The sequence below is a fragment of the Vibrio cyclitrophicus genome (assembly GCF_024347435.1).
GTDB classification, from domain to species: domain Bacteria; phylum Pseudomonadota; class Gammaproteobacteria; order Enterobacterales; family Vibrionaceae; genus Vibrio; species Vibrio cyclitrophicus.
The window spans coordinates 2,244,352-2,359,694 of the sequence record NZ_AP025480.1 but is presented as its reverse complement, the minus strand read 5'-3'; the positions used below and the strand labels follow the sequence as shown (position 1 = coordinate 2,359,694).

Annotated in this window: 91 protein-coding genes, 7 tRNA genes, 1 other RNA gene and 7 pseudogenes (1 of these 106 running past the window's edge); 61 read left to right on the top strand and 45 right to left on the bottom strand. The window is 44.2% G+C overall.

What is annotated here, in order from left to right; all coding sequences use genetic code 11:
- The first annotated feature begins 107 nt into the window (after positions 1 to 107).
- The 5 genes from OCW38_RS10320 to hflX all read left to right on the top strand — a co-directional run bounded on the left by OCW38_RS10320 (position 108) and on the right by hflX (position 6,088).
- The gene (locus tag OCW38_RS10320) at positions 108 to 1,355 is read left to right on the top strand and encodes an ABC transporter substrate-binding protein (protein ID WP_004736057.1); all 1,248 of its coding nucleotides are present in this window, start codon (positions 108 to 110) and stop codon (positions 1,353 to 1,355) included.
- 181 nt (positions 1,356 to 1,536) lie between these two features.
- A complete protein-coding gene (locus tag OCW38_RS10315; RefSeq protein ID WP_010439457.1) occupies positions 1,537 to 2,475 on the top strand; it encodes a carbohydrate ABC transporter permease in 939 nt (312 codons plus the stop codon).
- Positions 2,472 to 3,329: a carbohydrate ABC transporter permease gene (locus OCW38_RS10310; RefSeq protein ID WP_009848502.1), complete on the top strand. Its 858-nt coding sequence runs from the start codon at positions 2,472 to 2,474 to the stop codon at positions 3,327 to 3,329. Before OCW38_RS10315 ends, OCW38_RS10310 begins: the two co-directional genes overlap by 4 nt.
- A gap of 6 nt (positions 3,330 to 3,335) precedes the next feature.
- A complete protein-coding gene (locus tag OCW38_RS10305; protein WP_010439463.1) occupies positions 3,336 to 4,448 on the top strand; it encodes an ABC transporter ATP-binding protein in 1,113 nt (370 codons plus the stop codon).
- 272 nt (positions 4,449 to 4,720) lie between these two features.
- Positions 4,721 to 6,088 (top strand): GTPase HflX, encoded by a 1,368-nt coding sequence (hflX, locus tag OCW38_RS10300; RefSeq protein ID WP_010439465.1) that lies wholly within the window; start codon positions 4,721 to 4,723, stop codon positions 6,086 to 6,088.
- 97 nt (positions 6,089 to 6,185) lie between these two features.
- On the opposite strand, the gene pfaD is transcribed toward hflX, so the two are convergent.
- Genes pfaD through OCW38_RS22985 form a run of 5 tightly spaced genes read right to left on the bottom strand, consistent with a single transcriptional unit; the run spans position 6,186 to position 23,885 of the window.
- Positions 6,186 to 7,823 (bottom strand): eicosapentaenoate synthase subunit PfaD, encoded by a 1,638-nt coding sequence (gene pfaD / locus OCW38_RS10295; protein ID WP_065100444.1) that lies wholly within the window; start codon positions 7,821 to 7,823, stop codon positions 6,186 to 6,188.
- Positions 7,824 to 7,853: 30 nt separating this feature from the next.
- Positions 7,854 to 13,790 (bottom strand): hotdog fold thioesterase, encoded by a 5,937-nt coding sequence (locus OCW38_RS10290; RefSeq protein ID WP_261893955.1) that lies wholly within the window; start codon positions 13,788 to 13,790, stop codon positions 7,854 to 7,856.
- On the bottom strand, positions 13,787 to 15,844 hold the full coding sequence (locus OCW38_RS10285) for a PfaB family protein (RefSeq protein ID WP_171343965.1): 2,058 nt from the start codon (positions 15,842 to 15,844) through the stop codon (positions 13,787 to 13,789). Before OCW38_RS10285 ends, OCW38_RS10290 begins: the two co-directional genes overlap by 4 nt.
- Entirely contained in the window at positions 15,844 to 23,694 is a 7,851-nt protein-coding gene (locus OCW38_RS10280; protein WP_261893953.1) for a type I polyketide synthase, read from the bottom strand. The genes OCW38_RS10285 and OCW38_RS10280 overlap by 1 nt, the downstream gene beginning before the upstream one ends.
- Complete coding sequence (locus OCW38_RS22985) at positions 23,694 to 23,885, bottom strand: hypothetical protein (RefSeq protein ID WP_017098773.1); 192 nt, start codon at positions 23,883 to 23,885, stop codon at positions 23,694 to 23,696. The genes OCW38_RS10280 and OCW38_RS22985 overlap by 1 nt, the downstream gene beginning before the upstream one ends.
- A gap of 529 nt (positions 23,886 to 24,414) precedes the next feature.
- On the opposite strand from OCW38_RS22985, the gene OCW38_RS10275 reads away from it, so the two are divergent.
- Positions 24,415 to 25,248: a 4'-phosphopantetheinyl transferase family protein gene (locus tag OCW38_RS10275; RefSeq protein WP_016800948.1), complete on the top strand. Its 834-nt coding sequence runs from the start codon at positions 24,415 to 24,417 to the stop codon at positions 25,246 to 25,248.
- A 20-nt stretch (positions 25,249 to 25,268) separates the two neighbouring features.
- Here OCW38_RS10275 and OCW38_RS10270 read toward each other — a convergent pair whose 3' ends face one another.
- The gene (locus OCW38_RS10270; RefSeq protein ID WP_016767075.1) at positions 25,269 to 25,676 is read right to left on the bottom strand and encodes a thioesterase family protein; all 408 of its coding nucleotides are present in this window, start codon (positions 25,674 to 25,676) and stop codon (positions 25,269 to 25,271) included.
- Positions 25,677 to 26,032: 356 nt separating this feature from the next.
- Here OCW38_RS10270 and OCW38_RS10265 point away from each other — a divergent pair, with 356 nt between their 5' ends.
- The 3 genes from OCW38_RS10265 to OCW38_RS10255 all read left to right on the top strand — a co-directional run bounded on the left by OCW38_RS10265 (position 26,033) and on the right by OCW38_RS10255 (position 29,213).
- Entirely contained in the window at positions 26,033 to 27,028 is a 996-nt protein-coding gene (locus tag OCW38_RS10265; RefSeq protein ID WP_012604509.1) for a TRAP transporter substrate-binding protein, read from the top strand.
- Between the two features lie 65 nt (positions 27,029 to 27,093).
- Complete coding sequence (locus tag OCW38_RS10260) at positions 27,094 to 27,849, top strand: TRAP transporter small permease (RefSeq protein WP_016791994.1); 756 nt, start codon at positions 27,094 to 27,096, stop codon at positions 27,847 to 27,849.
- Positions 27,850 to 27,851: 2 nt separating this feature from the next.
- Complete coding sequence (locus OCW38_RS10255; protein ID WP_004736074.1) at positions 27,852 to 29,213, top strand: TRAP transporter large permease; 1,362 nt, start codon at positions 27,852 to 27,854, stop codon at positions 29,211 to 29,213.
- Positions 29,214 to 29,246: 33 nt separating this feature from the next.
- Here OCW38_RS10255 and OCW38_RS10250 read toward each other — a convergent pair whose 3' ends face one another.
- The 3 genes from OCW38_RS10250 to OCW38_RS10240 all read right to left on the bottom strand — a co-directional run bounded on the left by OCW38_RS10250 (position 29,247) and on the right by OCW38_RS10240 (position 32,776).
- Complete coding sequence (locus tag OCW38_RS10250; RefSeq protein ID WP_016767079.1) at positions 29,247 to 29,420, bottom strand: hypothetical protein; 174 nt, start codon at positions 29,418 to 29,420, stop codon at positions 29,247 to 29,249.
- Between the two features lie 78 nt (positions 29,421 to 29,498).
- Positions 29,499 to 30,848 (bottom strand): sigma-54-dependent transcriptional regulator, encoded by a 1,350-nt coding sequence (locus tag OCW38_RS10245; protein WP_016784702.1) that lies wholly within the window; start codon positions 30,846 to 30,848, stop codon positions 29,499 to 29,501.
- A gap of 95 nt (positions 30,849 to 30,943) precedes the next feature.
- A complete protein-coding gene (locus OCW38_RS10240; RefSeq protein WP_016791996.1) occupies positions 30,944 to 32,776 on the bottom strand; it encodes a sensor histidine kinase in 1,833 nt (610 codons plus the stop codon).
- A gap of 638 nt (positions 32,777 to 33,414) precedes the next feature.
- Between OCW38_RS10240 and tig the strand changes: the two genes are divergently transcribed.
- The 7 genes from tig to OCW38_RS10205 all read left to right on the top strand — a co-directional run bounded on the left by tig (position 33,415) and on the right by OCW38_RS10205 (position 42,386).
- Positions 33,415 to 34,713 (top strand): trigger factor, encoded by a 1,299-nt coding sequence (gene tig / locus OCW38_RS10235; protein WP_010439497.1) that lies wholly within the window; start codon positions 33,415 to 33,417, stop codon positions 34,711 to 34,713.
- Positions 34,714 to 34,818: 105 nt separating this feature from the next.
- Positions 34,819 to 35,445 carry an ATP-dependent Clp endopeptidase proteolytic subunit ClpP gene (clpP, locus tag OCW38_RS10230; protein WP_004736080.1) on the top strand — a complete coding sequence of 209 codons (627 nt, stop codon included), beginning with the start codon at positions 34,819 to 34,821 and terminating at the stop codon, positions 35,443 to 35,445.
- Between the two features lie 81 nt (positions 35,446 to 35,526).
- The gene (gene clpX / locus OCW38_RS10225) at positions 35,527 to 36,807 is read left to right on the top strand and encodes an ATP-dependent protease ATP-binding subunit ClpX (RefSeq protein WP_010439502.1); all 1,281 of its coding nucleotides are present in this window, start codon (positions 35,527 to 35,529) and stop codon (positions 36,805 to 36,807) included.
- Between the two features lie 132 nt (positions 36,808 to 36,939).
- A complete protein-coding gene (gene lon / locus OCW38_RS10220; RefSeq protein WP_010439506.1) occupies positions 36,940 to 39,291 on the top strand; it encodes an endopeptidase La in 2,352 nt (783 codons plus the stop codon).
- Positions 39,292 to 39,482: 191 nt separating this feature from the next.
- The gene (locus tag OCW38_RS10215; protein ID WP_004736083.1) at positions 39,483 to 39,755 is read left to right on the top strand and encodes an HU family DNA-binding protein; all 273 of its coding nucleotides are present in this window, start codon (positions 39,483 to 39,485) and stop codon (positions 39,753 to 39,755) included.
- Between the two features lie 221 nt (positions 39,756 to 39,976).
- The gene (gene ppiD / locus OCW38_RS10210) at positions 39,977 to 41,842 is read left to right on the top strand and encodes a peptidylprolyl isomerase (protein ID WP_261893944.1); all 1,866 of its coding nucleotides are present in this window, start codon (positions 39,977 to 39,979) and stop codon (positions 41,840 to 41,842) included.
- A gap of 244 nt (positions 41,843 to 42,086) precedes the next feature.
- Positions 42,087 to 42,386 (top strand): ComEA family DNA-binding protein, encoded by a 300-nt coding sequence (locus OCW38_RS10205; RefSeq protein ID WP_010439527.1) that lies wholly within the window; start codon positions 42,087 to 42,089, stop codon positions 42,384 to 42,386.
- A gap of 19 nt (positions 42,387 to 42,405) precedes the next feature.
- Here OCW38_RS10205 and rrtA read toward each other — a convergent pair whose 3' ends face one another.
- On the bottom strand, positions 42,406 to 42,942 hold the full coding sequence (gene rrtA, locus OCW38_RS10200) for a rhombosortase (RefSeq protein WP_010439530.1): 537 nt from the start codon (positions 42,940 to 42,942) through the stop codon (positions 42,406 to 42,408).
- 9 nt (positions 42,943 to 42,951) lie between these two features.
- Here rrtA and OCW38_RS10195 point away from each other — a divergent pair, with 9 nt between their 5' ends.
- Complete coding sequence (locus OCW38_RS10195) at positions 42,952 to 43,551, top strand: tRNA-uridine aminocarboxypropyltransferase (protein WP_010439531.1); 600 nt, start codon at positions 42,952 to 42,954, stop codon at positions 43,549 to 43,551.
- Between the two features lie 32 nt (positions 43,552 to 43,583).
- Here the strand turns inward: OCW38_RS10195 and OCW38_RS10190 are convergent, their stop codons facing one another.
- From OCW38_RS10190 to OCW38_RS10180, 3 genes are all read right to left on the bottom strand, one after another.
- Positions 43,584 to 44,927: an anti-phage deoxyguanosine triphosphatase gene (locus tag OCW38_RS10190; protein ID WP_010439534.1), complete on the bottom strand. Its 1,344-nt coding sequence runs from the start codon at positions 44,925 to 44,927 to the stop codon at positions 43,584 to 43,586.
- 54 nt (positions 44,928 to 44,981) lie between these two features.
- Complete coding sequence (yfbR, locus tag OCW38_RS10185) at positions 44,982 to 45,566, bottom strand: 5'-deoxynucleotidase (protein WP_010439536.1); 585 nt, start codon at positions 45,564 to 45,566, stop codon at positions 44,982 to 44,984.
- Between the two features lie 169 nt (positions 45,567 to 45,735).
- Positions 45,736 to 46,968 carry a pyridoxal phosphate-dependent aminotransferase gene (locus OCW38_RS10180; protein ID WP_016767085.1) on the bottom strand — a complete coding sequence of 411 codons (1,233 nt, stop codon included), beginning with the start codon at positions 46,966 to 46,968 and terminating at the stop codon, positions 45,736 to 45,738.
- Positions 46,969 to 47,264: 296 nt separating this feature from the next.
- Here OCW38_RS10180 and OCW38_RS10175 point away from each other — a divergent pair, with 296 nt between their 5' ends.
- The 6 genes from OCW38_RS10175 (at position 47,265) to menE (ending at position 54,675) form a co-directional block, all read left to right on the top strand.
- A complete protein-coding gene (locus OCW38_RS10175; RefSeq protein WP_016767086.1) occupies positions 47,265 to 48,572 on the top strand; it encodes an isochorismate synthase in 1,308 nt (435 codons plus the stop codon).
- Positions 48,569 to 50,293, top strand: coding sequence for a 2-succinyl-5-enolpyruvyl-6-hydroxy-3-cyclohexene-1-carboxylic-acid synthase (gene menD / locus OCW38_RS10170; protein ID WP_016767087.1), 1,725 nt, complete (start codon positions 48,569 to 48,571; stop codon positions 50,291 to 50,293). The genes OCW38_RS10175 and menD overlap by 4 nt, the downstream gene beginning before the upstream one ends.
- A gap of 9 nt (positions 50,294 to 50,302) precedes the next feature.
- On the top strand, positions 50,303 to 51,103 hold the full coding sequence (gene menH, locus OCW38_RS10165; protein WP_010439545.1) for a 2-succinyl-6-hydroxy-2,4-cyclohexadiene-1-carboxylate synthase: 801 nt from the start codon (positions 50,303 to 50,305) through the stop codon (positions 51,101 to 51,103).
- A 102-nt stretch (positions 51,104 to 51,205) separates the two neighbouring features.
- On the top strand, positions 51,206 to 52,072 hold the full coding sequence (gene menB, locus OCW38_RS10160) for a 1,4-dihydroxy-2-naphthoyl-CoA synthase (RefSeq protein ID WP_010439547.1): 867 nt from the start codon (positions 51,206 to 51,208) through the stop codon (positions 52,070 to 52,072).
- A 72-nt stretch (positions 52,073 to 52,144) separates the two neighbouring features.
- The gene (gene menC / locus OCW38_RS10155) at positions 52,145 to 53,152 is read left to right on the top strand and encodes an o-succinylbenzoate synthase (RefSeq protein WP_016784697.1); all 1,008 of its coding nucleotides are present in this window, start codon (positions 52,145 to 52,147) and stop codon (positions 53,150 to 53,152) included.
- Between the two features lie 89 nt (positions 53,153 to 53,241).
- On the top strand, positions 53,242 to 54,675 hold the full coding sequence (gene menE / locus OCW38_RS10150; protein WP_016784696.1) for an o-succinylbenzoate--CoA ligase: 1,434 nt from the start codon (positions 53,242 to 53,244) through the stop codon (positions 54,673 to 54,675).
- Positions 54,676 to 54,821: 146 nt separating this feature from the next.
- On the opposite strand, the gene nagE is transcribed toward menE, so the two are convergent.
- On the bottom strand, positions 54,822 to 56,267 hold the full coding sequence (gene nagE / locus OCW38_RS10145) for an N-acetylglucosamine-specific PTS transporter subunit IIBC (RefSeq protein WP_016784695.1): 1,446 nt from the start codon (positions 56,265 to 56,267) through the stop codon (positions 54,822 to 54,824).
- A gap of 193 nt (positions 56,268 to 56,460) precedes the next feature.
- Here nagE and OCW38_RS10140 point away from each other — a divergent pair, with 193 nt between their 5' ends.
- Both OCW38_RS10140 and OCW38_RS10135 read left to right on the top strand, forming a co-directional pair.
- Positions 56,461 to 57,339 carry a LysR substrate-binding domain-containing protein gene (locus OCW38_RS10140; protein WP_016784694.1) on the top strand — a complete coding sequence of 293 codons (879 nt, stop codon included), beginning with the start codon at positions 56,461 to 56,463 and terminating at the stop codon, positions 57,337 to 57,339.
- Positions 57,340 to 57,445: 106 nt separating this feature from the next.
- Positions 57,446 to 57,610, top strand: a complete 165-nt coding sequence (locus OCW38_RS10135) for a hypothetical protein (RefSeq protein WP_016784693.1) — start codon at positions 57,446 to 57,448, stop codon at positions 57,608 to 57,610.
- A 214-nt stretch (positions 57,611 to 57,824) separates the two neighbouring features.
- On the opposite strand, the gene OCW38_RS10130 is transcribed toward OCW38_RS10135, so the two are convergent.
- The 3 genes from OCW38_RS10130 to OCW38_RS10120 form a co-directional block, all read right to left on the bottom strand.
- Positions 57,825 to 58,745: a YeiH family protein gene (locus tag OCW38_RS10130; protein WP_010439560.1), complete on the bottom strand. Its 921-nt coding sequence runs from the start codon at positions 58,743 to 58,745 to the stop codon at positions 57,825 to 57,827.
- A gap of 259 nt (positions 58,746 to 59,004) precedes the next feature.
- Positions 59,005 to 60,879, bottom strand: coding sequence for an MFS transporter (locus tag OCW38_RS10125; protein WP_016784691.1), 1,875 nt, complete (start codon positions 60,877 to 60,879; stop codon positions 59,005 to 59,007).
- Between the two features lie 17 nt (positions 60,880 to 60,896).
- The gene (locus OCW38_RS10120; RefSeq protein ID WP_010439565.1) at positions 60,897 to 61,487 is read right to left on the bottom strand and encodes a TetR/AcrR family transcriptional regulator; all 591 of its coding nucleotides are present in this window, start codon (positions 61,485 to 61,487) and stop codon (positions 60,897 to 60,899) included.
- 196 nt (positions 61,488 to 61,683) lie between these two features.
- Here OCW38_RS10120 and OCW38_RS10115 point away from each other — a divergent pair, with 196 nt between their 5' ends.
- Positions 61,684 to 62,598 (top strand): Tim44 domain-containing protein, encoded by a 915-nt coding sequence (locus OCW38_RS10115; RefSeq protein WP_016784690.1) that lies wholly within the window; start codon positions 61,684 to 61,686, stop codon positions 62,596 to 62,598.
- Positions 62,599 to 63,236: 638 nt separating this feature from the next.
- Here the strand turns inward: OCW38_RS10115 and OCW38_RS10110 are convergent.
- The 7 genes from OCW38_RS10110 to OCW38_RS10080 all read right to left on the bottom strand — a co-directional run bounded on the left by OCW38_RS10110 (position 63,237) and on the right by OCW38_RS10080 (position 64,443).
- Positions 63,237 to 63,321 (bottom strand) — tRNA-Tyr (locus tag OCW38_RS10110).
- Positions 63,322 to 63,423: 102 nt separating this feature from the next.
- Positions 63,424 to 63,508 (bottom strand) — tRNA-Tyr (locus tag OCW38_RS10105).
- A 102-nt stretch (positions 63,509 to 63,610) separates the two neighbouring features.
- Positions 63,611 to 63,695: transfer RNA gene (locus OCW38_RS10100), tRNA-Tyr, on the bottom strand.
- 102 nt (positions 63,696 to 63,797) lie between these two features.
- A tRNA-Tyr gene (locus OCW38_RS10095) sits at positions 63,798 to 63,882 on the bottom strand.
- Positions 63,883 to 63,984: 102 nt separating this feature from the next.
- Positions 63,985 to 64,069: transfer RNA gene (locus tag OCW38_RS10090), tRNA-Tyr, on the bottom strand.
- 102 nt (positions 64,070 to 64,171) lie between these two features.
- Positions 64,172 to 64,256, bottom strand: a tRNA-Tyr gene (locus OCW38_RS10085).
- Positions 64,257 to 64,358: 102 nt separating this feature from the next.
- Positions 64,359 to 64,443, bottom strand: a tRNA-Tyr gene (locus OCW38_RS10080).
- Positions 64,444 to 64,832: 389 nt separating this feature from the next.
- Here OCW38_RS10080 and OCW38_RS10075 point away from each other — a divergent pair.
- The 3 genes from OCW38_RS10075 to OCW38_RS10065 all read left to right on the top strand — a co-directional run bounded on the left by OCW38_RS10075 (position 64,833) and on the right by OCW38_RS10065 (position 69,508).
- The gene (locus OCW38_RS10075) at positions 64,833 to 65,930 is read left to right on the top strand and encodes an efflux RND transporter periplasmic adaptor subunit (protein ID WP_022570816.1); all 1,098 of its coding nucleotides are present in this window, start codon (positions 64,833 to 64,835) and stop codon (positions 65,928 to 65,930) included.
- Positions 65,930 to 69,043, top strand: coding sequence for a vibriobactin export RND transporter permease subunit VexH (vexH, locus tag OCW38_RS10070; protein ID WP_010439574.1), 3,114 nt, complete (start codon positions 65,930 to 65,932; stop codon positions 69,041 to 69,043). The genes OCW38_RS10075 and vexH overlap by 1 nt, the downstream gene beginning before the upstream one ends.
- A 144-nt stretch (positions 69,044 to 69,187) precedes the next feature.
- Positions 69,188 to 69,508 (top strand): DUF1244 domain-containing protein, encoded by a 321-nt coding sequence (locus OCW38_RS10065; RefSeq protein WP_010439576.1) that lies wholly within the window; start codon positions 69,188 to 69,190, stop codon positions 69,506 to 69,508.
- A 122-nt stretch (positions 69,509 to 69,630) separates the two neighbouring features.
- On the opposite strand, the gene OCW38_RS10060 is transcribed toward OCW38_RS10065, so the two are convergent.
- Positions 69,631 to 70,698: a PLP-dependent cysteine synthase family protein gene (locus OCW38_RS10060; protein WP_016784689.1), complete on the bottom strand. Its 1,068-nt coding sequence runs from the start codon at positions 70,696 to 70,698 to the stop codon at positions 69,631 to 69,633.
- A 147-nt stretch (positions 70,699 to 70,845) separates the two neighbouring features.
- On the opposite strand from OCW38_RS10060, the gene OCW38_RS10055 reads away from it, so the two are divergent.
- Together OCW38_RS10055 and OCW38_RS10050 are read left to right on the top strand one after the other, a co-directional pair.
- Complete coding sequence (locus tag OCW38_RS10055) at positions 70,846 to 71,301, top strand: Lrp/AsnC family transcriptional regulator (protein WP_010439581.1); 456 nt, start codon at positions 70,846 to 70,848, stop codon at positions 71,299 to 71,301.
- 72 nt (positions 71,302 to 71,373) lie between these two features.
- Positions 71,374 to 72,039, top strand: coding sequence for a hypothetical protein (locus OCW38_RS10050; RefSeq protein ID WP_010439584.1), 666 nt, complete (start codon positions 71,374 to 71,376; stop codon positions 72,037 to 72,039).
- 126 nt (positions 72,040 to 72,165) lie between these two features.
- On the opposite strand, the gene tesB is transcribed toward OCW38_RS10050, so the two are convergent.
- On the bottom strand, positions 72,166 to 73,026 hold the full coding sequence (gene tesB, locus OCW38_RS10045) for an acyl-CoA thioesterase II (protein ID WP_010439587.1): 861 nt from the start codon (positions 73,024 to 73,026) through the stop codon (positions 72,166 to 72,168).
- Between the two features lie 168 nt (positions 73,027 to 73,194).
- On the opposite strand from tesB, the gene OCW38_RS10040 reads away from it, so the two are divergent.
- A complete protein-coding gene (locus OCW38_RS10040; RefSeq protein WP_016768483.1) occupies positions 73,195 to 73,635 on the top strand; it encodes a YbaY family lipoprotein in 441 nt (146 codons plus the stop codon).
- A 19-nt stretch (positions 73,636 to 73,654) separates the two neighbouring features.
- Here the strand turns inward: OCW38_RS10040 and OCW38_RS10035 are convergent, their stop codons facing one another.
- Positions 73,655 to 73,957, bottom strand: a complete 303-nt coding sequence (locus tag OCW38_RS10035; RefSeq protein WP_010439592.1) for a DNA base-flipping protein — start codon at positions 73,955 to 73,957, stop codon at positions 73,655 to 73,657.
- Between the two features lie 51 nt (positions 73,958 to 74,008).
- On the opposite strand from OCW38_RS10035, the gene OCW38_RS10030 reads away from it, so the two are divergent.
- From OCW38_RS10030 to OCW38_RS10020, 3 genes are all read left to right on the top strand, one after another.
- Positions 74,009 to 74,752 (top strand): VP0952 family biofilm-associated protein, encoded by a 744-nt coding sequence (locus tag OCW38_RS10030; RefSeq protein ID WP_016768484.1) that lies wholly within the window; start codon positions 74,009 to 74,011, stop codon positions 74,750 to 74,752.
- A 197-nt stretch (positions 74,753 to 74,949) separates the two neighbouring features.
- Positions 74,950 to 75,046, top strand: an RNA gene (ffs, locus tag OCW38_RS10025) — signal recognition particle sRNA small type.
- 125 nt (positions 75,047 to 75,171) lie between these two features.
- A complete protein-coding gene (locus tag OCW38_RS10020) occupies positions 75,172 to 76,509 on the top strand; it encodes an IS4 family transposase (protein ID WP_261893540.1) in 1,338 nt (445 codons plus the stop codon).
- Positions 76,510 to 76,604: 95 nt separating this feature from the next.
- Here OCW38_RS10020 and OCW38_RS10015 read toward each other — a convergent pair whose 3' ends face one another.
- Both OCW38_RS10015 and OCW38_RS10010 read right to left on the bottom strand, forming a co-directional pair.
- Entirely contained in the window at positions 76,605 to 77,366 is a 762-nt protein-coding gene (locus OCW38_RS10015; protein ID WP_010439644.1) for a transporter substrate-binding domain-containing protein, read from the bottom strand.
- 171 nt (positions 77,367 to 77,537) lie between these two features.
- Positions 77,538 to 77,882, bottom strand: a pseudogene (locus tag OCW38_RS10010) (hypothetical protein).
- 246 nt (positions 77,883 to 78,128) lie between these two features.
- On the opposite strand from OCW38_RS10010, the gene OCW38_RS10005 reads away from it, so the two are divergent.
- The 5 genes from OCW38_RS10005 to OCW38_RS09985 all read left to right on the top strand — a co-directional run bounded on the left by OCW38_RS10005 (position 78,129) and on the right by OCW38_RS09985 (position 81,903).
- Positions 78,129 to 78,962, top strand: a complete 834-nt coding sequence (locus tag OCW38_RS10005) for an AraC family transcriptional regulator (protein WP_016785728.1) — start codon at positions 78,129 to 78,131, stop codon at positions 78,960 to 78,962.
- Positions 78,963 to 79,084: 122 nt separating this feature from the next.
- On the top strand, positions 79,085 to 79,819 hold the full coding sequence (locus OCW38_RS10000; RefSeq protein WP_016787962.1) for an AzlC family ABC transporter permease: 735 nt from the start codon (positions 79,085 to 79,087) through the stop codon (positions 79,817 to 79,819).
- Positions 79,816 to 80,145 carry an AzlD domain-containing protein gene (locus tag OCW38_RS09995; RefSeq protein WP_010439654.1) on the top strand — a complete coding sequence of 110 codons (330 nt, stop codon included), beginning with the start codon at positions 79,816 to 79,818 and terminating at the stop codon, positions 80,143 to 80,145. The genes OCW38_RS10000 and OCW38_RS09995 overlap by 4 nt, the downstream gene beginning before the upstream one ends.
- Before the next feature lie 286 nt (positions 80,146 to 80,431).
- Entirely contained in the window at positions 80,432 to 80,923 is a 492-nt protein-coding gene (locus tag OCW38_RS09990; protein WP_261893899.1) for a DUF2059 domain-containing protein, read from the top strand.
- A gap of 194 nt (positions 80,924 to 81,117) precedes the next feature.
- On the top strand, positions 81,118 to 81,903 hold the full coding sequence (locus tag OCW38_RS09985) for a ribonuclease H family protein (protein ID WP_010439658.1): 786 nt from the start codon (positions 81,118 to 81,120) through the stop codon (positions 81,901 to 81,903).
- Positions 81,904 to 82,082: 179 nt separating this feature from the next.
- Here OCW38_RS09985 and OCW38_RS09980 read toward each other — a convergent pair whose 3' ends face one another.
- Positions 82,083 to 83,228: a glycosyltransferase gene (locus OCW38_RS09980; protein ID WP_261893897.1), complete on the bottom strand. Its 1,146-nt coding sequence runs from the start codon at positions 83,226 to 83,228 to the stop codon at positions 82,083 to 82,085.
- A 293-nt stretch (positions 83,229 to 83,521) separates the two neighbouring features.
- Between OCW38_RS09980 and OCW38_RS09975 the strand changes: the two genes are divergently transcribed.
- The 3 genes from OCW38_RS09975 to OCW38_RS09965 all read left to right on the top strand — a co-directional run bounded on the left by OCW38_RS09975 (position 83,522) and on the right by OCW38_RS09965 (position 86,355).
- Positions 83,522 to 84,448, top strand: coding sequence for a glycosyltransferase family 2 protein (locus OCW38_RS09975; protein ID WP_010439661.1), 927 nt, complete (start codon positions 83,522 to 83,524; stop codon positions 84,446 to 84,448).
- A 16-nt stretch (positions 84,449 to 84,464) separates the two neighbouring features.
- A complete protein-coding gene (locus tag OCW38_RS09970; RefSeq protein WP_010439664.1) occupies positions 84,465 to 85,901 on the top strand; it encodes a lipopolysaccharide biosynthesis protein in 1,437 nt (478 codons plus the stop codon).
- Between the two features lie 136 nt (positions 85,902 to 86,037).
- Positions 86,038 to 86,355 carry a hypothetical protein gene (locus OCW38_RS09965; RefSeq protein WP_010439666.1) on the top strand — a complete coding sequence of 106 codons (318 nt, stop codon included), beginning with the start codon at positions 86,038 to 86,040 and terminating at the stop codon, positions 86,353 to 86,355.
- A 204-nt stretch (positions 86,356 to 86,559) separates the two neighbouring features.
- On the opposite strand, the gene OCW38_RS09960 is transcribed toward OCW38_RS09965, so the two are convergent.
- The 4 genes from OCW38_RS09960 to OCW38_RS09945 form a co-directional block, all read right to left on the bottom strand.
- A complete protein-coding gene (locus tag OCW38_RS09960; protein WP_016787963.1) occupies positions 86,560 to 87,027 on the bottom strand; it encodes a DUF3429 domain-containing protein in 468 nt (155 codons plus the stop codon).
- A complete protein-coding gene (locus OCW38_RS09955) occupies positions 87,024 to 87,569 on the bottom strand; it encodes a glutathione peroxidase (RefSeq protein WP_016784682.1) in 546 nt (181 codons plus the stop codon). The genes OCW38_RS09960 and OCW38_RS09955 overlap by 4 nt, the downstream gene beginning before the upstream one ends.
- 86 nt (positions 87,570 to 87,655) lie before the next feature.
- Complete coding sequence (locus tag OCW38_RS09950) at positions 87,656 to 88,975, bottom strand: ABC1 kinase family protein (RefSeq protein WP_016784681.1); 1,320 nt, start codon at positions 88,973 to 88,975, stop codon at positions 87,656 to 87,658.
- Between the two features lie 221 nt (positions 88,976 to 89,196).
- Positions 89,197 to 89,583 carry a thiol-disulfide oxidoreductase DCC family protein gene (locus OCW38_RS09945; protein ID WP_010439678.1) on the bottom strand — a complete coding sequence of 129 codons (387 nt, stop codon included), beginning with the start codon at positions 89,581 to 89,583 and terminating at the stop codon, positions 89,197 to 89,199.
- Positions 89,584 to 89,744: 161 nt separating this feature from the next.
- On the opposite strand from OCW38_RS09945, the gene OCW38_RS09940 reads away from it, so the two are divergent.
- The 6 genes and pseudogenes from OCW38_RS09940 to OCW38_RS09920 all read left to right on the top strand — a co-directional run.
- On the top strand, positions 89,745 to 90,302 hold the full coding sequence (locus OCW38_RS09940; RefSeq protein ID WP_171343790.1) for a DUF1439 domain-containing protein: 558 nt from the start codon (positions 89,745 to 89,747) through the stop codon (positions 90,300 to 90,302).
- A 288-nt stretch (positions 90,303 to 90,590) separates the two neighbouring features.
- Entirely contained in the window at positions 90,591 to 91,031 is a 441-nt protein-coding gene (gene soxR, locus OCW38_RS09935) for a redox-sensitive transcriptional activator SoxR (protein ID WP_261893891.1), read from the top strand.
- A gap of 141 nt (positions 91,032 to 91,172) precedes the next feature.
- Positions 91,173 to 91,553 (top strand): VOC family protein, encoded by a 381-nt coding sequence (locus OCW38_RS09930; RefSeq protein WP_010439683.1) that lies wholly within the window; start codon positions 91,173 to 91,175, stop codon positions 91,551 to 91,553.
- Between the two features lie 154 nt (positions 91,554 to 91,707).
- Positions 91,708 to 92,109: a globin family protein gene (locus OCW38_RS09925; RefSeq protein WP_261893889.1), complete on the top strand. Its 402-nt coding sequence runs from the start codon at positions 91,708 to 91,710 to the stop codon at positions 92,107 to 92,109.
- 81 nt (positions 92,110 to 92,190) lie between these two features.
- Positions 92,191 to 92,499 (top strand): annotated as a pseudogene (locus tag OCW38_RS22980) (helix-turn-helix domain-containing protein); the annotation flags it as partial.
- A pseudogene (locus OCW38_RS09920) lies at positions 92,489 to 93,307 on the top strand (L-serine ammonia-lyase); the annotation flags it as partial. The pseudogenes OCW38_RS22980 and OCW38_RS09920, both read left to right, overlap by 11 nt.
- A gap of 143 nt (positions 93,308 to 93,450) precedes the next feature.
- On the opposite strand, the gene OCW38_RS09915 reads toward OCW38_RS09920, so the two are convergent.
- A complete protein-coding gene (locus tag OCW38_RS09915; RefSeq protein ID WP_016768523.1) occupies positions 93,451 to 93,936 on the bottom strand; it encodes an Lrp/AsnC family transcriptional regulator in 486 nt (161 codons plus the stop codon).
- Positions 93,937 to 94,058: 122 nt separating this feature from the next.
- Here OCW38_RS09915 and OCW38_RS09910 point away from each other — a divergent pair, with 122 nt between their 5' ends.
- A complete protein-coding gene (locus OCW38_RS09910; RefSeq protein WP_010439706.1) occupies positions 94,059 to 94,658 on the top strand; it encodes a LysE family translocator in 600 nt (199 codons plus the stop codon).
- Positions 94,659 to 94,775: 117 nt separating this feature from the next.
- Here OCW38_RS09910 and ahpF read toward each other — a convergent pair whose 3' ends face one another.
- Positions 94,776 to 96,368, bottom strand: coding sequence for an alkyl hydroperoxide reductase subunit F (gene ahpF / locus OCW38_RS09905; RefSeq protein WP_016785695.1), 1,593 nt, complete (start codon positions 96,366 to 96,368; stop codon positions 94,776 to 94,778).
- Positions 96,369 to 96,579: 211 nt separating this feature from the next.
- Positions 96,580 to 97,137: an alkyl hydroperoxide reductase subunit C gene (ahpC, locus tag OCW38_RS09900; RefSeq protein ID WP_004736364.1), complete on the bottom strand. Its 558-nt coding sequence runs from the start codon at positions 97,135 to 97,137 to the stop codon at positions 96,580 to 96,582.
- Positions 97,138 to 97,619: 482 nt separating this feature from the next.
- Between ahpC and OCW38_RS09895 the strand changes: the two genes are divergently transcribed.
- Entirely contained in the window at positions 97,620 to 98,111 is a 492-nt protein-coding gene (locus OCW38_RS09895) for a VOC family protein (RefSeq protein ID WP_010439712.1), read from the top strand.
- A gap of 304 nt (positions 98,112 to 98,415) precedes the next feature.
- The gene (locus tag OCW38_RS09890) at positions 98,416 to 99,792 is read left to right on the top strand and encodes a uracil-xanthine permease family protein (RefSeq protein ID WP_016768525.1); all 1,377 of its coding nucleotides are present in this window, start codon (positions 98,416 to 98,418) and stop codon (positions 99,790 to 99,792) included.
- 280 nt (positions 99,793 to 100,072) lie between these two features.
- Here the strand turns inward: OCW38_RS09890 and OCW38_RS09885 are convergent, their stop codons facing one another.
- Entirely contained in the window at positions 100,073 to 100,567 is a 495-nt protein-coding gene (locus OCW38_RS09885; RefSeq protein ID WP_016788976.1) for a YcxB family protein, read from the bottom strand.
- A gap of 315 nt (positions 100,568 to 100,882) precedes the next feature.
- Between OCW38_RS09885 and OCW38_RS09880 the strand changes: the two genes are divergently transcribed.
- The 4 genes and pseudogenes from OCW38_RS09880 to OCW38_RS09865 all read left to right on the top strand — a co-directional run bounded on the left by OCW38_RS09880 (position 100,883) and on the right by OCW38_RS09865 (position 103,915).
- Positions 100,883 to 101,560, top strand: a complete 678-nt coding sequence (locus tag OCW38_RS09880; protein ID WP_010439735.1) for a haloacid dehalogenase type II — start codon at positions 100,883 to 100,885, stop codon at positions 101,558 to 101,560.
- Positions 101,561 to 101,704: 144 nt separating this feature from the next.
- A pseudogene (locus OCW38_RS09875) lies at positions 101,705 to 102,011 on the top strand (bifunctional metallophosphatase/5'-nucleotidase); the annotation flags it as partial.
- Between the two features lie 253 nt (positions 102,012 to 102,264).
- On the top strand, positions 102,265 to 102,717 hold the full coding sequence (locus tag OCW38_RS09870; protein ID WP_010439737.1) for a septal ring lytic transglycosylase RlpA family protein: 453 nt from the start codon (positions 102,265 to 102,267) through the stop codon (positions 102,715 to 102,717).
- A 199-nt stretch (positions 102,718 to 102,916) separates the two neighbouring features.
- On the top strand, positions 102,917 to 103,915 hold the full coding sequence (locus OCW38_RS09865; protein WP_261893884.1) for a manganese-dependent inorganic pyrophosphatase: 999 nt from the start codon (positions 102,917 to 102,919) through the stop codon (positions 103,913 to 103,915).
- Between the two features lie 60 nt (positions 103,916 to 103,975).
- Here the strand turns inward: OCW38_RS09865 and tnpC are convergent, their stop codons facing one another.
- The 6 genes and pseudogenes from tnpC to OCW38_RS09835 all read right to left on the bottom strand — a co-directional run.
- Positions 103,976 to 105,517 (bottom strand): IS66 family transposase, encoded by a 1,542-nt coding sequence (gene tnpC, locus OCW38_RS09860; RefSeq protein ID WP_261893882.1) that lies wholly within the window; start codon positions 105,515 to 105,517, stop codon positions 103,976 to 103,978.
- 59 nt (positions 105,518 to 105,576) lie between these two features.
- On the bottom strand, positions 105,577 to 105,930 hold the full coding sequence (gene tnpB / locus OCW38_RS09855) for an IS66 family insertion sequence element accessory protein TnpB (protein WP_261893880.1): 354 nt from the start codon (positions 105,928 to 105,930) through the stop codon (positions 105,577 to 105,579).
- Positions 105,927 to 106,238, bottom strand: a complete 312-nt coding sequence (tnpA, locus tag OCW38_RS09850) for an IS66 family insertion sequence element accessory protein TnpA (protein ID WP_261893878.1) — start codon at positions 106,236 to 106,238, stop codon at positions 105,927 to 105,929. Before tnpA ends, tnpB begins: the two co-directional genes overlap by 4 nt.
- Before the next feature lie 256 nt (positions 106,239 to 106,494).
- Positions 106,495 to 109,056 (bottom strand): EAL domain-containing protein, encoded by a 2,562-nt coding sequence (locus OCW38_RS09845; RefSeq protein ID WP_261893876.1) that lies wholly within the window; start codon positions 109,054 to 109,056, stop codon positions 106,495 to 106,497.
- A 349-nt stretch (positions 109,057 to 109,405) separates the two neighbouring features.
- Positions 109,406 to 109,738, bottom strand: a pseudogene (locus tag OCW38_RS09840) (reverse transcriptase domain-containing protein); the annotation flags it as partial.
- Between the two features lie 28 nt (positions 109,739 to 109,766).
- Positions 109,767 to 109,883: pseudogene (locus tag OCW38_RS09835) on the bottom strand (integrase); the annotation flags it as partial.
- Positions 109,884 to 110,176: 293 nt separating this feature from the next.
- On the opposite strand from OCW38_RS09835, the gene OCW38_RS09830 reads away from it, so the two are divergent.
- The 3 genes and pseudogenes from OCW38_RS09830 to OCW38_RS09820 all read left to right on the top strand — a co-directional run bounded on the left by OCW38_RS09830 (position 110,177) and on the right by OCW38_RS09820 (position 111,407).
- A complete protein-coding gene (locus tag OCW38_RS09830; RefSeq protein WP_004736343.1) occupies positions 110,177 to 110,380 on the top strand; it encodes a hypothetical protein in 204 nt (67 codons plus the stop codon).
- Positions 110,381 to 110,634: 254 nt separating this feature from the next.
- Positions 110,635 to 110,739, top strand: a pseudogene (locus OCW38_RS09825) (AraC family transcriptional regulator); the annotation flags it as partial.
- A 149-nt stretch (positions 110,740 to 110,888) separates the two neighbouring features.
- Positions 110,889 to 111,407, top strand: coding sequence for a lipocalin family protein (locus OCW38_RS09820; RefSeq protein ID WP_010439773.1), 519 nt, complete (start codon positions 110,889 to 110,891; stop codon positions 111,405 to 111,407).
- 194 nt (positions 111,408 to 111,601) lie between these two features.
- Here OCW38_RS09820 and OCW38_RS09815 read toward each other — a convergent pair whose 3' ends face one another.
- Positions 111,602 to 112,216, bottom strand: coding sequence for a TetR/AcrR family transcriptional regulator (locus tag OCW38_RS09815; protein WP_029189638.1), 615 nt, complete (start codon positions 112,214 to 112,216; stop codon positions 111,602 to 111,604).
- Between the two features lie 204 nt (positions 112,217 to 112,420).
- On the opposite strand from OCW38_RS09815, the gene OCW38_RS09810 reads away from it, so the two are divergent.
- Complete coding sequence (locus OCW38_RS09810; protein ID WP_016792482.1) at positions 112,421 to 113,536, top strand: efflux RND transporter periplasmic adaptor subunit; 1,116 nt, start codon at positions 112,421 to 112,423, stop codon at positions 113,534 to 113,536.
- A gap of 8 nt (positions 113,537 to 113,544) precedes the next feature.
- A protein-coding gene (locus tag OCW38_RS09805; RefSeq protein ID WP_261893871.1) for an efflux RND transporter permease subunit crosses the window boundary here: on the top strand, positions 113,545 to 115,343 show its 5' portion. The gene runs 1,300 nt beyond the window's last position; only the first 1,799 of its 3,099 coding nucleotides appear in the window; the start codon lies at positions 113,545 to 113,547; its stop codon lies off the right edge, out of view.

Below are 115,343 nucleotides of genomic sequence, written 5' to 3'. Positions count from 1 at the left end.
AACAATTGTGTTACATAAGTCTTACCTTTTGTTTCAATCCTAAAAATCAAAATAAGTAGACTCTTTATTGAACCGGACGTCGAGTCCGCTAAACATGGAAGATTATAATGAAAATCAATAAAACCCTACTTACTCTATCTCTTCTTGCTGCCTCAACATTTTCTCAAGCTGGTGAAGTGGAAGTGCTTCACTGGTGGACTGCCGGTGGCGAAGCGAAATCCGCTGCGGTACTGAAAGAGATGATTGAAGAACAAGGCCATACTTGGAAAGACTTTGCAGTGGCTGGTGGCGGCGGTGAAAGTGCGATGACCGTTTTAAAAACGCGAGCAGTATCAGGCAACCCACCATCTGCAGCGCAGATCAAAGGTCATGATATTCAGGAGTGGGGTGGTTTAGGTTTTCTAACGTCTCTCGATGCAACAGCGAAACAAGAACAGTGGGATGAACTACTACCAGAAGTAGTGACTAAAGTGATGAAGTGGGATGGTGAATATGTCGCGGTTCCTGTTAACGTTCACCGTGTTAACTGGCTTTGGGCTAACCCTGTTGTTTTAGAAAAGTCAGGCGTTACGGTTCCAACTACGTTAGATGAGTTCTTTGTTGCTGCAGACAAGATTAAAGCGGCTGGCTTCATTCCACTGGCTCATGGTGGCCAGCCTTGGCAAGACGCGACGGTATTCGAAGCAGTAGCACTTGATGTATTAGGCAGTGAAGATTACAACAAAGCGTTCGTTGATCTTGATATGGATGTGTTATCTGGCGACAAGATGGTGGAAGTCTTCACCAAGTTCAAAAAGATGCGTGACTACATCGACAGCAACTCTCCCGGTCGTGATTGGAACGTAGCAACGTCAATGGTTATCAATGGCGAAGCCGCGATGCAAATCATGGGTGACTGGGCGAAAGGTGAATTTACTGCGGCAGGTAAAGTGCCGGGTAAAGATTACATCTGTGCACCAGCTCCAGGTACTGACGGCCAATTTACCTTCAATATCGATAGCTTTGCGTTCTTTGAGTTAAGTGACAAAGAGAACCAAAAAGCGCAGCAAGACCTAGCGAAAACCATTCTTACCAAAGATTTCCAAGAAGTCTTTAACCTTAACAAAGGTTCTATCCCTGTACGTCTAGATATGGATATGTCTAAGTTTGACCAATGTGCGTTGGACTCAATGGCAACCTTCAAAGCAAGTGCTGAATCGGGCGATCTTGTTCCGAGTATGGCTCACGGCCTAGCGACAACAAGCTACGCTCAAGGCGCTATCTATGACGTAGTGACCAATTTCTTCAATGAGAAAGATGCCGATCCGAAACAAGCGGCAGCTAAGTTAGCAAAAGCAGTGAAAGCGGCTATCTAATCAAACTTGATAAGTGACACACAACGCACGTGAGTGTCGGGTTGTGTTGCTTTATCGAACCCCCAGGGTGGGTAGGCTCGTAGGGAGCCTATCTGCTCTTCACTCCCAATTCTAATATGCGTGATGCTGATGTGGTGCCGAAAGGTAAGCCATTGGCTCGATTGTGCAACAAGGATAAGTTATGGAGCATGTTTTGACTGAGTCGACTCCAAAACCCACAAGGAGCCAGCCGGCACCGAAACCGAGTTTTGCTGACAGGTTGCAACATTGGTTACCTAAAATTGTGCTGGCGCCAACTGCGTTAGTGACCGTGGTGTGTATCTACGGTTATATATTTTGGACGGCAGCTTTGTCGTTCACCAACTCTCGATTTCTGCCGAGCTTTAACTTCGTTGGTTTAACCCAATATGAAAAGCTGATGGATAACGATCGCTGGATCACCTCAATCACCAACCTCGGTGTGTTTGGTTTTCTATTCATGGCGATTGCTATCTTGTTAGGTGTTGGTTTGGCTGTGTTGCTTGACCAAAATATCCGCCAAGAAGGCGCGATTCGTACTATCTATCTCTACCCAATGGCGTTGTCATTCATTGTGACGGGTACGGCGTGGAAATGGATTCTTAACCCGGGTCTTGGCATTGAAAAGCTGATGCAAGACTGGGGCTTTACTGACTTCAAATTCGATTGGCTCGTCAATTCTGAAATGTCCGTTTACACCTTGGTTATCGCAGCACTTTGGCAGTCTTCTGGATTCGTGATGGCGATGTTCTTAGCAGGTCTGCGTGGCATCGATTCTTCAATCATCAAAGCGGCTCAAATCGATGGGGCAAGCTTACCCACTATCTATCTCAAAATCATTTTACCTTGCTTGCGCCCTGTGGTTTTCAGTGCGGTGATCATCACCTCACACATTGCAATTAAGAGCTTTGACCTTGTGACGGCAATGACGGCGGGTGGCCCGGGTTATTCATCGGATCTTCCAGCGCTATTTATGTACGCCCACTCCTTTACTCGCGGACAAATTGGCCTTGGTGCTGCCAGTGCCATGATGATGCTTGCTGGTATCTTAGCGATTCTCGTGCCTTATCTTTACTCTGAACTTAGGGAGAAAAAGTCATGATGAATAACATCAATTTTGCTCGAATCTTTATCTATTCAGCACTGCTTTTCTTCTGCTTGGTGTATTTAATGCCACTGTTTGTAATGGCGCTGACGTCATTCAAAACTCTGCCTGACATCAAGGCGGGTAACTTAATGAGCTTGCCGAAAGAGTGGGTTTTCGATGCTTGGTATAAAGCGTGGGATACCGCCTGTACGGGCGTGAAATGTGAAGGTATCAAAGGCTATTTCTGGAACTCGTTCCAAATGGTGATTCCTGCGGTTGCGATTTCAACATTGTTGGGTGCATTCAATGGTTATGTAGTGACGAAATGGCAATTCCGAGGCTCGAACCTGTTCTTCAGCTTGCTGTTGTTTGGTTGCTTCATTCCGTTCCAAGTGGTGCTACTGCCGATGGCAACCATGCTTGGCAAGATGGGCTTGGCTAACACGACCATTGGTCTGGTGATCGTGCACGTTATCTACGGCATGGCGTTTACGACCCTGTTTTTCCGTAACTTCTATATCTCGATTCCTGATGAATTGATCAAAGCGGCAAAACTGGATGGTGCAGGCTTCTTTACCATTTTCTTCAAGATCTTATTACCGATCTCAACGCCAATCATCATGGTGACGGTGATCTGGCAGTTCACCGCAATCTGGAATGATTTCTTGTTCGGGGTGGTGTATTCGGGCTCAGAAACTCAGCCGATCACCGTGGCATTAAACAACCTAGTCAACACCAGCACAGGCGTTAAAGAATATAACGTCGACATGGCTGCCGCGATCATCGCCGCACTGCCAACGCTGTTGGTGTACGTCTTCGCAGGAAAATATTTTGTTCGTGGCCTAACGGCAGGATCAGTAAAAGGATAATTACCCATGGCAACATTAGATTTAAAACAGATCCGTAAAACCTATCGCAACGCGGACAACGAAACGTTAAAGGGCATCGACATCAGTATCGATTCGGGGGAATTTTTGATACTTGTCGGCCCTTCGGGGTGTGGGAAATCCACCCTAATGAACACCATCGCTGGGCTCGAGAATATTAGCTCGGGTGAGATTGTAATTGATGGTGTAGACGTGGCGCAGGTAGAACCTAAAGATCGCGATATTGCGATGGTATTCCAGTCGTACGCGCTTTACCCAAACATGACGGTACGCGGCAATATCGCTTTCGGTTTGAAGATCCGTAAGATGCCACAGGACGAGATCGATGCAGAAGTAAACCGAGTGGCTGAAATGCTGCAAATCGAACAGTTGCTGGATCGTAAACCGTCGCAACTTTCTGGTGGTCAGCGTCAACGTGTCGCGATGGGGCGCGCCTTGGCTCGTCGTCCTAAGCTGTATCTGTTTGATGAGCCGCTTTCTAACTTGGATGCCAAGCTGCGTGTTGAAATGCGCCACCAGATCAAACGTTTGCACCAGAAGCTGAATACCACGATTGTTTATGTAACCCATGATCAGATCGAAGCTATGACTCTTGCAGATCGCATCGCAGTAATGAAAGACGGTGAACTGCAGCAACTCGGTACTCCACAAGAGATCTACACCAAGCCAAACAACATGTTCGTAGCGGGCTTTATGGGGTCACCATCAATGAACTTCATTAAGACCATGGTGGATTTGGATGAGGAACAGAATCCAATTATTAAGGTTGTGGGCACTGCCGAACAAGAACACCACATTCGATTGCCACAGAGTATGCGCGACCAAGATGGCAAGGAATTGGTGATAGGGCTACGTCCTGAGCACATTACCGAGCAAGAAAGTGATGATGTTTCTGCCTCCACAAAGCTAGACTTACAACTGGAGGTGCTGGAACCGACAGGGCCAGATACCATCGCAATGGTTAAAGTGAACGATCAAGAAGTCGCGTGTCGTTTGTCGCCAGAGTTTGAAGTATCGGTTGGTCAAATGGCACCGCTGCATTTTGACTTATCAAAGGCGGTATTCTTCGATGCTCAAACCGAAGCGAGAATCGACTTCTAGTTGCTGAGTTAGTTTAACAATCAAAGTTCATGTCTAAATCAAAGGCAGTATCACCAACTACTAATAAGTAATGTGATGCTGCCTTTTTCGTTGTCTATACTTGCTTTTTATCCCTTATAAAAACAGAGGGATAAACGATATATATGCTTCTACTGCAATAATATCTTGATTTAGTATCCCTTAGCTCTATAAAGCTGACGTAGAAACGCGTAGGATCACACTACTTTAGACCAAAAACTAGGTTGCACCTTGGTGCATAAACAGAAGAATACATGAAACTAACAGCAAAACCAGCGGCGAATAACGCTTTACTTATTTCTATTACGACACCGGATTTTAAAGGTGACGAAGCAAAAGAGTCTCTTGCCGAACTTGCTCGCTTAGTGACAACCCTAGGGTTTAAAGTCGTCGGTACACAATCGCAACACCACAGTTCATCTCAAAGACAGAATGTGTTGGGTGCAGGTAAGCTTGCCGAAATTGCACATCTAACTGGTTACCAAGGCTCTATTGAAGAAGCTGAAGATGAAGACTTTCTTGATGAGTCGGGTTTGTTTGATTCTGAAATCGATGAGTTAGATTTTGATGATCTTCCAACGGGCAACTTCCAATACGGTGCCGCTGATGTTGTGGTATTCGACTGTGATTTAAGTCCATCTCAAATGCGTACTGTTGAGGCGAGTTTGGGTGTGGAAGTATTTGACCGTACTGGTATCATCATCGAAATTTTCAGCCGTCACGCTCGTACTCGTACTGCTCGTCTGCAAGTTGATATCGCTCGTCTAAACTACTTAGTGCCGCGACTGCGTGAAACGGCTGAGGGTGATAAAGAGCGTCAAATGGGTCAGGGCGCCGGTGAAACTTCACTTGAGCTAGACCGTCGTAACGTACGTGACCAAATTGCTGCGCTTAAGCGTGAGCTAGTAAGCGTACAAGATGAAATGAAGACCCGACGCACAAGGCGTGCGGAGCTTTTCACTGTTGCTTTAGTTGGCTACACCAATGCCGGTAAATCTTCGATGATGCGAGCAATGACCGCAACCGAAGTGGTGGGTGAAGATAAACTGTTCGCAACGCTAGATACTACGGTTCGTGCACTTCAGCCAATTACTCAACCGCGTATCCTTGTTTCAGATACGGTGGGTTTTATCAAGAAACTGCCACACGATCTGGTTGCTTCATTCCACTCAACGCTAGCAGAAGCGCATGATGCTTCATTGCTGCTTTATGTGGTTGATGCTTCTGACGTTTCATTCCGTGCACAGCTTGATGTGGTACACGATGTATTAGCACAAGTGGGCGTTGAAGGCAGCGAAAAACTGTTAGTGCTGAATAAGTGCGATAGATTGACTGAAGAGCAGCAATTAGAGCTGATCGAAGAATTCCCAGATGCGATGCTAACGTCGACTCGTGATCCGCTAGATATCACTAAACTGCACAAGTACATCGTTGGTGTTGCAGAAGAGGGCATGATCGAAGAAGAGATCACGATTCCTTATTCTGGCCAAGGCATCATCGGTGAGATTCGCTCAAACATGAGTGTGGTTAAAGAAGAGTACGATTACGAGTGTATTAAGTTGACTGTTCGCTCTAGTGAAATTGACTTAGCTCGACTGAAAAAGCGTATGCAGAAATCTTAATCTCTTAGCTAGTTTAAGAAGAATAACCAAAAGAAAAGCGACCCGTTAAGGTCGCTTTTTTTATTCGTTGAGCTTAATTAACGCTGTATTGAAATGCCTAGGCCATTCTTTGCGTCGGCTTCCAGCGTGCTAGTTCCGGATCAAGCTTGATACCTTGCGAAGTCAGCAGGTTAACACGAGCCAAGTAGGCTGCGCCGTGCATTAGGTGTTTTGCTAGGTCGACTGCATTACGCTGCTGGTAATCATCTAGGTAGCTGTCTTTCGCCCATGCGTTGAATGCGCCAAGTGCAGGGCCAGCCCATACTTGGTAATCCATCTTACGACCTTGTTCGCCGGTGTTTGACCAACGGCTAGAAAGACCCAAGTACCAACGGAAGATCAACGCCATTTTACGCTTTGGGTTGCCTTCAGCGCGTTCTATCTGTTTAGGATCGCGCTCGTTAAAGTGCGCCACAGTCCCCGCCCAAATATCATCTAGTGTTGAACGGAATACTTGCTTCTCAAGTTTCAGGCGCTCTTCTACTGGAATCGCTTCAATTGAATCGTAGCGAGTGTAAAGTTCGTACAGTTTGTTTGCACGCATTGGGAACAAGGTACCACGCTTAACCACTTGCAGTTTCACGCCCATTTCGAACATGTCTGCTGCCGGAGCCATAGTCACGTCAGCCATTTCGGTTGTCGAAAGCAGCTTACGTGTGTGTTCGCTCGCGCCAGCCTCAACACACGCTTGGTTGATTGAACCGGTAACAATGTAAGCAGCACCCATGTTAAACGTCGCTAGAGCAGCGTCAGGCGTACCTACGCCACCACCACAACCGACACGTAGCGGAGTTTTGAATTTGTACTGTGCTTGGATTTGCTCTTTCAGTGCAAGAATCGTTGGCAGTAGAGTAACCAGTGGACGGTTATCGGTGTGACCACCAGAATCTGCTTCTGCGGTAATGTCATCAGCCATAGGAACCAGCTGCGCCAGTTCCATCTGTTCTGCTGTGATTCGACCTTCATCAACTAGAGCTTGCAGCATTTTAGCTGGAGCTGGTTGCATGAACTTACTCGCGACTTCAGTACGGCTTACCTTAGCAATAACCTTGTTTCCAATCTGAATCTCACCTTGTGCATCACGGCTAAGGCCAGCTGCACGGTAGTGAACGATTTGCGGTGTTAGACCTAAGAAGGCAGAAGCCTCAACCGTTTTCACTTTGTGCTTCAAAAACAGCTCTACACTGCCGCGCTCTAGTGCGGGTTCGCTTGGGCTATGAATCAGGTTAAACGCATAAGGGCCGTTTGGCAGTGCTGCTTGGATACGGTTGATCGCTTGCTCAACGCGAGACGGGATTAAGCCCGCGGCGCCAAATGAACAAAGAATGCCAGCTTGACCAAGCGCAATCACCAACTCTTCAGATGAAATACCGTTTGCCATTGCACCTGCATAGTAAGCGTATTTCACGCCATGACAACGGCGAAAATCTTCGTCGCCTAGGCTTTGTGTACCAAGAGCAGGAGCAAAGGCGCTAACAGGTTGGCTGTTCGCTGAGCTTGCTGAATCGCCCGATGCAATCTCAGATTTTTGGCTTACGCCTAAACCTTTTTCTGGGTGGTTCACGACGTAACAAGCAAGGCTTAAGTCTTTCAATATTGTCGACATTGCTGCGTTATCAAAGCGAGTTGTGCTCTCTTCGATCTGCCAAGGCCACGGAGATAGCTTTTCGTTATTGATTGTAGTTTGAGTTGTCATACTAAATTCTTTCCTAGTTCTCTGTCAGGCTTATGCTTCTTCGATACAAATCGCGATGTCTTTCACTTCGTAAATACGCAGACCATCTTTGCTCAGGTTTGCGTCGCCAACGATGATGCGTTTGCCGTCTTCGTCTTTGATTGCAGTGATGTGTACATCCAGTGACATCTGTTTGTTCAGAGGGTTAATCTGACCACGGTATTTCCACTTCACTTCAGATTGGATTTGACCAAACTTAGGATTGCGGAAGCCAGCACCAAGATCTTTATTTAGAGCGTAGGTTTGCATCAGTTCGATGATCGCTTCGACACCTAGAGAACCTGGCATTACCGGATCTTGATGGAAGTGGAACTGGAAGAACCAATCGCTTGGGTCAATCGTACGCTCAGCGTATAGGTAACCCAGACCGTCTTTACCACCATCGCTGGTGATCTGCACCGTATCGATAAAGTTCAAGCGACCGCCAGCCAATTTGTAGTGCTCTTGCACTTGGCCAGTAGCCGAAACGGGTGCATTGAAGTAACGCGTCGTTTTGTCTAACAGATTGATGTTTACATCCGGTGTACGGTTGTTATCAACGTGCCAAGGGTGGGTCACCTTACCGTTGTCCAAACCAAGTTGGTCTTTCAGTGCTGCACCTTTGAAGTAACCAAATACCGCTGTACCTTGGTAGAACGGCACGCCATCGGTGCTCAGTTCGAAGCTAAAGCTCTGTACGATGTTGGTGCCCATCATTACGGTTGAAAGCAGGCGAGAATCGTTGGTGATCGTTTTGCCACGTAAATCGACGTTACGCAGCATTTTGCCGCTGCCGTCTAGGTTACGGAAAAACAGTTCTTCACCTGGGAAGCCCAGAGTGGTGCCCATGTAGCCTGAGATGAAGCCGTTTGGCTGCAATGAAATTTCCATCAATACCGAGTAAGGCATCAAGGTGTGATGGCTGTTTTCATCAAAGTACCATGCGTTTTCTGGCACTTCGTATTCAGCGATACATGATGAAGGCTTTTTGAAGTCACCACGCTTGCCATCGATCTCAACAACACGAGTGGTTAGCTGTAGGTCGCCACACGGAGTACGTGGTGGAATCATTCCGCGGTAGATAGAGAAATCAGGACCGAAACATTTCTCAATATCACCAGTCGCGAATTCGAACATGTGATAAGGCGTGAATGGAACCGTATCAGGTGTGCGGTTTGGGTAATCAGGCGTTACCGGAGCTTCAACGTGTTGAAGAGGAACCACGCCTTTGTTTGGCGCCGTTTCTAGGTCTTCAATTTGAGCCATCAATGGCGCATTTGCTGAAGCTTGTTGGTTCACTGCTGGCGTATGGCCCAAGTTTTCGATAACAGGGGTCGCGACAGCTGTTTCTAAAGAAGGCTGGTAACGGGTACATTCGTCGTCTTCTTTGATCATCACACCCAAGTTTTGGAAATCAACAATCACTTTGCCGTTGAGCAAAATATCGATGTTAGCTTTCGCGTATGGGCGAGGGCTTAGACCAATCTCAGTCACTTCCATGCGGTAAGTCAGTTCTGCCGATTGTGGTAGAACTTGACCACGGCAACGTACTTGTTGAGGGGCATTTTCAAGAGGTTGGAAACGGCCATTTTGAACAAGCGTGTGCATGCCAAGGTGCATCATGAAGAATTGCAGTAGTTGACCACAACCTTCTGCCATCAAAGATCCAGCCATTACTGAGTCATCTTTGAAGTGACAAGGGAAGTACCAGTGCTCAGGCTCTAGCTGTTTGTGACCTTCAATCAGACCAAGTCCCCATGTGCCACCTTGTGGTTCAACACGGCTAACCTTTTCGATCATCATGAACTTCTCTGAGCTGAAGCACAAAGAAGGCTGGTGGCTATTGGATTGGTGAGTTGGGCCAAAACACTCTGCGATGTTTGCAGTCAGTAGGTGGCGCAGCTCTTGGTGGTTAAACTGAGTTTTAGGGCAGTGCAGCATAGGGTCGAAGCGTTGCTTAGTTGCCAGCTTACGCGCCTTGATTTCGTCTTCAGTGTGAATCACACCCTTGCCGTCTGCTAGCTCTTCATCAGTGAAGAAGCCCGCACAACCGTTGTCCATTTTCAGGATCATCTTGTCGCCAACGAAACACTCGTACGAGAAGAAGAACAGCAACGTATCGCCATTGCGAGCAAAGTTGTTGATTGAGATATCGTAACGCAGCGTATCGCCACCACGAGGCAAGTCGCCAAGGAAGGTCAGCGTACAATCAAGCAGGCGATAAACACGCTCGCCTTTGTTTTCAAAATCAATGCCTAAGTAGCTGATCAGCATTAGGTCACACTGACCAGATTCTACCGCAACAGCCCAAGGGATCTGGCCATCAACAAGATACGGCGCATCAACAGGAATGTCGTATTCGGTAGTCATTGTGCTTGGCTTGTACTCGTTGACGGTCGCGTTGAGCTTGGTTACACGAGATACCAATAGGTAGTCGGTAGTTGGCAAGCGAACGCGGCGCGAGTAGCTATCGATGATCGCGTAATCAGGGCCAAATACGTTGGCGATGTCGCCTTCAGCGTATTCAACCAGATCATCATAATCCCAGATACATGGCTTACGGATAGGTTTTACTGGTGTTGACTGAACCTGAGCTGGTTGAGCTGGTTGAGCTTGAACAGGCTGAACTGATGTTTGTTGACCATTCGTTTGTTGAGAAATAGCATTGTTCTCTAAACCAGACGTAACGGCGTTTAGCTGTGCTTTTAATAGTGCATCAGCCATCTGCATGCCTTGGGCACGAGTGTGCAAGAATGCTTTGTGCACTTGCTGCGCTGCTTGCTGGTTTTGAGCAAAAGCTTGGTTGTGTGGTGTTACAGACGGCTGTGATGCTGCATCCGTATTAGCGTTGATGTTTGATACGCCATTTTTAGCGGATAGGACATGAGTCATATTGCTGTGGTTACCTGTTAGCTGACTGTGGCGAGTTGGCGCCAGAGTAGGGGATACTGATGTAGGAGTTTCGATTGCTGGCTCTACCGCGTTCTGCGCTAATGCTTTCTTCTCTAACTCTTTTTGCACAAGAGCTGCTTGAATGCTTGCTGTCGTTGGAACCGACGCCACTCTTGCTGCTTGTTTACCAGAAGCTTTCTGCTTAATTGCAGCCAAGTTAGTCACTGGAGTCTGGGCAATATGTTGATAGATATCGCGACCACCGAGAGTCACTTGCTTAACCAATTGACGTTTAGCATCACTCGCCAGTTCACTGCTTAAACGAACCGATAGTGATTGAGATTCAACACTCGACTGGCTTATTAGCAGCTGTGAACATTGTCCTTCGCTGATGTTGGCAACAATCGCGTTCTTAGAGCTGACATTTGGATTCAGAGACTCAAGGTTCAGGTTGAGCAGACCGTGTAGCAGGCTTGCCATGCCAGAAGCTGCGGAGCAGTGCCCAACACGTAGACTCGCTTGAGTCGTCCTTGTGCTCGCTAAACTTAGAGACGAAGACTGATATGACGAAGACTGATGTAATGAAGATTCAGGTGCATGGTTAAGCTCAAGCAGAGAAACATCGTTCGAGCTCATACCGACTTGAGTCAATAACTCATCAGCCACGGCGTTGTTATTCTCGCTTGAACCAAAGGCCAATGCGTTGATGCTGCCGTAAGCAGTGTCTTGGTTGCGCGCTACTCGGCTTTCTTCAACAAGAACAATTGCACCTGCGCCTTCGCCCACATTCCAACTACCGTCTTGCGGTTGTCCGAATTTTGGAGCAAGTGACACTGGGCTGACGCTGTTCTTCAGAATCACATGTTCTGCACTGCCACTAAGGTCAACGGCTGCAATCACGACTGCGTCCATTGATTCTTGCGACATTAGGTTTTGCGCGACATCGATACAACGAGCAACCGACTGTTCAGCGGCTGAAATCGTAAAGGCAGGGCCGTTAAAGTCCCACAGTGAAGAGATACGCGAAGCCATGATGTTACCAATGAAACTGGTGTATTGGTTCAGCTTGGCTGCGTCCATCACACTGTCCATCGCGATGGTTTCTAGCGATTGGTATTCATCTTGTGTTAGCTCAATCCCCATGTTGGTAAAGCTGTCAGCCAATTGGCTATGCAGGTTTACGCGTCCACGGAATTGGTGCATTTCAAGCTCTGTTTCCATCGCTACCAGTACTGCAACCTTTTGGCCTGCCACGAGCTTGGCGTCTTTGATGGCTTCGTCTGCAACTTTCATCAGTAGCAACTGCTGAGAGATCAAACGGTCATCTTCATTCGGCGGCACTTTGAAGCGTAGGAAATCGAGATCGAATTGATCGATGTACGCTCCGTTTGGAATACCATGTAAACCAAACTGATTCAGTAGTTCTAGATGTTGGTCTAAGCCTTTCCAGCGTTTCTTAGGCAAAGCAATGAAAGCATCGTTGTTGGTCTCAATCGCAGTGCTTAGCGTCTTGATACTTTGCAGAGAACCGAAGTGAGACGCGAGACCAGTAATGCTTAAATTAGACGGCTGTAGGCTTGGAGATGCTGACTCTAGAGTCTGGTTTACATGACTGGTGTCTGAATACGCTTCAAGCAGTAAGTGAGCATTACAACCACCGAAACCAAATACAGAAACACCCGCACAGCGCTCTGGGTTGCCCGCTTTACTTGGCCAAGGTTGAACCTGCGTTGGCAGGGTCTGTGAACCAAATAAACCTTCTGGCGACGATAGTGGCTTGTCCAAATTAATACTTGGAGGAAGCACTCCTTCTTTCATCGCAAAGATCATCTTCATGATCCCCGGCATGCCGGCTGCAGTCAGCAAGTGACCGAGGTTGGACTTCGCAGAGCCAATCAATGGCGGATTAGAACCATTCAATTTGTCAGCAAAGAAACGCTCCATTGAAGTTAACTCAACCTTGTCACCTAATGGTGTGCCGGTTGCGTGACACTCAATCACCTCAATGCTGTCTGGTGTTAGGTTTGATGCTTCGTAAGCGCGTTCAAAGGCTTGGACTTGCCCTTTGCTATTTGGGCTTAATACGAACTGACCACGACCATCGTTCGACAAGCCAATACCGCTGACGACTGCGTAAATGTTGTCGCCATCACGCTCTGCATCAGCTAAGCGTTTTAGGACTAAAACACCGGCACCTTCGCCAGCAAATAGACCTTTACTGTTGCTATCAAACGGAACCGACACACCGTGGTCAGGGTAAGCGTGGAAAATGGAAAAACCCATGTTGATAAAGAATGGGTCAGCACCGGATACCGCGCCTGCCAACATCATGTCGGCCTTGCCCGTATTCAAGTAATCACAGGCTAACTTCAATGAATACACTGAGCTTGCACATGCCGCGTCTAGGCTAAGTTGCACGTTGCCTAGACCCAATGCATCAGCCACTAACTTAGAGGCATTATGTGCTGCAGCACCATTGATAGGGTTGAGGTCTTGCGCGGTTTCATTGGTTGGTAGCAGTGAAAACTGGTCATTAGCTAATTTATCTTTCAGTGCTTTTTCGACCACCGAGTGATACATCGGCAGAAACAGGTCGTTTGAGCGTGTAGTTGGGAACGAAAGGGCACCCATGATCACGCCGGTACGCTCTAAAACATCGGAATTCAGATCAATGCCTGCGTCGACTAACGCCTTACGGCTGGTATCCAAAGCCCATAGGAAACTCTGGTCAACACCGTTGAACGATTCTGCTGTTAAGCGGTAGCCATTGCTATCGAAATTGAAGTTTTCGATGTAGCCGCCTTTGTCACAGTAAAAGCGGTCTGATTCACCTTGCACACCCTGATAGCTTTCAGGCTTAGCACCTAGCTTTTCAGCGCTTAATGTGGTCCGAGAATCTTTTTTATTCAGCAAGTTTTGCCAAAAGTCTTTTGGTGTATCCGCTTCTGGGTATTGGTTAGCAATACCAACAATCGCGATCTTATTGCACTTCACTTGCTGCTTATTCTTAGCTTGAGCCTGAGCTTGATCTTGAGATGGCTTCGATTGAGAACTCATACTAGCTCTCCTTGATGATTCACTGCGCTGCCTTGAGATACACCACTTAATTGCTTAGCGGCGGTGACCTGTTGTTCTAGCCCTTGAATAATTGGCTCGACAGACAATGGAATTTGATGAGTAATGAGCTGACCAATGCACTTGATGAGCGTGACAATATCGTCACCACCTTTGGCATTGGAAGCGATTGTGCAGTATTGGTCGGCTACGTTGTCGCTACGATTGATCTTGTCGATCAATGTGCTAGTTTGACGATCGGCACCGACTTCTACAAACAGGCGAGCACCTTGTTGACGTGCACTCTGGATCAACGCGGTGAAATCCAGCGTTGAACAGAAAGTGTCGGCAATCGAAAGGGCGATGCTGTCGCTGTCGATATTGATTGGTGCGCCAGTCGGTAGACCTGCTGCGCTGATAAAGCGGATATGCTTTGGCAACTCGTCGAACAGTGGTTGCGTGTAAAACTCTTGCACTTGGCTATGCTGGCTCAACGCTGGCGTGGTGTGCATTGCAGTAACACGGTTAGCGGCAATGCCACGTTTACCCAGTTTCTTGAGCAATGCACGACATGAGCTTTCACAACCTGCTAGCACGCAAGTATCACCTTGGATGATAGCGAGATAAGCACGCGGAAACTCTGGTAACAGAGCCTCAATCGCTTGCGCATCACTGCGAACCACAAAGCTGTTCCATTGGATGCTTTCGTCGTCGTTCAGCTGCCAATCTTGACGCACGGCTGTGAGTTCACCAGAAATAGCCGTGGTGAAAATAGGGCTAGTTTGAGTCATCTCAATCAGCGCATGTGGGTTTTTCCAAACATTTAAGCTGGCCCACATGGAGGCTTCACCCTTGGAGTAACCCAAAGCGAAATCTGGCTGTACTTTGAATTCATCACATAGCAGTTGTGTTAAAAGATAACTACTGCCCACACCTGCAATTGCCAATTCACTGAGCGACATTTCTTGCGAGTCTTCAGCGTAGGTTTTGTCAGCCTGCAGCATCTCTTTCAAGTTACCTTCGCGCTCTAAACGAGCAAATAACTGTGGGAAATGGTGGTGAAATTCACGCAACATGCCGGGATAAACCGTGCCAACACCTGGGTAAACAAATGCAACGCCACCTTTGCTTTGAGGCATCGGTGAGAAACAACTGCCTGCCGGAGTTTTGTATTGGCTATTGTCAGCCATTACTTTTGGCAGCGCATTTTCTAGCGCTGTGATTTCTTGCAATGCAGCATCAATTGAAGCCGCTTGAATCACGATGTTCGCGCTAAGGCCAGCATTGTGCTGAACGCTTTGAAAGTGGCTTAGGTTTGAATGCATCAAGGTGGCGATAGCAAGTTCACGGTCTGCCGATTCGTTAATGCACTTAAGCTCTTCTCTTAACGAGGTTAACTGAGAAACCAATTCAGCTTGTTCGTTGCCTGAAACCACAAACATCAAACGCTCGCTAGATAGCAATGGTTTTGGTTCTTGCAAACCGGTCGCTTGAGTCAATATCAGGCTGGTGGATTTCTGGTTTTCTTCGCTGAAAGTTAACGCAGCAACACGTGCTTTGTTCGGCTCAGTGAACCAGTAATTGCTCGGTAATGAATAGCTCGGCAATGAACGGCTCGATATCGCATTAACCATATTCAACAACTCATTAAACTGCTGCGAAGCAGATAGGACGGAGTATTGCTGTTGATGGCTTAAATCTGAAGCGGGGCGGCGTGACATCTCTAGAGCAAGCTGAACGCTATCTCCATTCTTTAGATCGAGAGTTTCGGCAAAGCCCGCTAAATTTGCGTGTGGGTGAATCTTATTCTGAGCAGCATTCAACGCACTTAACATCAACAATGATGGTGAGTGAGAATCCAAACAAAGTCTAACAGCAGTACCTTGATTTACAGTCTCAATCGCACGGCTAAGTGCTTGATTAAAATTGCCATCAACCACAACAGTTATCATGTCTGGGAACGAGGGGAATAAGTCGGCAGAAAGCTCAGCCGCGTTTGCTGGCTGAGCTAAAAGAGCGATGCGCAATGGCATCGCTTTATTAGTAGGAACAGTCACTATGACAATTGCTCCTTTTCTGGGTTCTTAGTCGCCTCTTTTTTCGATACTGCTGAGCTAGACTTCGGCAAAAATGCGTCGTTTAAGCTCTTGCTGATGGTGACTTTTGCACCTTTCATTACTGCGCTTAAACGACCATCTTGGTGGTAAAGCGAGATATCAGCTTGCAGCGAACGAGCCGTGCTTTTTATCACGCTCAGCTCTAGCCAACCTTGGTCACCATTGTGCATCGGTGCGTAACAAATAAACTCACCGATTGCAGACGGTAGGCTTGCCGCGCCGTATTTCAATCGAGCCCATACCAACATGGCTTGCAACAGATAATCTTCAGCAAATGGCTGGCTATCGCCAAAGCCTTGCTTAGGAATAAATGCTCCGCAGTCGCTGTTTTCAATCTGGGGCAACTGGCATTGAGCCAATAAGCCTAAGTCGTCAAAGTGTTCGACTGAGGTAATACCTTGCAATCTTGGTCCATGAAACAGAGTGCCGTCACTGTATAGAGCTTGTGCCGTTGTCACAGGTGCTGAAGTGCTGGCTTCAAAACGCTTTTCTGACGCTTGTTGAACATCTTCAGACACTTGCACAGAGGCCACTTGCAACTGAGCTTGATACTGTGGTCGCCCTTGGCAACTGATCACCGCTTTTAGCTGATCTTTTGATTTAGCGTCAGAAGAAAGAACCAGTTTCAGCTCTTGCACTTCATCGGTATCAAAAATCACACCCTTAAGCAGTTTGTAGTTGTGAACGCTAACGTTCACCCCTAACAGTTGCTCTGCCACTTCACGCATCCATTGGATGGCACACACTGTCGGTAACACAGGGTTACCGGCAATGCAGTGATCTTGAATGAAAGGCAATGCCTTTGGATCAAGATGACGTGTCACAGTGATGCTTGTATTCAGCGGACTCTTTGCAAGATGCACAGACTCCGCATTAAGCTTTTTTACAGCAGCTTCCTTGTTGTCAGAACCTTGCATGCTCGTACCAACCAGCAGTTGAATGCCAGTTTCGTTCAGTAGTTGAGAACTAAATAGCTCTGCACCCGCCTGAAGAGGAATCACGTAAACACCGCGCTCTGTGAACATACGTTTCAGTGCTGCGTTGACCATGCCACCGTCCCACGGTCCCCAGTTGAAGCTCATCACTTTCGCTTGAGGGTTACGAGCAGACAGTTGTAGAGCCGCTTTGTTTAGGATCTCGTTAGACATCGAGTAATCACTTTGGCCAGTGTTTCCGTAGAAACCCGCCGCTGAAGAGAACATCGCAATCAGTTTTAGCTTGCTGCTATCAAGACCACCAAGAACCGCTTCTAGCCCGCCCACTTTCGTGCCGTAAACCATGTTCAGTTCATCAAGTGTTTTATCTTGAATGTGTTTGTCAGCCAGTACACCTGCACCGTGGATAAGACCCGTGATGCCGTCGAAATTCGCCAGTGTTTTCGCTACAGACTCATGGTTCGACACATCTAGACTTAGGTATTCAGCGCTCGCGCCAATCTCGTTGAAAGCGGCAAGTGCTGCGTTGATTTCAAGGCTGCTCAATACAGGTTTTAGCAAGGCATCAACTTTCTTCGGCGTTGGTTTGTCACCTGTTGCTTGTAGGTGAGCAATAGCCGCTGGTTTTAGCTCTTTCTCTTGTTTGCCTTGTGCCCACTGAGGTAGCTCAGCTGAAGTAATATGCTTACTACGACCTGCAAGAATGAAGTGAGATTTGCATTGCTTAGCAAGCGTCAGTGCACATTCAAACGTTACGCCTTTAGCGCCACCTGTCACGAGAACTTTGTCGCTCTTGGTGAGTTGAGCGCCTGTGTTTTTGGTTTGAGCAGCACCTGGTGTTGCCGCAATCAATGTTGCACGACCAGATTCACCGTTTTCTGCATGGCTAAGGCCGATTTCAACCGTGTTGGTATCGATATCGAACAATTCGCCTGTGATAGCTTCAGCTAGGTGACGAGCATCAATAGAAGCGTCAGCATCCAATGCGCGGCAGAACACGTTTGACCATTCATGGCTCAGTGTCTTAGTTAGACCAGACAACGCGGCTTGGTTAAGTTCTGCATTCGCTAATTGCTTAGTATCTAGGTAACCAAAGCCACCATCGATACGGCTTAGCGTGAAGAACACACTACGACCAGAAACGGTATTCAGCTGACCATTTAGGTGCTTCGCGAATAAGAACGCTGTGGTTAGTGAAGCTCTTGAGTCTGCATTCAAGTTAACCGCTTGCTCGTTGCTTTGTTTCGCATCAACGATAGCTTGTAAATGAATGAAGCCAGCAATCACTTTGTTCGACGTTTTAAGGTCTGCTTCGATGTCGTTAATCACAGCTGTCACACCAGCATCATCGACGCTGTTGAGTGTGTAGCTTGCGATTTCACTGTTTAAAGGTGACGCGGCAGAAAGAGCACTACGCACTACAGCAACTTGAATGCCGTTAGCGGTCAACTTTTCTGCTAGAACACCAGCGTTGTGACCATCATCTGTGATCACGACACAAGCGTCTTTTGAGAAACAATCGACGAGTTTATCTGCCGCTGGTAGCTTTTTTAGCGCTACCTCATTGTGTGGAGGAAGTTCCGCTGTCGCTGTTTCTGCGATAGGCGTTACTGATTCAGCTTTAGCAGTCGCTACAGGTGCAGCAGCGGATAGCTTGCTTTGCATGTAGGTAACGATTTCACCAAGAGTCCGACACTCAGCTAAGTCTTCAGGGTTTAGCTCTGGCAGCGTTGGTAGCTGGTCTTGAACCGTACCCAAGATCTCAACGCGTTTGATTGAGTCGATACCAAGGTCTGCTTCCATGTCCATCGCTAGGTCGAGCATTTCTGCTGGGTAGCCTGTTTTGTCGGCAACCACTTCCATCATTGTTGATTGAACGTGAGCTGGGTTTAGGTCGTTGCTTGCGCTTTCTACAATTGCCTCTACTTCTGCAGCAGGAGCTACTGTCGCTGCTTCCGAACTAGGAGCTAACTTGCTGTTCATGTAGTCAACGATTTCACCCAGAGTACGACACTCAGCTAGGTCTTCAGGGTTTAGCTCTGGCAATGTTGGTAGCTGGTCTTGAACTGTTCCAAGGATCTCAACACGTTTGATTGAGTCGATGCCAAGGTCTGCTTCCATGTCCATTGCTAGGTCGAGCATTTCTGTTGGGTAGCCTGTTTTATCAGCCACTACACTCAGCATTGTGCTTTGAACTTGTTCTGCGTTTAAACTGTTTGATACTGCTTGCGCTGGTGCAGATGCTTGAGCCGCTACTGGAGCAGAAGCTGGAAGCTTACTGTTCATGTAGGCTACGATTTCGCCCAGAGTGCGACATTCAGCTAAGTCTTCAGGGTTTAGCTCTGGAAGAGTCGGTAGCTCGTCTTGAACTGTACCTAGAATTTCAACACGTTTGATTGAGTCGATACCAAGGTCAGCTTCCATGTCCATTGCTAGGTCTAGCATTTCAGTCGGGTAGCCCGTCTTCTCTGCCACTACTTCTAACATGGTTTTTTGAACGACAGCCGCATCTAGACCATTGCTAGCTGTTGCCGGAGCAACTACTGGTGCTTGTGAAGAGACTGGAGCAGAAGCCGGAAGCTTGCTGTTCATGTAATCAACGATTTCGCCAAGAGTACGACACTCAGCTAAGTCTTCAGGGTTTAGCTCTGGAAGAGTAGGCAGTTCATCTTGAACCGTACCAAGAATCTCAACACGCTTGATTGAATCGATACCAAGGTCTGCTTCCATATCCATTTCTAGATCAAGCATTTCCGTTGGGTAACCTGTCTTCTCAGCAACCACTTCTAGCATGGTTTGTTGAACGACTTTCGCATCAAGACCGTTAGCGGCTTGAACAGGAGCGGCTGCGCTTGACTGTGCTGCAACAGGCGCTGATGCTGGCATCTTGCTGTTCATGCTTTTACTGTTCATGTAGCCGACGATTTCACCAAGAGTACGACACTCAGCTAAATCTTCAGGGTTCAGCTCAGGTAGATTCGGCATTTCGTCTTGAACGGTACCAAGGATCTCTACGCGCTTGATTGAGTCGATACCAAGGTCTGCTTCCATGTCCATTTCTAGATCAAGCATTTCCGTTGGGTAACCCGTTTTCTCAGCGACCACTTCTAGCATCACTTTTTCAGCATCGGCTGTTTGTACTGCTACAGGTGCAGCTACAGGAGACGGTTGTGCTTTAACTGGCACAGGCTGAGCTGCAACCGGTGCTGCTGCTTGAGCGGCTACTTGTGGAGCAGGAACGGCTTTCTGTAGTGGAGCTTTCTGAGTTGTTGTATTTTGAACCGGAGCAGCTTGAACAGACTGAGCTTGTACAGGAGTCGCTTGTACTTGAGCTACAGGCTGTTGAACGATAGCTGCTGGAGTAGTTGGAGCTTGAATCGCTGGTTGAGCATTTACTGGCGCAACGAAGGTTGGTTGTGCCGTTTGTACTGAACCTTGTGTCAGCATATTAAGTGCTGAGTTGTTGCTGTGCGCTTGCATTTCTAGGTAATGAGCGTGAGCTTTTAGCGTTTCAGCTTGGTGCTGGTGGAACATTTCCATAGAACGCTGAAGGTTCTCAGGAATTGCTACGCCTGCCGTTGCCATTTTCGCTTGCTCAGACATTAAGGTGTTGAATGTGTCACCGTATTGCTGAGGAATCGCCAAGAACTGCTGATGTACTTCTGCTGCTTGTTGTTGAGCATTGAAGAACGACTGCAATGAAGATTCATCAACCGTTACGTTAGACGGGGCTGTTTGAACCACTTGAGGCTGCTGAGCTGTTGTTGCTACTTGTGCGCTTGGTGCTAGAGCAGCTGACTGTTGTACATTTGAAGCTTGAGGAGCAGCCACAGGTACTTCAACGATTTCTGTTTTGATCACTTCTTTTTCCACGATTTTCTCGACTTCAACTTTCACTTCAACAATCTCAGTCTTTTCGGTGACGTTGCCCGAAGCCAATGATTGATCCATTTTCTTACGAGTAGCAGGGCTGATGTAGTTGGTTGCATTCAGCTTGATGTTCATTGGTGATGCCTTTGCAGGTTCAGCAATGTCAGCTTGGTAAGGGTCAATGTTGTCTAGTGAAACACCTGCCACGCACAGTTGAACCGCCGCCAAACGAAGCTGTTGGTCACTGTCGCCTTTAGGACTTGGGTTGATGCTGATTGCGTAAAGCTCTTCGTTCTTATCCGCTAATGTTTTCTCAACCAGCTTTTGAAGAATGTTTTTCGGACCGAACTCTACGAATACGCGCGCGCCTGCTTCATACATTGCTTCAATTTGCTCGCTAAAACGAACCGATTGCAGCATGTGTTGCTTGAACGCTTTCTTGATCGCTTTCGCGTCTTTGCTGTGCAGTTTGCCCGTTGCGTTTGAGTAAAGCGGCAGCGTTGGAGCGCTGAATGAAGCTTTATCAATTGCAGAAGCAAATGGTTTTTGAGCGTGGGCAACAAGTGGTGTGTGGAAAGCACCAGACACTGGCAGAGCAATCGCTTTGAAACCTTGTTCAGTTAGCGCTTGTGCTGCTTGTTGAACCGTCGCAGTTGGACCTGCAATAACCAGTTGAGTCGGAGCGTTGTAGTTCGCAATACTCACACCTTCGAATTGGCTGATGCAGTTTTCAACGGCTGTAAGCTTGTCTGCGTCTAGGATGACCGCAAACATAGTACCGCTGTCGCCTTGTTCAGGTGTCGCTGCCATCGCATCGCCACGAGCGAAAGCTAGCTGGTAGTAATCGTCTTGCGAGATAACCCCCGATGCACATAGTGCACTTAGTTCACCAAAGCTATGACCTGCGACCATGTCGGCTTTGAAGCCAGCTTGAGTCATGATGTCGAACTGACCCATAGACACAGTACCAATCGCACTTTGCGCATTGGCCGTGTTGGTTAACACCGCTTCTTGAGCCTTGGTTGCTTCTGGTGTGAAAGTTGGAATTGGGAACAGAATTTGCGACAGAGCCGTTTTCTTGTGCTGACCAAATACTTGATCCGCTTGAGCAAGCTGTTGGCGCATTTCAGGATAATGACAAGCAAGCTCGCGACCCATGTTTAGGTACTGCGAACCTTGACCTGCAAATAGCGCTGCCACTTTACCTGCGCCGTTTGCAGCAATCAGTGCCGACTCACGGTAGCTAGTGCCGTTTGGCATCTGCCAATGTGCTTTGGTTTGGCTCTCAAGCATAGAAACCGCTTGAGTCAGTTGCGCTTGAAGGTCTACTTGGTCAGTGACAACTAAACCAATACGAGCATGCTTAGCGTCAATTTCGCGTAGAGCGTGTTGCTCAGCAAGCGCTTCCAGCTTGAACGCAGCATCTGCAGTTTGAGTTGAAACCTGTTTTAGTTCATTGATCAGTGCTTGACGAGATTCTGCGCTGAATAACAGAGTTTGCGGTACTTGGCACTGACGGTATTTGTCACCGCGAGCGTGTTCTGGCGTGTACTCTTCCAATACAACGTGGAAGTTAGTGCCACCAAAACCAAATGAGCTGATACCTGCACGGCGCGGTGTACCGTCGACACGTTTCATCCAAGGACGCGTTTGTGTGTTTAGGTAGAACGGTGAGTTCTCGATATCCAACTTAGGATTCGGAGCCGATACGTTGATCGTTGGCGGCAGTACTTTGTGGTGCAGTGCTAATGCAGCTTTGATTAAGCCAGCAGTACCCGCAGTTGATTTAGTGTGACCAATTTGAGATTTCACAGAGCCTAACGCAATGTGTTGCTTCTCTTCATTGTTCTCACTGAATACCGAGTTTAGGCCGCCAAATTCAGCAACATCGCCTGCTGCTGTACCTGTGCCGTGCGCTTCTAAAAGGCCAAGCGTGTGCGGTGCGAAACCAGCATCATCGTAAGCGCGTTTCAGTGCTTTTGCTTGTCCTTCAGGGCGAGGCGCGTAGATACTCTTGAACTTACCGTCCGAAGAAGAACCGACACCTTTAATCACTGAGTAGATTCTGTCGCCGTCGCGCTCAGCATCTTCAAGACGCTTCAGAGCAACCATGCCGATGCCTTCACCAATCATCATGCCTTTTGAGTCGATGTCGAAAGGTTGAATGGTTTCATTAGTTGTGAATGCAGGGGTTTTAGAGAAACTCATGTACATGGTTGGCGAGTTATCAGTACACACGCCACCTGTGATCATCATTTCACTGCGGCCTTCAACTAGCTCACTAAGAGCCATGCGCATTGCGGCTAGAGAACCTGCACACGCAGCGTCTACTACACAGTTGATGCCACCAAGGTCAAAGCGGTTAGCAATACGACCTGAAATTACGTTACCCAATGAACCAGGGAGTGAGTTCTCTTCCCAGTGGATGTATTGGTCTTGGAATTTTTTGATCAGCATTTCGCTGTCGTCGTCGCTGATACCACTGCTCTTGAAGACTTTTTTCAAAACAGGGTACTGAAGACGAGCATTTAGGCTTTGAGCGATCTTCTGACCACCACCAACACCGAGCGTGATACCGATCTTATCGCGATCGTAGCCTTCAGGCAGTTTGGCATCTTCAAGTACTTCTTTTGCAACGATCAAAGAAAGCAGCTGTGAAGTATCTGTCAGTTCTAGGATATTTGGCGGAAGACCGAACTCCATTGGGTTGAAGTCTACTTCTGGGATGAAACCACCGCGCTTACAGTAAGACTTGTCTGGCGTAGTACGATCTGAATCGTAGTAATCTTCTGGACGCCAGTGCGTATCTGGTACTTCAGTAATCGCATCGATCTTTTCGCTGATAAGATCCCAAAATTTATTCAGGTAGCGAGAGTTTGCAAACATGCTCGCCATACCAACGATAGCGACAGGCATATCTTTAAGGCGTTTATTCAGTCGAGAATCGTCGACTGGTTCCGGTGTATTTGTCTCGGGTTGGCTCATTATGAGTCTCCACTAGAAATCACAGAAAGTGATGTCGTGTTTTGAGGCTGCGCTTTTAAAGCTATAGAAAGAAAATCTGAAACAGACTTAGGGAAGCGCAGCTGAAAATTCAGGTTGCTGAGTGGCGGCAACCAGATAGAAATTAGTTTTTCGAAGTGCGTTGACTTACGAGAGTAGGGGAGGTGTTTCATGTGCGAAGAGAGCATTCGAATGTGAGGGTCATGTCCATTAAAATCCTGTCCAAAGTACTGCTTTTGTGCAAAGCAGGTATCCGCAAAAAAAACGTGTGAATTTGTTTAATGGTTGAGCAGGCTACCCGAGGTGAGTAGTTGATACAATGCTCCCAGCGGCCACTATGATCTGTTCAGACCAGATGAATCGAATGTGTTTTTGATTTTTGTATTTTTATTGTATTTAACTTATTGATATTTAATGGGTATGAATTGTTTTTTAGTGTTTATACTCTATTTTTTGACCTAGTGAGATCTATGTCAGGTTTTTGTAAGTAAGGTTTAATAGATGACTGTTTAACAAGGCTGAGTGTGATCTATGTTTTAATTTGTTATTATTTTAAAATCAAGTTCCAAGCTCTCATATGAAGGATGTTTCCTTCCCGATTTCTCTATGTTTATAGCAAATCATAGGTGAGTTAAATTTGTTCGTTTTGATGTTTTTTTGATAGCTTGATGAGAGTGATTTTAATAAATGAGTGCTAGAGATATGGGAATACCGATTGTGGATTTGTGGCTTTGCTCCCTGAGTGATTTACATGATGATATCGATAGCGTGTTGTACTTAAAACAGAGGCTCACGATGGATGAGATAGCCAAAGTTGATCGCTATCGAATGCCCTCATCTCAGGTTCAAGCTTTGTACGTTCGTAACTATCTAAGAAAGGTGTTGTCTTGCTATTCTGATTTGAGGCCAGAAGAGTGGCGGTTTGAATATGGCGAGAAAGGAAAGCCAAGTTTAGTCGCCGAACAGCAACTCAAGACGGGGTTAAATTTCAATATTAGTCATAGCAAAGAACATTTGTTGATTGCAGTTTGCCAGATAGAAGGGAAGCAAGTTCAATTGGGTGTTGATATTGAACACGCAAGAAGTTCGACCAATATCGACTCGATCATGAAGCACTACTTTTCAGATAAAGAATTGGCGGATTTACTTGAGCTCAGCAAAGAAGAACAGAGAGAGCGTTTTTTCGATCTGTGGGCGTTGAAAGAGTCGTACATCAAAGCTACGGGTCATGGGTTAGCCACATCGTTGCGAAGCTTTTCGTTCGAATTCTCCAATCTGACGGAGCAAACATTTCCAATTCACGCTTCGGATTTTCAACCAAACTTGCAAGATGAAATTAGATTGTATCGCGAAATTAGGCTACATAATGGAATCAGGTTGGATTTGGATTCTGCTGAACAAAGCGATGTTTCTACAAGTTGGCAATGTTGCCTAGGGCGATTAGATGACCAGTACCGTTTTGCCGTGACCCTTGGTGGAAATTTGCTACCCATGCAGATAGAGATGAGAACCTTTTCGTTGTCTCATCTCTTTTAAGCTAGTTTGGTGAGACGAAGTTAGCTCGTTTCGCCAAGCATCGCTTTTAATACTTCGGCAGGTACGGGCTGCAGTTGCTTGTCTTTATCTAGGCAAACCATTTCGATATCACCAATCACCGCAGGCTTAGTTGCATCTTTGCGCCACACTTCTTGTCGCCATAGCGTTTTGTATTTTCCATCGAGTTCAAAAGAGGTTCGGATGTCGCAGATCTCAGCGAACTCAACTCCATCTTGAAAAGTCATGTTGGCTTTATAGACCGCAAAACCTAATCCTTGCTCATTCCACAATTCTGCCAGTTTATCGCTACCCAAGACATGTTCGCGCGCACGCTCGAAGTATTTAAGAAAGTTCGGGTGATAAACCACACCTGAGTGATCGGTATCTTCATAGTAAATTTGTACTGGGTGATGGTAGATCTGACTCATTGGTATCAACTCTTGTTAAGTAGTGGAGTGGTAAATCTGGCTAAGTTGTGCAGCACTCTACAGGATAGGTAGAAATTACTTCAAGGCATCATCGACTATCGAGCTTTTGGTCAGACCTCATTCGGCCTTATTCATTACTAATACGTTGGTCAGCTTCCACCCATTTACAAATATTCTATGTGTCATTTTCCACCCATTAATTTTTGCGGCGAGTTGGCGACTACTACAGGCAAATATCATGAAGCCTTACGGTTAAAGGGTTGTTAATGGTTTGTGTCATTGTGGCGCGCTAATTGCCTTAGTGAAAGCACGCAGTTCCCATTGAAGGGCTGCTTTGTTTACTAAGGAGAATAATAATGTTTAAGCCTCTTACCCTGCTGTCTGTATCTGCTCTGGCGCTCACAAGTTTTAATGCTGCTGCAAACTGTGACCCAGGTGAAATCGTGATTAAATTCAGTCATGTAACCAATACCGATAAGCACCCGAAAGGCATTGCCGCTTCTTTACTGGAAGAGCGAGTAAACACGGAAATGAATGGGAAAGCTTGTATGCAAGTTTTCCCAAACTCAACACTCTACGATGATAATAAAGTACTGGAAGCCCTGTTAAATGGTGATGTTCAAATGGCGGCACCATCGCTGTCTAAATTTGAGAAGTTCACTAAGAAATACCGCATTTTTGACCTTCCTTTCCTATTTGAAGACGTAGAAGCTGTTGACCGTTTCCAAAACTCAGAGTCTGGCGAAAAGCTGAAGAACGCGATGAAGCGTCGTGGCCTTCAAGGACTAGCGTTTTGGCACAATGGCATGAAACAGATGTCAGCAAACAAACCTCTTATCAATCCTGAAGACGCGGAAGGTTTGAAATTCCGTGTTCAAGCATCAGACGTATTGGTTGCTCAGTTTGAACAGCTGGGTGCTAACCCACAGAAGATGTCTTTCAAAGAAGTATACGGTGGCCTACAAACTAAGGTTATCGATGGCCAAGAGAACACATGGTCAAACATCTACGGTAAGAAGTTCTTTGAAGTACAAGACGGCGTGACAGAAACTAACCACGGTATCCTTGATTACCTGGTAGTAACGTCAAACGACTTCTGGAAAGACCTACCTGAAGATGTACGCACGCAACTTGGCACTATCGTTCAAGAAGTGTCTGAGACTCGTAACGCAGAATCTTCAAAAGTTAACCTAGCGAACAAAAACAACATCATCGAAGCGGGTGGTGAGGTTCGTACGCTTACGCCTGAACAGCGTGAAGCATGGGTAACTGCGCTTCAACCAGTATGGAAGAAGTTTGAAAAAGACATCGGTTCAGATCTTATCGATGCAGCGTTAGCTTCAAACCAATAACACCGCTAAAGGAGTGGCGTGCATTTCGCCACTCCTTATTAAAATAACTATAAGCGGAGTCAATTATGGATAATCCTCAAATGGAACAACCAAATTCTAGCGAATCAGCACTGGAAACCTCTCTTTTTTCCAAAGTCGGAAGAGTTACGGATGTGATTGAAGAGTCATTAATCGCATTTTTCCTTGGCGCAATGACGCTACTTACTTTTGCCAATGTGGTGTTTCGATACGCATTCAACGACAACATCTTATGGGCACTGGAACTGACCGTGTTCATGTTCGCTTGGATGGTGTTAGTAGGCGCATCTTATGGCGTCAAAAAGCACTTCCACATTGGCGTTGATGTGATCATTAACCTTGCCCCAGAAAAGCTACGTAAAGTGTATGCGTTAATCGCCGTTGCAAGTTGCCTAGCATTCTCAATCCTACTTCTTATCGGTTCTTGGAATTACTGGTACCCGTTCGCGACTGAGCGCGCTTGGTATGAAACCGATGATATTCCAATGCCAGAGATGCTTCAGTTTCTTGCCGACTGGCTGAATGAAGGCGAGCGATACGAGAAATTGCCACGTTTTATTCCTTACATGGCACTGCCGATTGGTATGGCAATGCTGACGTTCCGATTCATCCAAATCGCTTATCAAGTGGCGACGGGTAAACTTGACCGCATGATTGCAGGCCATGAAGCCGAAGAAGAGCTGGATGCATTGAAAGCTGATGTTTTAGCGGGTTCTGATGAAGACGCGACAGCGGTATTGGATTCGACTAAGCCAAACAAGGCGAATGAGTCGGGTACAAAATCTAACGGTAAGGAAGACTAATCATGGCAATGTTATTTCTATTTTTAATGGTAATTGCTTTCATGTTGGTCGGTGTGCCAATTGCGATTTCCCTCGGTTTATCAAGCGTCATATTCTTATTGATGCATTCAGATGCTTCTTTGGCATCCGTTGCACAAACGCTGTTTAATGCATTTGCAGGCCACTACACACTCTTAGCGATTCCTTTCTTTATCTTGGCCTCTAGCTTTATGTCTACTGGTGGCGTGGCGAAACGTATTATCCGTTTTGCTATCGCAATGGTGGGTTGGTTCCGCGGCGGTTTGGCAATGGCATCGGTTGTGGCGTGTATGATGTTCGCAGCGTTATCTGGGTCGTCTCCTGCAACGGTAGTAGCAATCGGTAGTATTGTTATCGCGGGTATGATCAAAAACGGCTACACGAAAGAGTTCGCGGCAGGGGTTATCTGTAACGCGGGTACGTTGGGTATCTTGATTCCACCATCTATCGTTATGGTGGTTTACGCTGCGGCGACGGATGTATCTGTAGGTCGTATGTTCTTAGGTGGCGTGATTCCTGGCCTGTTGGCGGGTGTGATGTTGATGATAGCTATCTACATTGCAGCACGTATTAAAAAAATTCCTGCACAGCCATTTGTGGGCTGGGGTGAGATGTTCGCAGCAGCAAAAGACGCAAGTTGGGGTCTGCTACTGATTGTCATCATTTTGGGTGGTATCTACGGCGGTATCTTTACTCCGACAGAAGCGGCGGCTGTTGCAGCGGTTTACGCGTTTTTCATTGCCAATTTTATCTACAAAGATATGGGGCCGTTTGCGGACAAGAAGAATACAAAACCTGCTTTGGTGAAAGTGTTCCAAACGTTTTTTCATAAAGACACCAAAGACACGCTCTATGATGCCGGCAAGTTGACCATCATGTTGCTGTTTATCATTGCCAATGCTCTGATTCTTAAGCATGTACTGACAGAAGAACGCATTCCTCAGATGATCACTGAGTCTATGCTTTCTGCAGGCTTAGGTCCGATCACCTTCTTGATTGTGGTGAACGTTCTACTCTTGATTGGTGGGCAGTTCATGGAGCCATCAGGCTTGCTGATCATCGTAGCACCTTTGGTATTCCCAATTGCAATTGCACTTGGCATCGACCCTATTCACCTAGGTATCATGATGGTGGTGAACATGGAGATAGGGATGATAACGCCGCCTGTGGGGCTTAATCTGTTTGTGACAGCAGGTGTCGCCAAGATGTCGATGATGAACGTGGTGAAAGCGGCATTGCCTTGGGTAGGCGTGATGTTCTTATTCCTGATTATCGTAACTTACGTACCTTGGGTATCAACATGGTTACCAACCACGTTGATGGGGCCAGAAATCATCACTAAGTAGGATGTTATGTCATTTTAAAAAGGTGAGGAGGTATTAAACCTCCTCATCAATATTCCTACCGAAGTTCAAGTAAGAGTCGCTCTGTTGATAGAGGGCTCTTTTTGCTTCTAGTTCCGGCGTGTTTAAGTCGACATGTTGATCGATATAATAAACACCGTCGATCTCCATTGTGTCGGTAATTGATGGAACTTTTGTTTTCTCACCCATAACCATTTTCCTATCAACTTTATTGCATAACATCCTGTTAGCGGTTTAAGTATAGGTGATCTTGCTCGCATATCTAATTTAGTTTTCGCTCTGTCGGTATGACTCTTTCGCAAGTTGATGTTTTTGCATCTTGTCATAGAGGGTTTTGCGCGGAAGTTGCAGCCTTTCCATGGTCTCTTTTATACTGCCGTTACACTCAATAAGTGCTTGCTTTAGAGTGCTTTTCTCAAAGTCAGAGACCAACTCAGCTAGCGATAAATGCTGGTTTGATTCAACGGTGTTGTCTGATAAGTGAGAAAGCTTGCCTAAAAGTACAAAACGCTCGGCAGTATTACGTAATTCTCGTACATTTCCGGGCCAATCATGAGCTAAAAGTGCGTGCAGTTCTGTTTGTGGAAGTGCAGGGGCTGTTTTGCCATAACGAGCCGCCGCGACGAGCAAGAAATGGTGAAAGAGTGCAGGTATATCTTCTTGGCGACTTCTTAATGGCGGCAAGTCTAAAGTAACTACATTGAGCCGATAATAGAGATCTTGGCGGAAAGATCCTTCCTCAGAAGCTTTTTTTAGGTCGACTTTAGTTGCAGCAATCACGCGAATATCGAGCGGTACTAATCCGTTCGAGCCGACTCTTTCAATGACTCGCTCTTGTAATACGCGCAATAGTCGTATTTGCGCCTGCATTGGCATGGATTCTATTTCATCTAAGAATAGGGTGCCGCCTTGCGCAAACTCGAACTTACCTACACGTTTGTTTTCGGCTCCCGTAAAAGCACCTTTTTCATGACCATAGAGCTCACTTTCAATCAGGTTTTCAGGAACGGCGCCACAGTTGACCGCAACAAAGTTTTGCTCTCGGCGACTGCTTTGTTCATGCAGAGAACGAGCAACTAGCTCTTTGCCCGTCCCCGTTTCGCCAAACAATAAAATATCGGCGTTGGTATCGGCAACATGAGTGATGATAGAACGTAGCTCTGTCATAGATTGTGTGTCACCAATGATTCTCGGTCCTAGTGCTTTACTCGCCTTCAATGAGCGCTTGAGTTCTTGGTTTTCGAGAGTTAACTGGCGTTTTTCGATGGCGCGTTTGGTCGTCTCAATTAAGCGTTCATTCGCAAAGGGCTTTTCAATGAAATCATAGGCACCGTTATGGATAGCTTGAACGGCCATTGAGATATCACCATGACCAGTGATCATGATGACCGGGATTTCTTTGTCTTTATGCATGACCGTGCTGAGTAGGTCATGCCCAGAAATACCCGGCAAACAGATATCGGTAATGATCACGTGGGGAAGACCATTTTTCTGGATGGCGATCAGCGCAGATTCTGCATCGGGAAAGAATTCGGCGTCAATCTCGGCAAGTTCAAAGCTTTGCTCAATGGCCATTCTTAGATCGGATTCATCATCAATGAAATAGACGTGACACATAGTTTATTCCTTTACTCTTTTATTCTAATTATCGTTGAGTTTGTTTGCTTGTTTGCTTGTTTGCTTGTGAAGTTAGCTAATTTAATGAGTTAGCCTTAATCTGCTTGCGCGCGTTCTGTTCGTGCACGGTGCTCATCAGGCACAATTGGGAGTTCGATACTAAAACGAGCGCCACCTTGTGGGCTGCTATCGGTCAACAGTTTTCCGTTAATTCCACCGATTATTTGTTGAGAAATCGATAGCCCGAGTCCAAGACCATTTTTTTTGGTGGTATGGAAGGGTTCAAAAAAACCTCCCGTCGAAGGTGACATAAAGCCGGGGCCATTATCATCAACGTGAATCAACAGAGTTTTTGATTGTTCATTATTTGATTCCCTAATCTCTAACAGGATAGCCAATTGTTTATCTTCTTGATTTTCCATAGCTTGAACTGCATTGGTCAGTAGGTTAATGATTACCTGTTCCAGTTGAATCGCATTGGCGAGCACGCAAGCATTGAAGGTTTCAGGGAGCTCATTTACTTTGACTCGCTCAGTTTTCAATTGCGGTTTCATCAGCTCTTTAGAGGAATGAAGAACAGGCAATATCTGCAATGTGTGTAGCTCTTCCGCCGTGGACTTTTTTGCGAAGGAGCGAAGCTGGTGGCTAATTTTCGCCATACGATCGGTGAGTGATGAAATTCGAGATAGGTTGTCATCAACACGCTCGGTCTTTTCTTTTGCAAGAAACAGTCGGCCGTTATCGGCATAACTGCGAATCGCAGCGAGTGGGTTATTCAGTTCGTGACTGATGCTCGCTGACATTTGACCCAATACCGCTAGTTTAGCGGCTTGGATAAGCTCATCTTGTGTTTGCCTGAGCACCCGTTCTGTTTCGATACGCTGTTTGATCTCGATATGGAGTTCAGAGGTTCTTTCGAGGACTTGAAACTCGAGTTTTTGTTTGGCTTCAGATTGTAGCCTATCGATTTGCGTACGTCTTTGTTGGCGGTGATGGTTGAGTTGCATCGTGAGATAGATAATGGCAAACACTAAACTCAGCACCACAAGGTAAGCGATGAGATCCCACCAAACTAAGTGTGTTGGAGAAAATACTCTGACAGTTAGTTTCGGGTCATCGAGGAAGCGTGATGAAGTAAAAAAATGTTCTTTTACGAGCTGGTGTGGTGATTGAATGCTGCTGGTGGCGCTTTCTAAGTCTCCTGAAAAGTGAAGGCTCTCGATCTTGGTATCAAGGTATTGTCTGCTTTCTTGAATGCGAGTTTTTTGCGCTTTATCTAAAGGTTGAAGGCTTTTGAACAACCATTCAGGCTTGCTCGACATAAAAACAATCTGGTCTTTATCGTCGGCAACAAAAAAACTCTGCTTTCCTTTCCAACTTGCTTCAATCAGTGATAAATCCATTTTTACGACAATCACGCCAATGATTTCGGCCGCGTAGGAGACAGGGTAAGAATAATAATAGCCTCGCTTTCCCGAGGTAGAACCTAAAGCAAAGTACTGGTTTTCATTGCCGAGAATTGCTTGTTGATAGTAGGGACGAAAAGCAAAGTTACGTCCAACGAAAGAGTGTTTCAGGTTCCAGTTACTAGCAGCTATGGTGGTACCGATACTGTCGAGTAGGTAAGTGTCGGACGCTTGAATTACTGTGTTTACGTGCTCTAGATAGCGATTAGTCAGCTCGATTTGCGCGGAATTACTTGGTGAGTGTAGGGCATCGACTAGTTCTTTATCTTTTGAGAGCAGTTCTGGGATATGGGCAAACTTATCCAATTGGCTAGAAATATGAACGGAAAATCGATCTAACTTAGACTGGTGATCATTTAACAAACTTTGATGGCTTGTGCTCCATACCCAGTGACCACCGAGAACCATCAGCAAGACATAGGTGATGAGCAGTAGTAAAGGGATTCTTAAAGCTCGAAACATGAACGCTCTCCGCTAAATTCTAGGTAAACAAATACACCTGTGTTTTCTCGTTTATGACAGCAACTAGCGGTAGTTTTTTCTTAAAATAGAGAGATAACAGATGGTGGTAGGTTAAGGCTTTGTAACGGAGATTGTTGAAAAAGTTATCGACTCTGAGGGGTAAAACAAGAGCAAGATCTCTTTTTAAGGTTTTTAGCAAAAAAAGGCCTCGATTCCCTTGAAAAAGTCGCTATTGTCCCCATTTCTGTTGTGCTAAGTGATGTTTTGATCGTTTTTTATCATTTAGTTGGACGAATTTAGAGCATTCATCATCAAGCAGAGGCGAACGGCTCGACAGAGATTAAACAGATCGCTAGAATGTCGCGTCTAAAATTTCTGTCCTGAGGCTAATCGGAGATACCTTTCTTGTTTCTGAAAACAAGCTTTGTTGCGTTTTAGTCGGCGTGTGAAGAACGAAGATATCGCTGATTAGTCTGGTGTTTAGTTGAATAATCAATTCAAACATCAATGCTCGATTTTAAATTAGGTGTTCGGATAGAGCACTACACAAGGATGCAGCCAACAACGTCGGCTTTTGAATTAAAGCTAAGTTACGGCTCATATGCTCAGATTACTGAGCCAGTTTTGAGGTTTATATAATGCAAGTTACTGTTGAAACGCTAGAAGGCCTAGAGCGCCGTCTTAATATTACTGTTCCTGCTGCTAACATCGAAGATGCAGTTACAGCTGAACTACGCAACATCGCGAAAAATCGTCGTTTCGATGGTTTCCGCAAAGGCAAAGTGCCAATGAAGATGGTTGCTAAAATGTACGGCAAAGCAGTACGTCAAGACGTGATGGGCGAAGTAATGCAACGTCACTTCATCGAAGCGATCGTTAAAGAGAAAATCAACCCAGCTGGCGCACCTACTTTCGCACCAGTTGAAAACAACGAAGGCGCTGACCTAGTATTCAATGCAACTTTTGAAGTTTACCCAGAAGTTGAGCTGAAAGGTCTAGAAAACATCACTGTTGAGAAACCTGCAGTAGAAGTTAAAGAAGCTGACGTTGAAGAGATGATCGAAACTCTACGTAAGCAACAAGCAACTTGGACTGAAGTTGAAGCTGCTGCTGACGCTGGTTCTCGTGCAACTATCGATTTCGTTGGTTCTATCGACGGTGAAGAGTTCGAAGGCGGTAAAGCTGAGAACTTCCCACTAGAAATGGGTGCTGGTCGCATGATTCCTGGTTTTGAAGACGGTATCGTTGGTAAAACAGCAGGTATGGAATTCGAAATCGACGTAAACTTCCCAGAAGATTACCACGCTGAAAACCTAAAAGGTAAAGAAGCTAAGTTTTCTATCAAGCTGAACAAAGTTGAAGCTCGTGAACTTCCAGAGCTTAACGAAGAATTCGTTTCTAAGTTTGGTGCTGCTGACGGCATTGAAGGCCTTAAAGCTGAAGTTCGTAAGAACATGGAGCGCGAGCTTAAGCAAGCTGTTAAGAACCGCATCAAAGAGCAAGCTATCGACGGTCTAGTTAACGAAAACAACATCGACGTACCTTCTGCTCTAATCGATCAAGAGATCGGTGTTCTACGTCAACAAGCTGCTCAACGTTTCGGTGGTAACACTGAAGCTGCTGACCAACTTCCTCGTGAGTTGTTCGAAGAGCAAGCTAAACGTCGCGTAGTTGTAGGTCTTCTTCTTGGTGAAGTAATCAAGACTGAAGAGCTAAAAGCTGATGATGAGAAAGTTAAAGCTATCATCGAAGAGATGGCTACAGCATACGAAGATCCAACAGAAGTTATTGCTTACTACGAGCAAAACGAGCAAATGATGAACAACATGCGCAATGTCGCTTTAGAAGAGCAAGCTATTGATGCAATCATCGCTAAAGCTCAAGTTTCTGATAAAGAAGTTAGCTTCAACGAGCTAATGAATCAGCAACCTGCTTAATATAGTAATATCTGACGTAGAAGGTTGACGTACGGTCAACAATTCTGCTAACAATGGTCCGTATGATTTAATCATTCGGGCCATTTATTTTAGGGACATAAGAATATGAGCTACCAAGAAAAAAATACAATGCCATCGATTATGGACGCACTAGTTCCTATGGTGGTTGAACAGACTTCCCGTGGTGAACGTTCTTACGATATTTATTCTCGTCTATTAAAAGAACGTATCATTTTCTTAACCGGTCAAGTGGAAGACCACATGGCAAATCTTGTCGTGGCTCAACTGCTTTTCTTGGAATCAGAAAACCCAGACAAAGATATCTATCTTTACATCAACTCACCTGGCGGTAGCGTAACAGCGGGCATGTCGATCTACGACACAATGCAGTTCATCAAGCCAAACGTGAGCACAGTATGTATGGGTCAAGCTTGCTCTATGGGTGCGTTCTTACTAGCGGGTGGTACTCCAGGTAAGCGTCACGTACTTCCAAACTCACGTGTAATGATTCACCAGCCACTTGGCGGCTTCCAAGGCCAAGCGTCTGATATTCAAATTCACGCGCAAGAGATCCTAACGATCAAACAAAAGCTAAACAAACTATTGGCAGAGCATACAGGCCAGCCTCTAGAAGTTGTTGAGCGTGATACAGATCGTGATAATTTCATGTCTGCTGATCAAGCAGTAGAATACGGTTTGGTGGATTCAGTTCTTAATCACCGCGGTCAATAATTGCAAGGCAATTGTTTAACGCAAAGTGATTCAAATTGTTATACACTCAAACATAGAGAGTAAAGGCTAAGAGGTTAGCGAATGACAGACAAAAGCAAAGAGGGTGGTAGCGGTAAACTGCTTTACTGCTCTTTCTGTGGCAAAAGCCAGCACGAAGTTCGCAAGTTAATCGCAGGTCCTTCTGTTTACATTTGTGATGAATGTGTCGATCTTTGTAACGACATTATTCGTGAAGAAATTAAAGATGTTCTTCCTAAGAAAGAATCGGAATCGCTGCCAACGCCGCGTGAGATTCGTGAGCATCTTGACGACTATGTAATCGGTCAAGAATACGCGAAAAAAGTGCTAGCAGTTGCGGTATATAACCACTACAAGCGTTTGCGTAATGGTGATACGACAGCTGAAGGCGTAGAGCTAGGTAAGAGTAACATTCTTCTTATCGGCCCTACTGGTAGTGGTAAAACACTCCTTGCTGAAACATTGGCTCGTTTCCTAGACGTTCCTTTCACAATGGCAGATGCAACTACACTAACCGAAGCAGGTTACGTGGGCGAAGATGTTGAAAACATCATCCAGAAGTTGCTTCAAAAATGTGATTATGACGTAGCGAAAGCGGAACGTGGCATTGTTTATATCGATGAAATCGACAAGATTTCTCGTAAAGCTGAAAACCCATCCATCACGCGTGACGTGTCTGGTGAAGGTGTACAGCAGGCTCTGCTAAAACTTGTTGAAGGCACCGTTGCTTCAGTTCCACCTCAAGGTGGTCGTAAGCATCCACAGCAAGAGTTCTTGCAAGTGGATACATCTAAGATCCTATTTATCTGTGGTGGTGCGTTTGCAGGCCTAGATAAGGTGATTGAGCAACGTGTAGAAACAGGTTCCGGTATCGGCTTTGGCGCAGAAGTGCGTTCTAAAGACGAAACCAAAACTATCGGTGAACTGTTCACTCAAGTAGAACCTGAAGATCTAGTGAAGTATGGTCTAATTCCAGAATTCATTGGTCGTCTACCTGTTACAACAACACTGACAGAGCTTGATGAAGAAGCGCTAATCCAAATCCTTTGTGAACCAAAGAATGCACTGACAAAACAGTACGCTGCATTATTTGAACTTGAGGATACAGAGTTAGAATTCCGCGAAGACGCACTACGTGCCATTGCTAAGAAAGCAATGAACCGTAAAACAGGTGCTCGTGGTCTACGCTCTATTTTGGAGGGTGTTCTACTGGAAACTATGTACGAACTGCCATCTTCAACTGATGTAAGCAAAGTTGTGATTGATGAGTCGGTAATTAATGGTGAGTCAGAACCACTGTTGATTTACAGTAACTCAGATAATCAAGCAGCTGCTGCAGAGTAGGTCTTTTTTAGACCACACGCTCAAATTGAAAAAGGAGGTAAGCAATTACCTCCTTTTTTTTATTCTTCCATTGAATCCAGTCGTTTAAGCCCCATATACTGCTTTATAAGTTAAAGCGGAAGAGAGAAATATATGAACTTGGAACGTTCCGAGCGTATCGAAATCCCCGTGCTACCTCTACGTGATGTAGTGGTTTACCCACACATGGTTATTCCATTGTTTGTTGGTCGTGAAAAATCGATTACTTGCCTTGAGTCGGCAATGGAAGCTAACAAACAAGTACTACTTGTAGCGCAGAAAGAAGCGGACACTGATGAGCCTTCAATCGACGACCTATTTAACGTAGGTACAGTCGCTACCATTCTTCAGTTACTAAAGCTCCCTGATGGTACGGTTAAAGTACTTGTCGAAGGTCAGCAGCGTGCAAAAATTCACCAATTCAAAGAAAGTGAATTTTTCTTAGCGGATGCCGAATACGTTGTTACTTCAGAACTTGACGAAAAAGAACAAGAAGTGGTTGTTCGTAGTGCGATCAATCAATTCGAAGGCTTTATTAAGCTAAACAAAAAGATTCCACCAGAGGTTCTAACGTCTCTGAACGGTATTGATGAGGCTGCTCGCCTTGCTGATACGATTGCTGCGCACATGCCACTTAAATTGGTAGACAAGCAGCACGTTCTAGAAATTTTAGATGTCACTGAACGTCTGGAATTCTTGATGGGCCAAATGGAGTCAGAAATTGACATCCTACAAGTTGAAAAACGCATTCGTGGCCGCGTTAAGAAACAAATGGAGAAATCTCAGCGCGAGTACTATCTGAATGAGCAAATGAAAGCGATTCAGAAAGAACTTGGCGAGATGGACGATGCACCGGATGAATTCGAGACTCTGAAGAAGAAAATCGAAGATTCTAAGATGCCTCAAGAAGCTCGTGAGAAAACAGAGCAAGAACTGCAAAAACTGAAAATGATGTCGCCAATGTCTGCTGAAGCAACAGTAGTACGTAGCTACATCGATTGGATGGTAGGCGTTCCTTGGGCTAAGCGTTCAAAAGTTAAAAAGAATTTAGCGAAAGCGGAAGAGATCTTAAATGAAGATCACTACGGCTTAGAGCGTGTTAAAGAACGTATTCTTGAATACTTGGCTGTACAAAACCGTATCAACAAACTGAAAGGTCCAATCCTTTGTCTTGTTGGTCCTCCTGGCGTTGGTAAAACCTCTCTAGGTCGTTCTATTGCTGCGGCAACGGGTCGTAAGTACACTCGTATGGCGCTAGGCGGCGTTCGTGATGAAGCTGAGATTCGTGGTCACCGTCGTACGTACATCGGTTCTCTTCCGGGTAAACTTATCCAGAAGATGTCTAAAGTTGGCGTTAAAAACCCACTGTTCCTATTAGATGAAATCGACAAGATGTCTTCTGATATGCGTGGCGACCCATCTTCAGCGCTTCTAGAAGTACTAGACCCTGAGCAAAACAACGCATTTAACGATCATTATCTAGAAGTCGATTACGATCTGTCAGATGTTATGTTTGTTGCGACGTCGAACTCGATGGACATTCCTGGCCCTCTTCTGGACCGTATGGAAGTGATTCGTTTGTCTGGTTATACAGAAGATGAAAAGCTGAATATTGCTAAGAGCCACCTATTGGACAAGCAAGTTCAACGCAACGGTCTTAAGCCTCATGAAATTGAGATTGAAGACTCTGCAATCATCGGCATTATTCGTTATTACACGCGTGAAGCAGGTGTACGTAGCCTAGAGCGTGAAATCTCTAAGATCTGTCGTAAAGCAGTTAAAAACATTTTGCTAGACAGCGACCTTAAGTCTGTAACGGTTAACATTGATAACCTGAAAGAGTACTTAGGCGTTCAACGTCATGACTTTGGTAAAGCGGATGAGAGCAATCGTATTGGTCAGGTAACTGGTCTAGCGTGGACTCAAGTGGGTGGTGACCTACTGACAATCGAAACTGAATCAATGCCAGGTAAAGGTAAGCTAACGCAAACCGGCTCATTGGGTGATGTGATGAAAGAGTCGATTCAGGCGGCAATGACCGTGGTTCGCTCTCGTGCTGAAAATCTAGGTATCAACACTGATTTTTACGAGAAACGCGATATTCACGTTCACGTGCCTGAAGGTGCGACACCAAAAGATGGCCCAAGCGCGGGTATTGCAATGTGTACTGCACTTGTTTCTAGCTTAACGGGTAATCCTGTAAAAGCTGAGGTGGGTATGACTGGTGAAATTACCCTACGAGGTGAAGTTTTACCTATCGGCGGTTTGAAAGAAAAACTGCTTGCAGCTCACCGTGGTGGCATCAAAACAGTCTTGATTCCTAAAGACAATGAGCGTGATTTGGAAGAGATTCCAGACAACGTTATTGCTGACTTGAAGGTGATTCCAGTCCAATGGATTGATGAAGTTCTTAAGGTTGCGCTAGAACGAGATCCGTCAGGGGTCGAGTTTGACGTGAAAAAATAGTGATGCGTAGCAAAAATAAGTAAAGAATTACGCTGATAGGCTCGAAAAGGCTTGTCAGCGTTTTTTTTGGACGCTAAGTTATTCGCTAAAGCGGCAATCCCTTTTGCAATAAGGCTTGCGGCGAAATAAAAACCAAAATGGAACGTACAGTCATCGAGATTTAGTCACAGATGACACATAGGGGAAAAACAGTGAATAAAACACAACTAGTAGAATCAATCGCAGAAAACGCAGACATCTCTAAAGCTTCAGCTGGTCGCGCTCTAGACGCTTTCATCGAAGCAGTTGGCACAACGCTACAATCAGGTGACCAAGTTGCACTTGTTGGCTTTGGTACTTTCAGTGTTCGTACTCGTGCTGCTCGTACAGGTCGTAACCCAAAAACTGGTGAAGAGATCCAAATCGCAGAAGCTAAAGTACCTGGCTTCAAGGCGGGTAAAGCACTTAAAGACGCATGTAACTAATTTTTGTTTGCTGGAACCTCGAATGTGAAGAGGGGAAAGCATTAACATGCGTTTACTGTTTGAACAATGATGTTTCATTCTTAGGCAGTATGTGTGCAAAGCACATTGAACTTATTTAAATTATGCGCATCCTACTGATGCGCATTTCTTTTTCTGATAATATCGCGTGAATAGATTTTTATTTTGAAGCCAATGCTTCATATCCGGAGAGCACTTAAATTATGATGGATCGATTACGCGAAGGCGTGAATAGCATCGCGGTAAAAATTATCCTTGGGTTGATTATCCTGTCATTCGTATTCGCAGGTGTAGGCAGCTACATCACCGGTGGCGGTAACAACGCAGCAGCTAAAGTTGGCAACACAGAAATTGCTCGTGGCGAGTTTGAACAAGCTTACCAAAACGAACGTAATCGCATGCAATCTCAACTTGGCGATTACTTCGCTCAAATGCTTGCAGACCCTGCATACGTAGAGTCTTTCCGTAAATCAGTCCTTGATCGCATGATCAACGATGTTCTACTTGAGCAGCAAGCTGAGTCTTTAGGTCTACGAATCAGCGATTCTCAAATCCGTACCATGATTCTAGAAATGCCTCAGTTCCAAACGGCTGGCCAATTCGATCAAGAAGTTTACCAATCAGCACTACGTCGTGCAGGTTTCAGCGCAGAAAGCTTCGCTGAATACATGCGTCGTGACCTAATGCGTAATCAACTTGTTACTGCACTTCAAGGCAGTGAATTTGTTCTTCAAGGCGAAATCGATACTCAAAGCAAACTGATTGCTCAAACTCGTGATATTCGTACTGTGACGCTTTCTGTTGCTGATTTAGCGAAAGACATTGAGCTTACCGACGAGCAGATTGAACAGTACTACTCTGAAAACCCATTAGCTTACACTCGTCCAGAGCAAGCTAAGGTGTCTTACATCGAACTTTCAGCCGAAGCACTTAAGTCGCAGCTTAAAGTGAGTGATGAAGAAGCTCAGAAATACTATGAAGAGCATCTAGATAAGTACTCAACTTCAGAGCAGCGTAAAGTTAGTCACATCCTAGTTCAAGGCGACGATGAAGCGAAAGCGCAGTCCATCCTGGACGAACTCAACGCAGGCGCTGATTTCGCAACGTTAGCGGAAGAAAAATCTGATGACTTCGGCAGTGCTGAAGTTGGTGGTGACCTAGGTTGGATCGAACGTGATGTTATGGACCCAGCATTCGAAGAAGCCGCTTTTGCTCTTCAGAATATTGGTGATACAACGGGTTTAGTTAAATCTGATTTTGGCTACCACATCATCAAGCTAGACGAACTGAAAGCATCTCAAGCTCAGCCTTACTCTGAAGTAGCGGCAGAGATTAAGACAGAGCTTCTAGACCAGCACGCAGTAGACCAGTTCTACGAACAGCAAACTGAATTAGAGAAAGTAGCGTTTGAATTCCCTGACTCTCTAGATGACTCTGCAGAAGCAATTAACGCTAAGATCACAACGACTGATTTCATCTCTCAAGTAGATGCACCAGAAGTATTGATGACGCCTGCTGTTATGCAAGCTATCTTGAGCCCAGAAGTGAAAGAAGACGGCCTAAACTCTGAAGTTATCGAAGTGGCTCCTGAACACGTGATTGTTGTTCGTGTAGAAGAGACTCGTGACGAAACAATTCTTCCTCTAGAACAAGTGAAGGATCAAGTTGTGGCTGCGCTGTCTGCTGTACAAGCCGAGCAGCAAGCGGTTGAGTTAGGTGTTTCTCTAGTGAACGAACTTAAGCAAGGCAATGAAGCAGTATTAGCGGATAACAACCTTGAGTTCACTGAACTTGAAACAATTGACCGTAACTCTCCATTGGCAGCTTCTGTATTCGCTCTAGCGAAGCCTGAAGGCGGTCAAGCGGTGTTTGGCCAATCTAAAGACCAAGACGGTAACATCGTTGTTGTAGAACTTTCTAAAGTAACGGCTGAAATCGACCCAGCTTACAGCACTCAAATTGGTGCTCAACTGGAACGAGTTGGCAACCAACAAGACCTGACCAACGTACTAAACGTACTTCGTGAAAACGCAGATGTTGAATACTACGTAGTAGGTCAAGGTCATTAAGGTTAGCTTAAATTGGCTAGCAAGATGACTTTGGTCTCTTACTACTGTCAGTCAAAACAAGGCTTTTGCTTTGCAAGTTAGGTTTATCCGATAAATCAGATTTGTGAGCTAACAAACAATCTGATGAAAACAAGATGTATAACAAAGCGGGTCACTTAGGTGACCCGCTTTATTTTTATCTGGTGATTGTGTTATCTGCCGCGGTAAATGCATAAGTTACCTTTTTTGAACAAAGGAACGGTTTATGCGAACAATATATTCAACATTACTTCTTTCATTTCTAATTACTCTGAGTGCTGGAGTGTTTGCTGATAGTCCGACTAAGGCAGAGTTGTACGACGGCATTGAAATCACCGTAAACATCAATAAAGCTACGGCTGAGGAATTATCAGCATTACTTGTTGGTGTGGGTGACAAAAAAGCCCAAGAGATTGTCGATTATCGGGATAAGCATGGTGCATTTACAAAACCCAGTGACTTGGTCAATGTGAAAGGTATTGGCGAGGCAACGGTTGAAAAGAATCGTGAGCGAATTCAACTTTAATTTGGCGGGTTATTGAGGGTTACTTTTTATTCGGTAGCCATAACGCCATAACCATGAAGCCTCCAGCGATAGCACCTGCTAGGTGGGCTTCAATGGCTACTCGAGCATTAATCAGTTCGCCAGTCGTGCTCGAAGGGCCAATAAGCTGCTCCCAAGCGATCTTAGTTATTAATCCCAACACTAGGAGCCAGCTGGACCTCCTGCCGCTCAGCGCTTCATTGAGAGCGAATAAGCCAAATAACCCATGCAAAGTGCCAGATAGGCCAACATAGATCTGAATACTCGAAAACAACAAAGCGATCCCAGTCACTAAACTAATCACAAGCATAGCAAGAGCAAGCGGTTTTTTACTCGGTTGAAACAGATAGCTGATGATCCATAAGCCTGCTAGGTTCATCAGAAGGTGCGAGTAGTTGGTATGTGAAAAGTTTCCTGTTAGGATTCGCCACCATTGCCCCTCGGCAATCGCATTGCTATCCCAAACGACCCAAGCTTGTATTGGCTCAAATTGGAATAAGACGCATAAAAGTGAAGTGAAAATTAATACAGGGTACACATTAAATCCATGTCTCGTTATTGCCCCCAATGCAGCAAGGCTTTGAAAGCTTGTATTTGTCAGTGGGTTACACCACTCGAATCAAATGTTGAGCTTATCATTCTTCAACACCCATCAGAAGAGCATCGTCCGATGGGAACTGCGCGTATCCTCTCGTTATCTCTAAATAACAGTGTGACGTTTGTCGGTGAAGACTTTTCTAACAACGAGCAACTGAACATATTGCTGGCCGATGAACATTATCAGCACGTGATTTTATACCCGAGTGAACATTCTGTTCCTGTTAAGTCGGTAACTTATTCAAATAAAAAGCTACGTGTAATTTTATTGGATGGGACGTGGAAGAAGGCGTTCAAAATGTGGCAGGTATCGAGTAACTTGCATGCGTTAAAAACGGTTCACTTGCCGAAAGACCTCAAGGGTAACTATCGAATTCGCAAAGCACCCAGTGAAAACAGTCTATCCACAGTAGAAGCGGGTTATCATCTGTTGCGCTTGTTAGAAAATGACCGAGACTTTAGCCCTCTGTTAACGGCATTTGACCAAATGATTCAGTTTCAAATCAATCAAATGCCACCAGGTGTCTTCGAGAAAAACTATTTAGATTAAGCTGTTCCCCCGATATTTAAGTGATTGAGCACTTAAAACTCTGTATGAGCTGAAAATAATTGCTGATGCATTTTCTGCGCAAGATCATCAGTCATTGACGAAATGTAATCGGCAATCACGCGCATCTTTCTTGAATCGTCTTGATGTTGTAGCCATTGCTTCTTGATTGGCAGTGGTAACAAACGTTCAGGGTCAGCACTGAATGCTTCAAACATATCCATGATGATCTGCTGGCCCTTGTATTCGATGACCTGAACCTGAGGCACTTGAATAACGAACTCGCTGACAAAGTGTTTCAGCTTATCGAGCGTGCCGTCCATGCTTGGTTCAAGCACTGCATTGTAAGCCAAAAGTACGTTCTCAAAGCTTTCATCAACGCGTTTAATCGAAATACTGGTCAACAGTGCGTTGACTATCCCACCAATCGCATCTTTTCTACGATACTGTTCGCCCGAGAATAGCATCTCTGTAATTGAATCTAAGTGCTTACAAATCCAAGGGTCAGCCATTTCTCTGAGCTGAGGGTATGCAGAATCGACCCATTGAGCTTTAGTCACTGAACCTAGCACAATCGCATCTTCCAAATCGTGTACGCCATATGCGATGTCGTCAGCTAACTCCATGATGGAACAGTCGAGCGACTTATATTTAGTCTTGTTGTGCTCAAGTGGCTCGGTGTGCGACTTTCTTTTTTGCTTTATAAGCTGTCGGTCGTTACTCGAAAGTGGCTCAAGTACCCAGTTGAATAACTCTTCATCGTGGTCATAAATACCTTTTGCTGGCATCCAATCTCGCGCTCGGAGCTGTCGTTGGTGTTTAACAGGTTGAGATTGAGTCTTGGCTTGAACTTCGCTAAGCAGTGAAGGGTATTTGATCAACCCCAGCAAAGTGCGTCGAGATAGGTTCATACCGTGATGTTCGGTATAAGGTTCTAACTGAGTGACAATGCGAAACGTTTGGGCATTACCCTCAAAACCACCGTGGTCGCGCATCATGTAGTTGAGTGCGACTTCACCGCCATGCCCATAAGGTGGGTGGCCAATATCGTGCGCCAAACACAGTGAGTCAATCAAACTGTCCGAGGGTAATAGAACTCGAAACTCTGGCTGCTTTTTCTTCAGTTGAGCGACGATACCTGTCCCAAGCTGAGCGGCCTCAAGAGAGTGAGTAAGGCGAGTGCGGTGGAAGTCGTTGACGGTGGTACCGTGTACCTGAGTTTTGGCTTGTAGGCGACGGAAAGCCGCAGAGTGAAGCACCCGCGCACGATCGCGTTGATACGGACTACGATGGTCATCACGTCTTATTTTATGTTCATCGTCGTTTCGATGTTGCCATTCTTGTTCGAGTTCAAATGGTGGTTCGAGTAGAGAAGTCAAAATAGCACCTATCAATTTGATTTGTTTAGCTAATTACACTCAAGTTATACCTAGCTAGCTGATTTCGTCCAGTGATAATTCAAAACTCGGTGCAAAGGTGGTGAGAAAGTAATCCATTTCTGGGCTTTTACGTTGTTCGAGAGTCTCTTCCAATCTACGTTTAGCTTGCTCGTATTCGTGGTTGCCCGCGCTGAGTTCTTCAAGGCATTTTAGATAAGCACAGATGGTGTCTGCTTGCTTGACGATGCTTTGTTCTTCTTTGCTTGCCGTTCCAGATATCAAAAACGGGGCGAAGTCATCTTGGAATTCTTCTGGCAACATCGAAAGCAGTCTTTGCTCTGCTGCTGCTTCTATCTTTTTGTACTCTTGGGCGATGTCCGGGTTGTAGTACTTAACCGGCGTGGGCAAATCACCCGTTAGCACTTCACTGGTATCGTGGTACATGCCAAGCAGTGCAATGTGCTCTGCGTTGAGTTGACCATCAAACTTTTTGTTTTTGATCAATGCCAAGGCGTGCGCGACGAACGCAACCTGTAGGCTATGCTCTGAAATGTTTTCGCTTGAGATTGAACGCATGAGAGGCCAACGTTGGATAAGCTTCATGCGTGCTAGATGGGCAAAGAAATGGCTTTGTTTCATAATCGTCCTTTCTAAACTGTGCTCCACTCGCAATAGTTTTCTCACAAATAGTGCGAGACAGCGGGTACAAAAAAGGCTCCTAAACAGGAGCCTCTTAAGCATAGAAGCGAATGAATACAAATTAAAGTCTTTTAAAACAGTAAATTGTAGTCATTTTTCTTTGGGTTCATTAATCACTAGTGATGTCATCTTGGCTGTAAGTCTGCAAGAAGCGCTCTAGACGACCAATCGCGATTTCTAGATCTTCGATGTGCGGTAGAGTCACGATGCGGAAGTGATCCGGTTTCGGCCAGTTGAAGCCAGTACCTTGAACTAATAGCACCTTCTCTTGCTTAAGGAAATCGAGCACGAATTTCTGATCGTCTTTGATGTTGTACATGTTGGTGTCGATCTTAGGGAACAGGTACATCGCGCCTTTTGGTTTCACACAAGAAACGCCAGGGATTTTGTTGATCAGTTCCCATGCACGATCACGCTGTTCAAGCAATCGACCACCCGGAAGAATCAGTTCGTTGATGCTTTGATAGCCACCTAATGCGGTTTGTATTGCATGCTGCATTGGTACGTTGGCACACAAACGCATAGAGGCGAGCATCTCAAGCCCTTCAACGTAGCCTTTCGCGATGTGTTTTGGACCGGTTAAGAACATCCAACCACCACGGAAACCACATACGCGATAAGCTTTAGATAGGCCGTTGAAAGTGACCATTAATACATCTTCAGCAAGTGTAGCCACTGATGTGTGTACAGCACCGTCGTAAAGTACTTTGTCGTAGATTTCGTCGGCAAAAATAATCAAACCGTGTTCACGAGCAATCTCAACAACTTGTAATAAGAAATCACGACTGTATACCGCGCCCGTTGGGTTGTTCGGGTTGATAAGAACGATACCGCGAGTTTTTGGTGAGATCTTCGCACGCATATCATCTAGGTCTGGATACCAATCGGCATCTTCATCACATAGGTAATGAACCGGTGTACCACCAGAAAGCGCAACAGATGCTGTCCATAGTGGGTAATCCGGAGCGGGAACTAAGATTTCATCACCATTATCAAGTAGCGCCTGCATAGACATAACGATAAGCTCTGACGCGCCGTTACCAATGTAAACGTCCTCTACATCGAGGTTACGCAGACCTTTTTTTTGATAATGCTGAACAACCGCTTTGCGGGCTGAATAGATGCCTTTTGAGTCGCAGTAACCCTGAGATGTCGGCAGGTTGCGGATAACGTCAACAAGGATTTCATCAGGGGCGTCAAAACCAAATGGGGCGGGGTTACCAATATTAAGCTTCAGTATTTTATGCCCTTCTTCTTCCATGCGCTTAGCATGTTTGAGTACAGGCCCCCTGATTTCGTAGCATACGCTGTTGAGTTTTGACGACATCCCGATATTTTGCATTGCCGATTTCCTGAAATTAATTTAAATACTTTATTAAAGTACCGCAAAATGGGGTTTGATAGAATAAAAATCTGATGAATGTCGCATTTCAGTGTCACGTTTGGTCTTTTTTTTGTCGCTATTATCTAAATTTTAATTAATCGCTTTTGTGGTTGTTCGCTAAGATGAATAAATACGCTGAATCGCTTAGAATCACAGGAATGTTCAAAAGATTTTATACATTCTTGATCTAAGTGGGTGCTGCCCATAAAGTATCAAACTAATATAATAATAATTTAGATGTGAACGAGGTCGATTTGTCACATTTCCAGCAAACTATCTCCGCTTTGATTGAGCGAGTACAAAATGCCCAAGCAAGCGAAGTTCGTTGTGTTGAAGTTCTAACGCAAAAACCATCGTTTGCATTCATTGAATGGCTTCATGCTCAACCGCTCTTTCCTAAGTTCTACTGGCAGTCGCGTGACACTCGTGAAGAGGTCGTCGCACTCGGTCAACTGCATACTTTTTCCGATCCCGCTCCGGCATACGCTATTCTTGGCGAAGACCAACGAATTTGGGGCGGACGTTCGTTTGATGGACATACCGCAAAGAACCGTCGTTGTATGGAATCGTTTTTCTTCCTTCCTCAGGTTGAATTGATCCGTTTTGACGATACATGGTCGTTAGCCGTTAATTTGTCTCCTGATCGTGTCGCTGCTATTAATGCATTGAACAAGCTTTCGGTTGAAGCGGCGATATTGGCTCCTTTATCTGCGCATATCGAACAGATTCAACATGTTCCAGAAAGAGAACAGTGGGACAGCTTGGTCGATAAAGTCCTGAAGGGCATCAGCGATGAAGAGTACAAGAAAGTCGTTTTGGCTCGTAAAACCACGTTGCAGCTTGATGCGCCGATTTGTGCTGCGCAATTACTTAAAGCCAGTTATCTGCAGAATCATCACAGCTTTCACTTTATGTTGGTATTGGATTCGAAACACAGCTTTATCGGTTCGACGCCAGAGCGTTTATATAGCCGACATGGTACGGAGCTTGATACCGAAGCACTTGCTGGAACTATTGGTCGTGGGGAGAACGCAACCGAGGATATGGAGCTAGCCAATTGGCTTTCTCAAGACAGCAAAAACCTCAATGAAAACCAATATGTAGTCGACGATATCATTGAGCGTTTGACGCCTCATTCCCAAACGGTGCATGTTGAAAAAGATGCCCGTCTTGTGCGTCTGCGTAAGGTGCAGCATTTGAAGCGTAATATTCACGCTCAACTTAATAATGGTATCAACGGTGTGCAGTTGCTTGCTGCATTGCAGCCGACTGCGGCGGTTGCTGGTTTACCGCGTAAAGAGGCGATGGACTTCATTCTTGAACATGAACCATTTGCGAGGGGTTGGTATGCGGGTTCAGTTGGTTACATCAGCCATCGACGAGCAGAATTTTGTGTCGCGATTCGAAGTGCTTTGGTTGTAAACGATCAAGTACAACTGTTTGCGGGCGCGGGGATCGTGCCAGGATCGGTTGCCGAACATGAGTGGCAAGAGTTGAACAAGAAGATGTCGACTCTCCTGAGTTTGATTTCAGACCACCCACCCTTAGGTGTGGCGTCATGAATCACGACCAAGCCGTATTAAATAGAGTTTGGTGTAACACGCTACTTGAAGAGCTAGCACGCAACGGTGTTGAACATGTTTGTGTTGCGCCGGGCTCTCGCTCAACACCGTTAACTCTCGAAGCTGAAGCTAATCCTAAGTTAACCTTACACACGCATTTTGATGAACGTGGTCTTGGTTTTCTTGCGCTGGGCTTAGCAAAAGCCAGCGATAAGCCAGTTGCAGTGATTGTTACTTCTGGTACTGCTGTTGCAAACTTGCTGCCAGCGACGGCTGAATCTGGGCTGACACGAGAGAAGCTTATTTTGCTAACTTCTGATCGGCCAATTGATTTAGTCGATTGTGGTGCCAACCAAGCTATTCAACAACAGGGGATTTTTTCTTCCCATGTTGAAACGGCCTTAAATCTCCCAAGCCCAACGACACGAATTTCTTTGAATTGGCTTCTGACATCCGTTGATAAAGCACTCGCTAAACAACGCAGTGTCGGCGGAGCCATTCACATCAACTGCCCGTTTCCAGAGCCACTTTATTCAGCCAACAGTGCTGAGATATATGCTGACTACACAAAGAGTGTAGTGGGGTGGAACACTTCAACAAGCCCTTATTCTAATACTTGTCTGCCAAATCATTTTAATGTTCACCCAGTCGCGCCTGGCGATTATGTGACACGCAAAGGTGTCGTGATTATTGGCTCTATTGACAAAAAAGCGGCGAAGAAAGTACAGCAGTTCGCTTCTACTTTGGGATGGCCGGTATTCTGCGACCCTCAATCAGGTATCACAAGTGATTGGAAGCATTATGATCTGTGGATGCAGATTGACGTAGCGAAAGAACAACTTAACCAATGTGATTTCATCCTTCAGTTCGGTGAGCGCATTGTATCCAAGCGGCTCAACCAATGGCTTAAGTGGCAAGCTGTATTGTTCGATGCATCTCAATACATTGTTGTGTCACCAGATACACACCGTATCAATCAAGATCATCTGCCTCAAACTCACATTGGTGCAGATATAGAATCGTGGGTGTCCGAGCAGCATTTACCTACCTTGTTAGGTCAACATGCAGGTTGGGCGGCACCTTTGGTAGAAATCGCGAATACCGTTCAACAATTGGCGCTGGCACAGATATCTAACAACGACCAACTGACCGAGCTGAGCGTTGCCGTTGATTTGTCGACTAGACTTAAAGACAGAGAGTTATTTGTGGGAAACAGCTTGATGGTAAGGCTGGTGGATATGCTGTCATCAATATCTGCGAATCAAGTTTACAGTAATCGTGGTGCATCGGGCATTGATGGCTTGGTGGCTACAGCTGCGGGTGTAGTGAAAGCCAACCAGAATCCCTTATTGATGTTGATTGGTGATACTTCTTTGTTGTATGACCTCAACTCACTGGCTCTGCTTACTCACAATGTAACGCCGATGGTTATTGTTGTGACCAATAATAACGGTGGCGCGATCTTTGACTTGTTGCCCGTTCCTGAGCAACAAAAACAATCTCTATATCAAATGCCTCATGGTTTCGGTTTTGAACATGCCGCTGCGCAATTCCAGCTCGGTTATGCTGCGCCTGAAACCTTGAATGGGTATCAAACAATCATCGAACAACATTTCGAACAAGGTCAAGGTACCTTGATCGTGGAAGTTAAGACGCCTCCCGAACAAGCGTCTACTTTACTGAAACAATTCAGTTCAATGCTCACCGAGGCACTAGCCTAAGGACTTTACATGCTTTACTCCAATTATTACCCAGCTTCAAAAGTATCTTCTGATAAACCTTTGCTTGTTTTTTTACATGGTTTACTCGGAAGCGGGGATGATTGGAGCGCATGTCATCCATTCCTAGAGGACTTTCCTCGTCTTTGCATAGATTTGCCCGGGCACGGACAAAGTCGCTTTATCGACCCGGTAGGCTTTGACCATTGCTGCAAGAAAATCGTTCAATGCATTACTTCTCAGCTTGCTCTTAACGATCTTCCTGCAGACTATCCTATCGTGGTTATTGGTTACTCGATGGGAGGTAGGCTCGCTATGTATGGGGTGACAAGCCCTTGCTTTGAAACACTTAACCTAGAAAAAGTTATCATCGAAGGTGGCAATTTTGGTTTGGAGTGTGATGAAGAAAGAGCGCAAAGGTTAGTACATGATACGCAATGGGCGGTTCGCTTTGCACAGCAGTCGATTGAAGATGTTTTAGACGATTGGTATCAACAAAGCGTCTTTTCTTCACTAAATCATGAGCAAAGACAAACTTTGGTCATAAAGCGTAGTGGTAACCTTGGAGTATCCGTAGCAAATATGTTGTTATCGACTTCATTAGCTAAGCAACCAGATTTACGTGCCACATTAAAATCTCATGAGCATCAATTGCATTATGTGTGTGGTGAAAAAGATCGTAAATTCATGGAGCTAGCTGATAATAGTGGCTTTGAATATAGTCAGGTTGATTACGCGGGTCATAATGTTCATTTTGAACAACCAGAGCTGTTTTCGAACCTGATTATTGAATGCATCGCCAGTCGTCGCTAATTTGACTGAGCAATTATCTCGTATAAAGCACTATCAAAAGCAAAGCAACACCGTCACGACTATTCGATAGTCGTGGTCTCTAATAGAACAATGGGAATCACCATGGCTAAAACAGTAGGCATCACAGAAGAAGAACTTTACGCAGCCGTTAACTGGCGCGATGAAAGCAGTCAATTTGAAGATATTCAGTACCACAAATCTGACGACGGTATTGCGAAAATCACGATTGCGCGTCCTCAAGTGCACAATGCGTTCCGTCCACAAACCGTAAAAGAGATGATCAATGCACTGGCTGACGCTCGTTACGACGAGAAGGTTGGCGTAATCATTTTGACAGGTCTTGGTGAGAAAGCGTTCTGTTCTGGTGGTGACCAAAGTATCCGTGGTGATTACGGCGGCTATCAAGATGATTCAGGTACTCACCACTTGAACGTATTGGATTTTCAACGCCAAATTCGTACTTGTCCAAAACCGGTTATCGCAGCGGTATCCGGCTGGGCAGTAGGTGGCGGTCACGTTCTTCACATGATGGCAGACCTGACTATTGCAGCTGAAAACGCGCAGTTCGGTCAGACGGGTCCTAAAGTGGGTTCATTCGACGGCGGCTGGGGTGCTTCTTACATGGCTCGTATCGTTGGCCAGAAGAAAGCGCGTGAAATTTGGTTTTTGTGTCGTTTCTACGATGCTCAAGAAGCATTGGACATGGGCCTAGTAAACACAGTTGTACCTGTTGCTGATCTAGAAAAAGAAACCGTTCGTTGGTGTCGTGAAGTACTTCAACACAGCCCAATGGCGCTGCGTTGTCTAAAAGCGGCACTCAATGCGGACTGTGATGGCCAAGCTGGGCTTCAAGAGCTAGCTGGTAACGCAACAATGATGTTTTACATGACAGAGGAAGGTCAAGAAGGCCGAAACGCATTCAACGAGAAACGTCGACCTGATTTCGACAAATTCCCGCGTAATCCATAGTCTTTTCCTCTTCAGAATGAGTCGCTAATAGCGGCTCGTTTTGTTTAATGCTCTCGTTTTTTAGGAAATCTAATGAACTCAGTGAATTCTCAGCGTCAAGCTAAACTCTATCGTTATCAATTGCCTATGGATAGCGGTGTGATACTTCGTGATAATAAGTTGAGCGAAAGAATGGGTTATATCATCCAACTTGAGTGCGATGGTAAATCGGGTTTTGGCGAAGTTGCTCCGTTACCGGGCTTTAGCCAAGAAGATGTCGAACAAGCTGGCATCCAGCTTCAACACGAATTAGAGCTTTGGAGCCACAATAATCCTCAAACGTCGTTTGAAGAGCTATATCCTTCTGTCGCGTTTGGCCTTTCAATGGCGATGATGGAGTTACGCGGTGATCTCAACGCTGAAGGTAATTATCAAGCTGCGCCTTTGTGCACAGGAGATCCGGATGAGCTGATTCCTGTTCTCAATGGGATGAAAGGCGAGAAGGTTGCCAAGGTAAAAGTGGGCCTTTATGAAGCCATTCGTGATGGCATGCTGGTGAGCTTATTCCTTGAATCAATTCCTGACTTAAGTTTGAGGCTAGATGCTAACCGTGCGTGGAAGCCAGAAAAAGCGAAGCAATTTATTAAGTACATTTCGCCGTCGTTGCGTCAACGCATTAGCTTTATTGAAGAGCCTTGCCTGAAACCTGAAGACAGCTTGGCATTTGCTATCGACCATGGTGTGGCAATTGCGTGGGATGAAACATTACAAGAAGCGGTAAGAAGCCCAGAGTTTGATCTAAGTGACCTAACTGGTGTTAAAGCTGTAGTGATCAAGCCAACTCTTATTGGTTCTGTAGAGCGTTGTGTAGCAATCATTGAGCGTGCACAGCAGCTTGGCATTAAGCCTGTATTCAGCTCAAGCATAGAGTCGAGCCTTGGCTTAACTCAGATTGCACGATTAGCGCAACAATACTTACCAAATGAAGTGCCGGGGCTTGATACTATTGGTTTGTATCAACAACAACTCGAAGTCTCTTGGCCAGGTTGTGAGCTTCCAGTTTCAACTCTTGAGCAGCAGCAATTGATTTGGTCTTCTTAGACAAAGCTATTGTGCGGTACGTTTTACGAGCTAGTTGAATGGCGATTTAATTAGCTCGGTCGGTTCTTCATTTATTTTTCGGTTATTCTATGATGCGCCCACAATCTATTCATCACCCGTTCTGGGTACAGTGGGCGCAACAGAACCCACATCAAACAGCGTTAGTGACTCCTGACCGAAATTGCACTTGGCTGCAAGTATCAACGTTAGTGAGTGAGTACCAACAACAGTTGTCTCAACAAGGCCTATCTAAAGGTGATGTACTGACGATTGCCGGTAAGAACCAAGCTGAAGTGATTCCAGTGTATCTTGCGGCCTTAAATTTAGGTGTGGTTTGTGCGTTTACCATGCCTCAGCCGAAAGCTCGTTTAACGCAGAAGCTTGAATCCCTTTATGGCCAATCAGATAGGCGATACCTGTGGTTATTAGATAGCTGTGGGCTAGATCATTTTGATGCTGTTGAACTCAAGACTATATTGGTAACGTTGCCTTGCTTGAACGAAGTTAAGGTCGATGATGATGACAAACCAAAAACACCGGAAAACGTACACTTTGGTCCTCAATCTTTAGCGAGCATCGTATTCACTTCTGGCTCTACCGGAAACCCGAAGGCGGTGGCGCACACGTTGCAGCAACACTTATGTTCAGCTCAGGGCTTACTCGACGTTTTCCACTTTGAACAAGCTGATACATGGCTACTTAGCTTGCCGATGTACCACGTATCGGGATTAGCGATTGTCCATCGTTGGTTGGCGGCTGGTGGCTGCATCAAAATAGGGTCAGGTAAGCTTGAGACAGACATCGAAGGTTGCAGTCATGCCTCATTAGTGGCTACTCAGCTACATCGATTACTGAAGAGTAAACAAGCACTTAATTTAACTCATGTGTTGTTAGGTGGGAGCCATATCCCAGAAGCGCTAGGGCTTGAAGCTCAACAAATGGGTATCGAAATTTGGCTTGGATATGGCATGACAGAAGCGGCTTCGACAGTGACCGCGAAACCCATCGATGGCACCAAAACGGCAGGCTTTGTTCTCGACCAACGCCAATTGAAGATTGAAGATCAACGTATCTATATTGGCGGTAATACACTTGCTTCTGGTTATTACTATCAAGGTGACTTAACGCCACTGGTGGATGACCAAGGTTGGTTCGACAGTAAAGATCTTGGTGAGTGGGTTGGCGAACAAGTGTCGATTATTGGCCGTGCAGATAATCAATTTATTTCTGGAGGTGAGAATATTCACTGTGAAGAAATTGAGCGAGCACTTAATCAATTATCTGCAATCAATCAGGCGTTTATCGTTCCAATTGAAGACGATGAATTCGGATTTCGACCTGTCGCTATTCTAGATTGTACGGATTTACCACCCAAAGAATGGTTTGCCGAGCAATTAAATGGCCGTCTTGAACGGTTCAAATTTCCTGTCGAGTACTACCATATGCCAGAGCAAGAACAGCAAGGTATTAAGGTTTCGCGCACAGTGTTGGCACAGTGGTTACAGCAGATACGTTCTAAATAGAACTGAGAACAATAAAATGAAGCGCAATACACGGTGACTAGTCGTAATTGCGCTTCAGGGGGTTGTGACGGTGGTGAAGCCGTCACAAATTCTTAGTATTTCATCTGGTCATTAAGGTTTTTTATCTTTCCATCTGGTTGCTTAACTTAAGCAAGAGCCTTCTTCATTTGTTCAGCGACCTTATCGACCTTACCTAGGCCAATGATAACTTGTAGGCCACCTTTACCAACAGGTACCACACCTGCCGCACCTAGTTTCTTCAGTTTGTCACTATCAGCTGCCCCTGAGTCTTTTACAGTTAAGCGTAGGCGAGTAATACAGTTATCTACTTCTAGAATGTTGTCTGCACCGCCGACGGCTTCAATGTAGCCATTGGTTAGGTTAGCCAGTGCTTCTGGAGTTTCTAGCTCTTTTTCTGCTTCCATCTCTTCACCACGTCCCGGGGTTCGCAGGTTGAATTTAATGATAGCGAAGCGGAAAATGCAGTAGTAAAGCGCGAAGAATACAACACCTTGAACTAAGAGCATGTACCAGTTAGTTGCTAGTGGGTTTTGGCTTGATAGTACTAGGTCAACGAAACCAGCAGAGAAGCCGAACCCTGCCATCCATTCCATACTTGCTGAAATGTAAAGCGATAGACCTGTCAATACTGCGTGCAATAGGAACAATACTGGTGCTAGGAACATGAAACTGAACTCTAGCGGCTCTGTGATACCGGTGAAGAATGAAGCCATGGCCGCAGCAAGCATGATTGCAAATACTTGGTTCTTGTTTTCCGCATCGGAGCAGTGGTACATCGCTAATGCCGCAGCGGGTAAGCCAAACATCATGATTGGGAAGAAGCCCGCTTGGTACATGCCTGTTTTACCCGGAATGCCCGTACCGTTAGCGATAGATTGTGCGCCGCCTAAGAAGGTTGGAATATCATTAATGCCTACAACGTCGAACCAGAACACAGGATAAAGAGCGTGGTGCATACCAACTGATAGGAACAGACGGTTAAAGAAGCCAAATAGACCAGCTCCCACAGCCCCCATACCTTCGAGTTTAATACCCAAAACGATTAAAGAGTCGTACACAGCTGGCCAGATGTATAACAGAGCAAAAGAGAGAGCCATACCTGCGATTGAAGTCAGGATAGGAACCAAACGTTTACCGCTGAAGAAGGCTAATGCTTGAGGAAGTTCTACGGTTGAATAACGATTATAGATTTCAGCAGAAATGATACCAACAACGATGCCCACGAATTGGTTGCTGATTTTGCCAAATGCCGCAGGCACTTCACTGAGTTCAACATTCATTAATTGAGCAACAGAGCCCGGAGCAAGAAGTGTGGTGACGACAAGGAACATCACAAAACCAGATAATGCGGCAGAGCCATTTTTATCTCGACTTAAGCCAAATGCGACACCTACCGCGAATAAAACCGCCATGTTGTCGATGATAGCACCGCCAGATTTGATCAAGAATGCGGCTAAAATACTTTCTGAACCCCATCCCACAGGATCCACCCAATAGCCGATCCCCATAAGGATTGCTGCAGCTGGCAGTGTGGCGACTGGAACCATTAATGCCTTACCTACTTTTTGCATATACCCGAGTATATTCATATGTACCCCTAAGTTTGTAATTAATTTTTTTAATGTTCCTGATCGTCAAAGCGTGGAACCAAATGTTGATCGAAGCAGGATTTTAAGCAACTGTGGGTATTAGAAACTTATTTCTTGATGCAAACAAACGAAACAGGTAGTAGTATGAATTAAAATTTTTAATGCATGAGTTCGTATGGCTAACCATCAATCTTTACTGAGAAACCTTCATACTTTTAATGTCGCTGCCGAGAACATGAGCTTCACACTGGCGGCGAAAAAATTACATCTCACGCAAGGTGCAGTAAGCCATCGGATTAAAGTATTAGAAGGAGAACTCGGTTTTAATTTGTTTGTGCGAGGAACTCGTAAGCTTGCGTTAACTGAAGAAGGTCAGCGTTTTAAACGAACCTTGTCGAAGTCGTTAAGTTCTATTTTTGGTGAGATTGAAGACATTACTAACACAGACTTGTACGGACAGATCAATATTGGTACGAGCCCTGCATTTGCTAACAGTTGGTTATTGCCAAGACTGGCTGATTTTAAACAGAGATACCCTAAGTTTAATCTCAACATTTTCTCGCAAGAGGAGCAGGATTTTCATCAAAACCACTTAGATGTTGCTATTTATTATGGTGCTGAAGACCTCAAAGATATGCACCGACAATGCTTGTTTGGTGAAAAGTACATACCGGTATGTACACCGAGTTATGCTGCTGAACACAATATCTTTGATGATGGAGTAGAGTCGTTACATAGGATTAATTTTATACATGCATTGGGGTCCGATGTTTGGCAACGATGGATTAAGCACAACGGTTTGGATGTTGATCTGTATGATCAGTTTTATTGCGTGAGTCATCGAGATATGGGTGTAAAGAGTGCACTGTACAATATTGGTGTTGCGATGGGACGCTATCACTTTGTTAAGCAATATATAGAGACGGGTGAACTGATCACGCCTTATCCGAGTATGGATACAGACAAAGGATATGATTTAATCTGTCCGTTAGGCACTGAAAAACGGCCTAAGGTCAGAACTTTTATTAAGTGGTTAGAGGGTCAATCGGACTAGTTTAGTTAATTTAGCAATTAGATAGTTCAAAACAGAATTTATTATCTTTATAACCATCCATCATAATAAGCCCTATAAAGAACGGATTATAGAATAAGGTCTTATTATGAAAATCGCCCTCATTGTTGTGGTCTTACTGCAGATAGGCCAAGCAGTAACATCGTCGGGATTGACTCGATCATTAGCTGAGCTTACCGCATTTGTATTGGTTGTAGTGCTTGTTTTGATGAAAAAAGAGAGCAAAAAGAGTGATAAGCCCCTGTTTGATTAGTGACTGCTTCGAGCACAGATACTTAAGTAACATTAGATCCTTAAGCAACAATGGATGCTTAATTAACAACAGGTGCCTAATTAACAAAAGATGTTTAAGCAACCATAGATACTTAGGAAATAAACGATAAAGGCAAAGCCCATTGGAGCTTTGCCTTTTTATTTTTCTCGTTAGCTTGTTGCAAGCTAACCAATAGATAGCGTTTCCCTTCGCATTAGACGAGTGTTAACCACGCTAATGACCCAGTAGAAATCATTACCCACATCGTAATACCAAACATTAACGGTTTTGGTCCTGCTGCTTTGAGCTTCTCAACTGAGATACCACAACCGATCAAGAACAGGCACACTACGAGTGCACGTTTAGATATATCAAAAATTCCCTGGTAGACCATCTCAAATTGCGGCAATAAGTCGCTAACGGCGATAGCGGCACAATAGAAGAAAATGAAATAAGGGACTGTAATTTTCTTTTGATCGTTCTTAAAAATCATTGCACTGATCAGCGCGATTGGGATGATCCAAAGTGCACGAGCTAGCTTGAGTGTTGTTGCTGTCGTGAGTGCCTCTTCGCCATACGCCGATGCTGCACCGACAACCGAAGAAGTATCATGAATTGCGATTGCCGCCCATGTACCGAAAGTTTGCTGGCTTAGCTCAAGAGCATGGCCAATCATAGGGAATAAGAACAGAGCGACTGAGTTCAATACGAACACAGTGGCTAATGCCAAGCCAATTTGCTCATCGTCTGCTTTGATTGCAGGAGCGACCGCTGCGATAGCGCTACCACCACAAATAGCGGTACCAGAAGAGATAAGGTAGCCCGTGGTGCGATCCAATCCCATACGTTTTGCTAAGAACCATCCAATGACCAACGTGCCAATGATCGTTGTGACAATCAAGCCAATGCCATCACCTGTTACCGCCAGTGCCTTTTCAAACTGGATGCCAAAACCTAAACCAACAATCGAGTAGGCCAATAGCTTCTTCGTTAACTTGCCGACTTCTAAGTGCTCAGGTACCAAGCCTAGACTCGCCAATAGGAAGCCAATAACAAGCGCAGTCGGTGAGCTTACCCAAGGGGTTAAGCAAAATAGAGCAGCAATATAAAATGGAACAGACTTTTTTAAATTCATTATATTTAGGTTGTCATTTATGGTTATGGCAGCGTATTGGAAGACTATACGCTTAACTCAATGGTAAGTAAGTCTAAATGAATTGAACAAACGTTAAGTAAAACTTAACGCTTGTTCATGGATATACTCTTCCATCGATATAGATGCGGCTGGATGTTACTTGGTTGAATGCGGCTTCATAAATGTTGTCTAGAGAACTCGTTATTTAGCGATATTAACTATTTAATCATTCAACTAATCGCTGCTTAGTTTACTTAACTTAGCGGTTTGAGCCTCGAAGATCTGCAACAGCCTGGCGGAGTGTCTCGCAATTTGCATCTTTCGGTAGAATAGGTTCGCCAGCTTCTATCTCTAGCTTCGTCCAAAAACGGGTTGGTAAGCCTTTGCACGCTCTTCCTTTGAAACGGCTGAAGTAGCTGCCCCACAATCCTTTAAGTGCCATTGGAATGACAGGGACTGGAGAGCGTCTGATGATGAGTTCCATACCACGCATGAATTCGGCGACTTCTCCGTCTGAAGTAAGCTTTCCTTCTGGGAAAATACAGACGATATGCCCTTCACGCAGTACATCTTCAACATCTTTGAAGGCATTACGCATCGAACTACGATTTGTTGATGAGATAGGAATAACTCCAGCTCGTCTCAAGAAGCGTCGCAATGGTGGAAGCTTTGCATAGTCTTCTTCCATTACAAAACGGATAAGGCGAGGACAAACGGCACTCAATAATAATGCATCCATATAGCTCACATGGTTACATACGATGAGTGCTCCACCTTTCTCTGGTAGGTGATGTAGGTTCTTATGCTTTACACGGTACATGGTGTGAGTGACTACCCATGTGAAAAAACGGAACGCATAGATAGGTACTTGATAGAAAAGGTAAAACACAACTAACGTGTTAAACAGTGCGAGTAATACAAACAGTTGCGGAATCGAAAGTTCAAGAACAGTTAGGCAGATGATACCGAGAACGGCGCTTCCCACCATGAATAGTGAGTTGTAGATGTTGAGCCCTGCGATCACCTGTGCACGCTCGTTTGGTTTGGCACGCAACTGCATTAAGGAATAAAGCGGAACGATGAAGATACCACCCGATATGCCTAATAATAAGAGGTGAAAAAATAGTGGCCACAGCTCAGAATACGTCACGAATTGGTGGAAAGAGCTAAAATCAGGCAGTGATTCGGGAATCGATATTGCCATCAACAAGCCAAATATTGAGATACCAAGGCTGCCTATTGGCACGATACCGATTTCAATTCGATGATTAGATAGTTTATCGCAAGCCAAAGACCCTATCGCAATACCTACCGAAAACAGCGCCAGTAAAAACGCAACGGAGCTTTCTGTGCCATTTAAATGCAGCTTGGTGAAATTGGGGAACTGAGTTAGATAAGCTGCACCAAGGAACCAAAACCAACTAATAGACATTAATGCTTGGAAAGTAGGGCGATCTTTTTTAGCAATAGCCAGTGTGGTGCGAGTTAGTTTCACTGGCTGCCATTTCACTTTTAGATCTGGAGCATTGCTTGGCGCTTCAGGAATAAAGCAGCTTGATACGTACCCAAGAACAGCAAACAAAACAATACACACAGCGGCAATAAGCTTTGAGCTCTCTTCTGACGCGATAACCCCCGCGCCTAGAGTGCCAATCAGGATCGCTAAGAATGTGCCTGTTTCGACTAACGCATTGCCGGTTACTAGTTCTTTTGTCTCTAACTGTTGAGGAAGCAGGGCATATTTCACCGGGCCAAAGAAAGCACTTTGCGTTCCCATTAGAAACAGAAGCAAAAGCAGTATAACGTAGCTTTCGTAGATAAATCCGACCGCACCCAATGACATTATTAGTACTTCAAGGAGCTTAACTTTACGGATAAACCAAGATTTTTCGTATTTATCAGCCAGTACGCCAGCTAAAGCAGAAAATAAGAAGAAGGGCAGAATAAAAAGGCCAGCAGCTAAGTTAATGAATAAATTACTGGAAATAGGAAGAGTGTCTATGCTCGCAAAAGCAACAAACAACAACAGCACATTTTTGAATATGTTGTCATTAAAGGCTCCTAGAAACTGGGTGATAAAATAGGGTAGGAACCTTTTTTGCGTTAACAGCGAAGAGTGGCTGCTGTTGTTCATTGTCTTTCCTTGGATGATTACCAGTTGGTCAAGTAATTTGAGATTAGGTTATTAATCAACTCTTTACCATCAATAGGCTCTGACGCGAAAAACTTGTCATCAACGCTAAGTAGCGTAATTCCATGCACACCTGACCATAATACACGGCTCGCTTTAACCACTTCGCTTTCTGTGTGCTCTGGTGCGATCGCTATAAGTAATTGTTCTAACATGCCAGTCATTCGATCGATTCGGTTCGATTGCCACTCAGGAAGGTTTTCGCCATTCATGTTGTGTTCGAAGATAAGCTGCCAGCGGTGAGGGTGCTTTTGTGCGTAGTCGTGATAACAGTAAGCAAGGTTAAACAATGCTTGTTGAGGATTGCTCGATTGTTCTACGACAGATGCGGATTCGGCAGCGAGTTCGTCTAGGGTTTGCGCAACAACATGCAAGAGCAATAGGTTGTAGTTACCAAATACATTAACAAGGGTACTAGGAACGTAGCCAATCATATTGGCAATTTTACGTAGACTTAACTCGTGGTAGGAGTGCTCAGCTAAGAAGTCGGTCACTGTCTTTAAAGTTAATTGCACTAATTGTTCGCGAGTATGATCGTTTCTTCTTGCCATGAGTACTTTCTATAAATGAACATCGTTCAATATTTTAATGCTGCCCCCGATTGCCGTCAATCCCTTCGCTAATTAAGTAACCAATTAATAGCAGCAATATTATGATACATGTGTAAACGCCGTGAATATTTCATTGTTCTTTGTTAACGAGTATGATTAAGGTGTCGAAAGATAAAGAACCCTATAAAGGATAATAATGAAACGATTTTTCTCACTAGTCGCGATCCTGTTGGTAACAGTCGCGGTGACGCCAATCGCGGAAGCGAAAAAGTTTGGTGGTGGTAAGTCATTTGGCAAAAGCTTCAAAACGGCTCCAGCACCAAAACAACAAAACACTAACTCGATCCGACAAGATCAGACGGGTAAGAACACAGCAGCTAACTCTAGCAAGAAAGGCCTTATGGGCGGTCTACTAGGTGGTTTACTTGCCGGTGGTCTTTTAGCTGCATTCTTTGGCGGCGCATTTGAAGGTATCCAGTTTATGGATATTCTGATTATGGGTCTAATCGCTTTCCTAGCGTTTAAATTCCTGCGTGGAATGTTGGGGGCCAAGCAGGGCTCAATGAATCAGCAGAATGGACGTGGCCAACAGCCAGCATTCGGTGGTATGGGTCAGAACAAGTATGAGCAACCTAAGCAACAGCCAAATGTTCATAACTTCGAGCAAGCACAACTTCAATCTCAACCACAAGGTGCTGCTGGCGGCTTTGGCTTTGGTGCTCAAAGCGATGTTCCGCATAATTACCCACCGGGTTTTGATCAAGCGGCCTTCATCAATGGCTCTCGTGAGCACTACCGTACACTGCAAGGTGCATGGAACCACAACGAGCTTAACACGATTGAAGAGTACGTATCTCCAAGCTTATTTGAAGATCTGAAAGCTGAGCGTAACAAGCTAGAGGGTGATCAGCACACAGACGTAATGTACGTTGATGCTGAAATCGTTCGTGCAGACCACGATGGTAGCAAAGCACAGCTAAGCCTTCAGTTTAGTGGTCGTTACCGTGATACAGCGGATGGCATCGAAGAAGATATCACTGATATCTGGCATTTAGAACGCGATCTAACTACTGACAATGCGCCTTGGCTAATTGTTGGTATTCAAGGTTAATCTCGATAGTTAACTAAAAATGAGTTAACTAGATATTACTTTGATTATTGAAAGCCTCTACGGAGAAATCTGTAGGGGCTTTTTTGCGCCTAATAATATGTATCTGTAAGTTGCGTCTGGGAAATTGGCTTTAAGCTTTTTTTGAGGGGGGGAGAGTTTTAGATTCACGGAGCAATACCAATATGACGAAACATGCGGAACAGAGAAATAACATGAGTAGAGGAAGAGTGTCATCAAGACAAATATAAGAGATGTATCTTATTCAAATATTGGATTAACCTGAGACTAACTAACTGATTTCATCTGGATGTAATGAGTAATGACAAAGTTCTTTAAATCCGTATTGGCGCCTGAGATCACGGTGCATCAGAAACAGGACATTGAGAGTAAATGCAAAGAGCAAGTTTCTACAAACTACTTAGGTTGCGCTGCTTATCTGGTTTGTGAGCGTCATGCTTAAGTATGGGAGCACTGATGTCCGAATGAGTCAGACTGATCAAGTTTTTTGTAGTAGTGGGTTAGTGTTTAGGAAGTTGAGGGCAATGTTTAGAAAGATGCGTTTAGAAAGATATAAAGATCGGAAACGAAAAAAGCCAACTCAATGAGTTGGCTTTTCGATTTTCCAATTAAGGAGAATATGGTGGAGGGAGACGGATTCGAACCATCGAAGGCAGTGCCGGCAGATTTACAGTCTGCTCCCTTTGGCCACTCGGGAACCCCTCCAGGGTGTGTCTTACTCTTCACAAAGTAAGCCTAAATTGATGTTTTCCCATAAGCCCATCAATCAGGTTGTTCTCTTAACTCTAGAAAGAGGTAAGAAGAATATGGTGGAGGGAGACGGATTCGAACCATCGAAGGCAGTGCCGGCAGATTTACAGTCTGCTCCCTTTGGCCACTCGGGAACCCCTCCAGGGTATGTCTTACTCTTCACAAAGTAAGCCTAAATTGATGTTTTCCCATAAGCCCATCAACTAGGTTGTTCTCTTAACTCTTAAAAGAGGCAAGAAGAATATGGTGGAGGGAGACGGATTCGAACCATCGAAGGCAGTGCCGGCAGATTTACAGTCTGCTCCCTTTGGCCACTCGGGAACCCCTCCAGGGTGTGTCTTACTTTTCACAAAGTAAGCCTAAATTGATGTTTTCCCATAAGCCCATCAACTAGGTTGTTCTCTTAACTCTCGAAAGAGGTAAGAAGAATATGGTGGAGGGAGACGGATTCGAACCATCGAAGGCAGTGCCGGCAGATTTACAGTCTGCTCCCTTTGGCCACTCGGGAACCCCTCCAGGGTGTGTCTTACTCTTTACAAAGTAAGCCTAAATTGATGTTTTCCCATAAGCCCATCAACTAGGTTGTTCTCTTAACTCTTAAAAGAGGTAAGAAGAATATGGTGGAGGGAGACGGATTCGAACCATCGAAGGCAGTGCCGGCAGATTTACAGTCTGCTCCCTTTGGCCACTCGGGAACCCCTCCAGGGTGTGTCTTACTCTTCACAAAGTAAGCCTAAATTGATGTTTTCCCATAAGCCCATCAATTAGGTTGTTCTCTTAACTCTCGAAAGAGGTAAGAAGAATATGGTGGAGGGAGACGGATTCGAACCATCGAAGGCAGTGCCGGCAGATTTACAGTCTGCTCCCTTTGGCCACTCGGGAACCCCTCCAGGGTATGTCTTACTCTTCACAAAGTAAGCCTAAATTGATGTTTTCCCATAAGCCCATCAACTAGGTTGTTCTCTTAACTCTTAAAAGAGGCAAGAAGAATATGGTGGAGGGAGACGGATTCGAACCATCGAAGGCAGTGCCGGCAGATTTACAGTCTGCTCCCTTTGGCCACTCGGGAACCCCTCCAGGGTGTTTTTTCCTAACTCGTAATGGATAGGCTAAAGAGATGTTTTTCCCAACGCATCTCTCAAGTGCGGAGCGCATCATAGCAAACACGTTAAACCTGTAAAGAGTTTTTCTTATGGTTTTGTGTTAAATGCTGCCTTTTTGGGCAAAGATGGCGAAAAGTACGCATATTGCTCGTGAAGTGAACATCTCTATTAAGGTTTGCGTAGTGATAGGTAACACCTTGAGGTAACTGGCTTTCTGTATTGTGTTTGGTTTGTGTAATTTGCGACGAAACGTAAATGGAATTTGACCTAGATTTACACTTCTTGACGTTACAGCATTCATCAGTTGATAGAATATCGTTAATTTCATTTATAGATCTTAAATCTTACTTGCAGACCATTATTATGAAGCATAAATCTGTTTTAACCCTGCTTAGCTTGTCTATTCTTATGGCGTCTCCAGCCGCACTCGCAAAACGCATGGGCCCAAGTACTGTTACTGTTGTTACTGAACAGGTTGATATTCACCAAGTTAGCCAATCTCTCTCGTTGGTCGGTAAGTTAGAAGCCGAACAATCTGTGATTATTACTTCTGAAGTGGCTGGCAGAGTTGATTCTATTAATTTCAAAGCTAATCAAGATGTCACCAAAGGGCAAATGTTGGTTCAGTTAGATGACGACAAAGCTAAAGCTGCGGTTTCAGAAGCGCAAGCATATCTAAAAGATGAAAAACGTAAGCTAGCGGAATTTGAACGCCTAGTGAAACGTAACGCGATCACACAAACCGAAATCGACGCTCAGAAAACCAATGTAGAAATTGCTAATGCTCGACTGGCTGCCGCAAATGCAAACCTAAAAGATCTTCACATTAGCGCACCTTTCTCTGGCACCGTTGGTTTCATCGACTTTAGCCGCGGAAAAATGGTCACTGCAGGCACTGAACTGGTGACATTAGATGACTTGTCTGTGATGCAGTTAGACCTTCAAATTCCTGAGCGTTATCTTTCTAAGCTATCTAAAGGCATGAAAGTAACGGCTCGCACCAGTGCGTGGGGCGATACTCAATTTACAGGTACTGTGGTCGGTATTGATTCTCGTATCAACGCTGAAACCTTGAACTTACGAGTTCGAATCCATTTCGATAACAACAATGATTATCTAAAGCCAGGCATGTTAGTGGCGGCTGATATGGATTTTCCACCAGTAGAAGCGCCGATTATTCCAGTTCAAGCATTGGAGTATTCGGGCACTAAACGTTTTGTTTACGTAATTGATGAAGATAACAAGGCAACTCGAACAGAAGTGTTCCTAGGTGCACGTATCGATAACGAAGTCGTGATTGAGAAAGGTATCGAGATTGGTCAGAAGATCGTAGTGCAAGGTATCGTGAACATGCGCGACGGTGTTTTGGTTCAAGAGCTAGCCGTTAATCGCCCCGCTAAACTTGAGGCCGATACAGCTAATCTTGATGAAAATGCAGCAACACAAGAAGGCGCTAACTAATGTTGTTATCTGATGTTTCTGTAAAGAGACCAGTAGCGGCTATCGTATTGAGCCTGCTTCTGGTTGTGTTTGGTATTGTCTCATTTAACAAGCTTGCCGTTCGTGAGATGCCAGATATTGAAAGTCCAGTGGTGTCGATCAGTACACGTTATGAGGGTGCGTCTGCCACCATCATTGAAAGCCAAATAACTTCCAATCTTGAAGATCAGTTATCCGGTATTAGTGGTATCGATGAGATCGAATCTACAACGCGTAACGGCATGTCGCGTATCACGATTACTTTTGAGCTTGGTTACGACCTCAATACGGGTGTGAGTGATGTGCGTGATGCGGTCGCTCGTGCTCAGCGATCATTGCCTGATGAAGCCGACGACCCGATTGTTTATAAGAACAACGGTAGTGGCGAAGCATCGGTTTATATCAACCTAAGTTCAACCGAGATGGACCGAACGCAGTTAACTGACTACACAGAACGTGTGTTGATTGACCGCTTTAGTTTGATCTCTGGTGTGAGTTCGGTGGATATCTCGGGTGGCTTGTACAAAGTAATGTACGTGAAGCTGAAACCTGCGCAGATGGCGGGTCGTGGCGTTACTACCTCGGACATCACTTCTGCTCTTAACAGTGAGAACATTGAAAGCCCAGGTGGTGAAGTACGTAACGATGCGATTGTAATGTCGGTGCGTACCGCTCGTTCTTACACTGAAGCGGAAGATTTCGAATACCTAGTCGTTAAACGTGCCTCTGATAATACACCTATCTATTTGAAAGACGTAGCGGATGTGTACATTGGCGCAGAAAACGAAAACTCGACCTTTAAAAGTGACGGCGTTGTTAACGTAAGTATGGGTATCGTGCCTCAGTCAGATGCGAACCCACTTGAGGTTGCTGACTTAGTCCATAAAGAAGTCGAAGCAATTCAAAAGTTCTTGCCAGATGGTACTCGTTTGGCTGTCGATTATGACTCAACAGTCTTCATCGACCGTTCGATATCAGAGGTTTACAGCACTCTCTTTATTACGGGTGGCTTAGTTATCCTTGTGCTTTACATCTTTATTGGTCAAGCACGTGCAACACTTATTCCCGCGGTAACCGTACCGGTATCTCTGATCTCGTCGTTTATTGCCGCGTACTACTTCGGTTTCTCTATCAACCTGATTACCCTGATGGCACTTATCCTGTCGATTGGTTTGGTGGTCGATGATGCGATCGTGGTGGTTGAGAACATTTTCCACCATATTGAACGTGGTGAATCGCCACTGCTTGCTGCGTATAAAGGTACTCGTGAAGTAGGCTTTGCGGTAATCGCAACAACGCTTGTATTGGTAATGGTATTCCTACCAATCTCGTTCATGGACGGCATGGTTGGTCTCTTGTTTACCGAGTTCTCTGTATTGCTCGCTATGTCGGTGATCTTCTCGTCGCTAGTCGCATTAACGTTAACGCCAGTGTTAGGCAGTAAAATCCTACAAGCGAACGTTAAACCAAACCGCTTTAACCTGTTTGTCGAGCGCGTATTTGGCAAACTTGAATCTGGATACCGCTCAGTATTGCGCCGTGCTTTAAACTGGCGTTGGGCTGCTCCAATCATCATTATCGCGTGTATGGGCGGTAGTTATGGTTTGATGCAACAAGTGCCGTCGCAACTGACTCCACAAGAAGACCGTGGTGTTATCTTTGCGTTTGTTCGTGGCGCTGATGCAACCAGCTATAATCGTATGTCTGCCAATATGGACATCGTTGAAGAGCGTCTAATGCCGTTGCTTGGTCAGGGCTTCTTGAAGTCATTCAGCATTCAATCACCAGCGTTTGGTGGTAATGCGGGCGACCAAACGGGCTTCGTTATCATGATCTTAGAAGATTGGGATGAACGTGAAGAGACGGCTCAGGAAGCGTTGAGCGAAGTCCGTAAATCGTTGAATGGTATTCCTGATGTGCGTGTATTCCCGTTCATGCCGGGCTTCAAAGGTGGTTCAAGTGAGCCTGTGCAGTTTGTACTGGGTGGCTCTGATTACTCTGAGCTTCAGAAATGGGGCGAACTGTTAAAGCAAGCGGCTGAAGATTCACCAATGATGGAAGGTGCGGACATCGATTACTCGGAGAAAACACCAGAGTTGTTGGTAACCGTAGATAAGCAACGAGCAGCCGAGTTGGGTGTCAGCGTATCAGATATCTCAGACACGCTAGAAATCATGCTTGGTGGGCGCAGCGAAACCACGTTTGTGGACCGTGGCGAAGAATACGATGTTTACCTTCGTGGTGATGAAAATAGCTTCAATAACGCTAACGACTTAAGTCAAATCTATATGCGTACTCAATCTGGTGAGTTAGTGACACTAGATACGCTGACGCATATTGAAGAAGTCGCTTCATCGATTCGTTTGTCGCACTACAACAAGCAGAAATCGGTGACCATTAAAGCGAACTTAATGGAAGGTTATACGTTGGGTGACGCACTCGACTTCCTTGATGAACAAGCGATTGAGCAACTACCGGGTGATATTTCTGTGAGCTACTCTGGAGAGTCAAAAGACTTCAAAGAGAACCAATCGAGTATTTTAGTGGTGTTTGCGTTAGCGATGCTAGTCGCGTACTTGGTATTGGCTGCGCAGTTTGAAAGCTTCATCAACCCGTTAGTGGTGATGTTCACGGTTCCTATGGGTATCTTCGGTGGCTTCTTAGGCCTCGTACTGATGAACCAAGGTCTTAACGTGTACAGCCAAATAGGTATGATCATGTTGATCGGTATGGTAACTAAAAACGGTATTCTGATCGTAGAGTTTGCTAACCAACTTCGTGACCGTGGCATTGAGTTTGAAAAGGCGATCATTGATGCTTCAGCACGACGTTTGCGTCCAATCTTAATGACGGCGTTTACGACGCTAGCCGGTGCAGTTCCATTGATTACCTCAACAGGCGCAGGCTATGAAAGCCGAGTGGCAGTGGGTACAGTTATCTTCTTCGGTATGGGCTTCGCGACGTTGGTTACTCTGTTCGTCATCCCTGCGATGTACCGATTGATTTCAGGCACAACACGTTCACCTGGTCATGTGGAAGCGGTTCTAAATAAAGAGCTGAGCCATGACAACGTGGGAAGAAGCAGTCACGGTTAATGAACACGCACGGCCAATGAACATGGAATAGTGTAACAATATAGAAAAGCCTGCGTTTGCTCCTAGCGAATGGCAGGCTTTTTTTGTATAACAACTACAGCTCAACGAATGAATACAAGAAAACAAATACTAAAGGAAAGTAAAGTGGCTGAATTTAAATACAAAGATCTTTCTCAAGAAGAACAAGATAAACTAGACGCAGCAACCTTTCGTCGCCTGTTAGCACATTTAGATAGCAATAAAGATGTGCAAAACATCGACCTAATGATCTTGGCGGGCTTCTGCCGCAACTGTTTCAGTAAATGGTACAAAGCCGAAGCTGAGCAACAAGGCCTAGATTTGGATATCGATGACGCTCGTGAGCGCGTTTATGGCATGACTTACGATGAGTGGAAACAAAACCATCAGCCAAAAGCGACACCTGAGCAACTAGCGGCGTTTGAAGCAAAGCAGAAGCCAGAATAATTTGTCGCATTAGCAGTAAAGACATAGGAATAAGCGACACTGACTGCAAACTATCTATAGCAAAAAGAGCCCATCATGGGCTCTTTTTTGTTTTGTATTTAGGGCGTGTTGATCTTTCGATCTTAAGCCAGCTCACCCGTTTGCGAGAAAGCTTCTAGCTTCGCCGCGTAAGGTTGTAGGTCACCGATATTCAGATTTACCCACTCGTCATTGAAGTAAGTGTCTAGGTAACGTTCACCGCTGTCACATAGCAAAGTCACGATAGAACCTTTCTCTCCACGCGCTTTCATCTCACTGGCTAGCTGAAGCACACCGTACATGTTAGTACCGGTTGATGCGCCAACTTTGCGGCCAAGAATATCAGACAACCAATGTGTCGTTGCGATGCTTGCTGCGTCTGGGATTTTACGCATTTCGTCAACCACACCAGGAATGAAGCTTGGTTCTGCACGTGGGCGACCAATACCTTCAATCTTGCTGAATGTATTGCCTTTCACGTTCGCATTGCCTGTTTGGAAGTATTCGAGGAATACTGAGTTCTCTGGGTCGACAACACAAAGCTTAGTTTCATGCTGTTGGTAGCGAATGAAACGGCCAATAGTCGCAGAAGTACCGCCAGTACCTGGGCTCATTACTACCCATGCCGGAACTGGGTGATCTTCCATCTGCATTTGATTGAAAATCGAGTTTGCGATGTTGTTGTTACCACGCCAGTCGGTTGCGCGCTCAGCGTAAGTAAATTGGTCCATGTAGTGACCATTCAACTCTTCTGCTAAACGGCGAGACTCATCGTAAATCTCATCTGAGCGATCAACAAGGTGCGCTTGGCCGCCGTAGAATTCAATCTGCTCAATCTTCTTCTTCGCTGTGCATTTTGGCATTACCGCAATAAACGGAAGACCAAGTAGGCGAGCAAAGTACGCTTCAGACACCGCCGTACTGCCCGATGAAGATTCAATGATCGTTGTTTCTGAGCCAACCCAACCGTTACAGATAGCGTATAAGAACAGAGAACGCGCTAAACGATGCTTCAAAGAGCCAGTAGGGTGTGTACTTTCATCTTTAAGATAAATATCAATGCCTTCTACGCTAGGTAAATCGAGCTTGATCAGGTGCGTATCCGCTGAGCGTTGGTAATCTGCTTCAATTTTACGAATCGCGTTGTTAATCCATTGATGGTCAGTACACATAGGCATTCTCTTGATACTAAGTAGGAATTATTTGTAATTGGTATGGTTATAATCTAGCGATATCTAAGGAGAAAAACTTTGCCATATTTCCTTTGTTTTGCTTAAATTGTAGAAAATTATTCTCTTTAAAAGTGGTTTGGTGAAATTGTGATAGATGCCGTAGATAAAAAGATATTAAGGCTGTTACAAGAGGACAGCACGCTGTCGTTGAATGACATATCTGAAGCGGTCAACTTGACGACCACGCCTTGTTGGAAAAGGCTTAAGCGACTTGAAGAGAACGGCATTATTGAGAAAAAAGTCGCGTTGTTGAATCCTGAAAAACTCGACCTTTCCTTTACCGCGTTCGTGTTGATTAAAACCAGCGATCACTCTCATGAGTGGTACGGTCGTTTTGTAAACACCGTGTCTGAATTTCCAGAGGTGATGGAGTTCTACCGTATGGCGGGCGAGTATGATTATATGATGAAGGTTCAAGTGAAAGACATGAAGTGCTTTGATGATTTCTACAAACGCTTAGTGAATAGCATTGATGGTATCTCTAACGTGACATCGACTTTTGCGATGGAACCATTGAAGTACACGACAGCATTGCCGCTTTAAGCAGTGTCTGATAAAACACTCACCATCGTCTCAGTTTAGATGTCGCCTCTGCGATAAAGAAAAGGACTATTCATGTTTGCAAAAGTATCTACTGCTATCCAGCTGGTATTGGCGGTCGCCATTTTTTATTTGGGTTACACCATCTACTCATTTACCAATAAAGTTGGTGAAATCGTTGATACTTACCCGCAGGTGATCGAAGACTTATCGGTACTGACCAAGGAACTCAAAGTTGAAGAGTGGTTGGCATTTGCTGAGCATGTTGATGAACTTGCTCCTCAAGTATTAGAGACGGTTGAAGATGTGAGAAAAACCATCGCTCAAGTCAATAACACCGTTTCATCGGTCGATAGAAAAATCCCCGCCATTCTAGATGAAGTTAAGAGTGTTCGAACAGAAGTCGAACAAGTTAGAACCGATGTGATTCCTCCAACATTGACGGAATTAAAGCGATATCGTGTCGATGTGATGCCACCAATGCTTGCTGAGAGTAAATCTTATCGAGAGCAAACCATTCCAGTGATTATTACTGAATCTGAAATGCTAAGAGCGGAAGTACCGGATATTTTGGTACAAGCGAATTTGTTGGCAGATAAGAGTAGAGAATTAGCTCAGGGCGCAGCAGAAGGAGCGGTGAAAGGAGTGGTGCTATCACCATTTAATTTACTGCGAGACGCGGGAGATGGCATTAAAACGCGCGTACAAAGTGAACTCGAGCCGATGCTTGAGGTTGAATAGAGTTTTATTGATTTTTATGTGACGAGTTTTCTTAAGCGTCATTAAAGAAAGAGGCTAGGTATTATAAACCTAGCCTCTTTTTGTTTGCTCGTACTTATTTGGGACTTTTAAAACAACGCTTGATCGCTATTTAGTAAAGCGCATCACACCTTCTTGTACTGCAGTCGCGACTAATTCACCTTTTTGGTTGTAAATTTCACCACGTACTAGGCCGCGAGTATTAGCCGCGGTCGGGCTTTCAATCGCATAAAGTAGCCATTCATCCATCTTAAACGGACGGTGGAACCAAATAGAGTGGTCAATCGTAGCGACCTGAAAGTTTGGCGTCATAATGGACACTTCATGAGGATGAAGCGCTGTCACTAAGAAGCCCCAGTCGGATGCGTAGGCCAACAAATATTGGTGAATAAGCTGATTATCTGGCAACGCGCCATTTGCTCTTACCCACAGATATTGCTTCGCTTCGGCCTTTTTAGGGTTTAGCGGGTTAACAACCGTGACAGGGCGCATCTCAATCGGTTTTTCTCCACAGAAAGTCTTACGCAGTTTCTCAGGTAAGAATTCAGCAATGTGACTTGCCAGTTCAGTTTCTGATGCAAAGTTCTCCGGACCTGGAATATCAGGCATAGGATTTTGGTGCTCGAAGCCTGGAGCATCGCCATGATAAGAAGCCGTGAGATAGAAAATAGGGCGGCCATTTTGAATCGCTTTAACACGGCGTGTGCTAAAGCTGCGTCCATCTCTTAAGTTTTCAACATCATAAATAATGGGCTTTTCGGGATCACCTGGGTACAGAAAGTAACTATGGAACGAGTGAACACTTCGGTCATCTTGAACAGTATAGCGAGCAGCAGAAAGCGCTTGTCCCAATACTTGACCGCCATAAACCTGCGGAAGACCTAGGTTTTCACTTTGCCCTCGGAATAAACCTTCTTCCAGCTTTTCAAGCTGAAGTAAACTGAGTAATTCTTGTAAAGGTTGACTCATCGTCAGTATTCCTCTTCGTAAAATGGGTGTCAGATTAGTGTGCTAATGATTTAGCTTAGTCAAATATCTGTCAATAAATCATAGGGTTTCGAGACAGAATATGAAAGCTCTCTTATAATTAGGCCGTAGATTTGTCGATTCCGACAAACATGTTGAGAGAAATTGAATATGAAAAAGGCTCTAATTTTTATTACGTCTTTATTATCGTTTGGCCTACTTGTTGGTTGCCAAGCAACATCAGAAACGAGCGCTTCTCAAGAAGCCGTTGCAGAGAATACTCAAGTGATTTCAGGCACAGTAAGCTATCGCGAAAGAATTGCATTACCAGAGAATGCCGTGATTACCGTAACGCTAGAAGATATCTCACTTGCTGACGCATCATCAATCGTGATTGCGACTCAAGAGTTCACTGCTGATGGTAAACAAGTCCCTTTCGCATTCGAATTGAGCTACGACAACAACAAAATTCAAGCTAACCACCGTTACAACATGCGTGCAACGATTCATGTAGACGGTAAGTTACGCTTCACGACAGATACAGTTAAGTCTGTGATTACTGATGTAGAAAACACGCAACAAGCAGACCTGCGCTTGGTTGGTGTTCGTTAATTAGAAATGGATGGCAGCCCTAGGGCTGCCATTTGTATATTCTGAGTTTGATCTTTCCTGCATCACTCACTTCAATCCCTTCTTCGACCAGATGCTTCTTTTGGCGATCCAATGAATCCCCTTTCAAAGAGATCTCACCTTTACTGTTAATCACCCTATACCAAGGTAGTTTACTTCCTTCTGGTAAGTTACCTAACGCTTTACCTACATGGCGTGCATAGCCCGGAAAACCTGCAAAACGTGCTATATCTCCATAAGTTGTTACTTTTCCATATGGAATTTGGTGAATCACAGCAAAGATTTGGGCTAAAAATTGGTCCATACTAAAAGTTCCTAGTTCATTAATACCACGGATCGGTAGAAGGAGAGGGCTATGGTATTTTCAACATTTCAGTTCTTGATCACCACATTATTAGCGGTTGTTTGTGCGAGAGCAATCAGTTTAAGTGAAGGTGACATTCCAGTGCTTGCAATGGTCATTCCTGCATTGTGGATATTACCGCAGGGCGGCATTGCAGGATTAGCTTTGCTTGTTTCTATGACCACTTATGGTTTAACGCTTCCTTTACAACCTATCACGCTATCGGTCAGTGCATGGGTTTTGTTCCCATTGCTGATGGTTGTCTTTTCAAAACGCAGCAGTTTATCCGTTGTCATTATTTCCGGACTGATCGTTACCACTTTACAGGTGGGAATCATGGTTACGCAATCGGCAGGTAAGCTTGATGGTGTTCCATGGGTTACCACACTACAAACATTGTCAATCATCGTTATTTGGTGGGCGGCAAATCACCTTAAGCCAGCCAGCCGACACAGCTGGTGGTCATTGGGTTTGATATTGCCATTATGGATAGCCGACTTGCCATATGCCGCTTTGGTTGCTTTGTGTGTAACGGGCATCATGGCGTCGATGGAAACGCTGACACGCTTGAAGACCTTCCGTTGGAACAAGCTATTATGTTGGACACTGCCTACGGTAGGCTTTGCTGCTCTGGTGATCACGCCAAGCATTGAAGTTCCAAATCCGGTATTTGTGGTTTGGTTGTGCTTGCTAGGCACAGCATGGATGACTGATTACATCATTCGTACCGAAGATAACGAAGATATCGATATCTAGCCTTAAAGATGCTCAAATCCTTCGAACGTAGGTAAATGGTGAATTTACCTACGATTTTCTAGTGGTTTGAATAAAGGATAAGCACTTAGACCGCAATTGTTCAAAAATAGGGTCGAAGAGCTTGCAATGGTTGCTGCGATGCTTAATAATCCAATCACTCTTTGAGGCAAGCCTCTTAGAAAAAGAATCTATGGAGGCTCTGGTCCTCCCGCAACACTAACTTGTGAACTCGGTCAGGCCTGGAAGGGAGCAGCCGCAGCAGGCGACGTGTGTGCCGGGATGTGGCTGGGGCTTCCACCCATAAAAAAAGCCGCTCTTAATGAGCTAACACTGATCATTTAAGCATTTTCCTGATCAGTTGAACGATCCTGCAGATGGTTGACAATACCCTTAAGCACTTCTGTTTAAGGGTATTTTTTATGCTGTCACACTGGTTAATCGATGTTGACGATTTTGCTAATCCAGAATCTCTTTCTTTGTTCCAAAAAGACCTTCCGCTAGATTGGATAAACCAAGCTTTATCTGAAACGAACAAAGCGAGTATGCGTCGTAGAAAGTTACCTGCCGAACTTGTTGTATGGTTAGTCGTTGGTATTGGTCTCTATCGAGATAGACCGATTACCGATGTACTCGATAAACTCGACCTCAAATTGTCTAACTCATTGGGTGAGTCTATTGCACCTAGTGCGATTCCCCAGGCGAGAAAGCGCCTCACCGCTAAACCTTTAGAGTCATTATTCTCAATCACAGCAAAGCACTGGACACAGTCGGAAGATGCGGGTGATAAATGGAATGGTTTGAGCCTATTTTCAATTGATGGCACACAGTTTAGAACGCACGATAACCCAAGCTTAGCTGAGCATTATCAATATGTTTACTACCGAAAAGACAGGCACACTGAATATCCAATCGTTCGAATGTGCGCACTCACATCCCTACGGAGTCGACTTATTCATGATGTGGCTTTTGGGGAAAGTTCTAAAGGTGAAATTAGCTATGCAAAAGATTTAATTTCATCAGCTGTCCCGAATTCATTGACCATTTTTGACCGTTGCTACCTGAGCGCAGAGCTTATGCTTAACTGGCAACGAGAGCATGGGACAAGTCACTGGATGACGCCCATAAAGTCGAATGTGAAGTATGAAACCATCGAGCAACTCGATGATGATGGGCGAGATCTGATTGTAGAGATGAAAGTCTCTCCACAAGCTAGAAAGCAAGACCCGAGCCTCCCGGAAACGTGGAAAGCGAGGCTGGCTCTATACCCCGATGATGGTGAACAACAACCCAATCATATACAAGGGCTGCTGACTTCTCTAACAGATAGAAAATACAGTTTAAAATCATTATTAGACGTGTACTTCGAAAGGTGGGAAATCGAGAAGAGTTATGGCGAGATTAAGCATGACATGCTTGAAGATGAAATTCTGCTCCGCAGTCAATCTGTAGAGGGTGTAAAGCAAGAGGTATGGGGTATCCTTATCGCGTATAACTTAATCCGTCTGGAGATTAGCCGAATAGCAAAAGAGGCAGAAGTCTCACCACTTAGGATAAGCTTTACGATGGCACTTCGAGATATTCAAGATGAGCTAATGTGGTGTGCTATCGCTTCTCCAGGTTCTATTCCCAAAAAGCTGCGAGCTATGAGAGAGCGAGTGAAACGTTATATTTTGCCCGAAAAACAAAAACGGCCCAAAGGTAGGACCGTTCGTTTTAGTAAGACTCGCTACACTGTGCGATCTAAACACCTTAAATGATAGGTGTTGGCTCTTAATGAGCGGCTTTTTGCTATCTGTAGCTTTAAAAAAGTGAACAATACTTGTAAGTAGTGAAGTTCACTTTTTACTCTAGTCTATTCGTAAATGCTGTACGAAAAGTATTTGCTCGCAATTTTTTGGTGCTGACCATTGTCAATCAGCCTTTGTAGCCCGCTATCGATAAGATCTTTCAATTCGTTATCTTGTTTTCTAACAGCGACGCCAATACCTCGACCAAACCACTTCTCTTCTGTAAATTTAGGGCCGGTAAAATGGTAGTCCTTGCCTTGTTCCGTTTCAAGGAAGCCTGTGTTGAGTCCCATTGAGCCACCAAACACAGTATCAAGGCGACCGTTCAGTAAATCAGTAAAGGCTTCATCGAATGAGCCATAACGTTTAATGTCTACATCTGGGTATATCTCAGAAAGATATTTATCACCAATCGTTGCCCGCTGAACCCCAATAGTCAGGTTATTCAAGCTGTCATCATCCATGTTGATCTCTCTGCCTTTTTTCATCACAAAGCGAGTAGGTACTTTGGCATATGGGATGGTGAAGTTAACTTTCTTTTCACGTTCTTCGGTGATTGTCATTGCTGCGATTATCGCATCATTCTTACGACTTAAGAGTGACGGGATAATACCGTCCCAATCTGTTTTTGAGATAATACATTTGACACCCAACTCAATACACAACGCGTTGGCTAAATCGACCTCGAACCCTTCAAGCTGACCATCTTGTGTTGTCCAACTAAATGGTGGGTAAGCCCCTTCAACAGTAAAACGAATCTGTTTCCAATCTTTTGCGTATGTGAACACAGAGAAAACACTGACGAATGCAACTAATATCCATTTCATTTTCATTTCCTTATAGTAGTAATGGATATCGATAGTTAACTACTTGTTAATATTTATCAATATAAATGTGGGTAAATTTGTAATAAGGCTCAAATATGCAGATGAGTTGGTATAAGTACAGTGTGTAACTTCGTTGAATCGCCTTTTAATATACAACTGATTTTATTTATCCTAATTAGCTGGCAGCACAACAGCAGAAGCTTCTTCCTCTGAATCTTCTTTGTGTTCTATTTGCCCCGCAAATCAATCTACTGTCTTTGTGAAATACAGTTTGTTGGTTTCGGTATCGCACCAATTTTTTGACAACCCTCTTCGATTAAACTCGCTGCCAATTGCGGCGAGTGTTTGGTTACTTGAGCGCCCGTAATATAAAGTATCGCACAGTTGCAAGTTGGACATCGACTGTGGGTAGGTATTGACTGATGAAGTGTTCACATTCAGTATTTTTGACTGATTGTGCGTGCATCCTGTCAGGTTTAACAGAAATAAAATAATCAAGGTTGGTGTTGGTTTCATGGCTTTTTAAGAGAACTAACGGAGTTTGGTGTCGATTATGAGGATGGATGACGTTAAAAATTGTCAATTTTAATTCAATCCATGACGCAATGAGATCTTTGTACCAACTAAGTGGTAGGTTGTTGTGTTCTGTTGTTTCTTGACCTTCTTGTTAAACGACCAAATGCGCAATTTTGTACAAAAGTTGCGAGAGCCTATAGAGTAGACTGATAAGTCGCTCGATAATTAACAGGCTTGGGGATGGTTATGGATAACAAAAAGCGTTCTAAAGAGAAAGCCGAATACAAGATCACAGAAGAGCTCGGTGGCCTTGAAATCCTCAATGCAGAATATGAAAAGCAGAACTTCTCACGTCATAGCCATGAAGGTTACACACTCGGTGTGATTGAGCAGGGGGCTCAGCGCTTCTATCGAACCGGAGGGCATCATGTCGCGCCTCAAGATGCGATCATTCTGGTCAATGCTGATGAAGTTCATAGCGGTCATTCTGCTACCGAAGGTGGCTGGGCGTATCGTGCAATGTATCCACTGCCAGAACAACTTGCCAAAATCACGCAGGAACTCAATCTGCCGAATTATGGGGCTCCTTACTTTCCTAGAGCGGTGGTTGAAGACCCTGAACTCGCCAATCAACTCAGATTAGTTTTCAACACGATTGATGAATCAGATAATCGCCTGCTAAGAGAAACCTTGATGTACGGGATGTTGGTTAAACTGATTAGCCGACATGGGAAGTCGAGCCTTAAGCCTCTGTTAGATGGAAAAACTCAACGCCAACTTGTTCTAGTGAAAGAGTTTTTAGACGATTTTCCACAAGCAGATGTGTCATTGGAAGAATTGTCGAAGCTTGCGGCTTTAAGTCCATTTCACTTGGTGCGCTCCTTTCAAAAAGAATTTGCTCTTCCGCCACATGCATATCAAATTCAATCCCGACTCAGGCTTTCGCGTAAATTGTTAAAGCAAGGGCATTCGATCTCGGATACCGCGCAAGAGTGCGGTTTTCACGATCAAAGTCATTTTCATAGGCACTTTAAGAAAGCCAACGGTTACACTCCAGGTCAGTACATTAAGATGCGTTGATTTAATTTAATTTGATTGCTTTGACTTGGTACCTTAGCTTTTGTGACAAAGCAACTTTGTACAATCGAATAAGTGAGCGCTCTTTTACAGTGGAAAACCAATGTAACGAGAACTAAGAGAATATGGATAACAACACAATGGATAAACGTACGCAGTTATGGAAAGGCGTTATGGCAGCGATGCCGTTAAGTATTGCCGTCATACCGTGGGGCATATTAGCAGGCTCGTATGCGATAGATGCTGGACTGAATCAGCTTCAAGCTCAGGCTATGTCTGCCATTTTATTTGCGGGCTCAGCTCAGCTAGTGGCTGCGGGTATGTTTAAAGCGGGTATTGGTTTAGGGACTATGTTGTTAACTACGCTGTTTATTACGTCAAGACACTTTCTTTATAGTGTCTCTATGCGTGACAAAATTAGTCACCTTCCTGCACGTTGGCGTTTACTGCTTGGTTTTTGGCTCACTGATGAACTGTTCGCGATTTGCAGTGGGCAATCCCAACAAGAGTTTAATCGTTGGTATGCCGCGGGCGTGGGTGGCGGATTTTACCTCGTTTGGAATATTGCCAGCTTTGTCGGCATTGTCGCAGGTAGTCAAATTCCATCACTTAACGAAATTGGCCTCGATTTCGCGGTCGCCGCAACTTTCATTGCTTTGGTTTTTCCTTTGATTCGAACACTGCCAACGGTGGTGTGTGTTGTGGTGTCATTGGTGACCTCTGTGGCAATGGCGGTCAATCAGGTTGAAGGGGGGCTGATGATTGCTGCGATTTCAGGTATGTTGGCGGGCTTCATTAGTGAATCATTTGTTGAACGACACAATGGTCAGAAACAAGCGAATGAAGGAGAATCAGCGTGATTTGGTTATCGATATTGCTCATGACAGCGATTGTTTTTTTTAGTCGGTATGTGTTTCTAGAGCCTTCAATTCCTCTTCGGCTGAATAGTACGGCAAGGCGCCTACTGCGATATTCAAGCCCCGCTGTATTAACGGCTATTTGGGGGCCGATTGTATTCGCTCCTGAGCAATCATTCTGGCCAAGCCTCGAAAACCCATATTTAATCGGCGCTCTTGTGACTGGGTTACTGATATGGAAAACAGGAAATGTGCTGTTAACGATTGGAGTCAGTATGGCCGTGTTTTTGTTCTATAACTTAGTCGCAGTTGAGTTTCTTTTCCTTTAATTTCCTGCTTAAAAGACATGGTATGTCTAAAACACAGTGATCTTTTGAAACGAGCTGCTTTCAGTGATGTCCTTCGTATATTTTCGTAATGGTGCGGTTTAAGATTAGATGCATTTGATTACATATGCTTTCGTGTGGTTTAATCTGTTTTAATTATGAATTGCAAGTAAGTAAATTTATAGTTAATTCAAAAGGTTGATATGTAATTTGTGTTGAGCCACACAATCACTTAGTGATAAATCGAACGAATCTTTTCTCTAATATAAATCGCCCAAAGGACTTAATAATGCACAAACTTCTCGCCATTTTCTTTCTGCTAGTTCCGCTACAATTGTCAGCTGCACAGGACACGAAGCAAGCGTTAGTAAAAGAGCTTCTTCAGATCATGGATGTCGATTCCACGTTGGACGCGGTATTCCTTCAAATAGATAGCATGATGGCTGATATGTCTAAAGAACTCGAGGTTTCAGACTCAGAACGAGATATTTTTGATGAATACTATCACAGCATGAATGACTTGATGAAAGAAGAGATGAGTTGGAAAAAGCTAGAGCCAACAATTGTAACGATCTACAGTGAGCAGTTCACTGAAGCTGAGGTCGAGGCTATGATCGATTTCTACAAAACAGAACATGGTAAGAGTATTCTGAAAAAGATGCCAACTGTGACAACAGAGTCAATGATTATGACTCAGTCGGTAATGCAGCAAGTTATACCTAAGATTCAAACTTTAACTACCAAATTAAAACAGGATCTTAAGGAACATAGAGGCTCCTAATTAGATGGATGCTTTCAGGTTGTGATTAAAATTAGCGCTCTATACTTGATTGACAACGCATCTATTCTCACAACACAGTGTGTCTTCTATGTAATGATTTATGTGTTGCGAACATAATCAGGCATAATAACATCCCCACAGCAGAATCATTTTGGTGTGGGGATCGTGTTTTAAGGTTCTGGTAAGGAGTTAGTTTGGCTAAGAAATATTATGTGGTTTGGAAAGGTCGTACACCGGGTATTTTTACCACTTGGAATGAATGTAAATCGCAAGTTGATGGTTTTGCCGGTGCGAGATACAAATCGTTTCCCACATTAGGTGAAGCTGAATCTGCTTTCGGTGGTAAAAAGTCGTCTGTGTCTGCTCCAACTTATAATTTTACATCCGTAAAACCAAGTGCTACAAGTAAGGCGAGCAAAGCTAAAACTCCGCCGCTTTCGGAGCAGCAAATCACTGATATGCCTTTTGACATCAAGATCTTTACTGATGGTGCTTGTGAGCCAAACCCTGGAGAGGCCGGTACAGGTTTAGCGGTTTATCTAAATAATGAGTTAACGGAATTGTGGTATGGCTTGTACCAAGCTACGGGCACCAACAATACCGCAGAGCTACAAGGTTTGAAGCAAGCATTTATACTCGCCAAAGAAAAACTGCAAGCTGGATTGTCTGTTGCGATTTATTGTGACTCAAAATACTCAATTGACTGCATTACCAAGTGGGCTTCAGGTTGGGAGAAAAAGGGCTGGACGAAGTCGGGTGGTGAGATTAAAAACCTCGATATTATCATGCCAGCCTATGCAATGTACCAAGAGATCGCTTCTCAAATCACTATCTATCATGTTAACGGTCACGTTGGTATTGAAGGTAATGAACTTGCAGACCGAATGTCTATCGTTGCGATTGCATCGAAAGAACAAGGTCTGAGTCAATATACAGAGACGGACGATCTTACTGAGATTTTAGCGTTGCGAGCGGGTTAAGAGCACACGACAAACTGTTTTAGTCAAAGGAATCATTATAGCCCAGCGTTATTGGGCTACTTCTATTCAGACTCATGGTGTATAGAACTAAAGCGTTACAGTGTGTATCAATGTGACGCTATGGTTTTTTGTTTAGCTTCTAATCCATTGCACACCTATTTGCGTGTTTATAGACAATCTTAAACTGGATTCTCTATCCAGTGAGACAGCTGCTGAGCTTGTTTAAGAGAGTTGAAGCGTTTCTCTACTCTTGTTCTTGCCATCATGCCCATCTCTATTTTGTCATTACTACTTAATTGCGCAAAACGCTCAATGCTTTCTCTTAACTCGTCGACGTTTTTTTCATTCACTAAAAAGCCAGTATCAGGTGTGACAATCTCCTTACAGCCCATAATGTTGGTTGTAATCACGGGGGTTCCGACAGCCATAGCTTCTTTTAGTACTAACGGCCCAGTATCAACACAACCTGTTTCTGAAAAACAGAAAGGAGCGACTAAACAATCGTAATGCGGAAGGTTTTCTTTTACCCATTCATGAGGCTTTGAGCCCAGAAAGGTGACATTTCGAGTTAACCCTTGTTGCTCTACTTGCATTTTTAACTGCGACTCTAAATCTCCAGTGCCAACGATATCGAGATGAATGTCGAGAGGCTCGGCTATCGGTGCTAAAGCGTCAATGAGAAAGTGGATACCTTTTTGTTCAACTAGTCTTCCCAGGAAAACAAAACGAAGCTGCTTGGTTTCAGTCTTTGGGTGTAACCGGAATTGCTTGGTATTTACACCGCAATGTAGGAGCTTTATGTTTCCTTTGGCCATGTGATTAAAGTCTGTGAGCATGTCTTTACAGACTGCGACCACAAAATCACTCGATGTAATTTTACGTTCAATATCGTAAGCGAATTCGTAAACATCATGACCATGGGCGACAAACGAACACGTTATATTGAGAAGCTTAGCGGCGACTATAGCGTGGGCGGTGGTGTGTTGGCAGAAATGAGCATGAACATGGTTGACGTCTTTTTCTGCAAGTTGTAAAGCCAGCTTAAACCCATAAGCAAAAAGTGACTTCTTCGGCATGCTAGTCTGCTTAGAGACAAACGAAAGTGCTTTGACAAAACCCACCCAATTGATGCTAGTTATCTTGCCCGCCCGAACATCCTTGCCAATTTTGACAATGTCATAGTCGAAAGCTTTTTTACTTTTTTCTACTTCGAATGCCATTATGCATACCTGATGCCCACACGCTTTCACGGAGTCGACCTCTGTTTGAATGAAGGTCTCACTGAGCACAGGATAGGTTGGCGCTATAAATGCTACTTTTTTCATTTTCTTCTCCTTGTGTATCGGCCACTACAATGGTTTAAGCAAAATACGAACCAAGATGAGAGGGTACTTAAGAGGTGCTTTTTAACGGTTTTTTGCTGTTATCGTCAGATCGCTTTTGATTTTCTCAAATTGGTAGTCAAATTGGATATTTGAATTTCTGTGTCGACAGTGCTTGTTCGTCATTTTGCGAACAGATACGTAGGGTGCTGATATAAGGCCAGTTTAATAGTGAGGAATACTCGGCACAGGATATGCAGACATGCTGTGTAAGATATAAATCTGAGATCGTCACTATGGCTAAAGTTAGTATTGTTATTCCTACTTATAATTGTTTGGGCTACCTGCCGAAGGCAATCGGCAGCGTACTCAAGCAGACTCATCAAGACCTTGAGCTGATCATTATTGACGATAACAGCAATGACGGGACGTCAACTTATCTTTCTTCGATACACGATGAGCGAATTATAAAGTTATCGACGTTGGGCGTAGGTGCTCCTCAAGCCAGAAACTTAGGGATCGAAAAAGCGTCCGGTGAATTCATCGCTTTTTTAGACGCTGACGACTTTTGGTTCCCTGAAAAAATTGAACGACAACTTGAATTCCATCAGCGGAACCCCGATCTGGCGATGAGTTTTACTAACTACGAGCATCTCACTGAAGACTACCAAGTGATTGTCGACTGCTTCAGTTATTGGTCGCAGTTTCAAGATCATGACGAGTTATTCTTTAATATTGAAAACCCACTAGAGTTTATTATTGAAAATAACGTGATTGGCACATCGACAGTGATGGTGAAAGCCGATGTCTTTTCGCAAACAGACACTTTTAACGCGGACATTACTTACGGAGAAGATTGGGAGCTATGGCTTCGCGTGAGTGAGAATCATCAGATTGGCGTATTGAATTCAGTGCAAGTTGGTTACTTGATGAGAGCGAATTCTGTTACTCAAACGGAAAGCTTCAAGCTGAGGAATTTGCAGTCTATAGAATCTATTCTTCAGCATTACCAAAATGACAGTGAACGTTGGAACCTACCTTCTTCTAGTTTCAAGATCGCAAAGGCGAGAATACTTGAAGGTTACGCTGACTATTACCGAAGCCTACAACACAACCGACAGGCGGCCGCTTACAGTTTTAGATCTTTGGTTTTGGCTCCTCAAAAACGAACGTTACTACACCTAATCAGAGACTGTAAAAGTTTCCTAACGCCAGCAGGGTAAAGGATAGGTGACCGCTATGGGTTCATTAAAACAGTCAGCCTATTACGCTATTGGTATTGTGATGATGAAAGGGATATCACTTGTGATGATTCCTTACATTACTCACAAAATGACACTAGCAGAATATGGTTCTTTAGAAGCGATTGTCTTGTTAGCAGACATTGGAACGATATTGTTTAGCTTTGGTATCGTTGAGGCAATGTATCGTTATGTGGGCGTGTCCGATGGCGATGAAAAGCGGGAACTCGTTTCTAACTGCTTTACGCTAAGTGTTTTGGTGTGCGTGCTAGGAGGGTTATTAATTGCGCTCAGCATGCCGCTATTGATTTTAATGTTACCCGTCGAATTTCAACCCTACCAAATTTTTATCCTACTCATTCCTACAATGCTTGATGGGGCAATCTCTATTCCTCTGACCTTAATGCGAATGAACGCGATGGCGAAACAATTTTGCCTGCTTAATGTATTGAAAGCCGGTGTTCAAGCCGTGATGACTTTTGCATTGCTTGAGGCCGGATATGGTATTGATGGTGTGTTGATTTCGGCAGCGGTATCGAGTTTGCTGCTAATGATCTGTTTAGTGCGCTATCAATGGCAAGAGATGGGAACATTTGGTTGTTTTAAATACTCAACCAAGATCCTGAAGTTTGGGTTACCCGCTTTGGTGGGAGGGGCATCAATGTATATGATCATGGGGTTAGATCGTTGGGTAATGGCAAGTTTCGTTGGAGTCGAAGAACTGGCGATTTATGCAGTCAGTGGTAAATTTGCGTTGATCCTTGGATTGTTATTGCAACCCTATGCACTGTGGTGGTTCCCAAACCGTGTCGCCATTCTTCAGCAATCAGGAGGTAGTAAGGATTGTGCAGACAAAGCCTTAGTTGGCGTCAATTTCGCCATCGTATTGGGTGCTTTGATGATTTTAACTGTTCCAGGCTTTATCGCTTTAATTCTGCCAAGCAGCTATCAATATTCGGGTACGATTGTTGTCGCATTGCTTGCCATTAGTGTTATCAAGAACGCAGGTGATTATTTGAATCTTGGTTGTTTCAGTGGGAAATCAAGTCAATCGCAAATGTGGATTCAAGGTGGATGCGCGATCTTGGCCGCTATTGGTTATGTCACCGTGACGCCCAGTTATGGCGTATGGGGGGTTATTGTTGTCCTCTGCGGAACTTACATATTGCGATTACTACTTTTATATTTCGTCAGCCAAACAATGGAACCGTTACCTTATCAGCACAGTAAATGGATAGTTGCGCTCAGTATTGCCGTAGTTGCGGTCGCTTGTGATCGATTGCTCGGGTTGGTGCTCGTTGATGTTCATGACTTTGTTTTAGGCTGCTTTGTGGCAGTGGTGACATTAGTGGCCTTCGTAAAATATTCGGTCATCATTATTCCGCCTGTGTTGCTTGATAAGTTCACGTTACGCAAGCACTCCCAGATAAGTTGAAATTACGGCATCTATCTTTAAGCTTTTTCCGGGGTAGGCAATGAAAATCTAAGTTTATCAAAATAAAACACTGTTCATAATGTTTGTGATTAGATAGTATTTATAAGTTTGATGAATATTAACTATGGAATGAATTATGAATAAGTGGATTGTATTTTCAGCTATGTTTTCGACCTTATCACATGCTTCCTTAGAGCTTTCTAGTTCTGATTTATCGGCTGGAGATTTTGATATCCCCGAGGCTATCTCGTTAGAACAACAAAGCATCGTATGTGAAAGTGTTGTTTGTAATACGGTATCAGAACCTAAATCTGTCCCGGTTGTTGGTGAAGTGCCGGAGCGTGAGCCTAATCAAACGATAGAAACTTTCGCCAGTGCGATTTATATCGTTGGTGAGATTGGAGCTGCGGAAAACTTATCAACTCCAGAATATGAACAATTTTTCGAAAACTGATTCAAAGGTTTTGACAGAGGGAGGGACAGTTTTCAAGTGTCACTATAAAAGATTTCAAATGCTGTTATAAAAGGTAATCTTGCGTTAAACGATTCAATAACCTTGGTATATTGTAGCTAGGAAGCCCTCAATGGAAATATGGAAGTACTGCTATTCATCCCAGCCTGCTTTGCGCTCAATATGCCTAAACAGGTAAAAACTCACTCAAGTTAACAGCACGATACCATGCATCAACACAACGCTAGAAGTTAGTCGAGTTCTCATTTCAAAATACCCATCAGGCCCTTCGCTTTTATTCTGTTCCTTCATCGACCTCTCTGCTCGCCAAACCGCAATGTAACCGACCAAGAGAATAAGTGTGGTTATGAATTCCTTTTGCTCACCGAGTAGTACCGCTAGCCACGCTGCTAACACAATAACATTGCTTAGAATTAGAGCATTGTTACTTGATTGGATTTCGAAATTCTCTATGCCATTTCCCCATAAAATACCAGACAAGAAACTTAAGATAACCACGCTGTAAGTGATGAAGAGTGTTTCTCCGCTCAAGTTAAAAAACTGACTGTCGGTGAGCGATAACAATAGGCCGAATAAAAAGGGGACTAAACCCATATAGCCGAGCTTAGCCATGGTGTTACGTGTTTGAGTTGTTTCCATGTAATCTGACTTCATAGCTGCTGCTCGATAGCATTTTTGAGGGTACTACTGGTTGGCGACGTAGAACTCGGGAAGGTTGCTATCACTTTGCCTTCTTTGCTGACCAAGAACTTGTAGAAATTCCATTTCGGTTTGATACCAGCTTGTTGTTGGATTTCGGCAAAGACTGGATTTGCGTTCGGCCCAGAGAGTGAAGCACGCGCCATCATTGGAAACGTGACGCCGTAATCCAGATAACAGATTTTGGCAGACTTCTCCTCGCTTCCTCTGTCTTGACGAAAATCATTGCTTGGGAAACCAACAACCGTGAATCCTTGATCTTTATATGTTTGATGCAGTTGCTCAAGTTGCTCGAACTGTGGCGTGAAACCGCATTGACTTGCTGTATTCACGATCAATAAAGTTTTACCTTGAAACTCTTCACACAGCTCAATCTCTTCGTTTGAATTTAACAGCCTTTGTTTGCCGTTGAGTATCTCAGGACAGCTTGCTGAAAAAGCGAATGAACTTGTTAGGCTCGCGATTAGGGCGGTGGAGCACAGCAGCGAATGCTTCATTAGTCTGACTCATTTTAGTTGGCGTAACTGTTACTACTGTTCAACGACTTGAAATGATCACTTTAAAGACCAGAATGGCTTTAGTATCAGCTGTCGCTTAGCAAATAGGGTTCTACCAAGCGCCTGATGTTCACCTTGGCCCCAAGGCGAGATGCCAGCAGATACATGCCTCCAATCTTTCGGTGGAGGAATAGGGCATCGGCTGGTGGTGTGTGCCAATACTCTTGCTCCATGCTGAGTATGGTTCCTGCCTCACGAAGCCTTTGTGCTAAACCACTAGCTTTGAAGTCGTAATCTTCATCGACAAGCATGGGTTCACATGCCATTGTCACTAGGTTGAGAATCGCTTGGCGCTGGTCAGGGAGGATGGTCTCGCTAAAAAATCCAATTTGCTCTAACGCCTTGTTGAGTCCTTGTTCATTGTGATTAATCACAGAGGTAAAGGCTGAACGATAACCATCACTGAAGCGATCACTGTATTCACGGGTGGCACCAAAATCCAACAAGCCAATTTGACGTGTTTGTTCTACATACAAGTAATTAGCGAAATTGGGGTCGGTTTGCACCATCTTGAAGTCAAACAGCTCTTTGAACATTAACTCGATTAGGCTGTGCATCACGAAGTCACGGGTACTTTGGTCGTAACCTTCTATTTGCTCTATCGAGACACCTTCAATGAAGTCCATGGCGAGGACGGAGTCTGAAGAGACTTGCGGGTGAATTTTAGGTACGACGAAGTGAGAGTGCTCTTTTAATGCATCATGGTAACGAATCGCGTAGTCAGCCTCGCGAGCATAGTCCGCTTCATCATGGAGCTGTTTCTTTGCCTCTTCTAGTAAGCTTTTGTAGTCGACCGACTTTGGTATCAACCCAACAATGTTGAGCAGTGTGCCTACGTTGTCTACATCGCTGTCGATACTTTTTCGAATGCCTGGATATTGGACTTTGATAGCAAGTTTGTCTCCTGCATCACTGTAAGCTTGGTGGACCTGGCCGATAGACGCACTAGCTAAAGGCTTAAAGTTGAAGGTAATAAATTCCACTTTCCAATTTATACCAAGTGAATTTTCTAATACTTGGTTAAGCTGCTTAGCGGGTAATGGGTCGGCGTCTGAGCGCAAGCGAGCGAGTATATTGGCTAACTCCGGTTCTAGGATATCACCGGCATCCATCGACAGCATCTGACCTAGCTTCATTGCAGCGCCTCGCAAATGTGCCAACTGATCTGTAAGGCGAGCGATATTTTGAGGTGTTAATACCAAGTCTTTTGCTTTGGGTCTGTTTCCCTGCGCGAGCTGTTTCGTGCCTTCAGTTATGACACTTCCCGCTACTCGAGTTGCGAGAGACGCGAATTTACTGAATCTTGAAATACGATGGGTAGGTAGATTTCTTTCTTTTGCCGACATAAAAGTTCTCTCTGGGAATCAAGGTTCTCTACAAAGTTCTATAAATCATTACCCAACCGAATGTTTTGTTGTGGTAACTTATCTCGCGAAATAGTAAACAGAATTTAAAGGACAAAACATGAAATTTATTTGGTTAAAAGTCGCGGTTACCGTTTTAGTTTTTGCTGCGCTGTTTGGTTTGGTGTATTACAAAGTCGCGAGTGGTATGTCTTAACCAAGCACTATTTAGTGCAGCTGTTTCCATTGCAGCGTGACTTTCCTGTTAGCCAGAAAGAAACTTTGTATCTGTTCTTGGCAAATCGTAGATAACACCAGTCGGCCATTGGCTTGAATATGGCCCAGCGCAATGGGGCGTATAGCCAACCTTTTCCTACTAAGCGCCACGCTTGGTAGGTCACGTCTAAACCTAGCAAAAGTTTTCCATTCTCATCCAGTGCATGCAAAATGGTGTTGGCTGCGTCCGCATCAATCTGAGGGTAGTCTGAAAAGGCTTCACTGTAGATATCGATGGTTTGAATCTTATTTTCAGTGTCATGCTTGGCAAGTGCCGCCATCTCTTTTGCACACAATGGACATGTCCCATCATAAAATATCGTTAATGCCGTCATCATTTTCCTTACTATTCTATTCCTATTAATTTGTACGGTGTTATTTCTTCAGTGGATCATTTTGCGGAGTTAACCGACACTGTCATTGTGACAACTATTTTACGGTATTATTCCAAGATAAAATCCGTGCCTTGCAATGACATATTAAGAGTTTAACCGCAATGACAATAAAGTTAATCAACCGCTTCATTATCGCTTTTTCTGCCCTGATGCTAGGTGGTTGTGTGAGCTACAGTATTACTGAACAAGACATGACGAAATACCTACAAGATTCAGTGATGTTAGAACAAGAAGTTGGTGTTCAAAGTGTTATGTATGCGCAAGTGGCTGTTGATGATTTAGAAGTGAAAATTGGACGAACAGACAATCAACGAGTCTCGGTTATAGCTAATACTAATGCAAAAGTTGAGATATTTAATATGCCGAATATGGGGTTAGATTTGGATATTGAGTTCAGTGCTATCCCTGAATATGACAATGAAAGTGGTGAAGTGTATTTGAAATCGTTACGACTAGAGCGTTTTCAGGAAAAAGGACAACAACTCTCCCCTGAGGTTGAGAGGTTGCTTAAGCCTGCGGTATCCATGATTGGCTTTGCTTTGTCTCAGTCACCGGTTTATAAATTGGATAGCAACAAGGTGCAAGAGTCATTGATTAAGTCATCGGAGCCTAATCTAGTGATTAAAGATAACAAACTGGTTATTGAGTTGTTTGATTAGTTTTTTAAATTCTGAACGGCATTATGGTTATCGTTCAGGTAGCCATTTTTTATTGGCTTCAGTTAATTTGCACCTCACTACTTTATTGCCAATTACCTAGTTCCTAATTACTTCGCCGCGAGTTGGTTTATTAAAAATCATATCGTTATCATAAAAATAGTAATCGCTTAGCTCGTTGATGTTGGTATTCAAAGTTCTGCTCTCTTTACTGGTGATGGAGGCAAGCTGTGGTTATTATTAAGTTAAAGTGAACTTTATCTATTTGTGAACACCAAGGACAAGGTAATAATGAGGAACATCGTATATTTGACGATAGGACAGTTATCAGAGCGCAGTGGTGTTGCTCCTTCGGCACTCCGCTTTTATGAAACCAAAGGGTTGATTGCTTCGATTCGCACCAATGGCAACCAACGTCGTTACCAATCAGCTATGTTGCGACGAATTGCTTTGATACAAGTAGCGCAGTCGATAGGTTTTACGCTGGAAGAGATTACGGAAGAGTTATCTACCTTACCTATGAACCAGACCGCAACTAAGCGAGATTGGGAGCGAGTTGCGAAGAAGTGGCAAGGTCAGTTAGACAGAAAAATGTCGCAGATCCGTTCGTTACAAGAGAACCTGACAGGTTGTATTGGCTGTGGCTGCTTGAGTATGCAGAAGTGCCACTTGTTGAACCCTGAAGATATTTTGCATGATCAAGGGCAAGGTGCACAACGCATTGTTGATTAGTCTTTATTGCGTTAAATAGCTAGCCAAACTCTATGCTTTCATTCAATGAGTTAAGCAACAACTATGACTGAATAGCGTGCCTGGACAAACGCAAATTATAGGTCTAGCTTGGGAGGTTCTTTCAATCAAAAGAGGTGAGTTATGTTTAGTCATGTTTTTCTCGGAACCGAAAATATTGAACGCGCGAAGTCATTCTATGATCCAATTATGCAAGAGCTTGGTTACAGCGAAGGGACAATCGATCCCAAGGGGCGTTGTATATACGTTAGTAAAACGGGCGTACTAGGTTTAACTAAGCCGATTGACGGTCAGCCCGCGACTTATGGTAATGGGATGACCGTCGGGTTCTTGGCAAGCTCAACAGAAATAGTCGATGAATGGCATCGTCTTGGTGTTGAAAATGGTGGTACCAGTATTGAAAATGGTCCAGGTGCCAGAGGAACAGATGAACGTCGACTCTATATGGCCTATTTACGAGACCCTGATGGAAACAAGATTTGTGCAACTCACTTTATGCCATAGTTTACGTTATTCCACAGTTCACTTTATATCATAGTTAACTTTATGCCACAGTGGCGTATAATTAAGTCATATTGATTGTTCAGGGTTAGTTTATGATGCTCTGAACTAACACGTTATTTTAAAGACTGGCTGACTATTGCAAAGGACTTGCTAGATGAAACCGAATGAACTGTTTTATGAAAGCTTTGAGCGTTGCCGGATTGATCAAGAATTCTTGGAAAGCTTTCTGGCAGACTTCTGCGAGCATAACCCAAGGTTTTCAGAACGTTTTGAAAAGATAGGGTTAGAGCAGCAAACTAAGATGCTTAAGGCCTCGATCATTCTTATTTATAATTCCTCTGGTCTGCCAAGTGTGCGGAACTCGGTCAAGAAACTGGGTAAAAGGCACAAAGATTTGGGGTTGGACATTTCAGAAATTGAATTAAACGAATGGTTTAATTCGCTGCTCAATACGGTTAAAAAGTACGATCCTCATTATGATGAGAACGTAGAACGAGCTTGGGCAGAAACGCTAGAAGCAGGCTTAACTATTATGAAGAACGAGTGCGTTATGTGACTGAAAAATTTGAATAAAAGGTAAAGCCTGCTTGTTGAACTGACCCCCAATAGTTGGACACCAATTATTGAGGGTCTTTTTATGTCAAAATATAGCCGAGAGTTAAAATGTATCATTGCTAAACAATGTTTAGGTGGCGCGTCATCTCGCGATTTAGCAAAACAATAATCAATTTCTTCAAGACAGATACGGTATTGGGCTCAAGTCTTTGCCATCCATGGTACTGATTCATTTTTACCAACTAGCCATGCAGCTACAGCTCAGACAAAGCGAAAGGCATTGAATTTAATGTGGACGAATGAATGGTCTCTCACGCACACTAGCACAATATTAAACCTCTCTTCCCCTGGGATACTCTCTGTCTGGCTCAAACGATTTGATGAGCTTGGGTGGCATTATTCTAAGAAATGAAGCGCAGTTCGAAGGATCTGACATTATTTTAGAGAAAGCGGATCAAATCTGGCGAGTGATGAGTCGTTGCATGGAACGAGGCTTTGAAACTGAGGGCATTCTTGATGGTGGCTTGAACGTCACTCGTCGTGCTCCAAACTTGTTGAAGAAGCTTGAAGCGAATGCGGCGGTTGAAAACGATCCAATGGAAATCATGGATTGGATTAACTTGTTCGCCTTTGCGGTGAGTGAAGAAAATGCGGCTGGTGGCCAAGTGGTAACATCACCAACCAATGGGGCGGCGGGTGTTATTCCTGCCGTGTTGATGTATTACCATCGCTTTATTAAAGAGCTCGATACTAAGCAATTAAAAGACTTTTTAGCCGTATCGGGCGCGATTGGTATTTTATACAAAACCAACGCTTCCATTTCCGGCGCGGAAGTAGGGTGCCAAGGTGAAGTAGGCGTGTCGTCTTCTATGGCGGCTGCGGGATTAACGGCACTACGCGGTGGCAGTAACGAGCAGATCTGTATCGCGGCGGAAATCGCGATGGAACATTCGTTGGGTATGACCTGTGACCCGATTGGCGGCTTAGTTCAAGTGCCGTGTATCGAGCGAAATGCGATGGGCGCGATGAAAGCTATCAACGCATCACGCATGGCTTTGAAGCGTAATAGTAAATCTTTGATCTCGTTAGATAAGGTTATTGCGACCATGTATCAAACGGGCAAAGACATGAACAAGAAATACCGAGAAACCTCACTCGGTGGCCTTGCCCTAATTCACCTTGCAGCGCCATGTGAGTAGCTATCAAACAGATCAATTAGGCTCAATATCAAAGCCCAGCATCGTTAGATTTTAAGATTTTAAGATTTTAAGATTTTAAGGTGGCTGGGCTTTTAAGTATCATTTTTTGTTGCAAGACGACTGCTTATTAACTGAGAGCAAGATTATTCTCCAAGAGGGAGCTTATAGCTGTTTTTCAACTCTTTAACCGAGATATTCGATTGAATCGCACTCACACCTTTGACTCGCCTGATCGAGCTAATACGCTCAAAGTACTCTTCTAAATCTTTAGCCAATACTTGCACCATATAATCGGCACCGCCGGCAATACAATGGCACATAGGAATCCAATCGGTTACAGCAACAAACTCTTCGAACGGCTCGGTATTCTCAACTTCATGGTTGCCCAGTGTAACTAAGGTAAAGCCTGCTACATGCAAACCTAACTTCTTGCGATTGAGTTTGGCGGCATAACCATCGATATAGCCTGTCTCTTCCATGCGTTTCCAACGGCGCCAGCATGGGGTTTCGCTGAGGTTAACCTTCTCAGCGAGCTTACTGTTGCTCATGCGTCCGTCTTGTTGGATATGTTCTAAGATGGCGATATCAGTATCATCTAATACTTCTTTGGTGGATTCTTTCTGTTTCATGGCTTTTTTTGAAAAGTCTTGCTCAAATTTGCATTGATATTAGCCTATATAGCAATTTAATTTCTAGTTGAATCTGTAAACTCTCTCCGTATAAATACTTTACTTATTAGGAGTGAGAGGAAATGAGCTCTCAATTAATGCTGGCGTTCTTGCTATTTTCAACATCCATTGCAATTACACCTGGGGCAGGCAATATCGCATTACTTGGGATTTCAAGTCGTTATGGATTTGCTGCGACTTTACCTTTTATATCTGGAAACGCTGTTGGCATCATCATCGTACTGGCGGGTTCCAGTGTCGGTTTAGTGAGCCTATTCACCCTTTATCCAGAACTGTACAACATTTTGAAATACGCAGGCGCGGCTTATTTGCTATTCATGGCGTGGTCGATTGCGAACATGCAAATCGAAGAAAGCACTGTCGACAATCGCTCGGGCTTTATGTCTGGCGTATTGGTGCAGGTGTTAAACCCTAAAGGTTGGATAGCGTCATTAACCGTGTTTTCACAGTTCATCACTCCGAACGCAGACTACCTGATTCAAGTGGTGACGATTATTGCTGGTATGGTGATCACGGGCGTACCGTGCATGTTGGTGTGGGCGTATTGCGGCACCATGCTTAAAAAGTTACTGCAATCACCAAAACAGATGATGTTTGTGAACCGTTGCTTGGGCGGAAGTCTCGCTCTGGTGGTTGCTTTCATGCTTTATCAACCCGCATAAATTACAAATAAAAAAACCACTCCTAAATCCATAGGAGTGGTGTCTAAAAATCGACTAAGTGGTTAACAATAATTAGTAAGTTAACAAGAACGTTTTAAGGAATGTTTGCTTAAAAGATTAAGCGGTTTCAGCTTCTTTAACCGGAGCTGAGTTACGGATTAGGTGGTCAAATGCACCTAAACTTGCTTTTGCACCTTCACCCATCGCAATGATGATTTGTTTGTAAGGCACTGTTGTTACATCACCCGCTGCGAATACACCTTTCATTGATGTTGCACCATGAGCGTTAATTTCAATTTCACCGCGTGGTGAAAGCTCAACTTTTGAACCCTTCAACCATTCACTGTTTGGCATCAGGCCGATTTGAACAAAGATACCTGCTAGTTCGATCTGTTTAAGTTCATCGGTGTTGCGGTCTTTGTATTCCAGACCCGTTACTCGATTACCATCACCAACCACTCGTGTTGTTTGAGCCATTTTGATGATTTCGATGTTCGGTGTCGTGTTCGCTTTGTCTATAAGCACTTGGTCAGCACGTAGTGTGTCTGCAAATTCAAGTACGGTTACGTGTTCAACGAGACCAGCCAAGTCAATCGCCGCTTCGATACCTGAGTTACCGCCACCAATAACCGCTGTTTTCTTACCTTTGAACAAAGGACCGTCACAGTGTGGGCAGTAAGCGACACCTTTATTGCGGTACTCTTGCTCACCCGGAACGTTCATTTCACGCCAGCGCGCACCAGTACTGGTGATCACCGTACGAGCTCGCAGTGTTGCACCGCTTTCTAACTCAATATGGATGTAACCGTCTTCTGTGTCTTCTGCTGCGATGATGTTCGCTGCACGCTGCTCAGTCATTACCTCAACACCGTACTCTTTTACGTGCTCTTCTAAGCTTGCGACTAACTTAGGACCGGTGGTTGCTTTTACTGAGATAAAGTTCTCAATCGCCATGGTATCCATCACTTGACCACCGAATCGGTCAGCAACAACACCAGTGCGAATGCCTTTACGTGCCGCATAAATTGCCGCTGAAGAACCCGCAGGGCCGCCGCCTACAACCAATACATCAAACGGTGCTTGTTGGTTTAGGTTTGCCGCTTTCTTTTCTGCTGCGCCTGAATCGACTTTGTTCAATATTTCAGCCAGTGACATACGGCCTTGACCAAATAGCTCACCGTTAATGAATACGCTCGGTACTGCCATGATGTCGCGAGACTTCACTTCGTCTTGAAATGCTGCGCCGTCGATCATGGTTGTCTTAATCAGAGGATTAATCGCCGACATCATGTTGAACGCTTGAACTACTTCTGGACAGTTTTGGCATGATAGCGAGATGAAAATCTCGACATTAAGCTCTTGATCTAATTCTTTTACTTGCTCGATTACGTCAGCTTCAAGCTTGATAGGGTGACCACCACTATGAAGCAGTGCCAGTACCAGTGAGGTGAACTCGTGACCCATCGGTAAACCTGCGAAGCCAATCGCTGTACCTTTCTCTTGGTTCACCACCTGCATGATAGGGCTGCGAGTGCTTGCGCTATCATTTCGAATTACTTCAATTTTGTCAGTGAGAGAGGCGATATCATTCGCTAGGTCTTGAAGTTTGTTTGCGGTATCGCTGTTATCAAGGCTCAGCACTAACTGAACATTGGTTTTTAGGTTTTCTAGGTATGCTTTTAGCTGCTGCTTCATTGCTTGATCTAACATAATCGTGCCTGCTCTTAATTCTGTGTTTTGGTATTGACCAATACCTTCTTGCTGAAAAAGGAAAATAAAAAAGGGGCGCAAGTCGGCAAATATTGTGGTGTTGATGGTTTGAAAGGGTGGCGCGCAACTGCCCTTTAGGAGGGAGGCCGAAGCGCGCCTGTAGAACCGTTTTATTTGTTCTTTTTAGCTATTCTTGTTAGCTAGGCTTAGATTAAATTTTACCTACTAGGTCTAGAGATGGCGCTAGAGTCTCTTCACCTTCTTTCCATTTAGCTGGGCAAACTTCACCTGGGTGAGCGGCTACGTATTGTGCTGCTTTAACCTTGCGTAGTAGGTCTTCAGCGTCACGACCGATACCTTCAGCGGTGATTTCCATTGCTTGGATAACGCCTTCAGGGTCGATTAGGAAAGTTGCACGGTCTGCAAGGCCTTGACCTTCACGCATTACGTTGAAGTTATTTGTGATGTTGCCCGTTTGGTCGCCTACCATGAAGTATTCGATAGTGCCGATTTTGTCAGAAGTATCGTGCCATGCTTTGTGAGAGAAGTGTGTGTCAGTTGATACTGAGAAAACTTCTACGCCACGAGATTGAAGCTCTGCGTATTTGTCTTGTAGGTCAACTAGCTCAGTTGGACATACAAACGTGAAATCTGCTGGGTAGAAGAAGAATACAGCCCACTTACCTTTAACGTCTTGCTCTGTGATTTCTACGAATTCGCCGTTTTTGAATGCTGTAGCGTTGAATGGTTTGATTTCTGTGTTGATCATGATTTGACTCTCTTTCTAATTTGTAGTGTTTAACGCTATCCCGCGTCGATGTAGATATATTGCATTCGCACCGAAAATTAGTGAAATCGGACATTTCTATAGATTCAATAGGCAAATCCTATCTTCGTAAGAAGAGAGCTATCGACAAAAGCTATCGATAAAAGTTATCAAACTAGGGCTACGTTCTATTTGGGTAGCTATGCTCTTTAGGTTGTTCTTTATTTCGGCTTATCTCTATTCACGTAAGCCTCTATGTATCTATGTATCTATGTATCTAAGTAGGTAAGTAGGCAGGGCAGGTATGGCTTCTTTAAGTGAGTTGGGATTTGATGCTAAATTTGTAAATAACAAAAAATTATCATTAATATAATTTATGATAATTTCAGTTAATCTTCGCATCTCCATATACTCTCTCCATCGAAACGAAACACCGAAGCTACTCTTCGGAAAGCACAGAATTAAAAACGAATTTGGAGCAAGTTATGAAAATGAATCACGTAGGCATCATGGTTGGCGACATGGACAAAGCAGTCGAGTTTTACACTAAGGCTCTGGGTCTAAGAATCGTAATGAACAACACTAAGGTTATGGAAGAGCGTGAATCAGCAATCGGACGTATGTGTATCGCAGTATTTGGCGAAGGCTTCAAAGGCTTCAACATTGCACACCTAGTAACATCTGATGGTATCGGTGTTGAGCTGTTCGAAATGAAAGATCGTCAAGAGCGTCACGAAGTAGACTTCTCTCGCCTAGGCATCTTCCACTTCTGTCTACAGCTTCCAAAAGAGCAGTTTCATTCAGCGATTAAGCGCGTTGAAGAGTTTGGCGGTAAGGTTCGTATGGACATCATGCGTTACCACCCAGAAGACGAACTAAAACAAGCGCAAATGGTTTACCTAGAAGACCCGTTTGGCAACCTATTCGAATTCTACTCGCACACATACGAAGACACGTACGCGACTGATTACGAGTAATCGCGTTACCTGCCTGTTATAAGGCAGAAAAACGAAACACCCCCTAAAGAGGATTGGTAGAGATACCAATCCTTTTTTTGTGTCTGCGATATTGAGTTAGAGGTGATGGATAAACCATATCAAAGGAGTGCTTCGTGGTCTCCGTTTGCACTAAAACAAGCCGACAGTGTTGCTCTGTAGTGCAGCAATGGCTAGAGATGAAACTTAACCGATTGATAAATATAATGTTAAACCATTGGCATATATGTTGCTCTATTGTCTTTATGTAAATTGTATACAATAAAAAATACATTAAGGGAATCACATGGAACATAACAGTGAATTGATTTACGGATTGGATGACCGACCATCCGTCAAAGCAGCCAGTTACGCGGCGTTGCAACACGTTTTAGCAAGCTTTGTTGGAATTATCACACCCACACTCATTATTGGCGGCGTTTTAGGGTTAGGTGAACACATTCCTTATTTGATCAGCATGGCACTGATGGTGTCTGGTGTAGGTACATTCATACAAGCGAAAAAAATTGGCCCTGTTGGTGCTGGAATGATTTGTGTCCAAGGGACTAGCTTTGCATTCTTAGGGTCAGTTCTAGGGGCAGGCTTTCTAGTGAAAGCGAATGGAGGTGGTCCAGATGAAATGCTTGCAACTATCTTCGGAGTTTGTTTCTTTGGTGCGTTTGTCGAGATCCTACTATCGCGTTTTATCGAAAAACTGAAGGTGGTTATCACTCCTGTTGTCACCGGAATCGTTATCACGACGATTGGTATCTCTCTGATCAAGGTCGGTGTTACTGATATTGCTGGTGGTGTTGGTGCAGAAGATTTTGGGTCTGCAAGTAACCTGATGCTAGGTGCTATCGTTCTCGGAACCATAGTTGCACTTAACCTTAGTAACAGCACTATGGTAAGGTTGTCATCAATTTTAGTCGGGTTGGTTGTTGGTTGGTGCGTGGCTATTTTGATGGGTAAGGCTTCAATGGTAACCTTTGCTTCTCAACCTTTATTGAGTATCCCTGTCCCATTTAAATATGGTTTCGCTTTCGATTGGCAAGCATTTCTCCCGATTGCTTTTATCTACTTAATCACCGTTATTGAAACGACAGGTGACCTTACCGCCAATAGCATGTTCTCAGGACAGCCTGTTAAAGGGCCTAAATATATCAATCGACTAAAGGCAGGTGTGCTAGCTGATGGCGTGAATTCGCTTATCGCCGCTGTTTTCAATACTTTTCCGAATACGACTTTCAGCCAGAACAATGGTGTGATTCATTTTACGGGAATAGCGAGCCGATACATCGGCTACTTTATCGCGGCTATCCTTTTCCTATTAGGGCTTTTTCCTATCTTAGGTTCGGTATTAATGACAATTCCAAAGCCAGTATTAGGCGGAGCTACATTGGTGATGTTTGGTACGGTTGCCGCTGCTGGCATCAAAATTATTGCTAATGAGAAGCTGGATCGCCGAAGAATCATGACGATTGCTATCTCACTAGGTTTGGGACTAGGGGTCATGCTTGTGCCGGACTTATTGAAAGAAGCTCCTAAGTTAGTGCAAAGCATATTTGGCTCGCCAGTGACCATGTCGGGTATTGCCGCACTTGTAATTACAGGGCTGATGTCTTTAGTGCCAGACACTAAAACAAAACCGCTTACGAATTCGGTACAAGCCAGTAAAGCGTAACTGTTTTGATGGGAAATGGCTTTTATAATCTTAAACAGAGCCGAATACTGCTATACATGGCTCTATTTAATTTTACTGGGGAAACCTTAGAAAAATGACAGGTTAATTCCAAAGGGCGTTACCTCACGTAAACGTCAGATTGGTCCTGCTGTCCAAAAGGCAATTGAGAGCTTTTAGAAAGTAAAAGCTGTTATCTAATAAATAGGTAACGAAAAGGATTGGTAGCAATACCAATCCTTTTCGTATTTTGAGTATGTTTAAATTTTTATGTGTATATACGTTAGTTCACTTTGGATGCTGCGTGTTGCTGTAGCATGAAGGTGATCACTTCATCATTTAAGCAAGACTTGCTCACATATTGGCGCTGTTTACCTATGTGAAGAATAAACCCTAAATCCGTTTGTTGAAGCTGGTCGATTTCACTCCAGGTAATGCTACGGGTGTTTTTAACGTTTTTATAACTCACACCTTTAGAATCAACCTGAAATACTACCTTGCTGCCAGAACCCGAGCTGATGGTTTGTCGCCATAACCACCAGGTTCGCTTGCAATAAACACTGAACGCTTCAATAACACTTAAAACAATAAAGAACCAACCAACATAACCGTTGGGCAATAGCTCAAATTCTAATAAAACCACACCGAAAATAAGAAAAAGTATGCCTTTCAAATAGGCTTTCGGAAATTTAGCAGGAAGGCTAGTTTGATCATAACACTCCGCAAAAAAGGGTTTATCGAGGGTGTATTCTGTAGTGAAATCGAAGTCTTTAGACATAGGTGGCTGCTTTCAGGTTTTCTGTGAATGAATATTCTATGCTGCGATCTCGCAACCCGAGTATTGTATAGCTTCTTTTGGCTTTTCTTTAGCTGTTTTGATTCTCTTTTGTAAACCAATGATACGACCGAGGCCGCTCTCACCATCGCTAAATTGGTTGGTTTTTTGCCAACTTGGCTATCAAATTGTACTGTGAGATCTCTCAACTCAATACTCAGGTCAAAACATCGCCTGTTATTGTTTGTTTATTCGAGCGTTTAGTTATCTAAAGAACGGCTTGCATTAACCACTGAAAATAACGATGAGGAACACACTATGCCTACACAAACCATTCTGTTCGATATAAATGAAACGGTGCTTGATTTGCGCATACTTAAACCTAAGTTTCGTCAATATCTTGGAGATGAGAGTCATATGAGTACCTGGTTCTCGATGTTATTGCATTCATCCACCGTTTGCTTAGTTACTGACACCTCCAGTGATTTCAAAAGCCTTGCATTATCAGCCTTACAGTCGATCGTGGGTCGTTTAGGTAAAACAATCTCTGATGAGGGCTACCAAGATATTTTGAGCACATTTGCTTGCTTGCCTGCTCATGATGACATTAAGCCCGCGATGATTGAATTAAGACAAGCTGGCTATCAGTTGGTTGCGTTGTCCAACTCTTCATCGGAGCTTCTTAAATCTCAGTTGTCCTTTTCGGGTTTACTCGACTATTTCGATAATACAATTTCTGTCGAGCAAGCTAATACTTTTAAGCCCGCGAAATCAGCTTACCAATATGCGTTGCAACAACTACAAATAAAACCTGCTCAGGCTCGATTAGTTGCAACTCATGATTGGGATACGCATGGTGCGCTCAGTGCTGGTTTAAAAGCCGCTTATATTGATCGATCCGGCGCGCCATATAATCCACATTATTCGGTGCCAGATGTCTTGAGTGATAATATGGGTGATATCGTTAAGCAGATTATAAGTAAGGACGAACGTTAAGCTCTTTGTTCCAAATAAAGTAAGCTTTCGTTTCACTATATGACTCTGATTTTTAAGAAGAGGTGCAATTTAGCGCCTCCTTTTAACGGTAACGTTAATCGTCAAGTCACATAAATCGTGCATAAGATTTTAGTTAAACTTCAAATTGACAACACCTATAAGGTAAATGCAATTCTACTTTCTCTTACCTTTCCTGCCTTTACCGCGATGGTGATATTCACGATGTCACGATACTTCTTCAGATATCCATGGTCATTTATGGCATGGGGTTACGCGTCAAATAAACTCAACACTCGTGGCAGATTAAGCCAAATAGCCACTAAAGTGGGGAATACCCGCACAGAGCAATCAACATTATCCTCGTAGACGCTGGCGATACCATCCAAGGTAACTTCGTAGAAACATCAACGATGATCTCGTCAATTCAATGATGCTTGGTTTTAATCACCTAAAAGATCAAATGTGCTGATTCTGATGAGGACATGGACGAACTGTATCATCGATATCATAAACAAATTCGAGAAATCATCCAATTTAAGACGTTGTTAAAATTGACGGTTTGACGATAAAACCTTTCACGAATATGACGGAATAAATCGTAGTACATGAAAATATTGGTAAGTCATACCGAATGGAAGCCTTGACTGATTAGCGACTATACTCAGACGTATACAGCTGAACCAAAAACAACGAAAACAGAGAACATGCAGAAATTAGCGCACCTAAATCACATGAAAAAATTACATATTATCTTTACCGCTTTTATTCTTATGATATTAGCCGGATGCACCTCAACATCGGCTGTCGGCAGTTCTAAAACAAAGGAATATGCCGAGTCACATGCTCTTGCTGGTAAAGCTTCTTGGTATGGCGATAAATTCCATGGAAGGCTCACAGCAAGTGGTGAGACATACAATATGAATGCGAATACTGCGGCTCATAAAACCTTACCTTTCGGGACTATTGTGAGAGTGACCAATACAGTCAATAATAAGTCTGTTGATGTGAAAATTAATGATCGAGGCCCTTATGTCAAAGGCCGGGTTATCGACCTTTCGCACAAGGCATTTGCAAGAATCGGCAATGTTAAGCAAGGAACCGTACCTGTCAAAATCGAGATTGTTGATGATAGCAATACCTTTAGGTACAAACATTAATTGCCTCTTAGCCTGAACTGGCTTGTGAAACTCAAAGGATTGGTAGAGATACTGATCCTTTTTTTTGGGTAAACCTAATGAGAGGCGAATTACATTTCGTTACTTACTGAAGTAAATCTGAAACATCGCTGACACGGTTCTGAAAATTTTAATGGCTAGCTTATGGGGTTCTGAAACAAATCCAAATAAGGAAATACCCGTGAAGCTAACACCTGTCGTTACCGCCGTAATCATGTCTTTCAGTTCAGCAAGTTTTGCTTTTAGCTTGCAACAATCAGCCAATGAAAACAGTGAAGATCTCGTATGGACGGGGCACCTTAGCCCAGATAGCGACACGGTAATGTCTGCAATGCTCGCGGCTCATATCTATGGTGGTACAGCGACAGTGCCTGAGCCAATCAACCCTGAATCAACGTTTATCTTGAACTACTGTAATGCAGAATCACCACGAGTAGAGTCAGATTACTCTTCATACCGAGTAGGGCAGGTGGACTTTAACCAAGTGACTCAATTAGCGCCAACCATCGATCAATCATCTATTGTTGCTGTGGTCGATCACCATGCGATTGGTGGCTCACCGATTAATACGCCACAAATTGTCGAGATGGATATTCGAGGTTGGGGTTCGGCTGACAACGCTGAAAAGCTTGATGTGACCTTACCTAAACACCTTGCTTGTGTCGGCTTAGGCGCGATTCTTTCTGATACTGTGGTATTCCAATCATCAACCACCACTGAACACGATCGTGAATACGCAGAGAAACTGGCAAAAATTGCAGGTATTCCTGATGTCGAAGATTTCGGACAACAGATGTTGATTGCTAAATCGGATCTCAGCCATCTTACTTCTGAAACCATTCTGACGCTGGATTACAAAAACTTTAAATACGGTGGCAAACAGGTGGGCATCGGCGTTGCTGAAACACTAACCGCTCAACAACTGATTGACCGCAAAGACGAGCTTTTGGCGGCTATGAAGTCTTATAAAGAAGAGAACGGCTTAGACCACCTGTTCTTCTCAATCACAGACACCAAGAACAAAGAAGCTAACCTATTGTGGGTAGACGAAAGCGATTATCAAGTCATCAAATCGGCTTTCAACGCTGAACCAACAAGCGATATGTTAACTTTGGAAGGCGTCACTTCACGTAAGCGCCAGATTGGCCCTGCGGTTCAAAATGCAATTGAAAGCTTGTAAGTATTAAGAGAGTTTGGGAGAGGGATTGTATCCGCCCCATGAACCCACGGGGCGATATTGCTAATGTTTGAAGTTCCAAGGTAGGAGTGCGTCGATATCAGGCTCTGCTTTCGCCAACTCTTTCATGCACTTGACCAGATAGTCGTAGAGGATAAGTCCGTTGGCTTTCGCGGTCTCGACGATGCTGTAAAGCATCGCGCTCGAACCAGCACCGTTTGGTGCGTCAGAGAACAACCAATTTTTTCTGCCAATGACCAGCGGTTTAATTGCGCGTTCAGCGCGATTATTATCGATAGATAAGTGACCATCGTCGATATAACGAATGAGCTTTGGCCATTGTCCGAGCGTATATTTTATCGCTTTACCTAGTGCACTAGAGCCTATCACTTTCTGGGTCGTCATCCATTCGTAAAGTTCATCCAGTATCGGTTTGGCATACGCTTGACGCTCTGCTTTTCTTTCTTCGACAGACGCACCTTTTAAACGTGATTCTATCCCGTAGAGTTTTTGGATTTTAGCCAGCGCCTTATCGGCCTTGCCCGACTTACCTTTGCCTTGAAGCTTCTTAGCGTCCATGAACTTTCGCCGAGCATGAGCTAAGCACCCCACATTTGTCACTTGATGAAGTCCATCATAAGCCGCGTAGCCATCGGTTTGTAGATAACCGTTGTAGCTGCCTAAAAAGGCAATAGGGCACACCCTCGCTCGACTGTTTTGGTAGTCGTACAAGGCGATATTTTTCATATTCGGTAGTGCGGCTTCGGGTGAGTCGGCGCCCGAGCAGTAGAGCCACATGTAACACTGTTTCTCTTCTTTGAGCACATTAAGCGGCGTTTCATCCGCTTGAACCACTACTTGTTGAAGAAGATGGTCTTTCAGCGCTTCATATAAAGGTTCGAACTTCTCACTGACTTGGATAATCCACCTTGCCATGGTGGTGCGTGATAGCTCGATACCCGACTGATTAAACAGCGACTCTTGCCGATAAAGTGGCATCGCGTATTGGTATTTACCCAGAATGATATTGGCAAGCAAGCTTTCTGTCGCGAAGCTCTTAGGGATAAGACTCTGCGGGGCTGGCTTTTGAACGATGCGGCTATTGTCTTTTGTTTTCTCGCACTCGCGGCACGCATATTTAGGGCGGACATATTCCAGCACTTTAAGCACTGCTGGTGTGAACTCTAATTTCTCACTGCGGTCTTCGCCGATTTTATGTAGGTTATGATTGCAGCATGAACACTGCTTTTCATGGTCGTCTAAATCGAGTTCGATAACCTCTCGAGGCAAGGTCGTTGGAAGTGGTTTACGTTTACCACGCTTCTTCGTTATGGTCGTGGTCGTGACCTCAACCTCTTCTTCCTTAGCGGCTTCACATTCCACTTCGTTGAAGAGATCTCCTTGAGATTCATCGTAAGGCTTTAACGCCTCCGAGCGTTTCGCGAATTGACGGTCGAAGGCAAGCTTGAGTTGTTCAAGCAGCGATTGACGCTCTTGTTGCCATTGTGATTCCTTCTGCTTATTCGAGAGCATCAGTGCTTTCACCATCGCTTGTAGCTCGGCAATATCTTGACTTTCTGGGTCGATATTTAGTGTCTTTTTCATGACATTGATTATACTAAAATCGTGCCGTTAACGCTTGGTGGATAAGGCTTTATTATCGTTTAAGTCATTGTAAAATCGTTTATTGTGACAGGTTTATGGCCGATAATTGTGAAGCCAGAAAGCAGCCTATCAAGCTCAAATTGAGTCAAGGTAAATACCTGATTTTTCTCTTTTGATGGCCACTTGTACTTGGCTTTTTCGAGGCGCTTATACCACAGGGCGAAGCCTGTTTTATCCCAGTACAACACTTTGATTTTGTCGCGCTGTTTGTTGGTGAACAGGAACAGTGCGCCACTCCCCAAGGGTAAATCGGTGTCACTTTCGATAATTGCAGCGAGGCCATTGATGGACTTTCTAAAATCGACGCTCTCACGATACAGATAAATGTCTGGTGCGCTCAGCATGCGTTTCATGACAGCGCCCCGATGAGCTCTGCTAGGTAGGTTGCAGGCGTGCCTTGAGGAATACTCAGCTCAACATCATTGACGAGAAGGGTCATGTTAGCGGTTGCTATTTGAACTTGGTATTTCGTTGTCTTTTCGACGACCTCTGCTCGGACAAAGCCTTGAGATACATCCGCTTTTTTGAGTTGTTGGCGCTTAGCATAAAACGTTGAGGGATTGAGTTCATTGAGCTTACAGAATGCGATCGTTGACAATGAACTCGATTCAGATTGTTCGATAAGCGTTTGCCATTCTTGTTTAGTGTGTCGTTTTCCCATTTCAAATCTCCTCATGGTTGGAGACTTGATCTTATTATTCGTGTTAGGCGATTAGAAGGCGGGGTTTATGGAGCGCTTACGAGGGATTGGTAGATATACCAATCCCTTTTTGTTTTGGGACTGAATTGGAGTTGGACAGAAATGAGTTTCGGAGAACCAAGTCTTAGCAAATCACGAATTAGCATAAGTATGGAAAGTCACTAAGATCACTGTCCAGTATTGATGGTGCACATCACAATGATAACAGCCCCCATCTTTAGTTCTTATGTTTAAAAACATGTGCAGATATATTCTTAAGCCATACTTCTATCTCAATTGGATTTAATGGTTTAGCGAATAAAAAGCCTTGTGCAACATGGTAACCTTGTTCTTTTAGAACTTTATACTGCCCCTGACTTTCAACACCTTCCGCTACTACATCTAAATTAAGACTTTCACCTATTTGAATCACTGCTTGACTAAGAGCTCGACTTGTACCGCTTGCTTCGATCTCTGTTACGAAACTCTTATCGAGCTTTAGCTCTTTTAATGGGATCTTATTCAAATAGCTTAAGCTCGAATAACCTGTACCGAAGTCGTCAATTGAGAGCCCAATACCTTGATCATGAATGTCATGAAGAGTCTTCATTGTATTAGGGTTTGTATCTAAGAAAATACCTTCAGTTAACTCTAATGTTAAGTCTGTGGTTTTAAGGTTATATGTATTTAACTCTGACAGGATTAGGTCACATAAATCTAAGTTATGGAAATTAATAGGAGATAGGTTTACTGAGACAGAAGGGATGTCGATTTCTTTGCTTCTCCAAATGGACATTTGTTTGCATGCGGTTCTTAATGCCCATCGGCTTAAATCACCTATTAATCCACACTCCTCGGCTAATGGAATGAATTTATTAGGAGTAACAGCACCGAACTTAGGGTGTACCCACCTAGTTAATGCTTCAACACCATATAGCGTCCCGCTTCCCATATTAATTTGTGGTTGATAAACAAGTTCAAGCTGATTTTCATCGATTGCTTTCTGAAGTTCTATTTCTAACTCTTGCCTTTCTTGTGCTAGTTGGTTGAGTTCGTGACTAAAGAAAGAGAATCGACCTTTACCAGCAGTTTTTGCTTGATACATAGCCATATCAGCACGATGAATTAATGTGCCTATATCGTGCCCATCATTTGGATAAACACTAATACCTATACTTGCAGATGGCGTAATTTTAAACAATTCAGTTTCATACGTACTTGAAATTGATAGCTTTAACTCTTCAATAAAATTGTTTAAGCATTCGGGGGCTTTATTTTTAACAACAATGACAAATTCATCACCTGATAGCCTCCCGCATATATCGCCGTTTGTACATTTATTTTGGATCCTAGATGCAATTGCTTTAAGGAAACGATCACCTTCGGGGTGACCAAAACTATCATTGATTTGTTTAAATCGATCTAGGTCTAGAAACAAGACTGCAAGTGTTGTTGCATTAGATTCAGCTTCTCTTAATGCGTGTTCTGCTTCAGCGTGTAAAAGGCTCCGATTTGGGAGTTGGGTTAAACTATCATAATATGCTAACTGTCTTATATTTTGCCTATGAACCTCTCTTTCTATCGCCAAGCCACATAGTGGGGCTAATACATTACCTAATGTATGCTCTATTTTAGTAGGCTTTGTTCTCTTTTTGCTATAGAAAGAAATTACACCAATAACTTCACTTTTTTGCCCTCTGATTGGTAGTGACCAACAACTCTTTATACCTAGTGGTGGAAGAGTTGTTTTTTGATTATTCAAAAGAGGACTTGATAAAATATCTTCCATAAATACGGCTTCATTTATGAAGGCAGATGTTGCTGCTGAGCCATTATTATCTGAGATTTTGAGGTTTTCTAGCTTGCTTTTAATTTCTGTAGGTAAATTCAATGAGGCAAGAGGTTGTAACTTATTTTCATCATCTATTTTTAAAATGATGGGTATTATATCACTGCTCATTTTGACTACCTCATGACATGCAATTTCCATTATGACTTCTAGAGCTTTGTCACTTGCAATTGCATTTAATACTTGAGCGTGAAGAACTTCATGCAATTTAGTTTCTGTAATTTCTGATAGAATACCAACAACATTTGTCAACTTTCCAGATTGGTCGAATACAGGATTAGACATTATAGAGCACCATAGTTCCCTATTGTCCTGTGTTGTTATTAGCTCCTCTAGCTTTAAAGCATTACCAGAAAACAAGCTTTTTCTTATAGATGATATTGATTCTGAAGAGAAGTTTGGAGCAATTACTTGAGTTGGCGTTTGGCCAAGTATATTGTGTTCTTTGTAGCCTAATAGCTTTGTGAAGCCTTTATTGATATAAATTAGTTCCCAATTTTCATTAGTCACAAATATAGCATTATCTGATTTGTCAGTAACAAGAGAAAGCATTTCCATGCGTTTACGTTGTAAAACTAAATCGGTAACATCTTTAATAAAAGCTGTGTAAAGAATGCTTCCATCAACTTCTACTTTCGAAATAGAAAATGCCCCCCATTTCTTTGAACCATTTTTACCTACTATTTCAATGTCTCTGCTAGTTCCAACAATTTTGTTAATACCAGTCTCTCTGTTGGCATTTACTAAGTTGTCGTGATGTGGTTTGATATCATCTGGTACTAATATTTTTACATTTTCTCCGAGTACTTCATCTTTATTGTACCCCCAAAGTTTCTCTGCTGCAGAGTTAAAAAGCATGATGTTATTTTTCGAATCAATTACAACCACACCATCAACTGCTTGTTCTAGTGTTTGTGTGAATACGTTGGAGAGAGCAGTACGATCGGGCATTATAAATTAAATCCTTTAATAACAATTAGTTAGATCATTTTCACCTTAAATGAAAAAGAATTGTATTTTCTATGTAGAGGTATGTAAAGGAGATTTAACTAAAATGGATGATTTCACATCATGTATTCTTACATGCTAAAATAAATTTTCTTTAATATATGCCCAGATGTTACTAAGGTTATGTCGCAAACGGCTTTGTTTCCTAAATCAGGGAACCAAATCATCAACCCACGACCTGATCAGCTAAGTTCATCCAAATACTTAGATTAATGACCAAGCCTCGCTACAAAACAACTAACTAGAAGCGTCTATAGTCATGCTTTAATCAATCGTGGTTCACTGACATTTGGGATTTACTCGGTTTGATGAGCAATTTCCCTTTGTACTTCCTGTGATTGAAGCCTAGAAAGTCAAAGCCATCATCAATATGAGTGATCTTCGTTTTCTCTTCGGAGAGGACTAACCCTCTTTCTGCCAGAAAGTCAGCAATCAACGGTTTGATGTCGTTCATTAGCACTTCCTTTGAAGAGCAAGTGACTACGAAATCATCCGCGTAACCGATAAAGTTGGCCCTAGCACCCTTTTTCAGGGCTGTAGGTTTTATTTGTTGCTCTATTCCCGCGAGAGTCATTAACATCAAGGTTGGAGAGATAATTCCCCCTTGAGGTGTTCCCTCGTCGGTATGTAGTGGCATAGTGAATTTAGTCACTTAGTGCGAGTTGCATCAGATCGTTTTCAATCTCCAACCTAGTTCTGATTCGCCAGATCTCTTCAAGCTTAAATGGTCTTTTGATACCGCTGCATTTTCCAGAAGATAGCTTTCTCATGATGACCTCCTTTTAATGTTGTTGGTCAACATTAAGTTTGGCAGCCACATTTAGTAAGGTTCAGGAAGAGCTGCAACGGCTATGGACAGAAATGAGTTTTGGAGAGCCAAGTATTAGCAAATCACGAATTGGCATAAGTATGGAAAGTCACTAAGCTCACTGTCCAGTATTGATGGTGCACATCACTGTCTTGCTTTTACACAAATCTGACATTGATGAATGCCATAAACTATCGATATAAACATCAATATATTGTATTATTACATCCGTATTTATACTTATTAGGACTTTCTATGTTGATTCACGAATTTTCGAATAAGGACGTTACCGCTGAGCATGTAATTTTAGCTCAAGCAATACTAGCAGGGACTGCTCAAGGTGATAAAAGTAAAGCACAGCGCTTTATGATTTTTGTAAATGAGATTCCCGATGCGCCGACTGTGCAAAACCTGATTCCACGCTTTAGTCAATTTATGAAGCGCTTTAAAGCCAGCTGATATTCAGAATACGTTACACAGGGATGTGTAATTAAGATCACCACCCCCTCCTAACCACTACCTACTTTTAAACTCTATCTGACCCTATGCTCGCTCTATATATAGCTATTGTTGTCGGAGGACAATAGAGTTTGAGCAATTTTAAAAACGTTTCTGGACATTTCCGTGTTTGGTCATGTTCTAATTTAGCTTCACACGGATAACTTTTCGTATTGAAAAATTACTTAGTGCGTTGTTCTGTATTGCTGGAGCAGATCAAGAAAGTGGGATACGACAACCAAGCCAACTTCAATCGTCAGTTTAAATCGTATAAGCAAGTAACACCGACTCAGTACCGGTCAGCAATGAAGCATCACTGATTCATTCACTGACAAAACGATTCACATAAGCTTCTGAATAATTTACTGTTATATGAACCAATTAAACGGATTTAACGTATTACCAAGGATGTAAGTTAAGGCTCTCACATGACTTACTCGAATTACTATTAAAACAAGTCGAGGTTAGGATGAAGAAAATATTATTGCTGCTAAGTGTCATCTTATTGGGTGGGTGTGTCGGTATGCCTGAAACAGTAAAGCCCGTTCAACAGTTTGAATTGGATAGATACTTGGGTAAATGGTACGAAGTTGCTCGTTTGGACCACTCGTTTGAGCGAGGCCTCAATAGCATCAGTGCCGAATATAGCCTGCGTGATGATGGTGGTGTGAAGGTGATTAACCGCGGCTATTCAGATGAAGATGGCGAATGGAACGAAGCGGAAGGTAAAGCCTATTTTGTCGAAGGCAGTGATCAGGGCTATTTGAAGGTATCATTCTTTGGCCCATTCTATGGCGCTTATGTGGTGTTTGAATTGGACAAAGAGAACTACCAATACGCGTTTGTCTCTGGCCCAGACACTGATTACTTATGGTTACTTTCTCGAACCCCAGAAGTCTCATCTGAGGTCATGGAGAAATTCACAAGGATGTCTAAAGAGCGAGGCTTCAATACCGATGAATTGATTTATGTGGAGCATTCCAAATAACGGTACATAGCGGTTTATTGGTCTCTACGTTATTTTACGTAAAGACCATGTTAAATTTAATGATAATGAGTCTAAATAACACTTAGGTCAGAGACATAGAGTGGTCATTATGAACAAGTCATTGTCAAAACAAGCTGTTATTTTTCATTGGTTTACCGGCATATACCGAGTGCTTTTTGTTTGCGATACTTAAACTAGCGAGGTTGGTTGCCGTTTAAGAATAGTGCGACACATTCACGCGTGTAGTGAAGTCTTTCATCTTGTGACTCGCCGCTATCGTGTCCGAAGAATCCCCAATACGCCGATTTGCCGTGAAACATCAGTAACAGTTGGCGTGCAGCAATGACTGGCGAGCTTGATGTCGACAGTGTGAGATCACCAGATTCTATTTTCGACTGTAGGTAATCGGCGAGTAATTTTGTGGTTTTCTGAGGCCCAGTTTCTAAATAGATTGAGGCGATCTCTGGATGCGTATTCGCTTGGCTAATGGCATTTTGGAAGGTTTGTCTAGATTGCTCATCAAGTAACAAATCCTGAAATTTCACACCAAATTTCACCAACTCATCACCCACCTCTGCATCCATATCAAAGGCAGCAGGACTGAGTTCTCGCTCCGCACACTTGGTTTGCATGCAGGTTTCGAAAAGTTCGTCTTTGTTTTTAAAGTGAGAGTAGACCGTTTGCTTGGAAACGTTCGCTGCTTTGGCTATCTGATCCATATTGATCTTAAAGCCATGTTCAGAGAAAAGTTGGCTGGCTGCGGTTAAGATCTGCGATCTCTTCTGTTCACTCTTGATGATTTTAGTCACGTGCTGTTTCTCGTTGCTTGCTTGGTACTTGACGTTACTCAGTTCAATGCATTTCATTCTGCGCTAAGCATTATGCTTTTTGTGATGGTTTTATCAATCATTAACGATGAAACTTATTTTTAACACAATCAAACTAGACAGTCTAGTTTGATTTGGTTAGTCTAAAAAAAGAACATAATTGAGTACCGCATAGGAACAGTACGTATGTATAAATTGATGAAGGGAAGCGCATTGGCAGTGGCGTTGTCGACTTTTCTTGTTGGATGTGGCGAAAAGGAACAAGCCGAAGAGTCGGTTGATTCAACCACTGAAACGGCTTCGAGCGTCCAAACCATTTTAACTGTAGAAACGATCGCTTTGGCGCTATCTTCCTCTTATGCAGTACAGCGCGAATATGTCGGTGTGGTTAAGGCGGGTCAACAAGCTAATTTAGGTTTCGAACTGGCGGGCAAAGTAAACGAGATTCTAGTGGATGTCGGTGACACAGTCACAATGGGTCAGCCGTTGATTCGATTGGATACCCAACTTTTGGAAACTGAATCTAGCCAGTTGAAAGCTCAAGCTGAAGAAGTCAAAGCTCAGTTGAGTTTGGTGGCAGCGAACCTTAAACGTCAGCGTTCATTGAAAGCTAAAGGCTTCAGTGCAGAGGCGGAAATTGACTCGCTGACTAGTGAGCAACGCGTATTGCAGGCTAACTTGCTGCGTATTGATGCCTCAGTAAAAGGCAATCAATTGAAGCTAGTGAAATCGACAATTCTTGCGCCTTATTCGGGCACTATTTCAACGCGTTTTGTCTCTTTGGGAGATGTAGTGAATGTGGGTAATCCAACTCTGACTTTGCTTGCCTCTGAAGGGAAAGAAGCCTTCATCGGTATTCCTGCCCATCAAATGAAAAAGGTTACTTCACTTTCCGCACCAAGTATTCGTGTCGGGCGAGATGATTTCTCTGTGACTCTGCTGAACCCTGGTGCGATGGTCGACACTCGCTCTCGAAGTGTCGGCTTACGTTATCTTTTTCCTGAACAATCGTCGGTATTAGAAGGGCAACTTGCCTACCTTAAATTTGATGAACAGATTGATGACCAAGGCTACTGGGTGCCAATAACTGGTTTGATTGATGGATTACGCGGGGTGTGGAACATCTTTGTGATTGGTGAAGACAACAAGGTTGAACGTAGAAGTGTTCAGGTTCTGTTTGCTAATAACCAACAAGCCTATGTCAGCGGTGCCATTACCGAAGGCGAGCAAGTGATCGCCAGTGGGTTGCACCGCTTGGTTCCCGGACAAACCGTGAAGCCAGCCAGCGTTACTGCTGAATAGGAAATAGCATGAAAATCATAGAGATTATTTCCAATACTCGACTGCTTATCTTAATGACGGCACTGCTCATGGTGAGTGGTATTTCTGCGTTCATGACGCTGCCGCGTGCAGAAGATCCAGTCATCATCAACCGTTACGCGAACATTACTACGAGCTTCCCCGGCGCCAGTGCCGAACGTGTTGAAACCTTGGTTACTGAGGTAATCGAGAATAAGCTGCGTGAACTGAGTGAAGTTAAATTGGTGAGCTCAACCTCAAGGCCGGGCGTGTCTATTGTCACGCTTGAATTGAATGACACCATCACCGAGCCTGAGCCGGTTTGGTCTCAAGCTCGCGACAAACTATCTGATATCGAATCCATCTTGCCTGCTGGCTCACATTCTCCCGATCTCGATAGCGACCATACTTATGCTTTCACGACCATTGCATCTCTAACTTGGTCTGGTGCCGGCGAGCCAGACCGATTAACGCTGGGTCGCTATGCCAAAGAACTCGCCAAGCGATTACGAACTTTATCGGGCACCGAATTTGTTGATGAATACGGGATGCCACAAGAAGAGATTCAAATCAGTTTACGTACCGCAGATGCAGCGGCGTTAGGGCGCTCAAGTGCCAATATTGCTGAGTCGCTAGAAGGAGCGGACGCCAAGAACTCCGCCGGTGAGTTAGTGAGTGATTATTCTCGCTTTGGCTTAGAAATTAAATCGGAACTCGATTCTATTGAACGCATTAAGCAAGTGCCAATAGCCACTGATAGCAAAGGTCACATCATCCGTATGGAAGACATTGCTTCTGTGAAACGTGGTGAGAAAACCCCACAAGACCAGATTGCCATTATTGATGGTGAGCCGGGTGTGATTGTCGCGGCAAGAATGCATCCGGATCTGCGAGTCGACAACTGGACGTCGCGAGCTAATGCTCTGATTGGTAAATTTGAGCAAGAGTTACCAAGTAACGTTAAGGTGACGGTGCTCTTTAATCAGCAAGGTTATACCGAAACTCGCTTAGACGATTTAGGCAAAAGCTTGATGATCGGTTTCGGCTTGATCTTAATTGTGCTGTTTGTCACCTTGGGCGTTCGCGCCGCGATCTTAGTGGCAATTTCTCTGCCGTTAACCTCATTATTGACCCTATCGATCATGAAAATGACCGGTGTTCCGATTAACCAAATGTCGGTGACGGGCCTAATTGTGGCGCTCGGAATCATGGTAGATAACGCGGTGGTGATGGTCGACACCATTCAAGCTTACCGCCTGAAAGGACAACATCGAGCCGAAGCAACCATGAATGCGTTGAAACATTTATGGGTGCCGCTACTGGGGTCAACATTAACCACGGTATTGGCGTTTGCCCCGATCATTCTGATGCCGGGCGCATCGGGTGAGTTTGTGGGAGGAATTGCGATTACCGTTTCTTTCTCGTTGATCGGTTCTTACATCATTTCGCACACCTTGATTGCGGGCTTAGCGACTAAGCTACTGCCGAAACAACTCAGTGATGTCGACAAGAAAGGGCAGCACCATTGGTACATGACGGGTTTGAGAATTCCTGCTTTGACGCGCTGGTTCTCGTCTTCTGTCCGTTTTGGTGTCACGCATCCAATTATCACGATTGCTTTGGTGTTGTTGGTTCCGTTTACTGGTTACTGGAGTATGTCTCAGCTGACTGAGCAATTCTTCCCGCCATCAGACCGAGACATGTTTGAGATTCAGGTTTACATGCCGCCGCAAGCGAGCATTTATGCCACTAAAAATACCTCTGAAAAAATCGACGATATCATTCATCGTTACCCCGAAGTCGAGCGTAT

Bases quoted from the DNA above. Each gene is read 5' to 3' on its own strand.
- OCW38_RS09980 (WP_261893897.1), bottom strand. From the start codon at position 83,228: ATGAAAAAAGTAGCATTTATAGCGCCAACCTATCCTGTGCTCAGTGAG.
- OCW38_RS09915 (WP_016768523.1), bottom strand. From the start codon at position 93,936: ATGAAACAGAAAGAATCCACCAAAGAAGTATTAGATGATACTGATATC.
- OCW38_RS10315 (WP_010439457.1), top strand. From the start codon at position 1,537: ATGGAGCATGTTTTGACTGAGTCGACTCCAAAACCCACAAGGAGCCAG.
- vexH (WP_010439574.1), top strand. From the start codon at position 65,930: ATGTTGTTATCTGATGTTTCTGTAAAGAGACCAGTAGCGGCTATCGTA.
- tnpB (WP_261893880.1), bottom strand. From the start codon at position 105,930: ATGAAACGCATGCTGAGCGCACCAGACATTTATCTGTATCGTGAGAGC.
- OCW38_RS10130 (WP_010439560.1), bottom strand. From the start codon at position 58,745: ATGAATTTAAAAAAGTCTGTTCCATTTTATATTGCTGCTCTATTTTGC.
- OCW38_RS09890 (WP_016768525.1), top strand. From the start codon at position 98,416: ATGGAACATAACAGTGAATTGATTTACGGATTGGATGACCGACCATCC.
- yfbR (WP_010439536.1), bottom strand. From the start codon at position 45,566: ATGAAACAAAGCCATTTCTTTGCCCATCTAGCACGCATGAAGCTTATC.
- OCW38_RS09830 (WP_004736343.1), top strand. From the start codon at position 110,177: ATGTTGATTCACGAATTTTCGAATAAGGACGTTACCGCTGAGCATGTA.
- OCW38_RS10020 (WP_261893540.1), top strand. From the start codon at position 75,172: ATGCTGTCACACTGGTTAATCGATGTTGACGATTTTGCTAATCCAGAA.
- OCW38_RS10260 (WP_016791994.1), top strand. From the start codon at position 27,094: ATGGATAATCCTCAAATGGAACAACCAAATTCTAGCGAATCAGCACTG.
- OCW38_RS10005 (WP_016785728.1), top strand. From the start codon at position 78,129: ATGGATAACAAAAAGCGTTCTAAAGAGAAAGCCGAATACAAGATCACA.
- OCW38_RS10280 (WP_261893953.1), bottom strand. From the start codon at position 23,694: ATGAGCCAACCCGAGACAAATACACCGGAACCAGTCGACGATTCTCGA.
- nagE (WP_016784695.1), bottom strand. From the start codon at position 56,267: ATGCAAAAAGTAGGTAAGGCATTAATGGTTCCAGTCGCCACACTGCCA.
- OCW38_RS09945 (WP_010439678.1), bottom strand. From the start codon at position 89,583: ATGACGGCATTAACGATATTTTATGATGGGACATGTCCATTGTGTGCA.
- clpP (WP_004736080.1), top strand. From the start codon at position 34,819: ATGAGCTACCAAGAAAAAAATACAATGCCATCGATTATGGACGCACTA.
- OCW38_RS09930 (WP_010439683.1), top strand. From the start codon at position 91,173: ATGTTTAGTCATGTTTTTCTCGGAACCGAAAATATTGAACGCGCGAAG.
- OCW38_RS09845 (WP_261893876.1), bottom strand. From the start codon at position 109,056: ATGCCCGATCGTACTGCTCTCTCCAACGTATTCACACAAACACTAGAA.
- menB (WP_010439547.1), top strand. From the start codon at position 51,206: ATGGCTAAAACAGTAGGCATCACAGAAGAAGAACTTTACGCAGCCGTT.
- menD (WP_016767087.1), top strand. From the start codon at position 48,569: ATGAATCACGACCAAGCCGTATTAAATAGAGTTTGGTGTAACACGCTA.
- OCW38_RS10015 (WP_010439644.1), bottom strand. From the start codon at position 77,366: ATGAAATGGATATTAGTTGCATTCGTCAGTGTTTTCTCTGTGTTCACA.
- OCW38_RS22985 (WP_017098773.1), bottom strand. From the start codon at position 23,885: ATGAAACACCTCCCCTACTCTCGTAAGTCAACGCACTTCGAAAAACTA.
- OCW38_RS09820 (WP_010439773.1), top strand. From the start codon at position 110,889: ATGAAGAAAATATTATTGCTGCTAAGTGTCATCTTATTGGGTGGGTGT.
- tesB (WP_010439587.1), bottom strand. From the start codon at position 73,026: ATGAGTCAACCTTTACAAGAATTACTCAGTTTACTTCAGCTTGAAAAG.
- OCW38_RS10240 (WP_016791996.1), bottom strand. From the start codon at position 32,776: ATGTTTCGAGCTTTAAGAATCCCTTTACTACTGCTCATCACCTATGTC.
- OCW38_RS10270 (WP_016767075.1), bottom strand. From the start codon at position 25,676: ATGAGTCAGATCTACCATCACCCAGTACAAATTTACTATGAAGATACC.
- OCW38_RS10040 (WP_016768483.1), top strand. From the start codon at position 73,195: ATGAAAAAGGCTCTAATTTTTATTACGTCTTTATTATCGTTTGGCCTA.
- OCW38_RS09975 (WP_010439661.1), top strand. From the start codon at position 83,522: ATGGCTAAAGTTAGTATTGTTATTCCTACTTATAATTGTTTGGGCTAC.
- OCW38_RS10050 (WP_010439584.1), top strand. From the start codon at position 71,374: ATGTTTGCAAAAGTATCTACTGCTATCCAGCTGGTATTGGCGGTCGCC.
- OCW38_RS10275 (WP_016800948.1), top strand. From the start codon at position 24,415: ATGGGAATACCGATTGTGGATTTGTGGCTTTGCTCCCTGAGTGATTTA.
- OCW38_RS10140 (WP_016784694.1), top strand. From the start codon at position 56,461: ATGGCTAACCATCAATCTTTACTGAGAAACCTTCATACTTTTAATGTC.
- tnpA (WP_261893878.1), bottom strand. From the start codon at position 106,238: ATGGGAAAACGACACACTAAACAAGAATGGCAAACGCTTATCGAACAA.
- OCW38_RS09895 (WP_010439712.1), top strand. From the start codon at position 97,620: ATGAAAATGAATCACGTAGGCATCATGGTTGGCGACATGGACAAAGCA.
- tig (WP_010439497.1), top strand. From the start codon at position 33,415: ATGCAAGTTACTGTTGAAACGCTAGAAGGCCTAGAGCGCCGTCTTAAT.
- clpX (WP_010439502.1), top strand. From the start codon at position 35,527: ATGACAGACAAAAGCAAAGAGGGTGGTAGCGGTAAACTGCTTTACTGC.
- OCW38_RS10030 (WP_016768484.1), top strand. From the start codon at position 74,009: ATGGTATTTTCAACATTTCAGTTCTTGATCACCACATTATTAGCGGTT.
- OCW38_RS10305 (WP_010439463.1), top strand. From the start codon at position 3,336: ATGGCAACATTAGATTTAAAACAGATCCGTAAAACCTATCGCAACGCG.
- OCW38_RS10255 (WP_004736074.1), top strand. From the start codon at position 27,852: ATGGCAATGTTATTTCTATTTTTAATGGTAATTGCTTTCATGTTGGTC.
- OCW38_RS10120 (WP_010439565.1), bottom strand. From the start codon at position 61,487: ATGGCAAGAAGAAACGATCATACTCGCGAACAATTAGTGCAATTAACT.
- ahpC (WP_004736364.1), bottom strand. From the start codon at position 97,137: ATGATCAACACAGAAATCAAACCATTCAACGCTACAGCATTCAAAAAC.
- OCW38_RS10245 (WP_016784702.1), bottom strand. From the start codon at position 30,848: ATGTGTCACGTCTATTTCATTGATGATGAATCCGATCTAAGAATGGCC.
- menH (WP_010439545.1), top strand. From the start codon at position 50,303: ATGCTTTACTCCAATTATTACCCAGCTTCAAAAGTATCTTCTGATAAA.
- ahpF (WP_016785695.1), bottom strand. From the start codon at position 96,368: ATGTTAGATCAAGCAATGAAGCAGCAGCTAAAAGCATACCTAGAAAAC.
- OCW38_RS09965 (WP_010439666.1), top strand. From the start codon at position 86,038: ATGAATAAGTGGATTGTATTTTCAGCTATGTTTTCGACCTTATCACAT.
- menE (WP_016784696.1), top strand. From the start codon at position 53,242: ATGATGCGCCCACAATCTATTCATCACCCGTTCTGGGTACAGTGGGCG.
- OCW38_RS10060 (WP_016784689.1), bottom strand. From the start codon at position 70,698: ATGTGTACTGACCATCAATGGATTAACAACGCGATTCGTAAAATTGAA.
- OCW38_RS10290 (WP_261893955.1), bottom strand. From the start codon at position 13,790: ATGAGTTCTCAATCGAAGCCATCTCAAGATCAAGCTCAGGCTCAAGCT.
- OCW38_RS09870 (WP_010439737.1), top strand. From the start codon at position 102,265: ATGCAGAAATTAGCGCACCTAAATCACATGAAAAAATTACATATTATC.
- menC (WP_016784697.1), top strand. From the start codon at position 52,145: ATGAACTCAGTGAATTCTCAGCGTCAAGCTAAACTCTATCGTTATCAA.
- hflX (WP_010439465.1), top strand. From the start codon at position 4,721: ATGAAACTAACAGCAAAACCAGCGGCGAATAACGCTTTACTTATTTCT.
- OCW38_RS10035 (WP_010439592.1), bottom strand. From the start codon at position 73,957: ATGGACCAATTTTTAGCCCAAATCTTTGCTGTGATTCACCAAATTCCA.
- OCW38_RS10195 (WP_010439531.1), top strand. From the start codon at position 42,952: ATGTCTCGTTATTGCCCCCAATGCAGCAAGGCTTTGAAAGCTTGTATT.
- OCW38_RS09880 (WP_010439735.1), top strand. From the start codon at position 100,883: ATGCCTACACAAACCATTCTGTTCGATATAAATGAAACGGTGCTTGAT.
- OCW38_RS09960 (WP_016787963.1), bottom strand. From the start codon at position 87,027: ATGAAGTCAGATTACATGGAAACAACTCAAACACGTAACACCATGGCT.
- OCW38_RS10135 (WP_016784693.1), top strand. From the start codon at position 57,446: ATGAAAATCGCCCTCATTGTTGTGGTCTTACTGCAGATAGGCCAAGCA.
- OCW38_RS10205 (WP_010439527.1), top strand. From the start codon at position 42,087: ATGCGAACAATATATTCAACATTACTTCTTTCATTTCTAATTACTCTG.
- OCW38_RS10320 (WP_004736057.1), top strand. From the start codon at position 108: ATGAAAATCAATAAAACCCTACTTACTCTATCTCTTCTTGCTGCCTCA.
- ppiD (WP_261893944.1), top strand. From the start codon at position 39,977: ATGATGGATCGATTACGCGAAGGCGTGAATAGCATCGCGGTAAAAATT.
- OCW38_RS09940 (WP_171343790.1), top strand. From the start codon at position 89,745: ATGACAATAAAGTTAATCAACCGCTTCATTATCGCTTTTTCTGCCCTG.
- OCW38_RS10125 (WP_016784691.1), bottom strand. From the start codon at position 60,879: ATGAACAACAGCAGCCACTCTTCGCTGTTAACGCAAAAAAGGTTCCTA.
- OCW38_RS10075 (WP_022570816.1), top strand. From the start codon at position 64,833: ATGAAGCATAAATCTGTTTTAACCCTGCTTAGCTTGTCTATTCTTATG.
- OCW38_RS10250 (WP_016767079.1), bottom strand. From the start codon at position 29,420: ATGGGTGAGAAAACAAAAGTTCCATCAATTACCGACACAATGGAGATC.
- OCW38_RS10180 (WP_016767085.1), bottom strand. From the start codon at position 46,968: ATGCAAAATATCGGGATGTCGTCAAAACTCAACAGCGTATGCTACGAA.
- OCW38_RS10115 (WP_016784690.1), top strand. From the start codon at position 61,684: ATGAAACGATTTTTCTCACTAGTCGCGATCCTGTTGGTAACAGTCGCG.
- OCW38_RS10310 (WP_009848502.1), top strand. From the start codon at position 2,472: ATGATGAATAACATCAATTTTGCTCGAATCTTTATCTATTCAGCACTG.
- OCW38_RS09885 (WP_016788976.1), bottom strand. From the start codon at position 100,567: ATGTCTAAAGACTTCGATTTCACTACAGAATACACCCTCGATAAACCC.
- OCW38_RS10265 (WP_012604509.1), top strand. From the start codon at position 26,033: ATGTTTAAGCCTCTTACCCTGCTGTCTGTATCTGCTCTGGCGCTCACA.
- OCW38_RS09970 (WP_010439664.1), top strand. From the start codon at position 84,465: ATGGGTTCATTAAAACAGTCAGCCTATTACGCTATTGGTATTGTGATG.
- lon (WP_010439506.1), top strand. From the start codon at position 36,940: ATGAACTTGGAACGTTCCGAGCGTATCGAAATCCCCGTGCTACCTCTA.
- OCW38_RS09950 (WP_016784681.1), bottom strand. From the start codon at position 88,975: ATGTCGGCAAAAGAAAGAAATCTACCTACCCATCGTATTTCAAGATTC.
- OCW38_RS10000 (WP_016787962.1), top strand. From the start codon at position 79,085: ATGGATAACAACACAATGGATAAACGTACGCAGTTATGGAAAGGCGTT.
- OCW38_RS09925 (WP_261893889.1), top strand. From the start codon at position 91,708: ATGAAACCGAATGAACTGTTTTATGAAAGCTTTGAGCGTTGCCGGATT.
- soxR (WP_261893891.1), top strand. From the start codon at position 90,591: ATGAGGAACATCGTATATTTGACGATAGGACAGTTATCAGAGCGCAGT.
- tnpC (WP_261893882.1), bottom strand. From the start codon at position 105,517: ATGAAAAAGACACTAAATATCGACCCAGAAAGTCAAGATATTGCCGAG.
- OCW38_RS09810 (WP_016792482.1), top strand. From the start codon at position 112,421: ATGTATAAATTGATGAAGGGAAGCGCATTGGCAGTGGCGTTGTCGACT.
- pfaD (WP_065100444.1), bottom strand. From the start codon at position 7,823: ATGACAACTCAAACTACAATCAATAACGAAAAGCTATCTCCGTGGCCT.
- OCW38_RS09955 (WP_016784682.1), bottom strand. From the start codon at position 87,569: ATGAAGCATTCGCTGCTGTGCTCCACCGCCCTAATCGCGAGCCTAACA.
- OCW38_RS09990 (WP_261893899.1), top strand. From the start codon at position 80,432: ATGCACAAACTTCTCGCCATTTTCTTTCTGCTAGTTCCGCTACAATTG.
- OCW38_RS09910 (WP_010439706.1), top strand. From the start codon at position 94,059: ATGAGCTCTCAATTAATGCTGGCGTTCTTGCTATTTTCAACATCCATT.